We start from the raw sequence: 115,343 nt of genomic DNA, 5'->3' as shown, positions 1-115,343 counted from the left end.
AAAGGACATGAACAGAATTGAAATGAACCTTAAATGAAGTTTCATGATTTCACCCCATTTAAAACAAAGCTATGTAAACTTTGGTCTTTAGCGAGAGAGTCGATAAAGCGCTGATCAATGTATTCCTTAAATTCTATTTCTGACAACACGTTTGTTGATAGCGCTCCAACTAAATTAAAAGGAAGCACTTTTAACTCATCAAAATCCGTTTGATTTTTTATATTCTCAACCAATATCGAAATATCCATTTTTTGTAGAGTAGAAGAAAAATTGAGAACTCGTTCGGGGTCGCTTGTCCTTATAAGTTTTTTCATTGTTTCCGCTTGAAACGTAACTACTGAGATAGGCAACTCACTGATCCAGTTTGCACTTTCTATTCCAAATGTATCTTCCTTAATACTAATTAAAAATCCGAGGTCGACAAATTCTCGAAGCGTGCTGATTTCCTGTATGTTTTGCGAATTCATTAGCTTGCTACTTACCGTAATAACAAATAAATCGGCCTTCAAACCATATTTATTTAACGTTTTAATCAGCATGGAAATAAAGGTTTTTGTTATTCTATTTTGAGTTGATAAGTCGATTAAAAACTTAGTTTTAGTCGAGCCTAACAATGCAACTTGACTGCAAATTAACTCGAAAACTCGTTCTTCGAACAAACTAGCCATCATATTGTTAGTCGTTGTATCTAAACAGGCAGAAAGTTCAAAGAACTCATTATTTTTAGAGGAACTTATACTCAATTTAACTAGCGATAATTTACTGTTAACCGAGTTTGTTGTAGGTTGAAATCCTATTTGAAAATCTTGTAGTTCGTTAGATTTTACAAGTTCCGAAACTAGCTGATGCCTTTTATCCGAGCTCCGTTTCTCAAAAGTTTGAAATGTAGTCGTGGCACGATTGCTCTGTTGTAATACATTAAAGCTAAAAGTAATAATTTCTTCTGGTGACTCAAATTCTGCTGAATTTACGCAACTAATAAAGCAATTAAACGAAACATCAAATCCTTTCAGGCGATAGGTAAAAGGAAGCAATTCTCCAATTTCATCTTGTAAGTTGTCGATTAGTATTTGATCGGTACTTAAAATTACTAACGCAAAATAGCCATCTTTAACAGCAGCAATATGTTTTACGTCGATATGTTCGTCAAGTGTCGCTAAGGTGACATGGTCACTAAAAAACGTTTCAACTTTTGTTAAAAATTTATCGACGACTACTTTTAAACTTATTTGATCTAGATAAGGCGTTAACTGATGATAATTTTCTATTTTAATTACCACTAAACTAAATGAAGGATTAGGTACAACATCAAATTGTTTTTTAAGTTGCTGTTCTAAAATTATTGAATTGCCAATATTTAAAAAGTGGTCATGTGTGGCCTGGAACAGCAATTGATTTTCGCTCATTCGTAATCGTTCTGCTAAAGCCATTGAAATAAAGGTCATTTCAAATAATACGCCCAACAAAAGTGCATGACGACTCCAGAAACTATACTCCAGATTACCCGTTAACATTAATGGGCCTACTGCAGCTCCGATGAATAACGGTAACCAGGAAATTACATAATATTTTGCCCAGCTAAAATCTAACTTTAACCGGATTGCGACTAAAATGATGGCAAAAATATAGACAGAACCTTGTGCCATAAAAAACAGTTGCGCCGCCTTATATTCAACAACAAACAACGCGTAAAAACTAAGTGCCAAAAGCAAATTAATAACGACCTGGCCCGTCCGAAAACTAAGACTGCGTTTGTCTTGATCAAATTTTAGAAACTTCATGGCAAACGCCAACATTAGCGCCCCAACCATGCTAAACAGAGCGATGACATTATCCGCTATTAGGTCATACACCCAATAAGGCACAAGGTAAGTTAAAAATCCATGAACTACACCTAGGACAACCAAAAAGGCAAATATGTAACCTACATAAATTAGATAAAGTTTATCTTTTACACCTACAAATAAAATAATGTTGTAAATAGACATTAATATGACGATGCCGACAAAACTTCCCCAGATAAGAAACACCATGGATTTGTATTGTTCAAAGTTTTCATTGGTAAAAATAGATATAGGTAAATTCGGCGTACCTTTAGAATTGGTTCTAATAACCATTTCCATCTCACCAGAACCGTTAAGTTCAATTACTGAGTGAGGTAAAGCAAGTAACTCGAGTTCCGTATTCTTTCGTTTATCGCCTAGTTTTGACAAAACGTGGAGGTCATTATTCTTCAATTCATAAATATCAATGTAATCTAACATTGGATTATCTAATAAAAGGACCAAATTCATTTTGGTGGTTGTCAGGTTTCTAAATTTTAATTGGTACCAAACGTCACTTTCACCAAATTCTATCTTTGAATAGTTGAGTTTAGTTGGTCTAAATCGACTTTTAAATTCACTATAATTAGAGTTAACAAATTGATTTTTGTCATCAACAAAATACGCTTGATCAATTTTTAATTGCAGATTATTGGTGTTTATATTTAATTCGTTTATACGGTCAAAAGAACTTTTAATTCCCCACAATAGTGAAAATAAGATGAAAAGGACACATCCTGTTATTGCCCAGCTCCCAGCTTTTTTCATTATATTTCCTAAATATCTCAATAGTTAAGCCATATTATAGTTCTTATTTAGTAAAAATATTTACTCTTTTACAGAATATTTTTGTTGCATTTTTAATCCCCTACGACTACTGTATAAACTACTGTATAGAAATACTATTAATAAAAACAGGTATTGGCGATGAACTATTTAAACTTTAGTAATAACAAATTTCAGCATCCGGCAATTTCACCGATTAAACCATCAATTAATGCCGACCTTTTAGATACACACTTAGAATTGCTGAAGATAATTAAACGATATGAATTTAGCGATGGTTGGACGTTGCTCATTGCGCCAGAAAAACTGCCAGATAAGCAAATTCTTAATTCATGCAGTATCAATTTAAGTAAAGTACTTACCGTGCATAAGCGATACTGCAAAAGCGCCTTTGAACTTGCCAAAAAGGCCATATTTTTTGATAACTGTGCCGTTTTAGTCATTTGGGACGATTCGATTAGTGGTCTCGAATTAGAATTAATACGAAAACAAGCCCATGAGAATGGTACTGCTCTATATCTATTAAACTCAGATCAAACCACTTATAATGAGTATATTCAAACCCACTAAGTACCTAAGCTATGTTTTGTTGTCCGTGCAGTGATCGTGAATATGAAATTTGTTGCAAGCCTTTAATAGAAAGGAAAAGCAACCCAAGTTCACCTGAACAATTGATGAGGTCAAGATACTCTGCGTTTGTGCTAAATAAACCAGAATATTTGTACGATACAAGTTCAGTCAATCTAAAAAGTCAGCTGACGGTTGAACAGTTGCGTCAATCATGTATTGAAAATTGTTTTGTTAAGTTAGAAATTGTTAATACAGAAACTCAGTTTGTGGAGTTTAAAGCGTTTTTTATCGAGCATGAACATTGTGGCGTATTACACGAACGTTCTAAATTTGTAGTAGAAAATGGCATTTGGAAGTACGACACTGGAACCCTATTTGACGAACCTATTAATAAGTTAAATAGAAATGACCTTTGTCCGTGCGACAGCGGTAAAAAATTTAAAAAGTGTCATATGAGATGATCGTTTAAGGCATTTGCTTTAATCGGATTAATATCTTCTTGATGTTCCTCTGTAAAAGTAAAAACGATTTAGATTTAGGTGAAATCAAATAAAAATGGCAGGCCAAGCCTACCATTTCAATTTACTTATGTGTTTTAGACTAAATCATTAATTATTTTGTTGTTCAGCCAAATATAACCAAGTTTCTAGAACCGTGTCGGGGTTTAATGAAATTGAATCAATTCCTTGTTCAACCAACCAATTAGCAAAATCTTCATGATCTGAAGGTCCCTGTCCACATATACCAACATATTTATTTGCCTTTTTACAGGCTTTAATAGCCAAAGACAGTAATGCTTTTACGGCTTCGTCTCGTTCATCAAACAGGTCAGCAATAAGACCTGAGTCTCTATCAAGACCAAGCGTTAATTGAGTTAGATCATTTGATCCAATCGAAAAGCCATCAAAGTACTCTAAAAATTGATCAGCCAATAAGGCATTTGATGGTAACTCACACATCATTATGACTCGTAAACCGTCTACCCCACGTTTAAGACCATGTTCTTCTAATAATTCAGATACACGTTTAGCTTCGCTTACCGTTCGTACAAATGGGATCATAACTTCGACATTAGTCAATCCCATGTCATTTCTAACTCGTTTTAGAGCTTCACACTCCAGAGCAAAACATTCTCTAAAACTATCTGAAATGTAACGAGATGCGCCACGATAACCTATCATCGGGTTTTCTTCTTCAGGTTCGTATTGGTCACCACCAACTAAATTGGCATATTCATTTGATTTGAAGTCTGACATACGAACAATTACTTTTTCTGGATAAAAAGCAGATGCTAGCGTCGATACACCCTCTTTAATTTTATTGATATAAAACTCGACTGGAGAGTCATAGCCTGCTGCAAGTTCGTCAATTTCTTCTTTAATATCTTCTGGTTGAGCATCGTAATTTAATAATGCCTTTGGATGCACCCCAATCATTCTATTAATTATAAACTCTAATCGAGCGAGGCCAATTCCCGCATGTGGTAAACGAGCAAAGTCAAAAGCACGGTCTGGGTTACCTACATTCATCATTACTTTAACGGGTAAATCTGGCATGTCGTCAACCTTTGAAGTCACCACTTCGTATGGCAATACTTCACCATAAATAAAACCGGTATCACCTTCTGCGCACGATACCGTAACCTCGTCGCCTGTGACAATAGACTCAGTTGCATTACCACAACCAACCACAGCAGGGATCCCTAATTCACGTGCGATAATAGCTGCGTGGCAAGTTCTGCCCCCGCGATTTGTTACAATCGCTGAAGCACGTTTCATAATTGGTTCCCAATCCGGGTCAGTCATGTCCGTAACTAAAACGTCTCCAGGTAAAATTTGGTCCATTTCAGCGATTGAACCGAGCACTTTCGCAACACCAGCGCCAACCTTGTGTCCAATTGCACGGCCTTCTGTTAATATTTTGCCGCGGCGTTCTAGTTGAAATGATTCAATAACATTTGCTTCTTCGTTACTGCGTACCGTTTCTGGTCGTGCCTGAACTATATATAGTTGACCATCCATACCATCCTTAGCCCACTCAATGTCCATAGGTCGACCATAATGTTTTTCTATTGTCACCGCTTGTTTAGCAAGCTCCATAATTTCATCTTCAGTTAATGAAAACTGATTCGCGAGTTCAGGTTCAACATCTATAACTTTAACTTGTTTACCATGTTCCACGTCGTCGCTATAAATCATCTTAATCGCTTTACTGCCCATATTTTTGCGAATTACTGCAGGGCGACCGTTTGCAAGCGTTGGCTTGTGTACGTAAAACTCATCTGGGTTAACAGCACCCTGCACAACCATTTCGCCAAGACCAAAAGATGAAGTCACAAATACCACATCTTCAAATCCTGATTCTGTGTCAATAGAGAACATAACACCTGACGATGACAGATCCGAACGAACCATACGCTGTACACCAGCTGATAATGCAACACCTTTGTGATCGTAACCTTGGTGAACACGATATGAAATTGCTCTGTCGTTAAACAAAGAAGCAAAAACATGTTTTACCGCGGTTTTAATTGAATCTAGCCCTTTTACATTAAGAAAGGTTTCTTGTTGTCCTGCAAACGATGCATCTGGCATATCTTCCGCAGTTGCAGATGAACGAACTGCAAATGACGCTTCATCTCCTAACTCCCCTGCTAGTTCCGCATACGATCGTTCCATTTCATTTTCAAATTCTGGTTGGAAAGGCGTTTCTATGATCCAGTTTCTAATCTTTTCGCCGGCTGCCGAAAGCGCAGCTAAGTCGTCGATATCGAGCGCATCTAACAAATCATGAATGCGTTGCTCTAATCCACTTTGTTCTAAAAACTCATTAAAGGCGTAAGACGTTGTCGCAAAACCATTTGGCACTTGTACGCCAACACTAGACAAATTGCTGATCATTTCACCTAAAGAGGCGTTCTTTCCACCGACTTGGTTAACATCACCCATGCCTAACTCTTTGTACCAAAGGACATAATTTTGCACGACAAACACTCCGTAATTTTCATTAATATTTAGATGAACTATAGTATTGTTTTGTTATGTAAGTATTATTATGTAAGTAAAATTGTAATAATACAAAACGAATTACATATTGCGGCATTTTACACAGGTGATTCAATTGCGCAAATTGATTTTTTTAATTTTTTAGGAGTGAAAACATGTTCGATCATCATGCATTTTATATTTCAGATGGCACTGCAATAACTGCTGAGACGGTTGGACACGCCACACTATCGCAGTTTGAAATGCAAATTGAACACGTTACTCTACCTTTTATCGAAAATATAGAGATGGCTAAAAAGGTCGTTTCTAGAATAAATCAAATATATGCTGCCAACGGAAAAATGCCGCTTGTCTTCTATACCTTTGTTGACCAACAACTTAAAGAAATTATTGAGCATGCAAAAGCGGTATGTTTTGACGTACTTATTCCGTTTACTAGCAAAGTGGAATTGGCATTAGGCGTTACAGCAACGCCAAAATTGCACCGCACCCACTCCATGAAAACAAACCGTTATGACTATCGAATTGAAGCTATGAACTATGCTTTAGCAAACGACGACGGCCAGACTATGCAGAATTATGCCGACGCGGACGTTATTTTAGTTGGCGTATCGAGAAGTGGGAAAACCCCCACAAGCATTTATTTAGCGCTAAATTATGGAATTAAGGCAGCAAACTATCCATTTATTGAAGACGATATGGATGAATTGACCTTACCTGCTATTTTGAAGAACAACAAAAAGAAATTATTTGGCTTAACAATCGACGCTAAACGATTGGCAGCGATCCGCAACGAACGTTACGCTAACAGCAAATACGCGTCGTTAAGGCAATGCCGTATGGAGTTACGGGAAGTCGAACGGCTCTACCGTAAATCTAAGATCCCTTTCATCAACACCACTTCGTTTTCTGTTGAAGAGATTTCAGCAAAAATCATGTCTGAAATGGCATTAGAGCGATTTAATCATTAGTTGATCAACAACTCAACGGCCATAAATAACCCAAACAAGATAGGTTGATGTACCAAATAGATGATTAAGCTATGCTGGCCTGCTCGTTCAATCAGTGAGTTAAAAATGGTTAACATAGGTAAATGGAATTGTTCTGCAAGGTTTGTTTTAAAGACCTTCTGAACCACGTTATTGTTTTGAATTAAGTGTCCGAAAAAGATCCCAATCAAAACGATACCAAACCATGGAAACACGGGAACGTAATCCAACGCAGGACGTTTAGTTTCTACCATTCCTAACCAGTGAAAATATAAGGGGTCAAAAAATTGGGATTGAACATAATGTCCTAAAAAGAAGACAATTACCCCAAGCACTAATGCAATCTTTGGGCGTGATATAAACGGCAAACTTAAAAATGTCGCCAGTAAAATGAAATGAATTATTCCAAACACAGTTACTTTATCAGCGGCAATAAAATAACTTGATACACTGACGAAGAACGCTGCCAAACCGAGTTGTCCAGAGCGTCTGATAAGATTACGCCAACGAAGTTTAGGATTGTGTGACAAAACTAAACTCACCCCGACTAAACTTAAAAATAGAATGACAATGACGTATCTAAACGGGATCCAATAGCCTTTGCCAAACATGGTGTCGATATAGTTAAAATAATAGAGATCGTAGCAAAAGTGGTAAATAACCATAAGTAAAATGGCAAACCCTCGAAGCCAATCTAAAAAAGAATACCTATTATTAATCATACCTATTACACCACTTATTTAAGCAATTAACGTTAGTGTTAAAATCAAAAAACCGGACTATTACATCCGGTTTTGTTTTATCTAAAATTCAACTTTATTTAGCGAATTTTAATGCGTCTGTAATTAAAAATGCCAGTTCTTGAACTTGGTCAGCATTTAAACGTGGATCACATTGCGTTTTATAACGTTGTGATAAGTCAGCTTCACTTAACCCATACGCGCCACCTGTACATTCGGTAACATGTTGCCCCGTCATTTCAAAATGAACACCGCCAGCCCATGTACCTTCAGCTTTATGAACCGCAAAAAACTGCTGAATTTCTTTTAATACAGAATCAAAGTTACGTGTCTTATATCCATTGCTTGCTTTAATAGTATTGCCATGCATTGGATCCGAACTCCAAACCACGTGACGACCTTCTTCTTTCACTTTACGCACTAACGCAGGCAATTTACCTTCAAGCACATTTGCCCCCATACGCGTGATCAGAGTTAAACGGCCAGGCTCATTGTTTGGGTTTAATGTATCAATCAATTTGATTAATTCGTCAGGGTCCATTCCCGGGCCAACTTTCACCCCAATTGGGTTATTTATGCCTTTAAAAAATTCGATATGGGCATGATCGAGTTGTCGAGTACGTTCACCAATCCACACCATATGCGCTGAACAGTCATACCATTTACCGGTTAAATGATCACGACGTGTTAAAGCTTGCTCATAATTTAACAGTAGCGCCTCATGAGATGTAAATAACTGGGTTTCTTTAATAACTGGTGTCGTTTCAGACGTTAATCCAATTACTTTCATAAACTCGAGAGTTTCTTTAATACGATCAGCAAGATGTTGGTAACGTTCACGATTTGGATTGGAAGCAACAAAACTCATATTCCAGCGATTAACTTGGTGCAAGTCTGCTAAACCGCCCTGGGCAAAAGCACGCAACAAGTTTAAGGTTGACGCAGAATGATGATAAGCAGTCACTAATCTATTTGGATCTGGTTCACGGGCTTGTTCGTTAAATTCAAAACTATTGACGATATCTCCACGATAGCTAGGAAATGAAACGCCGTCGATTGTTTCTAAATCAGCTGAACGTGGTTTTGCGTACTGACCTGCAACGCGCGCAATTTTTGTAACTGGAACTTTTCCACCAAATGTAAGTACAACTGCCATTTGCAGCATAACTTTAAATGTATCGCGAATGTTCGCAGCATTAAAGTCTGAAAACGATTCAGCACAATCACCACCTTGCAAAAGAAAACCTCGACCTTCAGCAACATCGCCTAGCTGTTTTCTTAAATCACGTGTCTCTTCAGCAAAAACCAAAGGAGGAAAGCTATGAATTTGTTCCTCTACATTGTGCAGCAATGTTTGGTCTTTATAATTTGGCTGTTGTTGGATTGGAAATTGTCTCCAACTATCTGGTGTCCAGTTACTCACGTATATACCCTTTTATTTTGTCTTTATTTATTGTGTTACTATTAATTTTTAGAGATGGCTGATATCAAACCGTCACTAGCATCCTCAATTAGATCTAATACAAATTCAAAACCTGCAGCGCCACCATAATATGGATCGGGTACCTCAACAACGTCATTGTATTTTTCTGAAAACGCCAACATAAGTTTAATTTTCGATTGAAACTCTGCTGGGCACCGACGCTTCAGCGAAGCCAAATTGTCGTTATCCATTGCCAAAATTAAATCGTAATGCTCAAAGTCTTGTTCTTTTATTTTTCGTGAACTAATGTCCGAAAAATCGTAATTTCGTTTTTTTCCTGCAGCCACGGAACGCGGATCAGGCCTTTTACCCTCGTGATATGCAGACGTTCCTGCACTTTCGACGTCAATATATAATCCGATACTTTCTGCCTTCTGACGAAAGATGGCATGTGCTGTTGGTGAGCGACATATATTGCCTAAGCATACAAACAATACTGATGTAATTTTAGCGTCCGACATGTTGGTAGATCTTCCATTCATAAATAGCTAACTAAGCTGGCGTTACATTATTTTTAGTGCAACGGAAAAACCTTTATTGTCTTTGTAAAACGCATAATAACCGCGTAAAACCGTTAACCACTTTTGGTTTAGACTGCCATATAGACGGCCAAATTGAAACAGATAATTGGTACTTTTTAGAGCTAATATACTATTGATTATTGATCCCACTCACACCTGAATATAAAACCATCAAATTCTTACCTTCACCTGGAATACAAAACCAATTTAAGGGCAATTAACTCTGACTATTATTGCGCGAGTACCACAAATTCTTATCCGCAATAATTTATCCATGATAGAATTCAAAACCGTTTTAAAACGACCTTTTAGTTCTCTTTTAAGAAATGAGTCAATGTCTGAAGTTAAACAAATTTTAAAGCTCGCCTTACCTTTATTAGCAACCCAAATTGTCGTTAGTTTGATGTTTTTTACCGACACAGTAATGGCCAGTCGCGCGAGTCACGTCGACATGGCTGCGGTATCTGTAGCAACAGGTATTTGGAGTCCGATCGTTTTTTCTGTGCAAGGTTTATTAGTCGCAATTACCCCTGTTGTCGCTCAATTACTGGGCGCTAATAAAAACAGTTCTACTGCCGATTTAAAAGCATCCCTCAAACAAGGCGTCTATTTAGCTTTGTTTGTCTCCATCTTTGTACTGATTATTTTTCAATTTATTCACATTCCCATCGACAAACTCGAACTCGAAACGGTATTACATCAAAAGTCTTTGGGTTATTTAAACTATGTAATTTGGGGCATAGTGCCGACGTGTTTATTTTTTATCTATAGAGGGTTTTGTGAAGGCGTTGGTGCGACAAAACCAGCATTAATAGTTAGCGTTGTTGGGCTACTTGCAAACATCCCGCTTAACTATATTTTTGTATTTGGTGAATTTGGAATGCCTAAAATGGGGGCCGCGGGTTGTGGTCTTGCTACCGCAATTGTCAACTGGATTTCAATTATCAGCTTATTAATTTACTTTAAAGTTTCAAGAGTATTTAAACCTTATGCAAGCTTAGTCATTGGCAAACCCGACTTCTCTGCCATTAATAATTTAGTCAAAATTGGCACCCCCATTTCACTCGCTTTATTGTTCGAAAGCAGTTTATTTGCGTTTACCGCACTGTTTATAGCGCCTCTCGGTGCGATTGCTGTTGCAGGCCACCAAGTCGCGTTTAGTTATAGTAGCGTTGTTTTTATGGCACCGTTAAGCTTGGCGATGGCCGCCACAATCCGCATCGGTTATTTAAGGGGTCAAGGGGATTATTCAAAACTCATCCATTCGATTAAAACATGTTTTAACATTGCCTTTGTATTTGGTGCCATCGTAATGGTTATAACACTTTTATTGAATCAACAAATCATTGCTATTTATACAGACGAGCCGTCTGTGGTTTTATTGGCGAGTTCCATTTTAGTTATCGCTGCAATTTACCAATTACCTGACGCGATACAAGTGATGGCTGCGGGAGTTTTTAAAGGATTAAAGGACACTAAACCTTTATTCTACATTACCTTTATAGCTTATTGGCCAATGGGATTTGCACTAGGTTATACCTTAGGACGAACAGATATCCTTGTACCCGCGATGGGAGCAGAGGGGTTTTGGATAGGCATAGTGTTTGGGTTAACGGCAGCGTCTGTAATGTTTCTAATTAAGCTTAGATGGACCCTACGCAGTTTAAAGCAACAGCTTAGTAAGCCCCAAATGCCGGAAAACTTCGTTTAGTTATTAGAAATTAAATAACTTAGTAAAATCCATAGAAAAAAATGCCAGTCCGTTAATTACTGAAGGACATAGTAAACCCTTTGTAATTAGCTAAGTTAATCAGAAACAAAAAAGGCATAGAGCGATGTGTTTACTCTATGCCTTGATTTACTTTTGACATTAATTTTTAATGCATTTCAAATATTTAAATAACTTCGCCCTATTCATCTTGCAACGTCATTAACGATGTATTACCACCTGACGCTGTAGTATCAACACTTACGGTCTTCTCTGTTACTAATCGCGTAATTAGGTTGTCATTAAACTCCGCGGTGATAGTTGGTAAAATAGCACCTTCACGTTCAGACAACCATGTTGCTACTAACTTGCGTCGCTGACAGTTTGACTGCATTACCACACCCGCAAGTTGCTCTTCTTTTAACAGTGCCTGCAAGTGATTTAGTTTAGCTATTTGTAAAACACCTTCAGGTGCATCCGTAAGTAAAAACTTGTTTCTAAATGCCGCAGCCTTATCATAAAAGATATCTGACACTACAGTGATAACTGTATTACCTGTTGCGAGCGCGGTAATAATTGCAAGTACCCAGTAATGAAACGTCACTTGGCAATCAGCGAACACCACTACATTACCACGAGGTTCTAAATACAATGTATTAGATTCTCCTGTTGGCCCAGGCAATATAGTTGGACGTTTTAATTTAGATTCAATATCGATTAACTGCTCTCGGGCAATTAATAGCGTGTTGTTTAAATCATCGGCAAAATTGTCAATACTGTCTAGTTTTGAAATCTCAGCGAGTAAACGTCGCACAAAAGAGATACGGTCATTTAACGGCGTTAAGCGCCATTCTTTTTCTACACGACTTGCATTAGCCATAAAATCGGTCGCTTCGGCAGCTATTTTTTCGTCCGACAATAGCGCTTGGTCATTATTTAAGTTGGTACTTAACTCCACTTCAACGTTTTCTTTCATCAAACGTTGTAGATAATTTGGGCCACCTGCTTTTGGTCCCGTCCCCGATAAACCTCGACCGCCAAATGGTTGAACTCCAACAACGGCCCCAATCATATTGCGATTAACATATACATTGCCCGCTCGTGACAATTTAATTATTTTTTCCGCTCGACGTTCAATTCTTGTATGGATCCCCATGGTCAAGCCAAACCCTGTTGAGTTTACTTTATCAATGACGGATTCAATTTCACTTGCTTTGAAACGAACAACATGAACACAAGGCCCAAATACTTCTTGTTTAAGTACATCAATACTGTCAATTTCGTACAAACGAGGTGCAAAAAAGTGACCTTTATCAGCTGAACTAGACAACGGACATTGGTAAATTAACTTACCATTTTTCTCCATATAATCGGCATGATTTTGTAACGCCGTTAGTGCTCTAGTATCAATGACTGGCCCAACGTCGGTACCCAAAAACTGGGGGTCACCAACGTGTAATTCTGCCATTGCGCCTTTGATCATTCTTATCATATTGTCTGCAATATCTTCTTGTACAAACAAAACTCTAAGCGCAGAACAACGTTGTCCAGCACTTTGGAAACCACTTGCAATAACATCGTCTACAACTTGTTCTGGCAACGCGGTAGAATCGACAATCATGCAATTTTGACCACCGGTCTCGGCAATAAGCGGAACTTGCTCATCACCGCGTTTGGACAAAATTTGAGAAATCAATGTTCCTGTTTGTGTTGAGCCGGTGAACATTACCGCTGCGATACGTTCATCTGGTAACAAAGTATCACCAACATCTCGTCCAGCAGCAATTACCGCCTGAACAACCGATTTCGGCAGACCACAAAGTTCCATTAATTCAATTGCTCTTAATGCAATCAAACTTGTTTGCTCTGCTGGCTTAGCAATAACGGTATTACCCGTAACAATAGCAGCAGCAACTTGCCCTAAGAAAATAGCCAATGGAAAGTTCCACGGGCTAATACACAACACGACACCACGTGACGTTAATCGAGTGTCTTCACTAAGTTGCTCTGCTTGTGCTGCATAATAGCGACAAAAATCCACGGCCTCTCTAACTTCATCAACGCTATCTGCTAGAACCTTCCCTGCTTCTTTAATACACAAGGCATAAAGTTCGTCACTATGTTGTTCTAACATGTCGGCGGTTTTGCGCAAAATGTCTGCGCGCACCTTAACAGATGTTTTAGACCATGACTCAAAGGCAGTTTGTGAACGCTCGAGCATATGCTCCATATCCACTTTTGTATTGACTTGACTCCAACCAATCACTTCAGACAAGTTCGCTGGATTGGTAACTGCCACTAAGTCATCATTTTTGTTCTGTTGTACTAGCTGCTGATTAAGTTCAAACCAGCTTACAAGGCTGTTTTTAAGCGGCGTTAGTTGGTTAATATCTGTGACATCGAAACCAATGGAGTTATCTCGCTCTTCGCCAAACATCTCAATAGGTAATTTAATTTGTTTGTTGTATTTAGACGCCGTACGCTTAATTTTCTCAACAGGATCTTCCAATAACTCTTCCACTGGACGATCAACGTCAACGATGGCATTTACAAATGATGAATTAGCGCCATTTTCTAATAACCGGCGAACAAGATAAGCAAGTAAGTCTTCGTGGTAACCAACAGGTGCATAAACACGGCATTGAATATAATCCATTGTTACGATTTGGTCGTAAAGTGTATCGCCCATTCCGTGTAAACATTGGAACTCAAAACCTTTCTTATCCTCACCGGCTAGTTCAATAATCACTGACGCTGTGTATGCATTATGGGTTGCAAATTGCGGATAAATGGTATCTCTGTACGACAAAAGTTTATTAGCACAAGCGTGGTAAGAAACGTCTGTACTGGCTTTGCGAGTAAATACCGGAAAATGTGACATGCCGTCTTTCTGGGCATTTTTTATTTCACTATCCCAATAAGCGCCTTTAACAAGACGAACCATGAGTTTACGTCCAACATTTTCAGTTAGTTGACGTAACCAGTCTATGACATAGATAGATCGCTTCTGATAAGCTTGCACCGCAAGGCCAAATCCAGCCCATGTGCCAAGATCACTGTCAGAAAATACGGCTTCAATTACATCAAGTGATATATCCAAACGCTCCGATTCTTCAGCATCAACAGTTAGGCTTATGTCGTATTGCTTTGCTAATAAACACAACTCTTTTAATTTTGGGACAAGTTCCGCCATCACGCGTTCGCGATGCGTAAATTCATAGCGAGAAAAAATTGCAGATAATTTAATAGAAATGCCTGGGCTTTGGCGTGGACCTTTATTGCCAGCCGCCTTGCCAATCACGTGGATCGCATTTTTGTATGAATTAAAATAGCGTTGCGCATCGTCAGCATTTCGAGCGCCCTCGCCCAACATATCATACGAGTAGACATATCCTTTCTGTTCTTTAGATTGAGCTCTAACCGTTGCTTCTTCAATCGTTTCACCCATCACAAACTGTTTGCCCATGATCTTCATTGCAATATTCATGGCTTTTCTGATAACCGGCTCACCAAAACGTCCTAGTGAACGTTTGATAATGCCAAAATGTTTATGCAGATTTTTATCAGAGTACTTAACCATAGAACCGGTAACTAACAGTCCCCACGACGATGCATTAACAAAAAGAGAATCGCTAGCACCAAGATGCGCACTCCATTTACCTTGTGTTAATTTATCGCGTATAAGCTCATCTTGAGTTGCTTTGTCAGGCACGCGTAATAGTGCTTCAGCCAAGCACATTAATACAACACCTTCCTCCGACGATAATGAATATTCATTTAACAAGGCGTCTATACCGCCACTGCCTTCAGATTCTGCTCTGATCTGTAGAACCATTTTACGGGCACGTTCCCATGCTCGGGTTTTCGCCCGTAAATCAACCTCAGCTAATGGCAAAATATGCGCAACAGCTTCGTTTTCTTCAATTCGATAAAAATCGCGGATTTTTTGACGAATTGGACAAGTCGCTGCTAAATTTTCTGAAAACAACATAGGACGGCCTCTAATCTGAATACCATTAATAACCACTTTAGTTATGAATGTGTTTAGTGAATTTTCCGCATTCTAATTCAGCAATTTTAACAAGCGTTAACGAATTATATTAAGGCAAAATCATTAGAAATATTTATGCCAGAGGTGATTGATTTTTATCGTTATTACAATGTCTAAATTAACCGTGAAGCCTTTATTTGTAGGCGTCACGTTAATTTTAGGCAATCTGAGTTAAGAAAAACTAATTAGTAAACGAATGAAATTTTAGCGCCAATAAGACACAGTATCACCAATAGCCTTTGCTTTTTTAATTGGTGTTGGTATAGCAGGTGTGCCTAAATACAAAAAACCCACTATCTCATCTTGAGATTGCAAGTCAAATGCGGTTCGTACATTGTCATCAAAAGCAAAACTACCGGTGCGCCAAATGCCGTTATATCCTTGGGCAAATGCGGCCATTTGCATATTTTGAACAGCACAAGCTGTTGTCGCTATTTGCTCAACTCTCGGTACTTTTTCGTGTTCTTTATAACGCATAATAGCAACAATAATCATAGGTGCGCGGTAACACATTTTTTTTGATTTTTCGATGACGAGTTCTTCTCGATTCGCAGCCACGGCAGCATTTGTAAATATATCGGTGAGTCGGTCTAAACCTTTACCAGTGCATACGACAAACTCAAATGGTGTTAGGTTGGCGTGATCTGGAGCTCTCAAACCCGCATTTATGATGTTGTCTAAAGCCTTGCCCTCTGGTGCCGGAGCATCAAGACGGGCAAAGGAACTTCGTGTTAGCAATAACTCTAGTGCATCCATTAAATATCTAAACTTATTAAGTGAATTTAAACAGGATAGTACGTAATTCCCATTAAGTTTTAAAGTGATAGATACGAACTAAAATTAACTTTTTGTTTTGTCTACCAAACCCGTTAGATAATGGTCAATACTGGTATATTTACCACCACCAAAAACAAGTAAAACCAGTAACATAATAAAATACGTTGCCGCAAACTCGATGCCGTTGTTTAGAATAACAAATGATCCGCTACTCGATAACCAATCATAATGACCGTGCTCCTGTATTATCTCTATCGCTTTTTGTTTCTTTTCTACAGAGGCCATTATTTGCTCATTTAGAAATAGAGTTCCGTCGGCCAACCAGCTAGACGGATCGGCAATGGCCAGCCACCCATTTTGCCAATGAGCGGTTTTAGCAGCAACAAACATCGTTATTAAAAGTGGTATTGAAGTTAACCGTGTGAGTAAGCCGAACAGTATAAAAATCCCGCCTAGTAATTCAGCAGATATCGCTAAACTTGCCATTAAATCCGGAAACGGTAATCCTAATCCCCATTCATTATTACCAAACCATGCTGAGGTCTGATCAAACGCTTGAAATTTAGTCCAGCCAGCTTGGATAAGGACGGGAGCCAAGTATAATCTGATAAATAAAAGCGGCAAACCATCTGCCAGAGATAAGCGCTCAACAAAATTTTTATAAGTCGAATATATTTTCAAAATACACCTTTGCTTTCTAATATTTATTATTGGTTAGTAATAAGAACGATGTTTTTACGGTTTTATTTCTAGTGAGACAAAAAATAATTTTCTGGGACTAAAAAGTAAAAACGACTACTCACGTAACGGAACAATATCTAGTTTAGTGATAAAAAGGTAAACTGCGTCTAATTTATTTTCTATTGGTATACACATGTCAGCAATCATTATTAAAAATGACCGAGTTAAAGCGGTCAAACGCAAACACCCTTGGATTTTCTCTAAAGCAATTAAAGAAGTCATCGGTGATCCGCAATTAGGCGAAACCGTCGATCTTTTAGATGAAAATAACAAGTGGTTAGCTAAGGCGGCCTACTCTCCGCACTCACAGATCCGAGCGCGCATTTGGAGTTTTGAGCAGAACCAAGAAATCGACATCGATTTCTTTAAAGCTAAAATTGAACGAGCTTTATTTATTCGACAACCGATGATCAAACAAGCTCAAACAACCGGTTATCGTCTACTCTGTGCAGAGTCAGACGGAATTCCAGGTTTAACCGTTGATGTTTATAACACTACGCTTGTTTGCCAAATCTTAAGTGCGGGTGTTGAAGCAAATAAAGACATAATCGTCGAAGCCCTTAAGACGGTATTCCCTGATCATGTCATTTATGAAAGAAGCGACGTCGATGTGCGTCAAAAAGAAGGTCTGAAAAACCGTCGCGGCGAGATCTTTGGCAAATTGCAGTCACCTATCATTATTGAAGAAAACGGCATTAAGGCGTACGTAGACGTTGAAAATGGACATAAGACAGGTTTCTATTTAGATCAACGAGATAATCGAAAAACATTAGAAAAATACGTTGAAGGTAAAACGGTTCTAAATTGTTTTAGCTATACCGGCACGTTTGGGTTAACCGCTCTTAAAGGTGGTGCAAAACATGTTACACAAGTAGATATGTCACAGTCGGCGCTAGATATTGCGGCTAAAAACATTGACTTAAATAATTTTGACCAAGCTAAAGTTTCTCTTGTAAAACATGATGTCTTCAAACTATTAAGAAAGTACCGCGAAGAAGGTACAAAATTCGATGTAATCATCATGGATCCGCCCAAATTTGCGGAAAGTAAAGCGCAATTACGAGGCGCATGTCGTGGTTATAAAGACATTAATATGATTGCTATGCAGTTGCTAAACCCGGGTGGCATCATACTCAGTTTCTCTTGTTCAGGATTAATGGAACCATCTTTATTCCAAAAAATTCTGGCCGATGCTGCATTAGATGCAAAACGCGATATGGTCTTTATCGAAAAGCTTTCACAAGCTCAAGACCATATAATTAGCAGTGTGTATCCTGAAGGTTACTATTTAAAAGGCTTTGTCGCACAAGTATTCTAATTACTCATCGAGCGCAAATTCGTGAATATCACCACTACCGGTTACAAGCCGGTAGTGTTTTAACATTCCTTTTTGATCTAACTCAACAACACCTGCAGCAGAACTACTCACTAAATGCCTTCCATTTAAATGTTTAAACGCATTATCCTGTGTTTTTAAGGGATGATGATCAACCGCTAACTTTCTTCTTTTGGTAAAAATGTTAAGCAAACTGTATTGCGAATAGAGAAATCTATCTATGTAATCAAAGAACTTAAGTAATTTTTGAGGAAATTCATTTTTAAATCCCGAACATGTTAGTTGCCATATCTTGTCGGTACTTGAGCTAAAACGTCTTTCCGCTGAAAAACAAAACGAATAGTGAACATCGCCCGACAAAATGATTATCTCATCAGGCGCATTATCGTGGCGCATCATACTCATCAATTTACGTGCAGAGCCCTGATGAGCCATCCAATTTTCAACATCAACTAACAATTCTTGGCCTACAAGTTCACAAGCTTTTTGTACGACTTCAATTGCTTTAACACCAAAAACGGGCGCCGCCGACACAACAAGTATAGAACCAAACGATTCATAAAGTTGATCTTCAAGCTGCTCAAGTGACCTCCAGTCCATTAACCCACTTGGATTTTTAGCGGACGTCTCACTACGCCACCGTTGCGTACGCGTATCTAGTACTGCAATTCTAGGCGATGTTTCAACAACATAATCCCATTGATTAAAATCTAGGAGTTGCTCAGTGAGTTGTTTATTCGCAAAGTCTTTTTTCAGCGCGAGGGATCTAAGTTTTTCTATTATGGGGTCTAGCCGTTCAGGGTTATTGCCCCAACCTTGGAATAAACAATAAGACAACAAACCATCACTTATCATGTGCTTGGTCACAGTATTGCCATAAATATGTGATTCCCAATCCGCTGTTAAGTTCCAATCATCGGTGATGTCATGATCATCAAATATCATTAAAGTTGGTACGTTAGCGACAACCGCTTCAAATCGGTCAAGTTCCTCAATAAATTGTTTTACGGTATGTAACTCTTCAAGGTATTTTTTTTGCTCTAATCCAGAAAAATCACCAGCTGCAAGTTCCACTTCATCCATGACCAATTGCCAACATGTCGTCGACCAGGTGAGTAGATAGGTCGCAAAAAATTCATCTAATGTAATTAAATGGTTTTCATGAAATCGTGCAGAAATAATGGTTGAGCCATGCCAAAAATTTTGCCACCGACTTAAGCCTTCTTTTTGCGGTAATAGCTGATGTCGTTTATTTACTGACTTTTGCCATTCTAATGCAGTTCTTGGTAGCGCATCTGTGTAGTGAGTAGCGGAATACAACTTCAACTTTTTAGACAGTAACTGAGCGCCAATCAACATTGGTGCACTTACATCGTCAGCGTAGATTTGATCGCCCGCCATAATTAGATAATCAGGGCGAGACAGCGTGCCATCTTGAAGTTTGGCATAAATCCCAGCAAAAGCGTCTTTCGCAATATGGTCAGGTTTACGACATGAACCTTGGATAACCGAACTCATCGTTTGGTTATAACAAAAACTTGGTCTGGTTCGACTTAAACTTAAATGGGATAAATCATATACATGACCGCTATCATCATCTTTGAGCTCATATTCGATATCAACACCATTCGGCCAGGCGTCTTCATATGTTGGAATAAGTCTAAATAACGCGATTGTCGCACTCTCACCTATCTGGATCCATTCTACTGAACACTCAGTATCTAATAATTTGATTTGCTCTAAATATAAATTCAATGTCAGGTTACGGCGTTTGTCCATGACCAACCATATCAGTAACTCAGATGACAACAGACGTCGCAGTATAGGGCCGCATAAAATAGAAGGGTTTACTGACAAATTTATTTTCCTTTTAATAAAATAAGGGGGATCGCTATTGGGCCTAAAATTAAACCAACCAAAAAGCCCCACAACCAATTTAGACCTTTATATTTTGCTAACAACATACCTACAATCGCAAAGATAAATGAAGCTAAAACAATGATATACATAACGCTTTAGCCCCTTAATTAAAAGTAATGTAAGAAAATCAGTTTTAGTCGTTTGACTAAGTGTATCGTGTTAAAACGAGAATTAAATCGTAAAGGTGTATTTAAATTGCAAAAATTTGTAAAAAAATTGTTACCGAGTTAACGATCTTCAACTATTGTTTTTATAACAAGAACAACTTCTTAAGAGTGCACTTAATTTATGTCTGAGTATAGACCCTGTAGTTATGTTTCGGAGGACAAACAAAAGTGTAAAGAAAAGGATTTAGGCACTGGATTCTGTTTTTGGCATGACCCAATAATAGACAAAACCGGAATGGAATTGAGTGAACGTTTAGAAGCCTTTGCCTCGAGTGGTGGCTTATTACAGGGAATAAGACTAAAACGCGCCAACTTATTCCACGTTAATTTAGTGCGCCCAGACTCCCCTATCGGTTATGACATGCGCAGTGCCGACCTTTATCGCGCGAATATGCAAGAAGCCCATTTGTTTAATTTGGATTTAAGTGGTGCTTCGTTAATGAAAGCGAACCTCAACGAAGCCAATCTGCATTGTGCCAACCTACACAATTGCAACTTATTAGGCACCAAACTCCATGGCGCTCGGTTAGATAACATAAAAATTGGTGACTTTGTTCAACAAGAAGCAATCGCAGATTCTTTTGATAAAAAAGGGTTAAGGGAAGAAGCGGCTGACCACTATGAACAATCGGAAGAAATATATCGAAACTTAAGAAAATCAGCTGAGTCCGACGGTCTATTGGGCCTCGCGGGGCACTGTGCCCATAAAGAACTTACCATGCGACGTAAGCAGTTTCCTAAGTTTTCTAAAGGACGGATAATATCAAAAACGGTGGACCTATTTTGTGGATATGGCGAACGTCCCATGAATGTCATTTCATTTTCACTCGCCCTGATCTTTGTCTGCGCCCTGCTATTCTTTATCTTTGGTGTCCAGGCCAACGAAGGCATTATTAAGTTTTCAACAGAAAATTCACTCGCGTCGAATCTTTCGGACTTTTTCTCGACCATTTATTTTAGCGTCGTAACATTTACAACATTAGGTTATGGCGACATACAGCCGGTAGGATTTTCGCGACTCATCGCAGCAGTAGAAGCTTTTATTGGTAGCTTTGCGCTCGCACTTTTTGTGGTGGTTTTTGTCAAAAAAACCACCCGTTAATTAAACCAAAAGATATACTAGCTTAGTTGATTGACCAACATTTCCGCTAGTCCAGAGTAACGATGGGTTGTTCTATTTATCGCGGAACGCAAACTGGTTTCAGTGGCCAGTAATGAAAAATTGATTTTGGAACGCGTTAGTCCAGTGTAAACAATTTCCCTTGAAACTAACGATGAAGACTCATCTTCCGCTGGGAGTATCAGTATACTATGGTCAAATTCCGAACCCTGACTCTTATGCACTGTCATCGAATAAACACTCTCATGACCTGGTAACCTTTGGCAATGGAATTTAGAGAATGCAGACTTTCCGACTTGAAAATACGTCATTAATAACCCCGAAACCGGGTCAATGAGTTGAATCCCAATATCACCATTATATAATTTCAAATTATACGCATTTGTTGCAATCATAATTGGCCGACCAACATAATGTTGCTCTTTGTTGGGCACTAACGATTTTTGGATTAATCGTCTATGAACACGCCTATTGAGAGATTCAGTACCAAATTCTGATTTACGGACACAACATAACACCTGTAATTGATATAACGTTTTAAACACCTCGGGGATCAATTTGGCCTCATTTTCAATTGTTAATGTTGCCGCCAATCTATGGATATTAGAATAATGTTCTGTAACTAACTCAACTACTTTATCAATTTCAGCGTGTGGCTGACGATACCAATTTAACGACTGTTCATTTGCTGTATCCGCTAAAAAAGTAGCATTGACGCTATTAAAGTCACCAACGTTAATTGCCGCTGCGAGTTGCCCTATCGAACTTTCTGCACCAAACCGAAAACTCTTTTTTAGTTCAACAAGGTAACGTAAAGACAATTGGTTTTGAGCAATGTAAAAATCGGCTAACACATTACCAGCCTCTACAGAGGCTAATTGTTGTCTGTCTCCGATCAATATCACTCGGCAGTTTAACGGCAACGCATTAAATACTTTTGCCATTAATGTGACATCAATCATAGAAGCTTCGTCAATAAGCAATATGTCGAGTCGCAATAAATTATTATGATCATGTTTAAATTGCCCGTTGCCTCGGGAGCCCATTAATCGATGGACTGTAGAGGCCGAAACTGGAACCTGAGCCGCAAGTTCGTCTTCAATATCTAGAGAACCTAATGCTCCTTTAATAGACTCTTCAAGTCGTAACGCTGCCTTACCTGTCGGCGCGGTAATTGCGATTTTTAATTTTCCCTTTCCACCTAAGATCTGATGATCAAATAGAATTCCGGCAAGTAACTTAACCACGGTTGTCGTTTTGCCAGTGCCGGGACCGCCGCTAATAACTGAAAACTGAGACTGAAGAGCGTTTGTGACTGCGACTTTTTGCCAATCTACAACATTGTCGTTTTCTTTATTTTCATCGCTGCGCTTAAACATGCTTTCGATAAAGCCTAAAGTACGTGGCGTAATATTATTTTCTGCTTGATCTTCATCTGCGCTTTCAAGCTTATTGTTTGATAGCTTAGGTGCTCGACCTAACATCTTAGTAATTTTATTTGCAATACAATGTTCAGCGATAAAATAACGGTGCAAGTAGAATCGGTTTTGCCACAAAACAAATGGCTTAATAACCTGTTGTGCAGTACTTAGCGAACTAATGTCGTCAATATTTTGAACAAAGTCTGTTTCACCTCTAACGGTATCGAGCCAAATTTGGTGATCGGGTAGCACAATGTTAAGTTCAAGAATGTCGCTTATCGCTAACCAGCTACTAATGATTTTTCTATCAATATAGATACATGAATGTTGTTTTAACATTGCGTCCATTACAAACGCCGCTAAAATCGTTAATAGGTTCCTACTCGAATCTCCCTCGGTTTGTTTATTTTGACTTAAGTGTTCATCAAATATCATATTAGCGAAGTGTTTACAGACCGACTCAATTTTGCCGTTTGCGACCAACTCAGTTAACAAATGTGCGACGGGAGTCTGATCAAATTTAAGAATTGATTTATCGGTTGAGCCTATTTCCATAAAGGAGCCGTTATCATTTATCAACGTATTGCTATTTGTTCTTAATAAAAAATTCATTGTTAAAACCCAAATCCTTTTTGTGACCATAAACCTTCATCGACAATTTTAACATCCGTTCCAGCTGACTTTGACTCGCCAGTATCGGCATTTTGCGCTAAGTCGTGTTGCGCTACATCGTGTTGTTTTAGGGCATTATCAAGATATTGAATTACGTCATAATTCACTTCAAATTTGTATACGCCAGTGTCATCTTTTTCATCCATCCCACGGACATATAAATACACAGCACCACCTATATGTAAGTCGTAATTGTAATCCGTTAAACGTGTAGCTAAAAAGCGATGTAACGCTAAGAGATAGATCAGCGCTTGTAAGTGATAATGATGGTCAATCATACTTTCAAATAGCTTGGTTTGGTCATAATCTTGAAGTTCAAACCCTAAAAAATTGGATTTGTAGTCCACTACATAAAACTTTTCTTCGTGTTGGACAACAACGTCGACAAACCCTTTAACAACGCCTCTAGACACTGAAAACATTGAGCCTTTCATTTTGTTACTCAATTGTTCTAACCCTAACATTGATAACGCGTTACCAAAAATAGACATATCGAGGCCACTAAAATCAAAGTAAAACTCCAATTCATTAATAAATTTATTAGGTGCCAATTGAGATAAAGAAAAACCAGCTTTGGGATTTAAAATTACATTTTGCAACCATTGTTCTACCGTCTCAACCCACTCTAAAGATATTGAAAATTTAGTTAACCCGTCAATGATAACCTGGGTCTGTGCAGACATTGGTTGTTGAAAATCAACATGCTCTAAAATCCAATGGATACAGGTTCCCGCATTAGCGCCTTTTGGAAAATGAAACTGATTAAAAACCCCTTCTGGTGCGACAAGGATATCATTAGATTCACTTTCTTCTGTTTCGTTAACCCCCCTAGTTTCAAATAGAACATCAGGCTCAGATTTAATGACGTCGCTATGACTTGCATGACCAATTTGGTTACTCATCATAGAATAACTTATGATCCGCCAGTCATGTTTTTTAGGTGGGTTATAATGATTAAATACCATCGAAGCTTCATCGCTATTCTTAGGCATCAACAATACTGGTGAAGATTTAAACGCGTCATGAACCTCAGAAACAGTTACTTTTTTATATACAACCCCAGCGGTTTGATTATTAGTAACCTGCTTTGACATTGCAGTAAAATAATCACTGATCCGCTCATCAATGTTCGATTGTTCTTCACGGCCAAATAGCAATTTATAAATCGCGGTTTGATGCAGTTTAAACTGTCTGTTTACAACGTTAAACATGCCAATAACGACGCGATAAATCGGCCTTGTTAAACTGACATACAGTAATCGTATATCTTCTGCCATGCGCTCTTGTTCTGCGTATTGCAGTTCAATAAGTCTATTATCGGCCCTAAAATAGGTGGTATTGTCCTTTTCCGAGGTATAAATAGCTTGTTTACTTAACATTGCATTGCAGATAAAAGGCAAATACACATAAGGATACTCCAGACCTTTAGACGCATGATATGTCACTATTTTTATCAAATTTGAATCCGACTCTAGTCTCAGTACTTTTTCATCGTTTGATTCATTTGATACATCCATCGAGATTTGCTGTTCGAACCACAATAAAAGCTTTTCAATACCAGCATGCTGTTTCTGTTGCGTTTGTAATATTTCCAACAAATGGCGTAAGTCGGTTACGTGTCGGTTGAAGTCATTGACTCTCGATGACCATTTTGAATAGCTTTCAGCGCAAAACATTAAATGTTCGACACTGCTCGTAATATTGCCCCTTTGCAGTTCAACTTGAGCTTCGAAAAACCAATTGAGCTTTTCTTGCCATAGATTTGGGTCGTGTTGAAATGTGAGTAAGTCTTCTACTGAGTATTGAAAAAGCTGAGTCGCCAGTGCGGTTTTTACTTTTTGTTCGTTGTTCGGCGCTGCAATTGCCACGAGTAAAAGATTTAGGTCCTGAGCAACTTTACTACTAAAAATACTATCACGGCTCAGGTACACGGAATCTAAGCCAAGTTGACTCAAGCTATTTTTTATAATTTTGGCTTGCGGACGACTACGAACCAAAATACAAATATCACCTGTGGATACCGCTTTTGGATCATCAGGTCCCTTATGTTTATGTCCGTTTAATAAATTAACAATATCGACGGCACACCATTTGGCCATGAGATCATAACCTTGTGTGCTTGCTATAGTTGTTTTATCGCCCTCTTTGGTTGATGACGTTGATTTGTTTTTATTTTTATCTTTAGCTTCCTCAGCGTTAATAATTGCTGTGTCGTCGGTATTGTTTATATTTGTTTCCGAATTACCACTATCTTGCTGTTCATCAACAACTAAATGACATACTTCAAACGCCGCTTGGTCGTGGTCAATTGGGGCTTGTTGTGAGTCAAATGAGCGACCGGAATCAACAGAGACAAAGGGAATTGATTTATGCTCAAATTGTTCTGGGCTATGTTCAAATATATAATTTACTGATTGAATTAACTCAGGGTGTGAGCGCCAATTTTTATTCAAAGTAAAATGACGTTCCGGCACGATGTCGTGTTTTGCCCGAATATACGTGTAAATATCTGCGCCACGGAACTTATAGATCGCTTGTTTCGGATCGCCAATTAAAATCATATTAGCGGCCGACTCACCCGCTTCTCTTTCAGGCTCAAAATCGGTTTTATAAATCGTAGAGAATATTTGATATTGAACTGGATCCGTATCTTGAAATTCATCGATAAATGCCAACGGATACGAATTTCTTATTACCTTAACTAAAGCGTGCTGTTCGTCATTTTCTAATGCGTTGGCTAAGGACGTTAACAGGTCATCCGGTGTGATCGTTTGTTGCTGTGAGTTTGATTGACTCGCAAGTCGTTCAATACTATTTTTTGCGTGTGTTAACCAGTAACCTTTAAAAGCTGAGCCACAAAAAGACTCATCTAATGCGATTAGTTGTTCGATTAAAGCGATAATTTCGTGCTCTAAACAGGGATGACCTTTTTTGTAATTACTTTGCTTCCCAAAAACCTCCTGACCCCAAACTGACCACCTGTCTTTATCGGTAAACTCTGGGTAAGCGATATCGCCCGCTAAAAACGGTTCTAAACTAGCTAATCGCGTAACGGCTTTTCGCTTTGCAATCATTCCAGAGCTTAAAATAATGTCACTAAAATTACAGTCATTCCACAGTGTACGGATTTTTTCTGTTAGACCAACTAATGTAGCAAGTTGGCTCTGGTAACCTTCCTCATCCAACGTTGGGTTAATTAAAATCCGTTTACCAAGAACATTTGAAATATTGTTATATAAAGCCTCAGGTGTCGCCCAGTTTTCTGAAAATAATCCAAATTCAATAGAGGTCAGCGTTAATACTTCACGACGCCAAAAATCATAAAGCGCTTTATCTGTAGTCGGTTTGCTGTCTAAGTCCATTTCTTTGTCAAAATCAGATTGTGTTTCAAACGCAAACTGGTTTAAGCACCGTTGACAATATCCATGAATCGTAAAGATAGACGCTTCATCTATAAGTACTATGGCTTGTTGAAGCTGAGTATACGCCCGTAAACTAGCCGCTTCTGACGCCATATCATATTGCTGTTGGCACTTTAGTTGATACAAGGAAATGACCGCAATTAGATTAGGATCAGCTTTTGTTTTTTCGCTAGATTGACTAGAGATTAGATAATGTTGCGCCTCAATTAACTTATCTCTGATCCTATCTTTAAGCTCTTTTGTTGCAGCATCGGTAAAGGTCACCACTAAAATTTTCTGAATTTCAATTGGGCTCAATTCACGTTCGGGGTCTATGAGCCCCAAAATGGCCCTAAGATATAATGTTGTAATAGTATAAGTTTTACCGGTGCCTGCACTCGCTTCGATTAGGCAATTTTGATTCAGCACTAAAGAGAGTGGATTAAGTACGTTCATTTAAAGGCTCTCCACTGGCGCTTGATTAATGTGAGAAATATAGTGCTTTAACCCTCTAACTCCACAACCCATTCCTATTTCTAACATGGGCAATAACATTTTATCCGCTAAAGCAAAAAACTCAGGCGTGAAATCATCAAGCTTGGTAAATAAACGCCAACTGTAACTATCTATAGCAATTGTAGCTGCAGAGCTGCCCTCTGCAATTGCATCCATCAATACGCTTTCAAGTTCTTGTGGTGAAACATCTTTTTTACGTTTCTGCAGCCATAAAAGTGCGGTTTCCGGGTGCCATTTCAACAAACGTTGTTGGTCCATTGAATAACAATAAAGTCGCAACCAGTCATTTAACATCTGTGCACTGTACGCTTTACTAAGTGCAGGGAAACCATGCCATTTAGGTGACGTACCTTCTATCCCATAAACCACTGACTTAATTTCAAAGCCACTGGCATTTATCACTAAATGGTTAATCCAACAACTAATAATATCAACCGTTCTTATTCGTCCAGCTCTGAGTTGCACGTTTTGACCTGCGAGCAAATGGTAATCAGCTTCTAGGGTAATATTACCGTTACCAAACGCTGGTTTATATTCAATTGAAAGTGGTGTTGATTGAATGTTATCGCCTTCTTCAATCTCAACTACCTGATGCAATCCAGACGTATATTTTTCGTTATTTGCACTATAATTTTTATAAAGTCGTTGTCCCCATTCGTCCGACGGAAACTGACCATTTTGTAACATAAGCGTTTTACTTGGTAGTTGTTGATTAAGTGCAGCTTCAATAAATTTAAGATTCATTGTGTATTTAGTTAGGCCGTTGTGACTAAAGTTTTCAACCTCTGTTAAAGTATCTGTATAGAACTCATATCGAACATCTAATTGTTGACGATAAAACGCTTTGATTGGATTGCGACAAAATTCAATAAACTGATCAATATTAATTTCACTGTCGTTAGCATTCGCGCTGTATTGAAACCAGTTCTCCAAATTTGAATGGTCAGAGGTCAAAGGCGACGATGTAAGTTCCTCCCCATTGTTTTCAGCATGTGCTGCTTTTGCTACATCAAACCACTGTTTATGGTAAGAATTTTGCAAATTACTCTGTGTTGATTGCGTATAATATTCGCTATCAAATGGTTGTAATCTATGGATATATTCAAAGCTATCCGTTAGTTTTTGTTGCTTGTTTGTTGGTAAATATGATTGACACAAGTAATCTTTAAACTCATTTAACAACACTGAAGGAGGCACCATTTCATTATTTTTGAGAGAAATACCCACATAACTTAAATAAAACACGTCTCTGGCTGAGCACAATGCTTCTAGCAATAAATAGCGGTCATCCCATTTTCTCGAACGATCGCCTTTTTTAGGCGAACATAACGAGACTAAGTCAAAACTAATTGGGTCAACGTTCCGAGGGTACTCACCTTCATTTAAGCCTAATACACAAACAACTTTAAATGGCACAGATCGCATTGGCATTAAGCTACAAAAGTTTAGCTTACCCGCTAAAAATCGCTGCGTTACCCCATCTTCTTGTAAAAAAGTATCAAAATGTCGGTGAATAATTTTGTAACTCACTTTTTGATCAAGACGTAACGTATTAGAGAAGTCCTTGAGTTTGTCATTGACGTCCCGAATAGCCATTAATACGTTTTGTTCAATTTCATCGAGTGTGTCTAAGTCAAAACTATACGCCAATAGCTCAGTTATATAGTGATGCCACTGTTCAGGGGTTTTAGCCGCGTCTAATTCAACTTGTAACGTTACAACAAACTGGAAAAAATCAATTAGCTTACCCAGTGTTTTCGCTTGCATACCTTCTATTTCTGAAAAAGAAACAATGTCATGCCATAGTGCATCTTCACCTACGGATATGCCGAGCAACATTCGCTTTAAACCGCTTTGCCAAGTATTCATATCTCTATTTGGCATTTGCCATTTGGTTTTATGCTGTCCAGATATTCCCCATTTAATCTGACAACCATCAACCCACCTGCGAATAAGATTTAAATCATCTTGGTCAAAACTGAATAAACGACTCATAAAAGGAACTTCAATAAGGTCCAATATTTCAATGATGGTAAATCGTGATTCAGGCAGTAGGAACATATCAACAAATGCTGTGAGTGATGGACTTAGATCGTGACCGCTGCGGTCCGCAACTGTATACGGAATGTACTTTGCACCTTGGTGTAACCCACCAAAAACACTTTCTATAAACGGGCTATAAGCATTAACATCTGGCATCATCACGAGTATGTCACTCGCTAATAACCCCTCGTTCTCAGCTAATAAATGAAGCAAGTTATCTTTTAATACTTCCAGTTCACGTAAACGACTATGGCAAATATGAACTTGTATTGATGTATCGTCTTGAGGCCAAACTAATTTGCCCAGCTCTGAATTTAGCTCTTGAGGCGTCAACGGGACCTGACTGTCACGATATTCCAAATTTAGAATGTCATGCTGAATTTTATGTAAAACTGATCTAGTGGCTTGATCAGCTTGGTCAATAAAGATGTCATATACTTCAACATTTCTATTGGTTAGCAAATCCAGATAATCTTTACCAACTTTTCCCCAACTGGCCAATAATGGGTTGCCAACAATATAATATTGGTCATGTAATTCACTATTAATCTTAACTATGTTTTGTTGTTGACTTGTCAATCGGGCAGCAAGTTTAGGGCTAATAATATCGCCCCAGTATAGTTGACAAGGATTAAACCAATAAACATCAATTTCAATGTTTCTCGCGAGCGCTTCCAGTACTTCTAGCTGTTGCTCAGGTAACGTTGAAATACCAAATACACTTACCCTAGCACCAACCATCGCCTGAATTGTTGCCTTATCGGCTTGCGCTAACCAATTTAACAACACCTTTTGCATTTCCGCTCGGTGTAATGCAGGAATGTTGTCCACATCGTCATAATCTGCTTTTACGTATCGAACAACTTCTCGCCACAATATGGCCTGCCACGCGTGTTGTTCTATATCGATATTGGGTTCTGTAGGTGGTAAATCATTATTGCCTTCCTGCCAGTGCGTTAACCAATGAGGTCGGTACATTAAGTAATTGTCGAGCACATCAGCTATTTTTTCGGCCAGTTGAAACAATCTAAGTTGATAAAAATGTTCACTTCCATTACTTGTATCAATTTTAGCACTTTCCAAAAAGTGGCTCAGAGCGTTAAATTCTGTCTGGGTTAAAAACTGGGGTAATAATTTAAACAATATCCAGGTCATTCGGTCTTTATTAAATGGACTTTGTTCTGGAATATCTGGCATGGTTTTTTGATAAAGTCGCCAAATAAAGCTACTCGGTAACGGAAACGCCAAATTTGCTGCTATACCATTTGATTTTGCGATTTCTAGTTTAAGCCACTGCGCCATGCCGGGGCTTTGCACTAAAATCGTATCCGGGGTTAGTACAGAATCTAAGGCATTGTCACTCATTTGTTTTGATAAAATGGTGACGAGAGCTTCAAGTCGATTAGATTGAAAAACATTCAGCATGAAAACAAGATCTTCGTTGTATCCTAGTTATCGCTTAACTCTAATTCAAATTGACTTGGTTTTCAGTGATTAATTTAAACTATTAAAAAGACCGTATAACTTTTATACGGGTAATTCCAAGAACAAGAATTAATTACACTGCACTGTGCCACCAAATGCCCATATTTTGATAGCAATCGATACTATCGAGCAACATATGAACCATTAAGCCGACCCCAATCCAACGTACTCTTTTAAAAAATAACAAAACACCATAAAGCAAAATAAAATAAAGCTTATGGAATGGATGAAAACCTATTGAACAACGGTTTGGGTCGTAGATCGGATCCGCAACGACATGGTCAATATCAACAACCATCGTTAACATCATAATGAGTAGTGGTTTTTGCCATTGTTTTGGTGCAAAAATTAAAGCAATGCAGCACGGCACTAGAAAGTGTAAAAATAAATGAAAAATAGTTAGCTCCTAGCTACAATTTAATAGACTTATATTTGCGATTCTAATGACTTACAGGCATCATCTCCACCATAAAACATTAGCATCGTGATTAAATTCTATGAAAATTATTTCTTTTAATATAAATGGCGTTCGCGCTCGAATTCACCAACTAACTGCGCTTATCACTAAACACAATCCAGATATAATTGGCTTGCAAGAAACTAAAGCACATGATGAAGTTTTTCCATTCGACGATATAACTGCTCTTGGATACTATCCTATAGTACATGGCCAAAAAGCTCATTATGGTGTGGCTATGTTAGTTCGCCAAGACTTAGTTGAACAGATCATCAGCGAAGATAAAGGCTTTTCGACAGATACAGAATTGCATCAAAAAAGAATGGTATCAGTGACGTTAAATACGCCCAAAGGCAATAAGTTAACAGTAATGAATGGCTATTTCCCACAGGGTGATAACCTTTCACACGAGACTAAATTTCCGTATAAACAGCAGTTCTATAAAGATTTAATGAACCACTTAGAGACCTATCAATCGCCCACGGAAAACTTGATTGTTATGGGCGATATAAATATTTCTCCAACAGATTTAGATATCGGAATTGGCGAAGTAAACCGCAAACGTTGGTTAAAAACTGGAAAATGCTCATTCCAACCGATTGAGCGCGAATGGCTCAGTGACCTTTTAAATTGGGGTTTTACTGATACGTTTAGGCAACTGCACCCAGATACTACAGAAAAATACAGCTGGTTTGATTATCGTTCTAAGGGATTTGATGACAACCGAGGCCTTAGAATAGATGTGATCTTAGCAACAAAATCGTTGACGGATACTCTAGTTGGATCAGATATTGACTATGAACTGCGCGGTATAGAAAAACCTTCTGACCACGCACCAATTTGGTCAACGTTTGAAATTTAAACTAAATTTAGCAATAAAAAATTGAGAAAAGACATGAACTGTAAAATGATAACTAATTTGGCCATGTCGGCATTGCTGATGAGTGCCTCTGCTGGCGTATTTGCCGACTATAAATTGGATAATGATAATTCAGCCTTCCACTTTTTATCGACTAAAAAACAAACAACCACTGAAGTTCATCAGTTTACTCAACTAAGTGGCACGATAAACAAGCAAGGCTTAGCAAGTTTATCAATTGATCTTAATAGTGTTGAAAGCAATATCGAGATCCGTAATCAACGAATGACAAAAGAGTTGTTTGAAACGAACCTATACCCTCAAGCCGTTTTTACAACCCAAGTTAAACCTAGCGTTTATGAAAATCTAACCTTGGGCGAACACACAACAACGACCATAGAGGGAATGTTATCACTCCATGGTATTTCCCAAAAAATAACAACTGAAGTGATGCTTGTGAAAGGAAAAAACAAAACTCTGACAATAAGTACTATCAAACCGGTTGTGATAAATAGTGACCAATTTCAGTTAACTGGTGGTATCGATAAACTTAAACAACTAGCGGGCCTAAGTTCGATCAGCTATTCAGTGCCAATTACGTTTTCCCTTGCATTTAGTCACCAATAACGATTAACAAATCAACTCTGGAGTTAACGATGATTGAAGTATATGGCGATGTAAATTCAGGAAATTGTTACAAAGTAAAACTTGTTTGTGAGCTGTTACAAGTCAAATATAAATGGATTGAGGTCGACATATTAAAGGGCGATACCAAGACCGATCAGTTTGTCTCTATGAATCCAAATGGCAAGATCCCGTTTGTTCGTTTTAGTGACGGCTTTTGCCTATCGGAATCTAATTCTATTATTAACTATATTGCAAATAGCAGTAAGTTTTACCCTTCTGATCCTAAAGCCCAAGCACTAATCCAACAATGGCAATTTTTTGAACAATACAGCCACGAACCATTTATTGCCGTTGCGCGCTTTATTAATAAATATTTGGGAATGCCTGAATCTAGGTTACAAGAATATAAAGATAAACAAGCCGGCGGCAATAAAGCGCTAACAGTTATGGAAAAATGCTTGCAAAGCTCCGCATTTTTAACAGGTGATACAATTACAACTGCGGACATTTCGCTCTATGCTTACACCCATGTTGCAGATGAAGGTGGTTTTGACCTCAGTCAATTTCCGAATATTTCAAATTGGCTCAAACGTATCGAAAACAACGAACACTACGTTGCTATTGGCTAATCTATTTATATTTATTGAAATCGATTTTGAAGTTTAAGGTTATCGCAGCGTTAAAATAAAAAGTGGCGCCGACTTTGGTCCAAAACCACTTTAGTAAAAAACGTTTAAATGATGACTCGATTACTATCGTGTATTATATTGTTAATTAAATGACTTGTTTGTTCTTTTGCTTGGATCAAACAGGTCATGTAATACACAGGCTAAGTCTAAAAATGTTAGTTTATTATCTGATTTACCTAGACGTTTATCTGCTTTACCTTCTAAACCAGGCTCCACAAGTGGCGTCAATTTAATCTTAGACTCTAACTCTCTGTACCATACTCGTAAACTTACAGGTAGTTGACTATTCGCTTTTAGACCCAGTACATAAAACGCTTGTACAGGAATACTTAAAAACAAAATCGTCATCGCAAATGTAAGATTTATCTGGCTTGTTCCAAAAAACTGTAAATGCAGAAACGCAGTAACAATTGCAAGTGAAGGCATTAATGTCAAAGACAACAACGCTAGTTTCACCGCCCTTGTTTGGTCAAACATCGCCAAATAGGGTTCTCGTTTTGGCCAAAGTTGGCTAAAATCATATCCGGTTTTTAGAGTTTTAATTATTAGCAAATTTCACTACCTCTTAAATAGACTCACTACCATTAAAGATAACCTAATTCTCAACACCGTCAAAATACAAAATGGACATTATCACTGGATAATCAATTTTTGCGCTATTTATCAGCTATCTAAGTACCATATTTTTATCTAAATGTTATTTACAAGTTATCCACAAGTGAATTTAAAAACACCGACTTATCCACTATTTACATCAAGTTTATACTTGCTTTTGTTGTCTATTTGTTCATAGGTTAAAAGCTAGGACCAAAACCGATTACTTAAGCAACTATGTACGTATATAATTTGTCCGGTGACAATATTTAACCACTTGTTAATACACATTGTTATCAATAACTTACAGACTACAACAGAGTTACTCAACAGAGTTATCCACACAATCTGTGGAAAAGTATTAAGCACAGTTGATAACTGTGTAAATAAACAGGAGTTTAACAACGTTGTAGAAAATAACGTTAGACTATTTTAAAGGTTTTAGACTGCTTTTTTGTTTAAAGCATAGTAATATAAAAGGCATCGGTTACTAGATCGAATAAGGATATCGGCTTCATGCCTAAACAAACATTACACCTTCTAGACGGAGAGTTTTCAGTACACAGTTTCGTACCAGAAACGCCGGTACCTCAAGTCGTTTTGCAATCAGATATCTTTTTTATAGGTAAAACTGCAGACGAGTTATCTATTGTTTGCTCTTCTGATTTAAAATTAGAGAGCGACGAGCAAGAGGATGGCTGGAAGAGTTTAGAAGTTATAGGGCCATTGGGATTTTCATTGACAGGGATTTTGTCAGACATTAGCGGCGTGCTCTCTGCTGCTGATATCAGCATATTCGTAATTTCAACATTCGATACTGACTACATTTTAGTTAAAAGTAAAAATGTTGAAGCCGCGATTATTCATCTCGAAAAAGCCGGCTACAAAATAAGGGCTGAGATTTAGTAAAACCATGATTGGTCAATCCAGTAAAATAGAATTTAAACAAGGGTCCACTGTAACTGGGGTACAAATTCCTGCTCCTATATCGGGGAAAGTCTCCAGAATTTCATGCCCATTAGTCAACCAATTAGGGTGTGGCGTAAGTATTACTCCGACGACAAGTCAAGTAACCGCACCGTTTAATGCCCATGTGATTGCTATTGATATCTCAATCGGCCAGATCGTTTTACAAGCAAAAAACAAGCTTAAACTAGCTATTCAGTTGCCTTTTGAATACAAACAAAACTTGGGCCTAGGCATTAAGATTTTAGTTAAATTGGGTCAAGCGGTAACCCTTGATCAACCATTAATGGAACTTAACCTTTATAAGATGAGTCACAACTCAACACCGACCCATCTTTATATCTTTTGGTTAAATGCTCAAACGATAAAACGAATAGTCGTACCAAGAACTCACGTCGAGCATGGTGCAGACCCTTTATTTACCTTAGTGACAGAATAAATAAACTATGAATACAACAACAATGTTTGGTATTAAGAACTGCGATACCATAAAAAAAGCGCAAAAATGGCTAACCACACAAGACATCTCTTTTACATTTCACGACTACCGCAAAGACGGCATCGAACACCAATGGCTTGTTAATGTATGTAAAGAACTTGGTTGGCAAAATGTATTAAACAAACGTGGTACAACTTTTCGACAACTTGACGAATCGACAAAAGAAGCCATGGACGAATCATTAGCGATTAAATGTATGCTAGACGCTCCAGCGATGATTAAACGCCCTATTTTATATACCAACGGTAATTATTATCTGGGTTTTAAACAAACTGATTACGAAACACTTTTTGGCAAATCTTAATATGCAAATATCTCCAACAATTGAATTAACTCAACAACTTATAAGTCGCGAGTCTGTAACTCCAGAAGATGCAGGCTGCCAACAGTTAATGGCTTCTCGTCTTGAAAAATTAGGTTTTAATATCGAATCGATGTTTTATGTCGACACATTAAATATGTGGGCACGAAAAGGCACAGAAGCGCCGGTGTTCTGTTTTGCAGGGCACACCGATGTTGTACCGACAGGAGATGTTAAAAACTGGTCTACGCCACCTTTTGAACCTGTTATCAAGGACGGTCATATTTTTGGTCGTGGTGCAGCAGACATGAAAGGCAGTTTAGCGGCTATGGTTGTCGCAACAGAAAATTTTGTCAAAGCTCACCCAGATCATAAAGGCTCTATCGCTTTTTTAATAACCAGTGATGAAGAAGGTCCATTCATCAACGGCACGATGAAAGTCATTGAAACGTTAGAAGCCCGAAATGAAAAGATTGATATGTGCATTGTTGGTGAACCTTCTAGTACCAACTATTGTGGAGATATCGTGAAAAATGGCCGTCGGGGGTCTTTAACAGGCGATTTAACGGTTAAAGGTGTGCAAGGCCATGTCGCTTATCCGCACCTTGCTGAAAACCCTATTCATAAAGTGTCGCAATCTATTTTCCAATTGACGCAAACACAATGGGATCTTGGCAATGATTTTTTCCCACCTACCAGTTTTCAAATATCAAATATCAATTCTGGCACTGGCGCTGGGAATGTTATCCCTGGCGATGTTGAAATCATGTTCAATTTTAGATATTCAACTGAAGTGACCGCTGAACAACTTGTTCATCAAGTTGAAACATTGTTTAACGATAATGAACTTAACTACGAGTTAAAATGGACATATAACGGTCTACCGTTTTTAACAGACGAAGGTACGTTAGTCGACGCTGTTAACATAGCAGTTGAAGAAGTTACCGGGAAAAAGCCACAACTACTAACGACAGGAGGCACGTCCGATGGTCGTTTCATTGCCCCTACTGGCGCGCAAGTCGTTGAATTAGGCCCATGTAATGCGACGATACATAAAGTAGACGAATCTGTTGCTATCGCAGATTTAGATCAACTAACTGAAATGTATTTTAAAGTTTTAGAAAATGCCCTATTACCATAATTTAGGAAAATAATTAGTTAATGAAAAAATTGGATCTAACCGGCAAGGACACCGCTAATATAATCTTTCAGTCAAATGGCGTCGCAATACATAGCGACGTTATAGAGCCTTATAATGCCTTACAAACTGCAGCATTTGATGCCGGTTTCGACATGCAGATTGCATCCGGATTTAGAGACTTTGAAAGACAGTTAAAGATATGGAACGGCAAATATTTAGGTATGATCCCAATTTTTGATGACAATCAAATACAACTTGACGTTGATACCCTTGAACCCTTCGAGCGAATAAAAGCTATTTTGAGGTTTTCAGCGCTTCCTGGCGCGAGTCGTCATCATTGGGGCACTGATTTTGACTATTACGATAAATCTACTTTTGATCAAACGTTGGGGCTTAAATTGGTAAGTTCTGAATATCAGGGCGACGGACCGTTTGCTAATTTACACCAATGGCTACTAAAAAATGCTGAAAACTTTGGCTTCCATTTCCCTTATCTAAACCACAATGGCGGTATTGCCGAAGAACCTTGGCACATGTCTTATTACCCGCTATCTTCAGGCTATTTGGAATTACTTGAGTCGGAACCAAAGATATTGTTCGATTTGATCATAAATGAAGATATAGCTGGCAAAACCACGATACTTAGGAATTTTGAGCATATACTTGATTACTATATTTTGAACGTAAATCGAGTAGAGTAATGTCAGGATTTGCAATTGTAATTATTGTTATTGCGCTTGGTATGATAGTCGGCAACATTATGCTGTTAAAACATTCCGCAAAATTTTCAATGAAGAACCTAAAACAGGAGCCCATTGAAAATTCGAAAAAATCAGATGAGAAATCATCTGAGCATACAAAGGTTAACGATAAACCTACAGATGAGTTGTAGGGGAAAAAGACAAGCTTTCACCCGCAACCGTTAAATACACAGTACCATCTTGAATCGTGACTTGAATAGCCATGGTACGCTGCAATGCTGCAACAAGTTGTTGTCCGATGGTAGAAGGTACAGTCACAACCGAAATGTTATCTTTAACGCTAATTTTATTCTTTTGCTTAGCCCAATACTCATTAAAAAACCCGTCCTCGTAAGCATAGATAGCCATTTTATTCGATTGGTTACTGCCCTTTTTCACTCGAGATTCTGACGGTTGGCCTAACGCAATCCAAAGTTCAATAACATCAGACATGTCTTTTTGCCATAAGTCAGGCTCGTCTGTGTCACTTAACCCTTTGGTAAACTCGAGTGTTTCTGACGCATTTAAAATAAAGGCTAATAAGCGTAACATCATGCGCTCACTTGTTTCTGATGGATGTTTTGCAACCGTCAGTTGGTGGTCATTATAATAATTTCGATCTAGGTCAGTAATAGACACATCAAATTTATAAATCGTTGCTTTTAAAGCCATAGTCAGTTTTTACTCTTCAAATAAGACAGGTTGGTTTTAGCCAACAAATACATAAATACAAATACCGTTAACCCGGTTGCTGAAAAAACCATGGTCATTACCAAAATTTGATACCGGGCAGCAATGTATGGTTCTACGCCGGAAAGTATTTGACCGGTCATCATACCTGGCAAGGATACAACGCCGACTGCCAACATGGAATTGATTACTGGGATCATAGCGGCTTTTATCGCAATATTTTTAGCCGAAGCTACTGTGTGATATTCAAGTTCAGCAACAAATCGCTCCAGCGCAAGGCTAATCGCGGTCATACTGCTACTAAATAGCATACCACCAAGTGGGATCAAATATTGTGGGTTATACCAAGGTTCAATTCTCAAAACCCCCTGAGTTATAAAAATCAGAACAAGGCCGCTGCCTATTAATATAGATATTAAAGCGTGGCGAAATAACACAACCGTTTTAGTTTTAACAACATTAAGAGCAAGCCAACTTGCTATCAACATCATTAAAAATATCAACAAAGTGATAAATAGAGGGGACGCTTGTTGAAACACCCACAACAGCGCATAACCGACGACCATAAGTTGCAATAACATACGAGCAATAGAGATAGTGGGCCCGGTCACCGGCATTTTAGAGCGGTACATGAGAAACAAAACAACGCTAACAGGAACAAATGATAGCGCCACGTCAATCAGTTCAATTTGTTGAGTCACAAAAGCGTCCGTTGGTTTTTTTGGATTTCAAACAACTTTGAAATATTAAAGCGTTTAGTCAGTTGAGTTTGCAAATACTCTACGTTTTTTCGCCCGATATCTGTTTCACCATCTATAAAGTTAGCAACCCACCCAATAACTGCGCCACCTGAATTTATTATAGACTCCGCAGTTAACAGCGCATGATTTAAACACCCGAGTTTAATACCTACCACCAATAAAACAGGTAATTTTTCATTAACGACCCATTCAGACATCAGCTCTTCATTATTAAGGGGAAGATGCCAGCCCCCTGCTCCTTCTATTAAAGTGTACTCCGCTCCAGGAACTTTTGAACTAAGCAACGAAAGCAGCGATGCATCTAAAACCTTATTCTCAAGCTCTGCTGCAATATGAGGTGCTATGGGCTGTTGATATAATATGGGATTTATTTGATCTAACGAGTACACTTTGTTACACGCTAACCAAAGATGATAAGCATCTTCATTTACCGCTTTGCCGTTAACCACCAATGATGGCTCAACACCTGCTGCGACAGGCTTAAATGGAAATACCGAGTGCCCACCTTGGATTAAGGCTTTTACTATTAAAGCACTGCTATAGGTTTTACCTACTTCTGTATCTGTACCAGTGACAAAAAACCGTGTCGGTAATTTAGCAAAATCCATAAACGCTATTTCTCCAACGTTATATAAACAACCTGATAGGTTGCGGGGATTGAATTGTCGCTACCACAATTATGTAGATATGCTTGTTCCATTTTTACCCATTTGTTTTTGGTCACTAAACCTTTGTTCTTACGATCTTTTACAAAATTAGCACCAAGTAACTTTAATTCTTTTGCAAGTGATAAAACAGAATCAAATTTTAACGATATAGTCGCCAATTCTGCATTAGTTTTTTTCCAAACGCTTGAGTTAACGATCCGCTCGATGTCTTCAAAAGTCGAATATTGATGAATATGGGTATCGTTATCAACAGCAGACCAAGCTTGTTGCAATTCAATTAACGTACCGCTTACTAAAGTAGAAATAACGGCTTGTCCGCCAGGTCTTAATATTTGGTGTATCTCACTTAAAACGGTTTCGATATTGCACCACTGGATCATCAAACTTGAAAAAACCAAATCAAAGCAATTTGGTTGTAAAGGCAACTTATGACTATCACTTTGTATCTTAACGCCAGACGATGGATTTGTATCTAACATGGATTTTGATAAATCAAGACTGATAAGTTGTGTTGTTAACAATTCTAACTCAGGCGCAAATAAACCCGGGCCGCACCCCAAATCCAAAATGCGTTTATATTTTTTGTTAGCTATCTTAGATAAACAAGTTTGCCCAACTCTTTGTTGTAACTGGGCTCCGCAACGATACGTTTGCGCTGAATTTGAAAAGCAAGTCTGGATCTTTTCTCGCTGAGACAATTGTTGAAACGTATCTTGCGCTATAAGTTGCGATTCAAATTGCTTAGTCATATGTACATTCTACTAAGCTTTTTACAAGAAAATCGATATCGTCATGGGTATGATCAGTTGTCAGTGTTAAACGCAATCGAGCAGCGCCTTTAGCAACAGTAGGATAACGAATCGCGGTGAGCCAAATTCCCTTTTGTTTTAATTGCTCAGAAACCGACAAAGCCACTTTCTCATCACCAATCCAAATAGGTTGGATTGCAGAGCCACTTGGCATCACGGTTCTGTTTGCGTTTTTCATTTTGGTTTTAAAATAGGCAATGTTGCTGTGTAACTTCTCTCTACGCCAATCTTCACTTACCATTTTCTTTAAATTCTCACTAACCAAATAGGTTTGCATTGGCGATAGATGCGTCGAATAAATAAACTCTTTTGAGTAGTTAGTAAAATAATCAATATATAATTGCGGAGCAATGACGGCAGCCCCTTGTGCACCGACGCCTTTACCAAAGGTAACCACTAAAATGTCAATGTCACTAAAGGATAAATTCTGTTCTGCTAAACTACCAATCCCATGGGGTCCTAATACACCTATCCCATGTGCATCATCGACCATTACAAGACTACCTGCTCGACGAGCAACTTGAGATAAACCAGACAAATCTGGCGCATCACCATCCATACTAAAAATGCCTTCGGTTACCGTCAAACATCGAGTTTCATGTGCGTTTTTAGCCGTAAGAAGTTGCTCTAAACTAGAATTATCATTGTGTTTGAATCGCCATTGTTTGCAATAGCCTTGACCCTGCGAATTACTGCCGGATTCTAATAAGGACGCATGATTCAGCTTATCCTGAATCAGTAACGCGTTACCACTCGAGCTATTAAATAACGCTTTAATGACGCCCATATTAGCGGCAAATCCAGAGCTAAATAACAAACAACCAAAATCAATAGGCGCTTTGACCAGTTGCAACAACTGTTGCTCTAAATCGCGATGAATTTGATGGTAACCGGTAACTAAAGGACTCGCCATCGCACCGCTAAATAGACTAGTATTAGCTGACGATAATATCTGATTTGAATCAGCTGCTAGGCCTAAGTAATCGTTCGTCGCAAAGTTTAAATAATGCGAACCTTCGACTTCTATCAGCCTAGCGCTTTTAGGATTAACAAGTTGCGTTTTACGCAGCAAGCCAGACCGTTCTCGTTCAGCCAGCTGCTCCGCCACATACTGATGAAACATCGTATTACGCTTCGTAAAACATTTCTTTTTCAGCTGGTTTAGTCTGATCACTGATCTGTTCTAACAACGCAGCTTCTTTAGTTTCGTCTGAATAGTCTTTAGTTTGTTCAGAGTTAATCCCTAATTTTTGGAACAGTTTGCGGTCAAAATGTTCATCAGGGTTTGCTGTTGTTAGTAATTTACAACCATAAAATATCGAGTTTGCCCCTGCCATAAAGCACATCGCTTGCATTTGTTCATTCATGCCTTCACGTCCAGCAGACAAACGAACAAACGATTTAGGCATCATAATGCGCGCAACTGCAATTGTGCGAACAAATTCAAAAGAGTCTAAATCATCCACTGAATCAAGTGGCGTACCTTCCACTTTAACCAACATATTAATTGGTACGCTTTCAGGATGGTGAGGCAAGTTTGCTAGCGCCATTAATAAGCCATGACGGTCTTTTTCAGACTCACCCAAGCCAACTATACCGCCAGAACAGACATTCATACCGGCAGTTCTAACATTATCAAGAGTTTCTAAACGGTCTTCATAAGTACGAGTCGTAATGATATCGCCATAATATTCAGGAGAGGTATCTAGGTTATGGTTATAGTAATCGAGGCCCGCTTCTTTTAAAGCTAACGCTTGTTCTTTTGTAAGCATTCCGAGAGTCATGCAGGTTTCTAAACCTAGCTTTTTCACACCTTTAACCATTTCAATTACATAAGGCATGTCACGGTCTTTAGGGTTACGCCACGCAGCGCCCATACAAAAACGAGTAGAACCAATCTCTTTTGCTTCTTCAGCTCGTTTTAGGACTTTTTCAACTTCCATCAAGCGTTCTTTTTCAAGTCCCGTAGAATAACGCGCACTTTGTGGGCAGTATTTACAATCTTCTGGGCAAGCACCCGTCTTAATTGACAATAAAGTGCTTACTTGGACATAATTTGGATCAAAATGTTCACGATGAACAAGCTGTGCTTTAAACATCAAGTCGTTAAATGGCATTTCAAACAAGCGTTTTACTTCTTCGTGAGACCAATCGTGGCGTATTTCTGCAGACATAATTTAATCCAAATAATCAAAAATTGATGAATTTTAAAAGTCGGTAGTCTATCCTGCGCAAATAATAAGTCAATTTAAGACTTACACAAAAGTTTACAAGTGAACAATTTATGACCACAAAATCTGTAAAAAGTGATATACCTACCCAAAGTGTCGATTCAACATTTGATTTAAATCATGTATGGCATCCATATACCTCGTTAAAAGATCCGTTACCGTGTTATCCCGTAAAGCGAGCGGAAGGTGTGTATATAGAATTAGAAGACGGCACCAAGCTAATTGATGGCATGTCCTCATGGTGGTCAGTAATTCATGGCTATAACCACCCTATTTTAAACAAAGCCGTAACCGAACAATTAGCAGATATGAGCCATGTTATGTTTGGTGGCTTAACCCATAAACCCGCCATTGATTTGTGCAAGAAGCTTGTTCATTTAACACCCGCTGGACTTGATAAAGTATTTTTAGCAGACAGTGGTTCTGTTGCAGTTGAAGTTGCCTTAAAAATGGCGATTCAAGCACAGTTAGGCAGAGGATTTAAAAACAGAAATAGATTTATTACCATTAAAAACGGATATCACGGTGATACGTTTGGCGCAATGTCCGTTTGTGATCCAGATAATTCGATGCATAGCTTATATACCGGTATTTTACCGCAACATTATTTTGTTTCAGCACCGACAATAAAACCCCATCAAGTATTTGATAATGCAGATATGGCTGAACTTGTTGACACACTAGAAAAACATCATTTAGAAATTGCGGCATTTATATTAGAACCAATAGTACAAGGTGCTGGGGGAATGAAATTTTATCATCCTGAGTACCTCTCTTTAATCCGTCAAATTTGTAATAAATACGGCATATTGCTTATTGCTGATGAAATAGCCACTGGCTTTGGCCGCACGGGTAAAATGTTTGCCTGTGAACATGCCAATATTTCCCCTGACATCATGTGTGTTGGTAAAGCGATAACCGGCGGTTATATGAGCTTAGCGGCAACAATTTGTACAACGGAAGTCGCTAATGATATTGGAAAGTGTGAGGCTGGCGTTATCATGCATGGCCCTACTTTTATGGCCAATCCCCTTGCCTGCGCTGTTGCAAATGCCAGTTTGGCTTTGTTAAGTCAATATGATTGGCAATCTAATGTTAAGAACATAGAAACCCTACTCCGTTCAAACTTAAGTTCTTTAGCAGATTTAGATCACGTTGAAGATGTCAGGGTGTTTGGCGCAATTGGGGTAATAGAGATGTGTCAAAATGTCGACGTCGCGACGATACAAAAACAATTTATTGAACATAATTTGTGGATTAGACCATTTGGACGTCTTATTTACGTTATGCCTCAGTATGTGATCACAGATGAACAACTCACTGCACTAACCGATGGCTTAAATAGCGTAATCCGCGGACTCGAAGTTAAAGGTTAGATTAACACGTTGGCCGTTTAGGCCAGCGCACGGGACAAACAGAGCGTCACTTAATTGTTGTATTTTTGTTTACGTATTCGTAGCGAATAAAAATGCAGCGACGATGAGCACTAAAAAAACCAAATTGTAACGTCTGTGGTCACTAGCTCGTTTAGATCGTCGTTGATTGATAAACAGCGTTAACATACTTATCGCAACGTTAAAATATAAGGTAATAAGCAGCCAATGTTTAAGTGATGCAACCCATACTGTTCTAACTGGCACATCATGGAACATCGCTGTTAAATAAAACACTTCGGGACGGGCATAGTGAAATAGCCCCAATGCAGCGACAAATACCATCCAAGATATAAGGTTAAGCACATTCAACATTATACTTAAATTATCAGGGCCCTTGCGGCGATTTTTACCATCCCACATTTTTACTCAACTTTAACTTGTGTACTCTAATCATAGTAACAACTTTATTCATAATTAGTAGACGGCCTCTATTATGCGCTTTATTTAGTAATTAGGTAAATTAATGGCAATCTGACAAAACAAAAACTTAACTACCAGAACCTAATTTAGGAAAGAGTACGTTATTTAATTAACACACTAATTCGTAAGATAGCTATTTCTGTGCCAATACCGTATTAGTTTGGCAAATAAATAAAAATTGCTAACTTATATCGGTTTTAAGTCTTGTATCTCAACTTGAACAAAGTAAAATTGGCCCCCACTTGAACATTATTGAAACTTCTGAAAACGAAAAATATGTCACATCAAACTGTAAAATCATTATTAGCTGGCGATACAAAAGCTGGCGAGACCGTAACCGTAAAAGGTTGGATAAGAACGAAACGTGACTCAAAAGCAGGGATCTCGTTTTTGGCTGTACACGATGGTTCGTGTTTTGATCCAATTCAGGCAGTAGTTCCAAACGAATTACCAAATTATAACGATGTGACAAAGTTAACAACAAGTTGTTCAGTTGCAGTTACCGGTACGTTGGTGCAATCTGAAGGTGCGGGTCAAAACCTAGAGATTCAAGCTGAGACAGTAGAGATCATTGGCTGGGTAGAAAACCCAGACACATATCCAATGTCAGCGAAACGTCATTCTATTGAATACTTACGTGAACATGCTCATTTACGTCCACGTACTAATATTATTGGTGCAGTTGCGCGTGTTCGTAACTGCTTGTCACAAGCAATACACAGATTTTTCCACGAACAGGGTTATTATTGGATATCCACACCAATAATTACTGCGTCTGATTGTGAAGGTGCTGGGGAAATGTTTCGCGTTTCAACGTTAGACATGGTTAACACACCATTGACTGACGAAGGCACAGTGGATTACAGCCAAGACTTTTTTGGTAAAGAAGCGTATTTAACCGTTTCTGGCCAATTAAATGGCGAAACGTATGCCTGTGCTTTAAGTAAAATATATACGTTCGGACCAACATTCAGAGCGGAAAATTCTAATACAAGTCGTCATTTGGCTGAATTTTGGATGATTGAACCTGAAGTGGCATTTGCTGATTTAGGTGATATTGCGCAACTAGCTGAAGATTTACTTAAATATGTTGCAAACGCGGTATTGACCGAGTTGCCAGACGATATGCAATTTTTTGCACAGCGTGTTGAAAAAACAGCGATTAGCCGCCTAGAAGCGTTGGTAACAAGTGATTTTGTTCGAATGAACTACACAGACGCTATTGAAATTTTGCAAAACTGTGGCAAGAAATTTGAGTTCCCTGTTGAATGGGGTATTGATTTATCTTCAGAGCATGAGCGCTACTTAGCTGAAGAGCATATTGGTGCTCCTATTATTATGCAAAACTACCCTCGTGACATTAAAGCGTTTTATATGCGACAAAATGACGACGGTAAAACGGTTGCTGCTATGGATGTCTTAGCACCAGGTATCGGTGAAATCATTGGCGGTTCTCAACGTGAAGAACGTTTGGACGTTTTTGATGCTCGATTAGAAGAAATGGGCTTAGATAAAGAAGACTACAGCTGGTATCGCGATTTACGCCGTTACGGTTCAGTACCGCATTCAGGGTTTGGTCTTGGCTTTGAGCGCCTAGTTGCTTATGTTACTGGCATGCAAAACGTAAGAGATGTTATCGCATTTCCACGTGCGCCTGGTACAGCAAACTTTTAACAAAAACACAAAAATGGTCCTGCTTTCTAAGTTGGGCCATTTTTAATAGTTACTTAAATTTATTATTAAACTGGAAATATTATGAACATACTTGGCGTTGAGTTAAACAACAAAGAAGCCGTTATTTGTATTATTAGCTTCGAACATGGGTTGTTTAACGTCAAAGAATGTCGAACTCGCGGTATCGGTACTAATACGCCTGAGACTAGCGAAGGCATGCAGCACTTTCAGTTTCAATTTAAAAAGTTAATTGAAGACTACAAGATAGATAAAATAGTAATTAAACAAAGACATACTCGAGGCAAGTTTGCCGGAAGTTCAAATAGCTTTAAAATGGAAGCCGCCATTCAATTAATTGAAGGCGCTAATGTCGAGTTAATTACAAATAACGAAATAAAAGATAACTTAAAACATAATCCTATGGAATATTCCATGAAGGATCTTGAGTTAAGACAATTTCAAGAACAAGCTTTTTACACTGCGTACACCTACGCTTTAAGTTTAAATAAGAGCGAATAATAATAACGAGCATAATATGCAAATAAAGGTTTTGGTTGTTGATGATGTAGCAGACATTTTGCACCTCTTCAAACACCTTCTGAATCAATTAGGCTATCAGGACATAACCTTAGTCAGCACCGGGAAAGAAGCTTTAGAAATAATCCAAAATGAACAATTTGATTTGGCGTTTTTGGATATTGAATTACCTGATTTGTGCGGGACTGTCATTCTAGACCAGATCCAAGCAAGCGACAGCAATACAGATGTTGTCATGTGCTCCGCCCATAATTCGGTAGAAAACGTTAAATTAACTTGGGATAAAGGCGCAAAAGGGTTTTTAACGAAACCGATTTCGCCCCATAAACTTAAAAATTTACTCAAACGACTTAATCTCGAGACTGTGCAAGTTGCTTAATTGCAAATTATTACAGCGATTATGACTTCTATATGTGTCGCACTTATTCGACTTTTAGCGACACATATGACATGTTTTAGTCCTTAGGCGTTGAAGATGGAATATATATGAATGCCCTATTATTAAGTGCCTCAAAAGAAGGCAATACTGAATACTTGGAACATGCTTTACCCATAATTTCAGAATTTTTAGCTGACCGTACAATAGTTAATGCTGTATTTATTCCGTTTGCTGGCGTCACAATTAGTTATGGTGAATATACGACTAAGGTTAAACAAGCGTTAGCTTCATTGCCTTTTTCGATTAAGGGTATTCACGAGTTTAATGATTACCAACAGGCGTTAAAAGATGCTGACGTGATCATCGTTGGCGGTGGAAATACGTTCGAGTTGTTAAATCAGTTATACAATCATGATTTACTAGATGTCATCCAACAATCTGTTGAAAGACATACTTACTATATTGGCTGGAGCGCAGGTTCAAATATTGCCGGACAATCAATCAAAACTACCAATGACATGCCAATAGTGCAACCTCAGTCATTTACGGCACTTAATTTAGTGCCTTTTCAACTAAACCCTCATTACACCGATTTTCAGCCTCCAGGCCACAACGGTGAAACGCGACAAATGAGAATTGAAGAATTTATGGTATTGAACCCTCTCGCAACGATTGTCGGCATCCAAGAAGGAAGTGCACTACAACTAAATGGACATTCTCTATCACTTAAAGGCAATAAAGACGCTTTTATATTTAAGTCTGGCGATAAGACCATTGTTCAACCGCAACAAGATCTTTCAGAGTTGTTAAAGTGAAAGTTTGTTTTCTAATTTTATTACTTGAAGAGTAAAGCTGTTGTTATTTGAGACAAAACCAATTGCACTAGATGTTGGCGACATTAACATCTTAGATTCAGCCAAATCATACCTTAGTGCGTTACTAGAGCACATTTCAAGAGCTGAAAAACGGATCTACATTACCGCGTTGTATCTGCAAGATGATGACGCAGGTAAAATCATTTTAGATGCGCTATATCAGGCCAAACAACTTCGTCCTAAGCTTAATATTAATATATTTGTAGACGCTCACCGAGCTCAGCGAGGACTAATTGGCGAAAAACAACAACTTGGTAACCGCGCACTTTACCTTAAGCTCGCACAACAATATGGCGATACCATTAATATTTATGGCGTAGCGGTCAAAAATAAAGAACTATTTGGTGTGTTACATCTCAAAGGCATGGTATTTGATGATCATGTACTTTATACCGGCGCCAGCATTAATGATGTTTATTGTCATCAACATGACAAATACCGCCTTGATAGATATTACATTTTAAACTCCAAGTCATTAGCCGATAGCTTCTGCCAATACTTAGATACTGTATTTATCGATTCTGCATTAGCCCCAAAGCTTAATATCGAATATTACCCAGACCTTCAAACTCGCAAAACAATTGTTCAAAAGTTAAGAAAGTTATTGGCAGTTACGCAATATAAAACAAAACAATATCGACCTTTAAATTGTGAACTTACCGTTAAACCGCTTGTTGGGTTTGGAGCTAGAAATAATCAACTAAATAAGCATATAAGAAAGACAATACAACGCTCTGTCGATAAGGTTGTTATATTTACCCCTTATTTTAATATGCCAAAAGTATTGGTCCGTGATCTTGCAAAAGCGTTACGACGTGGCGTTAATGTTGAAATTACCGTCGGCGATAAAACTGCAAATGACTTTTATATCGAAGATCCTGACAAGTTTTCAACCATTGGCGCGATACCCTATTTATATGAAATTTTGTTGGTTCGATTTGTTAAAAAGTGGCAGAAATACATTTTGTCTGGGCAATTAACCATCCGCCTATGGAAACATGACAAAAATAGCTATCATCTAAAAGGCATTATTTCTGATAGTAGATACCACTTAATTACGGGCAGTAATGTAAACCCAAGAGCATGGGCATTAGACCTTGAAAATGGTTTACTCATTGACGATAAAAACGGAGTTTTGACCGAACAGGTCGAAAACGAACTTGCCCAAATTTATCAACATACAACGGTTGTTAAATCGGTTACAGAATTACAATCTTTGCGTGACTATCCACAAAAACCACAAAAGTTAATTAAAAAGCTGCGGTTAACTCAAATTGATAGGTTGTTAAAACGACTTCTTTAATGACTAACAAAAATGTGCTTTAACACAATCATGCGATTAAAGAGTCGGTCAAAATAGGTACATTTGAGAGCTGAACTTAAAAAGCGATAACTCATTTTTAGCAAAACTAGTTATCGCTTTTTGGTACTAAGGTAAGGTCGATTGAGTTCGGCGCTAATCTAGTACTTTAGAGAACTATTTGACCGCTAAGCGATTATTGACATCCCTACTTTGCTTAATCAAAGAGGTATGGTCAATATCCTGAGTTGATTTAGAAAATCGATCGTACAACAACACATTGACCGTTGCGGCTAAATTCAAACTGCCTTTAGTTGGAATATAAACAACAGCGTCTGCTTGGTCGACCCACTCTTGCTTTACCGAACTATCTTCTGGACCTAATAAGTAAAATGCTTTTGGCGGGTGATTAAATTCGTTTAAAGGAATCGCCCCTTCAACCAATTCAATGCAGATTAGTGGTACTTCTTTCGGTTTTTCCGCAAAAAAATCGTCAACATGAACAAGTCCAATATCAGCCGATATATTTTGTGTATCGGTATGAAATTTTTTCGCAATATCATACCGATTCCCAGTATAAAGTACCTTATCCGCGCCAAAACAACCTACGGCCCGCATTACACCACCCACATTGGTTGGGCTCTTTGGGTTGGTCAAACATATGGTTACATCTGTCATAAAAACTCTAATTACAAAAAAATTGCGCGCAGTTTACCATGAGCTTATTGTAATTCTAACCCACCTAACACCAACAATTTAAATCGTCGACGCTAATTCGGCGCCCTGGCGTATCGCTCGTTTTGCATCTAGTTCTGACGCATAACTCGCACCACCAATTATTTCGACATCTGCTCCAAGTGCTTTTAGTTCATCTGCAAGTGTCGTATTACTTAATTGACCCGCACATACAATGACATTATCCACATCGAGAATACGTGTTTCTCCATCGATAATAATTTCTAAACCTTCTTCGGTAAGTGCTTTGTATTCTACACCGGCCATCATATCGACCCCAGAACGTTTCAGTTCCATTCGGTGTACCCAACCAGACGTTTTCCCTAAACCAGCTCCAACTTTAGTATTTTTACGTTGCATTAAGTATATTTTACGAGTTGGCTGGTCTTCTTTTTGCTTTTTAATCGCTCCACGTTCCGAATAGTCGGTATCTACGCCCCAATAGGCTAACCAATGTTCCAAATCTAATGTATGTGATTTTGGTTGCGTAAGTGCACATGCTACATCAAAACCGATACCGCCAGCGCCTATAATCGCAACGTTTTTGCCAACAGGTTTATGATGCTTAAGGACATCTAAATAACCAAGAACCTTGTCTGAGTCAAAACCTGGAATTGGCAGTTTTCGTGGGGTTATACCGGTCGCAATTACGATTTTGTCAAAGTCACCAGCAACTAACGATTCCGCGTCTTTTGTTTGACCTAAATGCAAATGCACACCGAGTTGCTTTAATCGATTTTCAAAGTAACGAATCGTTTCATAAAATTCTTCTTTACCTGGAATAGTCTTGGCGATATTAAACTGCCCACCGATAGATTGTTCAGCGTCAAATAAATGGATCTCGTGTCCTCGTTCAGCCGCATAACACGCAAACGCCATACCCGCCGGACCCGCTCCGACTACAGCCAATTTTTTCGGTTCGACAACCGTCTTAAATAGTAATTCGGTTTCATAGCCAGCAACTGGATTTACTAAACACGTTGCCCTTTGACGTTGAAAAACATGATCTAAACAACCTTGGTTACAGGCGATACAGGTATTTATCTGATCACTGTTATTTTCTTTGGCTTTATTAACAAAATCGGCATCTGCTAAAAAAGGTCGAGCCATCGAAACCATATCCGCTTGACCAGAGGATAATATTTGTTCCGCAACTTCAGGCGTATTAATTCTGTTGGTGGTGATTACAGGAATACTGACTTGTTGCTTAATGCGTTCTGTTATCCACGTAAAGGCTTTACGGGGCACGGAGGTTACAATTGTTGGTATTCGAGCTTCATGCCATCCAATACCGGTATTAAGTATAGTTACTCCGGCGGTTTCTAATAGCTTCGCTAATTTGACCACTTCGTCAAAAGTAGAGCCTTCATCAACTAGGTCCAACATGGACAATCGGAAGATAATAATAAAGTCAGGGCCTACTTTTTCTCGTGTTTGACGAACAATGTCTAATGCCAAACGCGTTCGATTTTCAAAGCTCCCTCCCCAGTCATCTGTTCGTTTATTGGTCTTCGGAGCAATAAATTGATTTATCAAGTACCCTTCCGAACCCATAATTTCCACCCCATCATAGCCGGCCTTTTGTGCTAGATAGGCGCAATTAACAAAGTCATTAATGGTCTTTTTAATACCACGTTCTGATAATGCCTTAGGTTTAAATGGAGAAATTGGTGATTTTATAGCAGACGCACTTACATTAAACGGATGGTAGGCGTATCGGCCAGTATGTAAGATTTGAAGACAGATCTTACCGCCTTCTTGATGAACCGCATTTGTAATTTTTTTATGTTTGTTTACATGCCAGAAGAAACTGAGTTGCGACCCTTTGGGTTCAACACGACCAGCAAAATTAGGCGCAATGCCGCCAGTAACTATGAGACCTACACCACCTTTAGCTCGCGCTTGATAAAAAGCAGCAAGCTTATCAAATCCATTTTTTTCTTCCTCAAGCCCCATATGCATGGAGCCCATCAATACTCTATTTTTTAAAGTGGTAAATCCAAGGTCTAATGGTTCAAAAATGTGTGGAAATGACATGTTGTAAAACCCTTTTTATAATTATGGTATTACTCTACCCAACAACTGGTCGGACTTCAACTGTATATTTTGTTACAAGGTTTCCCTAAATACCTACTGAAATTATTTGCTTTTGGTCTTAGAATCAGAGTAATAAGCAATAACCAACAAAATCCATTTAAAGTCAAAGCAAGGAATATTATGCGTAGCGATCTATCTCAGAATAAACATTGGTTAAGAGATCTCATTAAAGCAAGTTGGAATGTCATAAATTTTAGTCGTCGAGTCTTTTTAAATATCGGTTTTATATTAGTATTAATTGCCTTATTCATCATTTTTAGTGCAAGTCAAACGGCTCCTATTGTAGTAAAAAACAATTCCATTCTAACGCTAAACCTCGTTGGTGACATCGTCGAACAAAAAACGTTTGTCGACCCTTACGATGAGGTCATGGCTGATTTTGCGGGTAATCGAAATCAAAGTCCTGAAATATTATTAATCGACGTATTAGACGTAATCGCAGAAGCTAAAGACGATAATAAAATTAAAGCACTGGTGTTAAATTTACACAGTTTAAAAAATACCGGATTAAATAAACTGCAGGAAATTGCATTTGCTATTGACGAATTTAAACAAGCCGGTAAACCTGTCATTGCCTATGGCGACTATTTTAGCCAAAGCCAATATTACCTTGCGGCCCACGCCGATGAATTGTATCTGCATCCCATGGGGTCGATTAGTTTAGACGGATTTGGTCGTTTTAATATGTATTACAAAGCGGCTTTGGAAAAACTCAAAATCAATGCCCATATTTTTAGAGTGGGTACATTTAAATCTGCAGTAGAACCCTTTATTCGTGACGATATGTCAGCTGCCGCCAAAGAAGCAAATATCAATTGGTTAAGCGATTTATGGACAATCTACAAAGAAGACGTAGCGCAAGCTCGAAATATTGAAACCTCTAATTTTGATGAATCTTTAGATGATTTTTTAGAAAAGCTAACTCAAACCAATGGTAGTTTTTCGCTATTTGCATTGCAAAACAAATGGATTGATGGTCTTAAATCACATCAAGAATTAGATAGCTACTTAGCGGAAAAGTACGGTAAAGATGTAAATTACGTAAACTTTAATCATTACTTAGCGTCAATGAGTCAACAACTAGAGATGGAGCCTATGGATAAGGTCGCTATAGTCGTTGCTAAAGGCACTATTTACGATGGCAAGCGTAAACCAGGTGAAATTGGTGGTCAATCAACTGCTGCGCTATTAAAGCAAGCACGTCTTGATAAGTCCGTCAAAGCGGTTGTACTGCGTGTAGATAGCCCTGGAGGCTCTGCATTTGCGTCTGAATTAATTCGAAATGAAGTAGAAGCCATGAAACAGGCTGGAAAACCGATCGTAGTATCGATGAGTTCTATGGCCGCCTCTGGTGGTTATTGGATTTCAGCGTCAGCTGATGAAATTTGGGCCGCCCCTTCTACCATTACTGGTTCAATTGGGATCTTTGGAATGTTCCTGACCTATGAAGATAGCTTAAGTGCACTAGGTGTAACAACCGATGGTGTTGCTACAACAGAACTTAATGGACTATCAGCCGTTCGTGCTTTAGATCCGCAAATGGGAAAAGTCATTCAACTTGCGATTGAACATGGTTATGACCAGTTTATTTCTCTTGTCGCAGAAGAACGTTCGATAAGTAAATCTGATGTAGACAAAATTGCACAGGGCCGAGTTTGGTCTGGTAAAACGGCTTTTGAAATTGGGCTTGTAGATAAGTTAGGTTACTTTAATGATGCCATTGATTCTGCAGCTAATTTAGCTGAGTTAAGTGATTACGATATTAAAGTCGTAGAAACAAAACTCAATCCAATGGAGCAATTCATGCAAGAGTTATTTAAAACGTATGGACCTAATTTAACTGACAACTTCGATATTCGTCGTCAATCAATTCAATCGCTCTTTGGCACCATAGCTACGCAAGCAGAAAAATGGACAGAAATGAATGATCCAGCAGGCGTTTACATTTACTGTTTGGAGTGCGACACCTTGCAGTAAAAACCAAATGAGCTGTAAACAAACTTTGATGCTACTAAAATCATCTTAGATTGGCCTCAACAAACAACAGATGAATTTAACGTACTTCTATTAACAAGATTGAAGTACGTTTTTTTTAGCACATTAGTCCCGGTCAAGTTTTTAGTACAAAATAGAATGTTTCAAATGAACGATAATGCGAGACAATTTGCCTCGCCGATTTATTTAATTACAATGCCTTAAATTTACTTGGGTAGTGACACTTCATGAACATAAACAAAAAACGTATTTATATCGCTTATACTGGCGGCACCATAGGAATGAAAAAATCTAAAAACGGTTATATTCCAGTACAAGGATATGTTTCTGATGTGGTAAAAGGGTTGACTGAACTGCACCGAGAAGAGATGCCTAATTTTGATATACACGAATACTGCCCTGTTATTGATTCTAGCAATATGACCCCTAATGACTGGCAGTTTATTGCTGATGATATACAAGCAAAATACGACCAATATGATGGCTTTGTGGTATTGCACGGTACCGACACAATGGCGTATACAGCATCTGCGTTGTCTTTTATGTTAGATAACTTGCAAAAACCAGTTATCGTTACAGGGAGCCAAATTCCACTTTCTGAAATACGCAGTGATGGACAACTTAACTTACTAAATTCGTTATATTTAGCAGCTCATTACCCGCTCGCTGAAGTTGGGTTATTTTTTAATAACAAATTATACCGGGGAAATCGCTCAACTAAGGCGGACTCTTCAGGGTTTAATGCTTTTGAAAGTCCCAATTGTGACCCGTTAATTACCGCTGGAATTCAAATCAACGTCGACCTAGGTCAGTTAGTTGTTACCCCGCCGCGCAATGAAAGTAAGTTAACTGTCATTCCAATTAAAGACCAACCAATTGGCGTCGTTAGTTTATACCCTGGAATATCCCATCAAGTTATTGCAAACATTCTTGCTCAACCTGTAAATGCGTTAATCATACAGAGTTATGGTGTTGGTAACGCACCGGAAAACGAAGCGTTATTGAACGAAATTGAGCAAGCCCATAAACGCGGCATTTTGGTTGTAAATCGAACGCAATGCCACAGAGGCATGGTTAACATGGAAGGATACGCCACAGGTCATGCACTTAAAGATGCAGGTGTATTGTCCGCGAGAGACATGACGCTAGAAGCTTGCCTTACCAAAATTCATCACTTGCTGAGTCAAGATCTTAGTTATGACGAAGTTCGAAGACGCTTTGAAATAAACTTAAAAGGTGAACTTAGTTTGTAGTTTATGTGCGGTCATTCGACTTATAGTCCAATTAAACAAAGAGACACGCATAAAAAAGCCAAATACACAGTATTTGGCTTTTTGCTTAATGGCTGAAATAGCCTAAGGGTTAGTTCATAAAGATTGGCTTGATCCGATCTAACAGAACTAAATCTGTTTCTTCAAATACTCCGGCTGTAAGCCACTCTTCTAATAAGTCTTGAGTAGAATATTCGATACCCTGTTCTAGTTTTTCCGACATTAAGATCATTTGTATTTCGTTACGTTTGGCTTTGTCTGCCGCTGGCGAACTAATACCGGCAATAAGTTCGAGTTTTATTGTCACAAGATGGCGGTCTGATTTACCATTTGTATTCAAGGCAGTTTGCCATGCTGCTTTAAGATGATTAACTTCGGCCTTTTCGCCAAGGGCTAAGCTTTTAACCGCAGCAAACAAATCAACGTAAACTTGCTTTTCTTGTAACTCTCGTTGTTTGCCAATCTGAACGTCACATACAGCGTTAATTTCTTGCCCCGTACGTTTAAGCTTTTCATATTGACCTTTTGACAATCCTTCGAGCGAACTTAGAACAGCCTCAACGTCGTCTATAACTGATCGTAATTCACTAATGTCACTACCATTGTTCGCTCGCTCTGCTAGGTCTTTAAGCCTGTCGGCAAAGTCATCATAGATAGCTAACGATTGCTCTCTTTGCTGCTTATAAGCTTCTTCACGCTGCGCAAAAATAGGATTGTTTAGCGCCCTAAATTCTCGCCATAATTTTTGGTCAACATTTTTTCCAGCAAAACCGACTTTCTGCCACTTATTTTGTAGCCCCTTTAAGTTGTCAATTTTCGAGTCTAACTTGTCATCGGACTGAATGATCGCCTCTGCTTTTTTAAGGATGTCACGTTTTTCTTGTTCATTATCGCTGTGATGGTCGTTAATGGCTTTACGAATTGGTGAGCAAAGCGTACGGTATTTTCCGTTAACTTCATCCACTTTTTCACGGTCAACCAAACCAGTTTCACGCCAAAGCTTTGTTAACTTAACAAATACAGACTCCAACTCACGCCAATCAGCGACTTGTGAACTTGTTAAATTATCGTTGAGTTTTTGCAGTTGTTCTAAAATAAGCTGCTTGGCTGCCAAACTATCACTGCGCTCTTTTTCTAACATTTGGTAATGTTCTCGACATGGTACAAATGCTTGCTCACATAAATCGTCAAACTGCTTATTTAACTCAGTTTCCGTATCGTCACCAGCATGGCCAAGACTTTGCCAATTTGAACGTAACAAACGTACACGATGAGCTTGTTCTGTAGGATCTGCTATAGGCGTCGTCGCGAGTGTGCCAATTTCTTCAAGCAACTCTTGTTTTTTAGGATTTGAAAAAGATCGCTCTAATTCACGCAGGCCATCTACTTGCTCTTGTAGAATTTGCCATTTATTTGTCAACTGAGCTTGTTGATAATCATTTAACTCTGCAAACCAAAACGTCAATTTCTTAAACAAACCAAATGCGTTATGGTAACGGCCTTCTTTTACAAGCCCTTCTAACTCCGCCATTTTACGACGCGTTTGATTAAACATTTGCTTTTGTTCGCGCTCTAATTGCCAAACGGGTTCTTGCAGCGCTGTTAATTTAATTTTGTATTCATTAGCAATGTTTTCAGGAAGCGCGATATTTGCCTGCGACACATTTTCCTGCCAACGCAATTTAATGGCTTTAAACTGAGGATTAAACACATTTAAAGACGCTAGATCTTTTGGCGCCTCTAACTGTGACAGCTCAGTAATCACTTGCGCAGCATTAATTATCGCTTGTTTTATTTGTGGGACTTGATTTGCACGATTAAAAATTGATTCGCAACGTTTGATTAATTGCGCTTTGTTTTGTTCAGTTAACGCTAATTCGTGACATTGCTTTGAAATAGAATTGATCGTTTCTGTGATTTGAACCTGATCAATTTCTTTTTCTTCCACGATAGACGAAGTGATTTGACCTTCCACACTGTCTAGTTGCGTATTGAGGGCAGTATAATTTTTATCTTGTTCGATGGCAGTTTGGCGTATAGCTTGTTCTTTTTCAAATTGCGCTTTAAGCGGCGCTAAAATACGTTCTAAGCTGACATTTATGGCGTTATATTTGGTAGCCAGTTCTGTTTGAACAGACTCGCTTAATAAGCTGATATCACGTTCATTGGCAAGCCATTCGGCGTTTAAACTTGTCATTTGCGATTGAATCACATCAAAATCGCTTTTTTCTTTTAATGCATTAAGTCGAGCCAACAACAACCGAACATGCTTTTCGATTTTAACCGGACGTTCCGCTTCTTCGGTAAGCACTTGAATTTTAGCGTTCACTAATTCAAGTTGAGCCGCTGTTAATTTTTTAGAGAGTTTTCGTAACTGCCCTAGCTCATTGGTATTTTCTATGAGTTGCTTTTTTAACTCCGCTGATAAGGCTGAGTCTGTAATGGCTTTAAAATAAAGAGATTCTTTATCTAGTTTGTTAAGGACAGATAAAACTAACGATTCATCATCTAAGCTAAAAACCACTTTCTCAAGTATGTGGCTAATATTACATTCAGTAATAAATTTTGATTTTAAGCTCGCATCAATTTTTACGGTGCCCTTTCCTGTAAGACTATCGACGATAACTTTTTCAGCGTGCTTTTTAATCGGTTCTGAAACATCGTGTTTAAATGCTTGCCACCACAATGCAAAATCACTTAATTTATCCAAAGCGGCGCGTCTAACTTTGTCATTATTGTCGTTAAAAGCCAGTTCATGAATAATGGGTTTATTAGAAAGGTCACTCAATTCTAATTCGGCAATTGCCGCTAATCGGTCACTGACTTTTTCACTTAGCCATTTTTTTCTTTTAAAAAGATTCTTAAATATCATTTTCGTCAAACCTTGCAATGTCGTTTGCTGCCAGAAACTCTTTTTTGAGTTCACTTTTGGACTTAACTACCATTTCACCATCTTCACCAATAGTGAAGTGCTGAGTAGACTTTTCGATTTTCGACTGATAGGCGATAACCAGTTGCAGAGCATTATCTTTTTGCTCCTGTGTTGCAACACGGCCATTTTGCCACTTTCCAGTTTCGACAACGTATTTTAGGTTTTCGAAAACTTCGGGGGTTACACCCGCTAAAAGTTGTTCAATACTCATTATTTGTCCTTAATACTTTTGTCGTTTGGCGAGAATGATCCGAATTCGATTGACGATATACCACACAAAACCAATTACAATGGATGCCTGCGCCGCAACAAATTGTGGTGACTCCGGATCATCAAGTTTGTAGTACGAGAAACAACCTGCCAAAAATAACAACATAGCAATTATCTGATGTGTCATAAGGGTTTGGTTGGATTTTAACGAACGTATTTTGTTTAAACTATGAAGTTTTTCTTCTGTTAACTCGGTCATATCGAGTTCGCAGTGTGGGCAAGCTTTGTGTTTATCCGAAATGTTATTGGCACATTGTGGACATTTGATAATCGCCATATTGGTCTACCTAAAGGAGTTTTAAAATTTTACGGCAACACCGTAAACGCAGAAAGCACCCTATTAAAGGGTGCTGTTTTATCGAATCAATAATTACTTGGTATCGTTCTCTTTATTGAACTTAACCCAATAATCACCAACAGTTTCTTTCATTTCTTTGCGTAGTAATAAAATACCGAACAAGTTCGGTAATGTCATGACGACGATTGCGACCGCAGCTAATGTCCATATTAGAGATGTATCGGCATAAGAAGCCCAAAAGAACCCGGCAACATATATAACACGATATGGCATTACTGATTTTGCCCCTAACAAGTAGGTCATCGCACGGTCACCATAATAAGACCACGCTATTGCTGTTGAAAACGCAAAGAGTAATAGCCCGATTGTGACAATATATTTACCATATTCACCAAAATAACCTTGGGTGAATGCTTTGGTCGTTAAGGCCGCAGAGTGGATCAAGGAGTCACCTCGAACAATAATCTCGTCGTTTTTCAGTTGGCCACCAATAACTTTTAACTTACCGTTATACACATGGTCACCAGGTAACAAAAATACAACGTTCTCAGCAAATGAACGTGAATTTAAAATTGTGAAGTCACCAGTAACCGCAATACCTTCACGGACAATGATTTCGCCATCAAAATCTTCAACTTTACTTGGTTGTCCATTTAAGTAACTGGATATTTCCGCAAAATCTTGTTCATTTTGTTGGCTGTAAGTGCCTTTCAATATTTCCATATCTGAGCGCTGGAATACATTTTCGTATTTTTGATGCCACGCACCAGAAGATAAGATCACCATACCTGTCAGTGTACAAATAATAATGGTATCAATAAACGGTTCTAAAATAGACACCATACCTTCTGATACTGGGTTATCGGCTTTTGCTGCAGCGTGAGCAATTGGCGCTGAACCTTGACCAGCTTCGTTTGAAAACAAACCACGGTTAACACCTTTAGTAAATGCATAGGCAAATGCGGCCCCGACAAAACCACCCGTTGCTGCGGAACCTGTGAAGGCTTCTGCAAAAACAGAGACAAATGAAGGAACAAGATTTTCGATGTTATAAAATATAACGCCTAATGCACCAATGATATAAAGAATTGACATCGCAGGGACAACGCGTGATGTAATGTACGCAATACGTTTAATCCCGCCTAAGATAACTAGCGCTAATAGAATCGCAAGAACACCACCTGTAACCATATGGTCAATACCAAATGAGTCGTGCATTGAAACGGCAATGTTATTAATTTGTGGCAGGCTGCCTGTACCAAATGAGCTGATAACCGTTGCAACGGCGAATAACACAGCTAACCATTTCATGTTTAAACGGCGGTCCATATAATACATTGGGCCACCAGACATAGTACCGTCTTCAGTTTTCACACGATATTTATGAGACATGGTTACTTCAACAAACTTAGTTGTCATACCAAAAAAGGCAGTCATCCACATCCAAAATAGAGCCGCAGGCCCACCGATGGAAAGTGCTAAAGCAACACCACCGATATTACCAGTACCGACGGTACCCGATAGAGCCGTTGCTAATGCTTGGAAATGATTTGTATCACCTTCCGCACCTTTTTTGTCGTACTTACCGGTAACTACTTTCCATGCATGTTTAAAATAACGAATTTGCGGGAATTTTAAATATAGCGTGAAAAAAACACCCGTACCGAGTAACACATACGGAAACCAAGGCGAGCTGCCTAAAATACTATCTAGAAAAACAAGTAGGTCATTAAAAGCCGTCACTGTTTGTTCCTTTTTGTTGTTATTGTTTTAATTAATGCGCGGCGTTATTTTTATTGATTACCGCGCAGTGTAGGGTAATTATTATCGTAACGTATCAACTACAGCTAAAATTGCTGTTAATACATCTGCGCCAAATTTAGCTGAACGAACATCGTTCCAACCATAGTCGACATCTGGTGCATTGTTGTGATCTTTAAATGGCATCTCAACCGTGTAGGCTAAACACTTAAATTGTTCACCTACCCAAGCTGAACCCACCGTTTTAAGCGCTTGGCCAGGTTCATCTTTTGGATACCCAAATTCATCTTGGAATTCAGGTGTCACTGCGGCATAAGATTGTTTAAACAGAGTTTCAAGGTCTCTGTGTTTCTGGTCGTAACTTTCAATACCTTCACAACCGGCCACAAAATTGTATGGAATTGCTTCATCGCCATGAATATCTAAAAACATATCAACACCTGTAGATAACATGTGTTCGCGAACGTAATAAACTTCTGGGCTATTTTCTTTACTTGGTGTTAGCCATTCTCGGTTTAAGTTAACGCCATTGGCATTTGTTCTTAAGTGCCCTCTTACCGAGCCATCTGGGTTCATATTTGGGACGATATAAAACACAGCTTTTTGCTGTAAAAGTCGAGACGTTGCATCGTCTAAATCAAATAAACGTTCTAACAGGCCTTCAACATACCATTCGGCCATCGATTCGCCAGGATGTTGACGTGCGGTGATCCAAATTGATTTTTTGTGTTCTGCGGGTTCACCGACTTGGATAACCGAAATATCGCGACCATCGATGGTTTGACCTAGAGTCGTTAATTGCGTGTTGGGATTTAATTGTGCGCTGTGGATTAGATCTAAATGTCGTTCGTAGGAATATGGTACAAAATAGGCGTAAAATACGTGGTCAAATTCAGGGATATGGTTAATAACGAGTGGTCCATCATCATAATCAGTGTCGACTCTGAACCAAGTGTTACGGTCATATGAGGCCATAACATTATAATCTTTCCAACCTTCTGGGTAGGCTGACTGTTGAGCATTCAATATTTTAATTGTATGTTCTTCACCAGCTGAAGTTTCAAGTTTAAAATGAAACCATTGATAAAAATCAGAATTATTGTCTTTCTTTATATTTAACTGGATATCAGTTGCAGACTCTAAACGGACAACTTCAATATTTCCGCTGTCAAAATTACTGCTTATTTTCATTATATTTCACCAATTTGTTAAACCTAGATGAGGTTATCATATTCTATCTAGTTTTAACCATAGGATCTTGGTGATCTAGGTGATCAATGTTTATAAAATCAACGCTCTTAGCCGCATTCCCAATTCAGATGAATAGCCAAGCGATTTAGATACGACTTTTTGATCCGCATCCAGTAAATAATACGTCGGAAATCCAGTGATATTAAACTCATCTGCAACTTCGTTTGTTCCGAGTAAAACTGGAAAGTCCAACTTATGCTTAATGATCTTCATGTGAACATCTTCAATTTGTTGGTAGCTTAATACCACAGAAACAATATTAATTTCGCTTCCATAATCACGATAAAAGTCTTGAAGATTTGGTAGGCTAATATTGCAAACACTGCACCAAGGGGCCCAAAAATAAATAAGCGTAGGCTTACCTTTTAACTGCTCAGAATTAACCGTCGTGCCCTTGACTGTTGGCATGATGAACCCAGGAACAGTTTCATCATAGCTAAGCAACGATGTCTCTCGTATCGTACTCACTAGATTAAATACAAGGAACACAACTACAATTTGAGTAAGTATATTTTTAAACATTTTTAACCTCATAACAACGTCACTCTACAAGACCGTTCGAGTCTGACTATTATTACAGTTAAAATGCGTAACGTGCATTTATACTCATTTGTCTTCTAGGCTGTGGAACCCCAAAGTCATTAAGTGATTGACGAGGTTCATAACCGTTATATTGATTGTCGTTTAGGTTTTCTACTGCAAATTGGAAAGATAAGTTGCGACCCATCTGATAATGCAAAGAAAGGTTTACAATAAATTGACTAGTTTCAGAGAAATATTGCTCGTTACCATCGGTAAAACCCTGACTTATAGAACTTGCAGGGCGATAAATGACATGTACATTTGAACGCCACTTCTCATTGCTCCAAAAAAGACTTGCCGTTGCAAAATGATCGTACTGAGCATTTACTGTATCGCTAAATATATGCGTATAGGAAGCTCTGGCGGAGAGATTTGGGGCTATATCCACATTACTTAACAATTCAATACCATTTAATTCAGTACTGCCGCTGTTAAAGAAGGTAAATCGTTGATTACTTGGAAGCTCTTGATAAACAATTAAATCAGTCATTTTTGTATGGAACAAGGTGGTTTCTAACATGAACTTGTCATTTGTCATTAGCCATTGTAACTCAGACGTTTCAACTAATTCTGGTTTTAGTGTTGAATTGCCAACTGTTACACCGTCGTTTGAATACAATTCATTAGTCACGGGGGCTCTAAATGCCTGCGAATAAATAGCTTTTATTTGATGCTGTTGGTCTAATTTTCTAATGTAAGCAATACGAGGTGAAAAAGCATCACCGGCACTATTATAATTTTCATAGCGACCACCTATAAATACTTTTTGCTGGTCATCGATTTGCCATTGTAATTCACCAAACCATGCGCGGCTTGTTATTGAGTCTTTTAAGCCTTCAAAATCACCTAGTTCAGATAATTTGATCAAACCATTTTGGTAATGCGCGTCAATTGCAGGACTTGTTGATTGGCCATCATCTGTAACGTGCGTGGTTACCACACCGGCTTTTACTTGGGATTCTCGCTGAACTTCAACGCCTACACTAAATTCTAAACTTTCACTATATTGGTGACTGATATTAGCCTGTAGCGCATAGCGGTCAGTTCCCCAGTAAGGCCCTTGGAGGACATCATGGCTAAATGGTGCAATTCCCGATGATTCAATAAAGCCAGCGGACTCGATTAAATGATCGGCATATTCTAATTGTGCACTTAATTGGGTCTTAGGATTAAATGAATACTGCGTTTTACCATACCAATATTGGTTTTCAGAAAGATAATAGTTAAGTGGATGATAACCATTGAGGTTAATAAACCCATCTTGTTTATGACTATCTTTTCGGTAACCGAGTTCAAAATTGGCATTTGACCAATTGATTGCCATCTGCTGATGTTCATATGGATTACGGGTTTCAACATCGTTTAACGTTTGTTGGTCGCTAATGATGAATTTCTGACCATCAGCTTCTAAAAACGAAAAATTTGCGGCAAGCGTGCCATTAAATAAAGATTCAGTTAATCCAAAGCTAAAACGTGATTGGCCATTGCTACCGATCCCTGCAGCCAAGTGATCATCCTTTTTTGTTACAATATTAATCACGCCTAAGAATGCATTGCTGCCATATTTAGCCGATCCTGGACCGCGTATTATTTCTACCTTCTCGGCCGTTTCCAAATTAATGAAAGGGGTATATACACTTGCTTTACCAAATGAAACTTCGTTAATTCGCACACCATCTATCATGACCAACACATAGCCGTTGTCGAGATAGACGCCTCTAGATTGTAACTTTGATTGAGCCCCAACTTTCTCCCCTACTGTAGTTTGAAAACCCGGTACAAAGTTCATTAAGTCATAAAGATTGTCGACACCATATGCCTGAATATCACCACTAGAAAATACGGTAACCACAGAAGGAGATCCCGCAATTAACTCGGAGCTAAATCCTGCGACACTCGTTTCAACTTGCAATAATTCTTCTATTGATAACGTGAATAAATCGCTATTGTCTTGTTTGGCGTGAGCAAAGGGGGCAACCAATAATGTCGATAACAACAAGGATGATCTGACATCAATCATATATTTTCTCAAAATAACTCAAAGTCTTAAAAGATTTGTTTGGAAGATTAACCAAAAAACAAAAAAAGGTCACTGATTTTAGTGACCTTTTTAAAATTGTTTTTGTTTTTAAACAGGGAGTGATGGGTATTGAATACCTGCCATTTGTTGCATGACACGTACAACTTGGCAACTGTACCCAAATTCATTGTCATACCAAACATACAATACAGCGCGATTTCCATCGACAATCGTCGCTCTTGAATCAATAACACCTGCGTATCGATTGCCCACTAAATCGGTAGAAACGATTTCGGTTGAGCTCGTGAAATCAATTTGGTCACGTAAATCAGAATGTAAAGCGACATCGAGTAAATGCTCATTTAATTCTTTTACCGACGTTTCGCGGTCTAAATTAAGGTTCATTATAGCCATTGATACGTTCGGGGTTGGGACGCGAATCGCATTGCCAGTCAATTTACCTTCTAATTCAGGTAACGCCTTAGACACAGCTTTAGCCGCTCCAGTAGACGTTAATACCATATTTAGCGCTGCGGCTCTGCCACGTCGTTCAGCTTTATGGAAGTTATCAATTAGGTTTTGGTCATTTGTATAAGAATGGACCGTTTCAACATGACCGTTGTTTATGCCATATTCATCATTTAACGCTTTTAACACCGGTGTTATTGCATTTGTTGTACAACTTGCGGCACAAACAATTTTATCGTCTTTTAAAACATCTAAATGGTTTACACCATAAACAATGTTTTTAATTTTCCCGCCCGCAGGGGCTGTTAACAATACTTTTGCTGCGCCTTTGGATTTAAGATGAAGGCCAAGTCCATCTTCGTCTTTCCAAATACCCGTATTATCTACGATTAAGGCATTACTAATTCCATATTTAGTATAATCAACTTCATCTGGTGAGTTGGCATATATAACCTGAATATAAGCACCATTTGCTTTTATTACATTTGCTTTTGCGTCAACGGTAATGCTGCCGTTAAATGGTCCGTGAACTGAGTCGCGGCGTAATAAACTGGCACGTTTTTCTAAATCCCCGTCTTTACCACCACGAACAACAATTGCACGTAAACGTAAATTAGCGTTAGGACCATTTTTTTCAATAAGCAATCGAGCCAGTAAACGACCGATACGACCAAAACCATAGAGCACAACATCCTGCGGTTTTTCAGCCGGTGGCTGATCTAATACAAGTGCTAATTCTCGTTTTAAATACGCTTCTTTTGTAAGCCCTTCCCCGGCGTTTTTAAATAAATAACCGTAGGCTAATTTACCAAGGTCTACTTTTGCAGGATTCAAATTAAGATTGTTAATGATTTCTAAAAACTCAAAGCTTTCTTTAAGTCTTAACTTGTGGTCTTCATATTTAGAAACTGTTTTATGTGCTTTGATAACATCAATTGTAGAAGCAGAGACAAGTGGACGACCATAGACGCAAATTTCAATACCACGATTACGATACAACATACCAATAAGCGGTTGCATACGTTCTGCAAATTCTTGTCGCACTAACCAACTTTGTTGATATTGCTGTTCTGGAGTTAAAGTCATTCTTTCTACCTTCAATTAATTAACGTTGCGGGATAACTAGATGTAAAGCACCTAAAAAACGAACACATTGTAAAGGAACAAACCAAAACATGAAAGTTATTTTGTACTATTACACACCTAACAACAAAAATGACAATTAACTGAACAACGTGACTATTGTTTATCTTTTATAAATTGGCAAAAACGGAGTCGCTTCATGCTTTATAGGCAGATCCGCCTGAATATGTAAGCCCCCTAAGACGGAATAAAAGAAAGTGACAAAGAATTAACACAATACCGCTTACCAGTTTCTGTCGGGCCGTCATCAAAAATGTGTCCTAAATGGGAATCGCAATTAGTGCACAATATTTCAATTCGGGTCATGCCATTTGAGTGGTCCTTAATATATTCGACGGCCCCGTCAATGCTTTGGTCAAATGCAGGCCAACCACAGTGGGCATTAAATTTTGAATCAAAAGTAAACAAAGGTGCTTGGCAACATGTACAAACATAAAGGCCTTTTTCACTGTGGTTTAAAAATTTGCCTGTACCTGGATACTCCGTTCCTTTTTTCCGCGTCACTTTAAATGCTTCTGGACCAAGTTGTTCCAGCCACTGTTCATCGGTTTTTACTATTTTTGACATTTGTCACTCCTGCTTAATCGAAACGTTAGTTTAGTATAGACATAAAAAAACCACATACTGAGATGTGGTTTTTTCGTATTATATTTTTACGATGGGTCGATCTTTATGACTCCATTCGACATGGTATTTTTTGCCAGCGGCTTTATCTGTGCGTGCAAAAGTATGCGCCCCAAAAAAGTCTCGTTGCCCTTGCAACAAATTAGCAGGTAATACCGCGCTACGATAAGAATCATAATAAGCTAAAGCGGATGAAAATCCTCCAACCGGAATGCCCATCATAGTTGAGTTTGCTACAGTTCTACGCCAATTAGATTGAAACTTAGATATTTGTTCAGAAAAAAACGGGTCCATTAACAAGTTGGTTAAGTCTTCATCACGTTGATAAGCTTCAGTGATCGACTGAAGAAAAACAGCTCTAATAATACAACCAGCACGCCAAATTTTAGCTATGCCTGCAAAATCTAAACTCCATTCATATTCTTTAGCGGCCATACTCATAAGTTGGAAACCTTGAGCATAAGCACATATTTTAGAACAGTACAAAGCGTCGTGTAGTTCTCTAATAACCGTGTCTTTATCTAAATTCATTGTTGAAATATCAGGACCAGCCAAAATCGTTGATGCCTTTACTCTATCTTCTTTTAATGTCGACAGAGCGCGTGCATAGACAGCTGATGTAATGGTTGGTGAAGGGGCACCGATTTGCAGTGAACTAACCGCAGTCCATAGTCCAGTCCCCTTTTGACCTGCTTGATCCAAAATAATATCGACCAAAGGCAATTGTGTTTCAGGGTCAATGTGCTCTAAAACTTCTGCACTGATCTCAATTAGGTAACTATTTAATTCGCCTTTATTCCAATCTCTAAAAATCTTGGCGATTTCACTAGGTTGCATATCCAAACCAGTTCGCATGATATTATAGGCTTCGCAAATTAACTGCATATCAGCATATTCAATACCATTGTGGACCATTTTCACATAGTGACCACTGCCGGTTCCACCGATATAAGTGGCACAAGGCTCGCCTTCTAACACTGGATTTCCTGGTTCGAAACGTTCAATTGGCTTACCGGTAGTAGAGTCTACTTTAGCGGCAATGGCTTTTAACATAGGTGCTATGCGAGTCCATGCATATCGGTCACCACTTGGCATCAATGAAGCACCAAAGCGCGCGCCAACTTCTCCACCCGAAACCGCAGTAGAAAAGAATAAAAGCTTACCTTCAAAATCTTTTTCGCGTTGAACTGTGTCAGTCCATAAGCTATTGCCAGTATCAACAACAATATCGTCGGCTTGTATACCGGCGTCGATAAGTTTATGACAGACGTCATCAACTGGCTTGCCTGCTGGTACAGATAACATTATTAAATGAGGGGATTTTAGTTTTGCTAATAGTTCGGTATAAGAGGTACAAGGAAAAATACGCTGAGGGTTTTCACCTCGTTCGACTTCATCTTGTTTTATTGCGTCATTAACTTTGTCTGTGTCTAAGTCGAATGCAGCAATTTTGTAACCATTATCTGCTAGGTTTAAAGCTAAATTTTTGCCCATCACACCTAGGCCAATAAAACCTACATCACACAATATTTCTTGGTCTGACATTTTACGTCGCCTCTTAATCCGAACCAAATTCGGCATAGCCTGAAATTTGGCGCGGATTATACAAAAACTATCCTTCCATTCATACCGTCAAGAACAATTAATTATACAAAGGAACAAATTCCAATATTAAAGTTAACTATCCGGCACAGGTTTAAAGGTCACTTTAAACCTTAAAAACGAATTAGGCTGTTTGAGACTTTTGACCAATAACACAATTATCGTAGTCGATTTTCCACAAACTCAAGCTATTTGCATTTTGTTTGTATAACGTTGTTCCGACCGAAACATGTTCGTCAGCATAAGGTTTAGACGTATCTATTACTAATGTTTTAGTGAGCCCGTCTGGCACGTTATAACCAACGTCTTTATTTGACGAATTAAAGATCAATAACAGTTGGTAACATTTATCTTCGTCAGCAACGAGTAAACCCAGGCATTGATTATAATGATTGTGCCAATCTTCAATCCGTTTCTCTTCGCCATCTGGCCTTATCCAACTGACTTTATGATGATAAGTGCTGTGTTCAAAATTATCATCCGGCAGAAAACAATGTTTTAACACAGAGAAGCGCTTTCTAATTTCGATACAACGTTTCATAAATTGTAAAAATGCCGATTGACGACTGTCAATTGACCAATTCACCCAACTAATTTCGTTGTCTTGACAATAAGCGTTGTTGTTGCCGTTTTGTGTACGACTTAACTCATCACCAGCTAAAAGGTGGGGGATCCCTTGTGAGAAGAGTAAGGTCGCAACTAAATTGCGTTTATGTAATTCGCGTTTATCAACAATTGCAAATTCAGATGTTGGCCCTTCTACGCCATAATTTTTAGAAAAATTAGCGCCATGTCCATCACGGTTATTTTCTAAATTAGCTAAATTGTGGCGATGGTCGTAACTCACTAAATCTTGTAACGTAAATCCATCGTGGTAACAAATGTAGTTTACTGACGAAAGTTGACTTCGTTTTCCTTTACGAAATACATCTCGCGATCCTAATATTCGACTCGCAACTTCAGGTACTAGGCCTTTCTCACCGTTCCAAAACTTGCGAATACCGTCGCGATATTTATCGTTACATTCATTCCAATAAGCGGGGAAGTTACCTAATTGATAGCCTTCTGGCCCAATATCCCAAGGTTCAGCAATTAATTTACATTGACCAACAATAGGATCTTGAGCGATGGCTTTGAACAATGCCGATTTACGATTAAATCGCTCACCATTTCGGCCCATAGTTGCCGCAAGATCAAATCGAAATCCGTCTACCTGCATTTCAGTTAACCAATAACGAAGTGAGTCCATGATCATACGTAAACTGAAGTCGCTGTCACAATTAACTGTGTTGCCACAACCGGTATAATTGGCGTAGTCTAAGCAATAATCATCGTAAGTCATAAGGTAAAAGTCGAATTCAGCTAACCCTCTAAAACTCAGAACAGCGCCATCTTTACCCGCTTCGGCAGTATGGTTATAGACCACATCTAAAATGACTTCCAAACCATTTTCGTGGAAAGTTCTAACTAAGGTTTTAAACTCGACAACCGCGTTATGTTTGGCGTATCTTGGATCTGGAGCAAAGAAATTTATTGGGTTGTATCCCCAATAGTTAGTTAGTTCCAGGTCCTCAAGTCGGGGCTCCGACATATAGGAAAACACTGGCATTAACTGCACACTGGTAACCCCTAATGATTTAATATGGTTGATTACATTAGGATCGCATAGCCCTAGATATGTACCTCTATTTTCTTCAGGGACTAACTCATTGAGTTGTGTAAATCCTTTTACGTGTGTCTCATATAATATGGTTTCTTCGCGAGGGGTTTTTGGCTTTGTCACCCCTTGCCAATCAAAATCAGGCGATTTGAGAGTAGATTTAGGAATGAAAAATGGACTATTTTCTTCATACAGACTTTTATTCCAAATAACAGGACGATTTATCCCCTTTGAATATGGGTCGATAAGCAATTTGTCATTAACTTGCTTGCCCTTATTCTCGTCTTTTTGTATCGCTTGTACTGCATATAACCAGTCACTATTTACCCCCAAAAATTCGGCATGAAATACTTTGCCGGTGCGGTGGGCCAATTCAACTACAGCCACTTCCTCTTCAGTATCAGGTAAGAAAAAATGAATAAATAATTGCGTCGCATCAGATGCGAAGACTGCGATGTTTAGTTTCTCTGCTTGCCAGCTCACTCCAAGCGGGCAAGGGCTGCCCGTTTGAGGTGAAAATTGTTTAGTTTGAGCCATAGTAACCATTTAGTTGTTGTGGTAGTCATTCAGACTTGCCGTTAAAACGGCAAATCATTTACTTTAATTTTAAAAAGATGGTGCTCAAAGGTGGCAAATTAACAAGTAGACTATTTGCCTTATCGTGCCATAACTGTGGTTCAGAATTTAGCGGTTCACCCGCTGAATAGTTACTTCCCCAGTAATACTCACTGTCAGAGTTAAATATCACTTTATATTCGCCCGCTTGAGCGACACCAACGCGATAGTTGTTTCTAGGAATAGGCGTAAAGTTGGAGATTACAATTATGTTCTCGCCTTTGCTATCTGTACGCATAAATGACACGACACTGTGTTCAGCGTCAGAATGATCAAGCCATTGGAAACCGCCATGTTCATGATCTAATTCATGAAGCGCGGTCTCGCTACGATACAATTTGTTCAAATCACGATATAAGTTTTGCATACCCGAATGTTTATCAAACTCTAAAACATGCCAACTTAAACTTTGATTGTGGTTCCATTCTTCGCATTGACCAATTTCATTCCCCATAAAGTTTAGTTTTTTACCTGGGTGAGCATACATAAACGAAGCGTAACAACGAAGATTCGCCGACTGTTGCCATTCATCCCCAGGCATTTTACCCACTAGTGAACCTTTGCCATGAACCACTTCATCATGGGAAATCGGCAAGACAAAATGTTCGTCGTAGTTATACACCATTGCAAACGTAATATCATTGTGGTGATAACGACGGTACGACGGATCTTTAGATATGTAATTTAGCGAGTCGTGCATCCACCCCATATTCCACTTAAAGTCAAAGCCTAACCCACCATGTTCTGACGGTTTAGACACGCCAGCAAACGATGTTGACTCTTCTGCAATGGTCATTGCATGTGGGAATTTGGCATGAACATCGTCATTCATCCAACGCAACAAACTTATTGCTTCGTAATTATGATTCCCGCCGTCAACATTTGGTATCCATTCACCTTCATTACGTGAATAATCCCAATACAACATAGACGCAACCGCATCAACACGCAGTCCATCAATATGAAACTTGTCAACCCAATACAAAGCGCTTGCAACTAAAAACTGTCTGACTGTGTCTTTACCATAGTCATAAATACATGAGTTCCAATCAGGGTGCCAACCGCGACGTGGGTCTTCGTATTCGTAGACATTAGAGCCGTCAAATCGAGCTAATCCATGGGCGTCTTCTGGAAAATGAGCCGGAACCCAATCAACGATGACCCCGATATCATTTTTGTGACACTCGTCTACAAACGCTTTGAAATCGTCTGGGTCACCAAATCGTGAAGTTGGTGCAAATAGACCGGTTGGTTGATAGCCCCAAGAACCATTAAATGGAAACTCAGTTACTGGCAACACTTCTAAATGGGTGTATCCCATATCTTTTAAGTAGGGAATAAGTTCCTGTGCCATTTCTTGATAAGAAAGCGAAACCTGTTCACCGTCAATAATTTTAGTCCGCCACGAGCCTAAATGAACCTCATAAATTGACATCGGTTGACGGTAAACATTTTGTTTCGGTTTAGACATCCAAGAGCTGTCTTGCCATTGGTATTGATTATGGTCATAAACTACAGAGGCAAATGATGGGTATTGATCATGGCTAAAGCCAACAGGATCGGCTTTATGTGGAAGACTATGCCCATGCGCATCTTTTAATTCAAACTTATACTTATCGCCTGCAACAACACCCGGTACGACTAATACAAAATGCCCACAATCGGTTTTTTGCATTGGTAAAATACGACCATCCCATTCATTGAAATCGCCTATTAAGCTACAACTCATGGCATTTGGAGCGAATACGGCAAAACGTGTCGCAGATACGCCGTTTTCTAATGTGATTAATTGTGCACCGAGTTGTTGATATATGTTTTCGGCGGCTGTCGCCAAATAATGAACAGCATGATACGCCTCATCCTTATAAAAATAAGGGTCGTTAATTTCTTTTTCTACGTTATCAACAGTCGCAACTAGCTTGTAATTAAAGTAATTTTTTCTTCGAGGAAACTGTTTTTCAAACAAGCCGTTTTTAACTTCGACCAATTCGCCTAAATTTTTGCCAGTTTTTACATCTAATACCACTACCTTACTTGCCTTAGGTTGCCATACTCGAAGCATAATGCCTTTATTGTTGTCGCCTGGTTGCATACCAAGATGTTCAAATGGAAAGGTTACGTTAGCTTGATTAAGTCGATTTACCAAGGCATTCGGTTGTTGCATATTTATTCCTTAACAAAATTCTAAATGCGAAACATCGTCTAAGGCATTTACCACCTTAGACGATGCTTTAAATTACAGTATTCGTTAGTCCCTATTCGAGTCAATTAATAACTTTTTATCCATTGACTAAAATAAATACCTAAAATATTAATTTCACTTCTTATTTTTTACCATCCTAAGACGCTGATTGTCGAGCTTTTGTCAGTTCATTTGTTAGATGATTTATTTCATTGATAGAAAATATGTCTTCTAAGTTAGTACTGAGCTTACGTCGCCAATTTGGATATTCTGAACTTGTACCTGGAATATTCACCGGCATGTCCATCTGTAACCAGTCTTCTAACTGTAAACTTAACAGAGCAGAGGCCCCTTTAGCCATATGAATTTGCATGCCGTAGTTCAATGCTTGTGTCATCGGCACTTCATTCGCATCTTTCCCAATTTCTTCTGGCAAAGAATTATGTCCATGTAAACTATCTAAAATACATTGTTTGGCATGTATACGGTCAGCATATAAATTTTTGATGAGTTCTTCACCTTCGTATAGTCCAAGTTGTTGACCAAGTTCTAAATCTTTACAGTGCCAATAGCCAATGAGGGTTGGCATATCATGTGTCGTCAACGTTGCCATTGCTTGTTCAACATAATGTTTTGGCGAGTAGAAACCGCCATCCTCGGCCTGCTCAAAGAAAAACACTTTATAAGAGTGAATACCATTTTCTTTTAACTTGCCTACGATATTGTCTGGCACAGTACCTAGGTCTTCACCAATGATTGAACATTTATTTAAATGGCTTTCTAACGCCAATATTGCTAATAAATCATCAACCGGGTAATAAACATAAGTGCCCTCTTTCGCTGACTCACCCGCCGGAACCCACCACAATCTCAATAATGCCATTACGTGGTCGATTCTAAGCGCACCACAAGCATGCATATTGGCTCTAAATAAATCAATAATTGGCTGGTAGGCTTGTTGATAAAGTCGTACGGGATCCATTGGTGGTAAACCCCAATTTTGGCCGAGCGGGCCTAATACATCTGGCGGAGCACCAACCGATGCGTCTGTACGATACAAATCTTTATTTGCCCAAATTTCTGTCGAACCTTCGCTAACCCCTACGGCTAAATCTCGATAAGTGCCAATCGCCATACCTTTGGCTTTGGCCAGTTGATCGACATCTTCTAATTGTTGCGCTGCTACAAATTGCAGATACATATAAAAATCGACTAAATCACTATGTGCTTTTGCAAATGATTTCACATCTTCAGAATCATAATCACGGAAACCTTCCGGCCACACAGGCCATCCCCAATTGTCGCCGATAAATTTACCTTCGGCTTTAAAAGAGTCTTGAATGGCGTCAAAGGTTGCCATTTGCTTTAAGCTATCGCCACCAAGCTGTTTAAAGTCCGCAAATGCTTTGGCCGTTTTGGTATTTTTAGAAACTTCATTTGCTACAAAAAACGAATATAACGGCTTTAACGCTTTTAATTTAAGATCCATTACAGAGCCATAATCAACGTCGTTTGTTTGCTTGGCTAAGTTTAATTGCGCGATAAAATCGTCAGATGCAACTAGCTTTTGAACGTCTTTGCTCTCGTTAAAGCCAACAACACTCTGGACATCGATATAAATAACATTAAGCCAACGTCGAGAAGACGGGCTATAAGGGCTACAGGCGTCAGCATTGTTTGGGTACAAAGCATGAATTGGGTTTAGACCAACAAAGTCAGCTCCACGGTCTGCCACTTTATCAATTAATACTTTGAGGTCATTGAAGTCGCCTACCCCCCAGTTACGAGCACTACGTACACAGTAAAGCTGAATACTAGGGCCCCACATTTTTTTACCCTGAATTAAGGCTTGCTGTTTATAACATTCTTGTGGCGCTACAATTAACTTTCCTTCGCCTAATGCCTCTTCTACGCCTTTTTCAAATAACTCGATTTTGTAATAACCCATATCAAGTTCTTCGTTAAATTCAAATGCATATTGTTGTATTTCGACATCACGGATCTCAACAGCGGCGATAAGTTCTTGCTCTACAGCCACAAATTCAAATTCTTGAATAACGCGATTACCCTGAGATATCTTTAACACCAAAGGATCATTGGCAAAATCGATTGGTAATTTAAATAGTAATCTGGTCACTGAACCTGTTCGAACCACAGTTACAGGTTCGACAACACAAAGCCAACTTTGTTCTGCCTCATCATTCACTTTTTCAATTAATGCCGCTTCGTCATGGACTGGATATCCCATGGCTGCAAGAATTTTTTCTTTAGATTCTTGTTTAATTACTGCGCGTGTCCCCCATGCGTCAGTGTATTCCGATTCTATACCGCGTGCCTGAACAAGTTGTTCGACTAATGATGCATTCATGCTCATTCCTATGCTATGGAAATTAAAGAGAGTTTGTGGAGTTTGACCCAAAAAAAATGTTCACTCCCACCCAGTCAGGTTGTAACTATAAAAGCGTTTTGGCTTCTATTACCACTACATACGTTTGCATAAGATAAGTGCGGCATTTTTATATAGAAAACTTGCTAAATTTCGTTAGTAGGCTATCGACTAAGTACGTAAATAATATGACACCTGTATTAATAAACAACTAAAACACGATGATTTGGTTATTTTTTTACGATATAGGGTAATGTCGTAAAAAATATTCGTTGATAACAGCAAATAGCTTTACATGACGGAGAAATAAATGTAATTTTATTACAACTTTGTAAATTGAATACACTATCTATAGGTGCTTTATGACTATTCGCGTAGCTATTAACGGATTTGGCCGTATCGGACGTAACGTTCTTCGTGCGTTATATGAATCAGAAAAAAATTATGACCTTAAAATCGTTGCAATAAACGATCTTGGCGATGCCAGCATCAATGCTCACCTTTTGAAATATGACACGGCACACGGCCGTTTTAATGCTCAAGTTGAAGTGGCAGATGACTCTATTGTTGTTAACGGTGACGTGATAAGCGTGACGTCTGAACGCAACCCTGCTGACTTGCCTTGGGCAGAGCAAGAAATTGATGTTGTTTTTGAATGTACGGGTATTTTCCAGTCTAAAGAAGCAGCAAGTGCGCATTTAGATGCCGGCGCTAAAAAAGTTATCATCTCAGCTCCGGCTAAAAATGTTGACGCGACTATCGTATACGGCGTAAACGAAGACACGATTACGAGTGACATGACTGTTATTTCAAATGCGTCTTGTACAACGAACTGTCTCGCACCATTTGCTAAGATCTTAAATGACGAATTTGGTATCGAGTCTGGGCTTATGAATACAATTCATGCTTATACCAATGACCAACGTTTGAGCGATGTATATCACACTGATTTGCGTCGTGCTCGTGCAGCGGCAATGTCTATGATCCCAACTAAAACAGGCGCGGCAGCGGCTGTTGGTCTAGTGGTTCCAGAACTAGCTGGTAAAGTTGACGGTTTAGCGGTTCGTGTTCCAACAATTAATGTTTCGTTAGTTGATTTAACATTCATCTCTAAAACAGACGTAACAGCAGAACAAGTTAACGACGCTATCCGAAACGCTGTTGCAAAAGGCGGTTCATTAGCGGAAGTATTGGCAGTGAACGACGAACCTCTCGTTTCTGTTGACTTCAATCACATTGCATACTCTTCAAACTTTGACGCAACTGAAACCCGAGTAATTGGTCGATTGGTTAAAGTTATGAGCTGGTACGACAACGAATGGGGTTTCTCAAACCGCATGTTAGATAATGCAGTTCAGTTAATGACTGCAAAATAATTTTTCTGAATTAAGAAACATTATTGTATAAGATTGTAAAAGGTGGCCTTAGCCACCTTTTTTTGTTTTCAATTTTGGTGAATAAATGAATAACCCGTATATTAAGTTGGTAAAAAATAAAGACGCTTCGGATATATTTGATTTGGTACACCCGCGATTTACTGCCCAGATCAGTAAATTTGGAGGGCACTTATTAGCGTTTAAACCAACCAATCAAGAACAATGGCTGTGGTTATCTACCAGTGCTAAACTAGATGGTTCAAAGCCTATAAGAGGTGGTGTACCGCTTTGTTGGCCTTGGTTTGGTCCGGCAACGGGCGAATTTGAAGGCGAACCGCAACATGGTTATATCAGAAGTCTTGATTGGGAATTGATTCTCGTTGAAGGTGACGATAAAGCGTTAACCGTTAGATTATCCCCTATTATGCCGAGTGAACTTAAAGAAAGACTAGGTTTAGACGTATTTGTTGAATATAAATTTTCCAATAAATTAAAAATAAGCTTAGTTACGACAAACGTCAGTGAAACGCCACGTCCCCTTTCTCAAGCAATTCATACTTATTTTAGAGTGGACGATATCCATAACACTGAGATCATAGGGTTAGATAACTGCCAATTTGTAGACAAACTGACTAAAGAGTCAAAGCAACAAGTCTCAGATATTAAAATAGATCAGTCAGTAGACAGAGTATACGTCACGGATCAGCCTGATTTGTCCTGTAAGACGAATACGACGACTAGATTAATCAGTGGCGCGGGTCACGACTCTATCGTTGTCTGGAACCCTTGGAAAGAATTGGCCAAAGATATACCTGACTTTGACGACAACGGATATTTAAATATGGTGTGTATTGAAATGGCCAACACTCAAGGGTTTATATTAGCACCAGGAAAAACCCATAAGTTAAAACAAAACATTCGGTAGATTAAGCTTAGTACGGGTAATTTAAAAACTTGCAAACACTAAAAATTAAAACGAAAAAAGCCTACATAAAGTAGGCTTTTTAAATTCTAAGACGAAGTTGTCTTTACCGATTACTATTTACCAGCAACTGCCGTCGCCGCTAATTTAGTGATCTCACCCCAACGTTTTTCTTTAACGATATTGTCTGGACACAACCATGAACCACCACAACACATTACATTGCTAAGTGCTAAGTAGTCCTGGTAATTACCAGGGTTGATGCCACCAGTTGGGCAAAAACGTACCGCAGGGAAAGGCCCGCCAATTGATTTTAATGATTGCACACCACCAGACGCTTCCGCTGGGAAGAATTTAAAGTGTGAATAGCCTTTATCTAGACCAACCATTAATTCAGAAATTGAGGCGATACCTGGGATTAATGCAATAGAACCCGCATTACCAGCATCTAACAACTCAGGCGTTAATCCTGGGCTAATAGCAAATTTTGCACCAGCGTCTGTCACTTGCTTAAGTTGTGCTGCATTAGTTACTGTACCCGCGCCAATAATGGCTTCTGGCACATTGTCTGCAATTGCTTTAATCACGTCTAGGGCAGCCGGTGTACGAAGCGTAACTTCGAGAACACGGATCCCGCCGGCGATTAACGCTTCAGCGATCGGTACTGCATCTTCTACATTTTCTATTACTAAAACTGGAACAACTGGCCCAGCAGCAAATACTTCAGAAGAATCCATTAACCAATTACGTTCTGCCATATTTTATCCTTTTCACTTTCAATTCGAGCCACTCTAATAAGGTGGCAAATACGTTAAGAACTCAATTAAAGTTCTTGTTTCAAATACGCTGCACAGCCAATCAAACCAGGTTGATCTTCTGTAACAATATAAACAGGAATAGTTTCAACTAGCTTACTAAAGCGCCCTTTTGTATCAAAACGGCTTCTAAAATCACTATTTTTCACATATTCAATAAATCGTGGAACAATACCGCCCGCGATATAAACACCACCAAACGTTACGAATGTTAATGCTAAATTACCGCCGAAACTGCCCAATATACGACAAAATATCTGCAATGATTTTATTGCCAATTCATCGGTTTCTTCTAATGCGCTTGTACTAACATAAGCTGGATCAACGTTTGAAACAGCAAGACCCTGTGCAGATTGCAACGACTGATAAATCTGAACTAATCCCAAACCAGATAACAACTGCTCGGCCGATACGCGTGCGTACTTTTTCTGCAATTCTTTCAAGATAGTGATTTCGTCCGCATCTATTGGTGCAAAATCGACATGTCCACCTTCACCAGGCAAAGGTATCCATTTTTCGCCGCTATGGACTAAGTTTGCTACACCCAGTCCCGTACCTGCACCATAAATTGCAATCGGCTTATTGGGCTGTGCTTCACCGCCGCCTATCTGTACTTTTTTATCAGCACTGATATGTGGAACCGACATCGCTATCGCAGTAAAGTCATTAATAATAATGAGTTTTTTGAATCCAAATAGCGCTTTAATCGCTTTTTGTGAAAACGACCAGTGGTTATTTGTAAGACTAACCTGATCGCCCACCACAGCAGTGGCGACGTCAATACAGGCAAACTCAATTTTGCAGTCAGTTTCAGCAAAATATTGGCTAATCGCGGCATCAATATTGTCAAAATCGGCACATTGATACGTTTTAATTAATGACAGTGAATAATCTTCTAAATTCGCCACAGCTAATCGAATATTAGTACCACCGACATCAGCAACTAAAGCTTGAATTGTCATCACTATTCCTTTTTAAGCTTCGTGAAATACGCAGCTAGCGCCTTCTTCTGGCGTCGTCATTACTTGACGTAAACCATTAAATAACTCACGACCCATAGCTTCACGTTCTTCTTTAAGATCTTTTATGAATGGTTGACGTTGAGCCAATTCTTCATCAGATACATGTACGCGGATAATGTTCTCATCGGCGTTTAATTCAATAATGTCACCATCTTGGATTTTGGCAATTAATCCACCATCTAACGCTTCTGGGTACAAATGAATCGCCGCAGGTACTTTACCTGATGCACCAGACATACGACCGTCGGTTACTAGCGCAACATTAAAGCCTTTGTCCTGTAACACACCTAAAGGTGGCGTTAGTTTATGTAATTCAGGCATACCAACCGCTCTTGGGCCTTGATAACGAACAACAACAACACAATCTTTGTCGAGTTCGCCTGCTTTAAATGCGCCGTCTAAATCGTGCTGGCTTTCAAATACAACTGCAGGTGCTTTCACTTTCGTTTTACCGGCACGTAATGACGATGTTTTAATAACCGCACGACCTAAGTTACCTTCTAGTACACATAAACCGCCGTCAGCTTTAAATGGTTTTTCAACTGTTGCAATTACGTCGTCATCAAGTGACTTCGTAGGGCCGTCAATCCATTCAAGTTCGCCGTTACGAACAACTGGCTCTTTAGTGTAAATTTCTAAGCCTTCACCACAAATAGTCTTAACATCGTTATGAATTAATCCACCGTTTAGAAGTTCTCTAAATAACAAAGCCATACCGCCAGCAGCTTGGAAGTGATTGATATCAGCTTGGCCGTTTGGATAGATTTTTGTAAGAAGTGGCGTGGCTGAAGATAACGCGTCAAAATCGTCCCAATTAACGATAATGCCAGCCGCTTTCGCCATCGCTACTAAATGCATAGTGTGGTTCGTTGAACCACCCGTTGCCAATAACGCCACAATGCCGTTAACCACTGACTTTTCATCAACGATGTGACCAATTGGACGATATTCAGTGCCAAGGTCAGTTATACGTGTTGCTTGAATTGCCGCAGCTTCTGTTAATTTTTCACGAAGTTCAGTACCTGGATTTACAAATGATGAACCTGGTAAATGCAGTCCCATCACTTCGACAACCAATTGGTTTGAGTTAGCAGTTCCGTAGAACGTACAAGTACCCGCAGAGTGATAAGATTTTGATTCTGATTCTAATAACTCGTCACGACCTACTTTACCTTCAGCGTAAAGTTGGCGTACACGTGCTTTTTCTTTATTTGGAATTCCAGATTCCATTGGCCCTGCTGGGATAAAGATAAATGGCAGGTGGCCAAATGTTAATGCTGACATAACGAGGCCTGGGACAATCTTGTCACAAATCCCCATCATCACAGCACCATCAAACATATTGTGAGACAAACCGATTGCGGCACTCATCGCGATAACATCACGACTCATTAAGCTTAAATCCATACCAGGTTGACCCTGAGTAACACCGTCACACATGGCTGGTACACCACCTGCAAATTGTGCTACAGAACCAACTTTTTGTACCGCAGCTCTAATTTTGTCTGGGTAAACTTCATAAGGTTGGTGGGCCGATAACATGTCGTTGTACGACGAAATAATACCGATATTGGCTTTTGTAAGTGCCGTTAGGTCCTTTTTCTCTTCAGTGCTGCACGCGGCAAAGCCGTGAGCTAAGTTGCCGCATGACAAGATGCCACGATGTGGACCTTTCAAGCGGGCTTTTTCTATTTTAGCAAGATAAGCTTTACGGCTATCTCGACTGCGTTCGATAATTCTGTCTGTTACTTCTTGAATAACTGGATTCATGTTTTTTCTCCCTTGTTAAATCAATCTATTTAGTTGTCGCTAACATCACCGACATTGGTACATCAGATTGATTTAAGAATGCTTTTATTGGTGCTTTTTTAATGTCGTTAATTCCTATAACTTCATTAAGCACCGTTTCTTTACTCTCACCGACTAAATGCAGATAAATCTGCTTTGAGTTTAGCAACGCAGACAAAGTAAATGTCATACGTTGGTGAGGTGCTGTTGTTGGCTGAGTCGCCATGATCATTTGTTGTGTTGTTAGCGCTTCATCTAATTGTTCACAACATGGAAAGATAGACGCTGTATGTCCGTCTTCACCCATGCCTAAAATAACAATATCAAACGGTTTTTTTAACGATGCTAGATTAGTAGTTACGGTCGAGACTGCTGCAAACGCATCTTCATGTTCGGTTTTCATACCGTAAAACTTAGCCGAAGCGGCTTTATTAATTAACAGTGCTTCATACGCCATTTTTTCATTTGACGCACTGTCATCAGTATTAACCCAACGGTCATCAACTAAAGCGATATCCACTTTGGACCAATCAATGTCAATTTCGCTAAGTTTGGCAAACATAGGTCGCGGTGTACTGCCACCCGATACCAATAAACTTGCGCGACCATCTTGGTCGATTCCCGCCTGTAGCTTGGCCGCTATTTCTGGTGCAAAAACGTCATTTAATTCAGCAGACGTTTGAAATTTTCTAAGTTCTGCTTTCATTATTCGTCCCATTCTCTTTCGTCACGAGCCAACATTGCAATAGATGCAACAGGACCCCAAGAACCGGCCGCATAAGGGCGAGGTGGCTCATTTGAGCCTTTCCATGCATCTAAAATTCCGTCAACCCAACTCCATGCAGCTTCAACTTCGTCGCGACGCACAAAGAGTGATTGATTACCTAACATGGCTTCTAAAATTAAACGTTCATAGGCATCTGCAATACGTTCATTTTTAAACGTATCAGAGAAACTTAAATCAAGTTTGGTATTTTGAAGTTCCATTGTTTCGCCCAGACCAGGGACTTTATTAAGCAAGTGTATTTCAACACCTTCATCTGGTTGCAGACGAATAAGCAACTTGTTTGCAGGCAACGACTTATACGTATCTTTAAAGATGTTGTGAGGCAAGTCTTTAAAGTGAACAACAATTTCGGTACCTTTGCTGGCCATACGTTTACCCGTTCTGAGGTAAAATGGCACGCCCGCCCAACGCCAGTTGTCGATGTCGACACGAATTGACGCAAACGTTTCTGTAGTACTTTGGGTATTCGCCCCTTCTTCTTCCAAGTAACCCGGTGCTGATTTACCTTCAACAAAACCAGAAGTGTATTGTCCGCGAACGGTTTTTTCTTGGTAATTGTTTGAGTCAATTGGACGAAGTGCGCGTAATACTTTTAATTTCTCATCACGAATACTGTCAGCACTAATATCTACTGGCGGTTCCATCGCTAACAATGACAAAATTTGCAATAAATGGTTTTGAACCATGTCTCGCATTTGGCCGGCGTCATCGTAATAGCCCCAACGACCTTCTACACCAACAACTTCTGCAACGGTGATTTGAACATGATCAATACATTCATGATCCCAATTGTTGGTAAAAATCGCATTCGCGAATCGCAATACTAAAAGGTTAAGAACCGTTTCTTTACCTAAATAGTGGTCAATACGATAGATTTGTGACTCTTTAAAATATTCAGCAATTTTATCATTAATTACTTTAGACGATTCTAAACAGTGACCAATCGGTTTTTCTACAACCACACGAGTATCGTCTACGACCAATCCAGCAGCATTAAGACCACTACAAATGTCACCAAAAATTGACGGTGGTGTAGAGAAGTAATTTACCATAGTGCGGTTTTCTAAATCGACAACTTCACACAGTGCTTTATATTGCTCTGGTGATTTCATATCAATTTGACAATAATTTAGACGGGCGACAAATCGAGTTTTCGCTTCCTCATCTACACCTTCTTTAACAAATCGCTCTAAACTAGTTGTCACCAGCTCGATATATTCTTCTGTTGTCATTTCGTTGCGCGCAACACCCGTAATACGAGTATCAGCAGCTAACAGTCCGGCAACCTCTAATTGGTATAATGATGGTATTAATTTTCGGCGTGCAAGGTCACCCTTGGTACCAAAAAGTACTAAATCACATGGCTTGTGGCTCAATTTTTGTGCCATTAGATTCTCCGTTTATTGTAATTTTAGGTCAATTTGTAATTAAACTACATGTTCGCAATGCTAACTAACTAATATAGCCCATGTAAACCGTAATTTTGTAATTTTTTTACATTTCCAGTAAACTTTTGACGAATAATGTTGTTTTTAATTAGTAATTACTTTCTAATGCGATACATAAGATTAGGTAATCAACAACAGTTACTACTGACAATTGATAAAGCTTATATTAGTCAAAGCTATTTGTTTTGAGACAATATATTACCTTTGCAACGTTGTGAGTACGAGGGCTTTTAATGAATATTCTTGAGAAAATAAACTTACAGATAACTACGTTCAGTAAATCGGAAAGAAAAGTGGCTGAAGTCATTATCGATAATCCTGAGCAGGCAATTCATTCGTCAATTGCAACATTAGCGAAAATTGCCGATGTGAGTGAACCTACTGTTAACCGCTTTTGTCGTCGATTAGACACCAAAGGTTTCCCAGATTTTAAATTGCATTTGGCGCAAGGCCTAGCAAACGGTACACCGTATGTTAATCGTCATGTTGATGAAGGTGATGGCCCTGAAGAATATACGTCGAAAATATTCGAGTCGACTATGGCTTCATTAAATACAGCCAGAAAGAGCATTGATATTTCTCAAATTAATCGCTCTGTAGATATTTTAACTCAGGCGAAAAAAATAAGCTTTTTTGGCTTAGGTGCATCCGCTTCTGTGGCACAGGATGCATTAAATAAATTTTTCCGTTTTAATGTACCAATAAATTGTTTTGAAGACATTGTTATGCAGCGCATGAGTTGCATGAACTGCACAGAGGGAGATGTTGTCGTTTTATTCTCTCATACCGGTCGAACAAAACCGCTCGTCGAAATTGCAGAAATAGCGCGCCAAAATGATGCAACCGTTATTGGAGTTACTGCTAAAGACAGCCCTTTGGCTCAAGAGTGTAATATTTGTTTAAGTCCAGATGTTCCTGAAGATACAGACCTATATATGCCGATGGCGTCTCGAATAGCCCATTTGGTTATTGTCGATATATTAGCAACGGGATTTACCCTTCGCAGAGGACCAAAGTTTAGAGACAACTTAAAGAAAGTTAAAGATTCACTTCGGTCATCACGCTTCGAAAAGAAAGAAACTTTCAATTAATTTTTTGAAAATATGAATAAAAGGCGATGAATATCGCCTTTTTTGCATTTATTTAGTTACTTTTATTCATATCCGACCATTATCCCCTTGTAATTTTTTTTAAATCTTTCAAAATGTAATTTAATTACAGTTTTCCTACTCAATCATATTGGAGTTTCCCCGAATGGCTAACGCACTGCGAAGAACCAAAATTGTCTCAACACTTGGTCCAGCAACCGATAAAGAAGGCGTACTAGAAAAAATAATTGCGGCCGGCGTAAATACCGTACGTATGAACTTCTCGCATGGGTCTGCAGAAGACCATATTGAACGCGCAAATAAAGTTCGTGCAATCGCTGCTAAATTAAATACGTATGTTGCAATTTTGGGTGACCTTCAAGGTCCAAAAATCCGAGTAGCTCGATTTAAAGATACTAAAATCCACTTAGCAGTAGGCGACAAATTTATCCTTGACGCTGCTCTTGGCCGTGATGAAGGCGACCAACATCAAGTTGGTATTGACTACAAAGAGCTTCCAAACGACGTTAAACCAGGTGATTTATTATTATTAGATGACGGTCGAGTTCAACTCGTCGTTGAAAGCATCGAAGGTACTAAGGTTCTTACTGAAGTTACGGTTGCCGGGCCATTATCTAATAATAAAGGCATAAACAGAAAAGGTGGTGGTCTAACGGCCCCTGCTCTAACTGAAAAAGATAAAGAAGATATTTTGACAGCGGCTAAGATTGACGTTGAATATCTTGCTGTTTCATTTCCACGTAATGGCGAAGATTTACACTACGCTCGTAAACTAGCTCACGAAGCTGGTTTTAAACCACGTATCGTCGCTAAAGTTGAGCGTGCAGAAACGGTAGCAACTGATGAAGCAATTGATGACATCATTTTAGCGTCTGACGTAATCATGGTTGCCCGTGGTGACTTAGGTGTAGAAATTGGCGACGCAGAATTAGTCGGTGTTCAGAAAAAACTTATCGCTCGTTCACGTCAATTAAATAAAGCCGTAATCACAGCAACTCAAATGATGGAAAGCATGATTTCGAGCCCAATGCCGACACGTGCTGAAGTTATGGACGTATCAAACGCCGTTTTAGATGGTACCGATGCCGTAATGTTATCTGCTGAAACAGCCGCTGGTGATTTCCCGTTAGAAACGGTTCAAGCAATGGCAAACGTTTGTGTTGGAGCTGAAAAACACCCAAGCGTACTAAGTTCAAAACACCGCCTTGATATTCAGTTTGACAATATCTCTGAAACAATTGCGATGGCAACGATGTATGCAGCTAACCACATGACTGGCATAAAAGCGATTATAGCATTGACTGAATCTGGCGGTATGGCTCGTTTGTTATCACGTATTTCATCTGGCCTTCCAATCTATGCATTATCTCGTCATCAAAAAACGTTAAACCTTTGTGCACTATACCGTGGTGTATATCCGTTTTCGTTTGATACCACACAGTATGCCGTTGAAGACGGACGTGAAGCATTAAACTCGCTAAAAGCTGCAGGCAAGTTAAATGACGGTGACTTGGTCATGGTTACTCATGGCGACAAAATGGAAACAATTGGCGCAACAAATACAATGAAGTTAATGATTGTTTAATTTTGAAAAAAGCGAATAAATACAAATAATATTTATTGCCCTCAAGATTGTTCAACGCAAATAAAAAAACCCGGTTAGCTAACCGGGTTTTTTAATGTCTAAAGCTAAGAACAAACATAGACGTTCGTTCTTAGCTATCGGAACTAATAGAAGTTTTTCTTAAACTCGATGCCCCAAACAGCAGGTTCGTTAACAACACCTGTATTGTTGTTAAAGTCGATACCCGCTTTTAAGTTATCTTCATCAGTAATGTTACGACCAAATACAGCAATTTCGAAATCCATGTCATAATTGATATAACCAGCACGTAAGCCTAATTCAAACTGACCGTCAGTAACATGCTCTTTGGTTTCATAAATGAAGAGATTGGTTTTACCTTGGTACGCATAGTCACCATAGAAAAACACTTCGCCCTCATTCCCCATAGGAACTGTATAACGACCAGTTGCTGTAAATATAGACTCTGGTGCATTAGGGAATGGATTACCATGAACAATGGCACCACCGTTTTCAGGATCAATTTCGTCTGTAGGTGTACACGCACCTGAACCACATGTTGCAATTCTTAACGACTTATCTTTGAGTTCTGTCTTATTTAATGAATAACCCGCAGTAACAACTAAATTTTCCGTTACGCGATATTCCGCATCGACTTCAAACCCTTGTCCCGTACCTTGACCAGCATTTGTTAAACCAATGTTATTTCCATTGCCCCCCACTGCCGTTAACTGAATGTCGTCAATAGTATATTGAAAAACAGCGCCGTTTAAACGCAAGGTATTGTCGATTAAATCTGATTTAAAACCCGCTTCATAAGACATAATTGTCTCAGCTTTAGCGGTAGACGGCATACCTTCAAATGCGATGTCGCGGCCTTGGATAGATTGTGCTCTGAAACCGTTAGAAATTCTGGCATATAGGCTCACGTCTTCGCTTACTCTATAGTTTGCCATGCCTTCCCAACTCCATTGACCATCGGATACTGAAACGTCGTCATAGTCCTGTATAGACGCTGCACCAATAATTACGGCAAAACCATCTTCGTTTTGTTTACCAACAGAAAGGGATTTTTTATCTTTGGTATAACGCAAGCCACCAATTACTGATAATTCATCAGATAATTGATACGTGGTTTGGCCAAATACCGCCCAAGTTGTATTTTCGTGGAAGACTTCAGTTGCGCCAAAAAAGCCATCAATACTCGTTACGCTAAATGAAGAATCAAAAAAGTACACACCAGTTTGCCAAGACAACGGGTTCGTTGTATTACTGCTAAAACGAATTTCTTGAGTAAATTGCTCTAAGTCTTTCAATTGATCTTCAGTAATCGCATCAAAAGGAATAAATCCAGGATACGAAATTAGGTCATTGTTAAAATCATCTTGGTATTCAACGTAATCAACATCACTAGGCGTCGAACCATCGGCATTACGTAAGACACCACCATCGATATCTCCTAAGCTTCGACCATCCGCCATTTCCATAGCGGTTATCGAAGTAAGCGTAATCGCACCTAAATCATAGGTTACGTTAACGCTCCAGCCAGAATTATCATATTCCTGTGGATTGTTATCACCTTTATCGTAATACACTTTGTCACGGTCGTAATTGCTGTTTAAGCCCGACTTACCTTGGGTCAGTACGTTGGCTCTAAATATAGAAGAAGTCCCTTCTAGAGTTCGTGTGTGGTAGTTAAACAAAATATCTAATGCATCGGTTGGGTTGTATCCAACTTGGAGGCGGACCGCTTGGTCAGAGTGACCACCCATAGCGTCTTTTTCGCCAGTGAAACCGTTTTCGATCCAATCATCTTTAGATTGATTTAACACAGATAAGCGCGCTGTTAGGTCTTCAGTTAAGCCACCGCCAACTGCGCCCTCAAAATTTTGTAGTCCATAGCTACCTACGCCGGCTCTTACATAAGCTTCAAAATCGTCTGTTGGCTTACGGCTTGTAAATTTAATGATACCGGCCGTCGTATTACGTCCAAATAACGTCCCCTGCGGGCCACGGATCACTTCAACTTGGTCGACGTCAAATAATGGAAAACTTTTTAATACTACATTTTCCATTACTACGTCATCCATAATAATAGAAACTGGCTGAGAGGCAGCTAAATCAAAATCGGTGTTACCAAGTCCACGCATATAAAAACGTGGCGCTACACGGCCGTTTGATGACTCAGCGTATAACCCTGGTACTTTTGTAGCAAGTGCTAAAACGTCATCGCCTGAAGAAAACATATTTTCAAATTTTTCGCCTGACAAGGTCGCTATTGACACCGGCACATCTTGAATAGATTGAGTGCGTTTTAGCGCTGTAACTGTAATGCGCTCTAGTTTGCCGTCGTCTTCAGCCTTTTTATCCGCAGCTAAAGCAATATTTGAAGCTGTACTTAAAAGTGCTATTTGCACAATATTAGCTATTGTTGCTTTCTTAAATAGTTTCATGTCTATTCCGTAGTTATTGTTGAAGTGTGTCTTGATTTTAGATTTTAATAAATTAGTAATACATAAAAGTTATGTTAACAAGTGCATTGTCCTAGAATTTGAATAATATTTCGATACTTTTTATAAAATGACTAATTTTAGTCTTTATTTGGTCGAATCTAGGTTCAACTATTGCAACTCTGATTTTTCCACTTATTATCCTCCACTAGAAAAATAAAACATAATATTTGGAGTATTTTGGTGGAATTCGATTGGTTACGAAGTGTTTTCGGGATCGCCACATTATTAGCGATTGCAGTTCTGTTTTCAGCAAACCGCAAGGTTATTAGTAAGCGAACCACCATTTGTGCGTTTTTACTGCAGTTTGGTTTGGGTGCAATGGTTCTTTATTGGGAGCCTGGAAAAGACATTCTTATGGCAGTTTCGAGCACATTAAACAATGTGTTTAGTTATGCAGAAGACGGCATTCTCTTTTTGTTCGGTGAACAAATTGGTGGCAAGAGTCTTGGCTTTATCTTTGCTGTTCATATTCTTCCGGTCATTGTCTTTTTTAGCTCGTTAATAGCGGTGCTTTATTATTTAGGTGTAATGGGTAAAGCAGTTAGTATTATTGGTGGGGGGTTACGTTATGTCACTCGAACCAGTAAACCTGAGTCCATGTGTGCCGCCGCAAATATTGTCGTTGGACAAGCCGAAGCTCCACTGGTTGTAAAACCATTTTTAAAAACAATGACTCGATCAGAATTGTTTGCCGTAATGGTAGGCGGTATGGCGACAGTCGCTGGTGCAATAATCGCTGGTTTATCCGGTATTGGTATCGAACTTAAATATCTCATTGCCGCAAGCTTTATGGCCGCTCCCGGTGGTTTACTTATGGCTAAGATCATGATGCCAGAAACGGAAGTGCCTAAAAACGATATAGAAGAGCTTAATTTAACGTCGAGTAACCATGTTAATGTTATTGACGCAGCAGCCGATGGCGCCGCTGAAGGTATGAAGTTTGCGCTAAGTATTGGCGCAATGTTAATGGCTTTTATCGCGTTGATAAGCTTATTAAATGGAATTTTAGGCGCGGTTGGCGGACTATTTGATTTTGATGAACTTACGTTGCAACTCATACTTGGTTACTTGTTTGCACCTATTGCTTTTATTTTAGGTATTCCTTGGTCTGAAGCACACATTGCTGGAAGCTTCTTGGGTCAAAAACTTGTATTAAACGAGTTTGTTGCTTACTTAGATTTTATCAAACATAAAGAACAATTAAGTGAAATTACTCAAGTTATAATCACGTTTGGCCTCTGCGGATTTGCTAACTTATCTTCAATCGCAATATTAATTGGTGGTATTGGCAGTATGGCGCCAGAAAGACGACACGACCTCGCAGAACTTGGCTTAAAAGCGGTAATGGCAGCAACATTAGCAAATCTATTAAGTGCGGCTATTGCAGGACTATTTGTGACGTTATAGCGAGTAAAATTGAGTTTGCACTAAATTTTAGGCAAAAAAAATACGGGATGTTTTTGGCATCCCGTATTTTATTGTTTACAAATTGGCTTACCTAAGTGGTAAATCCATATCTGCGAACATCTTATCAACTTCTTCTTGGTTTCTTAATAAACAGGCTCTTTCTACAACATCACGTGTTAAGTGTGGCGCAAATCGTTCAATAAATTCATACATATAAGTACGTAAGAAACTGCCCTTGCGGAACCCAATCTTAGTTGTTGACGCTTCAAATATGTGTCCAGCATCAATTGCGACTAAATCACTATCATCGTCATCGATTGCCATGGTCGCGACAACACCTACTCCTAGCCCCATTCTCACATAAGTCTTAATGACATCTGCATCGGTTGCGGTGAATACGATTTTAGGTTCGAGCCCTTTATTAGCAAACGCTTTATCCAATTCAGAACGGCCAGTAAAACCAAATACATAAGTTACTAGTGAAAATTGAGCGATATCTTCAATTGTCACACGCTCAGTTTTTAACGCCAGAGGGTGATCTTTTTTCACGACAATCGAGCGATTCCAGTGATAACAAGGCAACATAACCAAATCGTTATATAAATGCAGTGCTTCTGTTGCAATTGCAAAATCGGCCTCTCCTTTTGCAGCAGCATCACTAATTTGTGACGGCGTACCTTGATGCATATGCAAAGACACTTTTGGGAACCTCGCCATAAACCCTTTGATAACTTCAGGCAAAGCGTAACGCGCTTGAGTATGGGTTGTTGCAACATTCAACTTACCTTGATCAGGTAAGGTGTGCTCACGCGCAACTGACTTTATACTGTCCACTTTACTCAAGATATCATGCGCAATATCAATTATTTCTTTACCGGCTGGTGTCACATGAGTTAAATGCTTACCACTGCGACCAAATATTTGAATACCAAGCTCATCTTCTAACATACGAACTTGTTTGCTGATCCCTGGCTGAGAGGTATAGAGGCTTTCTGCCGTTGCTGAAACATTTAAATTATGGTTTTCTACTTCGACGATGTAACGTAATTGCTGTAATTTCATTTGAATTGTTGCTTATTTGGCCTTCGTTATTCGAAAAATATATACATATTCGTTAATTTATTCCATAAAGAATTGCATTTTTTTATAAAAAACTTCATTTTTATGCACTTTTTAGGAATAAGAACGCAATATTTGCAACAAAAATCACATAACGATAGTAAAATTGATGGAATAAAATTACCAAAGACCTATCATCAAAGTGCAATAATTAAGGTAACGTTTGTTTAAACAACTAAAAGAGAATTACGATAAATGACTATCGCGGATCCAAATGCACCTCTTCAACAAACTCGTACAATTGAATTTTCAACGGTATTAGCATCATCGGTTCACGATATGAAAAACAGTCTTTGTTTGCTCATTCAATCAATAGAAAACTTAAGTAATAAGTTAGAGCAGAAAGGCGCAGAAGAAGCACAAGAACTCGCTGGGATCCACTACGAAGCCTCTAGATTAAATTCAAATTTATTACAAATCCTAGCTTTATACCGTGAAGATTGTGACACATTACCGCTGAATATAGACGAATATTACCTTGATGAGATACTCGAAGAACTTGTCGCAAAAAATGAATTGTATATCGATAACCGAAAACTAAACATCGAGTTTGAAATAGAAGATGAGCTGGCCTGGTATTTTGACAATGAACTAGTTGCCAATTTACTTAATGACGTTTTTGTAAATGCGATGCGTTACTGTAAAACCTCAATTAAAGTAAAAGCTTTTCAGCAAGGTGAAACATTAATTGTAAAAATATTAGATGATGGTGCTGGTTATCCTGAAAATATGCTAGATAAACTTGTGCCGACACCGAGTACATTCAATATGACTATGAGCCGGACTGGATTGGGCCTTTATTTTGCCCAACTTATTGCTGCTAAACATATTCAAGATGGAAATGTAGGCAAAATACAACTGGAAAACGGTGGGGAATTAGACGGCAGTGTATTCACATTAACACTACCTTAATGCCCAATTATTGTTTACTATGAACAATGAAATTAGATAGTAATCTATATATCTTCGATTAATAATTATAGAAACAGAGGAAGCGGTATGCTATTTGCGATCATCGTCGCGCTAATTATAGGGCTTGTCATTATTGCGGTTGTAGCGAATACAATGCAACAACAAAAAGACAAACTTGAAGCTGAGAAGCGACAAGAGATGGCTAAATATAGAGCAATCATAGAAGAAACCGACGAAACGATAATGAATGAGGTTGGTGTACCAATTTCCAATGAAGGTTATTCTATACTTTATCGCCGAGTGCATCATGCTTTAACAGGGATGAATGAAACTAATCCCGGTCAAAAGGATGTTGTAGCACGCATTCAAAGTATCAAAGAAAAAATCACAGCTGGGGATTTTCCGAGTGCGGAGGTTTCAAATACGGAATTACCTGACAATGAAAAACTTCTGATTGCGCTGATCCAAGGTATTAAAAAATACCGCACGATTCTTCGGTCTGAACATGGTAAGGGGCGTATACCTAGCAATTTGTTCATGCAAGAAGACAAAAAAATTGAAAAATTACAGCTCAAAATAAATGTCGAATCTCAGATTAAGCGAGGAAAACTTGCAATTACTAATGGCTTGACAGGCTCCGCTAGACAATATTTTGAAAAAGCACTTGCCACATTGGAAGCTCAACCCTATTCAGACGACTATATTGTTGCTCGTAAGAAAAATGTAACTGAACGCTTAGAGCTGATTGCTTCTGATTTGAAGTCGGCAAACGCAAAAGCGGTTAAGAAAAAAATTGAAGACGAAAAAGATGATTTAGACGAGTTATTCGCCCCTAAGAAAAAGTGGTAATACCGTAATCTATAGATTGTGGGTTTATAAATAACACACCTCAGAGGAGCAGGTCTAGCCTGCTTTTTTTATGCCTAATACAAATATCAAAAGCAACTTATTGATGGGAACAACATTCAAACCCGTAAATCGCTTTTACCGTTCCTTCAAATTAAATGTTAGTTGCCATCAATCTGACCTTGTTGCAGTCAGTTATAATGGAGACAAAATCATAGGAGCTGGATTAATACGCTGTTATTTACCAACCAACAAAAGTATTAACATTAAACCTAGGTCTGAAGCGCAGTCTTGCCAAAGTTATGACCACCCCGAACTAGGTCAATTTGTATTAAGAAGCCTTTTTGTGGACCCAGAGCATCGACATTACGGAATCGCCAAACAGATATTAACTTTATTGTGTAATAAAAGTGACGCTAGGTTACTGCTTAGTTGCCCAAATGAACTAACATCACTTTACCAACCGTTTGGCTTTAGGGTGCAAAGTGCTCCCGATAATAAAACCCCTAACGCACTAATAAAAGAGCATAAAAAAGGCCTGACACTTATGTGCAGGCCTTAATAAACCAACTTAGCAGAGTAAATGACACTGCGACTAGGCAAGTTAATTTATAATGCAGCTTCTAGTTGCGGCAAAACTTCAAACAAATCTGCTTCTAAACCATAATCAGCCACTTGAAAGATTGGTGCTTCAGGATCTTTATTGATAGCAACAATAACTTTTGAATCTTTCATTCCGGCAAGGTGTTGAATCGCCCCTGAAATCCCCACTGCAATATATAGATCCGGCGCGACTATCTTACCAGTTTGACCAACCTGCATATCATTCGGTACAAAACCCGCATCAACAGCAGCTCGAGAAGCACCAATAGCAGCGCCAAGTTTATCAGCAATACCATCTAACAGTTTAAAGTTATCACCATTTTGCATACCGCGACCACCCGAAATAACGACATTGGCCGCTGTTAGTTCTGGACGTTCTGACTTGGTTAATTCATGACTTACAAATGTCGAAAGATCTGTCGATGCAGCTGCTTCTATGTTTACTAATTCAGCGTTACCAGATAAGTCAGCTTTATCAAATGCAGCGGTACGCACTGTTATAACCTTTTTAGCGTACTCAGACTGTACTGTTGCTATCGCATTACCTGCATAAATGGGTCGCTTGAATGTATCAGAGCTTTCAACAGCGATAATATCCGACACCTGTTCAACATCGAGTAATGCCGCAACACGAGGCATATAATTTTTACCTGTGGTCGTTGCTGGCGCCATAATGTGAGAATAATCTGCCGCCAAAGAAACAACTAACGCTGACATATTTTCCGCCAAAGCATGTTCATAACAAGCGTTATCAACCACCAGTACTTTAGTCACACCGGCAACTTTTTGTGCGCTCTGTGCAACCGACATACAGTCACTACCTGCGACCAAAATATGAATGTCACCACCAATTTGACTGGCAGCATCTGCCGCTTTTAATGTATCGGCTTTCAATTCAGAATTATCATGTTCCGCAATTAATAAAATACTCATGCGATCACCTTCGCTTCATTTTTTAATTTTTCGACTAGGTCTATTACCGATTCGACCATAACTCCAGCCACGCGCTTAGCAGGCTCTTCTACTTTTAGTACATTTAGTTTGGTGGTCGTATCAACGCCCATATCCGCTGCTACTTTGACTTCCAATGGCTTACGTTTTGCTTTCATAATGTTCGGTAAAGAGGCATAACGAGGCTCATTTAGTCTTAAGTCTGTAGTGACAATGGCCGGTAAAGACAATGATACAGTTTGTAATCCGCCGTCAATTTCACGAGTTACCGCAACCTTTCCATCTGCTACATTTACTTCACTAGCAAAGGTGCCCTGCGGCATATTTGTTAACGCAGCTAGCATTTGCCCTGTTTGATTATTATCCGAGTCTATTGACTGTTTACCCAATATGACCAACTCAGGTTGAATTTCTTCAACCACTTTTTGCAATAATTTGGCAACTTGCAAAGAGCCAAGATTGAGGTCAGTCTCAATTTGTATCGCACTATCAGCACCAAGAGCTAATGCGGTACGCAGTTGTTCTTGACATGCTTTTGTGCCAATAGAAACAACAACTACTTCAGTCGCAATGCCCTTCTCTTTTAATCGAACGGCTTCTTCAACCGCGATTTCACAAAATGGGTTCATTGCCATTTTCACATTAGCTAAATCGACATCACTGTTGTCAGCTTTAACGCGCGCTTTAACGTTATAGTCAATAACTCGTTTTATCGGTACTAGAACTTTCATATCATCTCCTAAACCTAAATCAATCTGATATGGGTTTTGTTTACGGTCTCGTTATAATGTAGAACAATGTAATCGCAGTTAACGTAAACGTCAACCTGTGATCACTCTAAAAAAATCATAGAATTGTAAAGTTAACTTATACAAATGTAGGTTGTTTTAGATAAGTTGCAGGGTGTTTAAGAAATAAAAACAATATTTAGATCTATTCCATAAACACCATTAGAGAATTAAACGACATTAAATTAAGACGCTTGCTGTTCCCAGGCGACCATGCCTCCAGCAACAGAATATACAGCGTCTAGTCCCATACGGTTAAGTGACTCAGCAGCTAATGCTGAACGAGCGCCAGAGCGACAAATTAAATAAATATCTTGATCGGCTAACCCTAACATCGGATCGGCTAAATCTTTAACCGATGGATGTTGAGTAATTTGCATTTCCAACACACCACGAGGATAGTTTACGGCACTTTCTATATGTCCCAATGAGTACTCTGATGGCTCACGAACATCTATAACTACGGTATTTTTATTAAGTATTTCTTTAAAATCAGCAACACTTATTTCACGAATTTCTTGCTTAACATTGGCAACAATGTCTCCAATTGACGTTAACATCGCTTTCTCCTAATTTTTAATTAAAATAATTTGGTATATAACAAAGTGGTTGATACAAGGATCAGTAACACCCCAAGTATTCTCGATAATAGGGTTTGACTCAAGTAACGTGAAAGAACGACACCTGACAAAGATCCAACAGACGCAATTACACCTATAAACATTAAGGTTTTCCAAGGTAACTGATCAAAATAGTCTGGTGAATATAATGCATATGCTGCGGTACCTACTATAGATTGCAGCAATATGATTACAACACTAGTTGCCGCCGCAGCTCTTATACTTAAATTGGCGAGCAGAATAAGACTTGGAACAATTAAGAACCCTCCCCCAACTCCGATAAAACCAGTAAAAAAACCGACTATACCGCCGGTGATAACAAGAGAAAGTTTTTTTACTTCTGACGAGTTTGTCGAAGGTAAATTTGGCTGCATTAATAGTTTGATTGCGGCTAAAAAGGCCAATAATGCAAATACGCTTATCTGTATTTCACTTGAGGTAAATGAGCCAATTTTTGCACCAAGGAAACTCATGGCAATACCACTAGGCGCAAAATACACTAGAGCACTAAAATTTGTCGTTTTTGAAAATAAATGCGGTATTGCCGTAACCGCTGAAATAAAACCAACAACGACTAACGAACCAATAATAGCGACTTTATCTTCAATGCCTAGAAAATAAATTAAACTCGGCAAAGTTAGGATTGCACCACCTGATCCAAACAATCCCATCGCCAATCCAATTATTAGAGCAACAACGACCAACAAAATGCATATTCCTAAAAGTTATATCTTATACCCCAAATTGTGACACAAATACTCAAAATGTACACACTTAATTTTTGTCATGGTCTAACATGGACGCCGTCCGCACAGCTGGTTGAAAAACCGTTCTATATCGAACTCTTGGTCGAATGGGTGTTAAAGGCCACTCTCGTTTTTTAGCGGTCAATACGCAAACAGAACCCATTTTGGGCGCAATATTGGCGAACATATTGGTAATGCGACCTTTCTTTTGCTCCTTAATTTCACCTAATAAGGTCGAATGACATAAATAATGTTCATCAATAACCTCAAAACCTAACAGGTTCAGCCAGTCTTTTATCCGTGGAATTGAAAAAAGTCGGCAATGCCAAAAAGACTTGTTGGACTTAAATGGCCAAAGCTTGCCAACTAGAAGAAGTGATAAAGGGTTAAACACGGTTAATATTAAGTTTCCGTTAGGCATTAACACTCTATGAACTTCGCGTAACGTTTGATGGGGATCTGCGCTAAACTCAAGAACATGAGAAACCACCGCAGTGTCAATTGCATGTTGAACAAACGGCAATTCATCAATTTCGCCAACGACCCCAGTACTTTCAGTTCTGCTGGCCAAATTAGCTAAACTAATTTGATGGTTAATACGGCATGTTGTGGTATCTATTGCACTGGCAAGTGAACCAATTTTAAGCAAATGATTACCAAAACAAAGATTTAGTCTATGACTTATAGAGGTGTTTTCTTGTTGTTTTAACAGCTCTCCATTTGGAAATTCTTGCCAATGTTCCACTGGCTGGATCCAACGATAACCGAGTGCGGGTTTCATATATATTTGTGACCTTCTCGACAACTAAATTATTAGTTACACTTAAACTATCAACAATGAAAGAAGTAAGCATATGTATCAAGTAGTAAAGATTCCAGCCTTTTCAGACAATTATATTTGGGCTATACACAATAATGAAGGCAAATGTGCGATTGTCGACCCTGGCGACGGCGATGTCGTCATGTCATTTTTACAGATCCAACAGTTTGAGTTAACTGAAATTTTGATTACGCACCACCACTCTGATCATATTGGCGGTGTTAAGCTATTACAAAGTCACTTTCCCAATTGTAAAATATATGGTCCTGACACTAGTCGTTTTAACTCCTTTGCCCAGGGAGTTAAACAAGGTGACGTTATAAATTTAGAGGCATCGGATACTTGCATTGAAGTTATCGAAGTTCCTGGACATACCATAGACCACATTGCCTATTTCGACTCGGCCAATGTATTTGTTGGTGATACGCTTTTTTCTGCCGGTTGTGGTCGCCTCTTCGAGGGATCTGCAGAACAAATGCTTGTCAGTTTAAAAAAAATCAGTCGTTTAGCTCCATCAACCAATATTTATTGTGCACACGAGTACACTGCGTCAAATATTCAATTTGCGAAAACCGTAGACCCATCAAATCAAGATCTTATTGCTTATGAATCAATTGTTAAGGACTTGCGAAAAAATGATTTCGCAACTATCCCTACAACCGTAGAAGTTCAAAATAAAATAAATCCATTTTTGCGGTGTGATAGTCTTCCAGTAAAACACGCTGTCGAAAAACAATTTTCTACAAAAGACCTTGATGAGAAAAACTGTTTTGCAAATTTAAGACGCTGGAAAGATAGTTTTTAATTGATAAACAGAGTTATTCGGTATTAGCGTAGGCAGAATAAATGGGTTAATATTATTTTTTTCCTGTAACTGAATTTTATGTCGCTTAGCCCAACGCCTATTTAGCTGAGTTCACTACTAACCAAATTAAAGACTATTTATGAACAAAACTTATTTATACTGTTTCTCTGGACTATTATCACTGAGTGTTTTGTCTGGCTGTAATTTGACACCTACTTTTAACACTGACAAAGAGAAAAACCAGTACCAAGCTAAAAATCAAACACCTGAAGTAATAGCATCGCCAGAAGAAGTTGTCGACGCATTAACAATAGCTGCACTACAACTGGAAGTTGGTGAGCTTGCCAAAGAACTCAAAACTCCAGAATTTGAGGATGTTTGGGATCGCATTTCTTACCAACTCAGCATAAACGTACCTCAAAACAGACAAGTTGTTACTGAACGTAATTGGTACGCAAAACACCCGAGCTATATAAAACGTGTTTCAGCTAGAGCATCACCATTTCTTCACTTTATTGTAGAGGAAATTGAAAAACGTGAAATGCCAATAGAACTTGCGCTGTTACCAATTGTAGAAAGTGCATTTGACCCATTTGCTTATTCACATGGCCGAGCATCAGGGTTATGGCAATTTATTCCCGGGACTGGTAACCGTTTTAAATTAAAACAATCTTGGTGGTATGACGGACGCCGTGATGTAATCGCTGCAACTCGTGCAGCTTTAGATTACTTGTCGTTTTTACACAAGACGCTAGACGGCGACTGGTTGAATGCAATTGCCGCTTATAACTCTGGCGAAGGTCGTGTTCTTAGAGCAATTAAACGCAACCGTCAAAAGCATCTCCCTACCGATTTTTGGTCGTTAGATTTGCCGAAAGAGACTTCTGCATATGTTCCTAAACTGTTGGCTCTTGCAGATCTACTAAAAAGAAACGATGAATTTAATTTGGCCTGGACAAAGATCAGTAATCAACCAGCAATCGCCGTGGTTGATGCTAAAAGTCAAATAGATTTGGCAAAAGCAGCAGAATTAGCGGAAATGGATCTAGAAGATTTACACCATCTAAACCCTGGTTATAACCAATGGGCCACAGATCCAAATGGCCCACATAAATTCATACTGCCAATTGAGAAGGCGAATGCGTTTGAAGTTGCCCTGGCAAATTTACCTAACAATAAACGCATGTCTTGGTCGCGATATATTGTCAAATCAGGAGATACACTTGGCGGGATAGCACAAAAATTTAATACCTCGTTAGATGTACTTCGAGATGTCAACAAAATCAAAGGCCGATTAATAAGGGTGAACCAAGCGTTATTGATCCCGACATCATCAATCGCCTTAACAGACTATACGTTAACCGCTGAAAATCGCCTTGTTAAAAAACAAAATACCAAACAAGCGTCAAACAAACTGACTTACATTGTGCAATCTGGTGACACATTTTGGGATATTAGTCGCGAATACGATGTCAGTATTAGGTCGCTTGCAAAGTGGAATGGTATGGCGCCAAAAGATCCAATAAAACCGGGTCAAAAACTCGTTATTTGGAAAGATACCGTAACGAAACATCAATCTGAAAATGCGGTCATGCGCGCAATTACATACAGAGTTAGAAACGGTGATTCTTTAGCCCGTATCGCTAAAAAGTTTAAAGTTAAAATTGTCGATATTGCAAAATGGAACCAATTAGATACAGACAAATATCTGCGCGTAGGACAAGCTTTAAAGCTCTATGTCGATGTGACTAGAACTTAAAGCGACTAACGCAGTTAATTTTGTAAAACCATAGGGTTGTTTCCACATGAATAAAACAAAGAGTGTTGTTTATAAAGTCCTATTTGTTTTGGCATTCTCTCTAATATCATTGTCTGCCCTTGCCGACTTTGACATTAAAGGCGAAGTTAAAATGGTTTACCCAACAGGTGCTAAAGAATCGTCAAAAATGTCGATTGGTTATGTCGCCAAAGAATACGATCATACGTTTAAAATAGGTAAAGCTGAATATGCTGTTTCTGGACGCCCAGACAAATATTCCTTCGTATTAGTTTTGCAAAAAAACAACTACGTATGGGTTCAGGAATTTTCAAAAAGTTTAATTGAATCTTTTGATTGGAAGATTGGCGAAAAACACATTCGGTTATACAAAGAAATACTAGCAAAACCGGTCATGGGTGATTACATTCTATCGATAGACGACAAGGACTACTTTTTTTCAAAAAACATCGCTCAAATTACATTTTCGTTTAATGAAGAAGGGTTAGAAGAAATAGAAGTAGACGGCATGGTTGCCAGTTTAGGCCTTAATAAAGTAAAAGCTGAGTGTAAGGCTGACGAAAATGAAGAAGCTGCAGGTGAGCCTTGTGAGTCGCCTGAAGGCTAGTCATTAACTGTATTAAATTTACAAGGTTAAATTATGAAAATAGTAATCTGTTTGATGTTATTGGTTTGCGTTAATGTATTTGCCTGCGAAGAAAATGATCTATCAGACAATGATAAATTTATTAACGCCGTAAAAACGGCTGACTTTGTTTATATTGGCTCAGTTTCTCGACTTTATAAGTCACCTATAACAAAAACAAACCTAGACGGTTATAACGCTATTGTATTTGAAGTAACTGAAAAGATAGCAGGTAAAACATCAAATTATATGGATGTAGAAATTGCTCCACTATGCGGTATCAGTCCAGCACAAGATATTGATTATTGGCCACAAGAGCTTGGTGGTGAATATGTAGTATCGGGTATTTTTATCGACGACGTTTATTATGTAAATGCCATTATGGAAATTGATAATGCGATGGACATTCTTTACGAAGTCACTCGGATTGCTAGAGCAAATATTAAAAACTAATACCCATTTTTTTAAAATCCAAAAATTAGATACAAAAAAGGCACCCTAAGGTGCCTTTTTTATTAAACTAAGTGGTAGATTACCAACCAGTTTTTTCTGCAAGTGCTTTGCCGATTTCAGCAAGAGAACGTACAGTTTTAACACCAGCTGCTTCTAACGCAGCAAACTTGTCGTCAGCTGTACCTTTACCACCAGAGATGATAGCGCCGGCATGACCCATACGCTTACCTTCAGGTGCAGTAACACCGGCAATGTAAGAAACAACAGGCTTAGTTACATTTTCTTTAATGTAAGCAGCAGCTTCTTCTTCAGCTGTACCGCCGATTTCGCCGATCATAACGATTGCTTCAGTCTGCGGATCATTTTGGAACATTTCCAATACGTCGATGAAGTTAGTACCTGGGATTGGATCACCACCGATACCAACACAAGTAGACTGACCAAAACCAGCGTCTGTAGTTTGTTTAACCGCTTCGTACGTTAATGTACCTGAGCGAGAAACAATACCTACTTTACCTGGTAAATGAATGTGACCAGGCATAATACCAATCTTACATTCACCAGGAGTGATTACGCCTGGGCAGTTTGGACCGATTAAACGCACACCTAGCTCGTCACACTTAACTTTACAGTCAAGCATATCAAGAGTTGGAACACCTTCAGTGATACAAACGATTAGCTTGATACCAGAGTTTGCGGCTTCTAGAACTGAATCTTTACAAAATGCAGCAGGTACATAAATTACTGACGCGTCCGCACCAGTTTCTGCAACCGCTTCAGCAACAGTATTAAATACTGGAAGACCAAGATGCGTTTGACCACCTTTACCAGGCGTTACACCACCAACCATGTTAGTGCCGTATGCAATTGCTTGTTCAGAGTGAAAAGTACCTTGTGAGCCAGTAAAACCTTGGCAGATTACTTTAGTGTCTTTATTAATTAAAACGCTCATTATTTGCCCTCTGCAGCTTTAACTACTAACTCAGCAGCACTTTGTAAGCTTTCTGCTGCAATGATATCTACGTCTGAGTTCGCTAATACTTCACGACCTTTCTCAGCATTTGTACCTTCTAAACGCACAACAACTGGAACTGAAACACCAACTTCTTTAACTGCACCGATGATGCCTTCTGCAATCATGTCACAACGAACAATACCGCCGAAGATGTTAACTAAAACAGCTTTAACATTGTCATCAGATAAAATGATTTTAAATGCTTCAGCAACACGTTCTTTAGTTGCGCCACCACCAACATCTAGGAAGTTTGCAGGACGACCGCCATTAAGGTTTACGATATCCATCGTACCCATAGCTAGACCAGCACCATTAACCATACAACCAACGTTTCCGTCGAGTGCGACATAGTTAAGTTCCCATTTTGCCGCATCAGCTTCACGCGCGTCTTCTTGTGAAGGATCGTGCATTTCTCTGATGTCTGCGTGACGACCAACAGCATTGCTGTCGATTGCAACTTTTGCGTCAAGACAATGTAAGTCACCAGCTGGTGTAATAACTAAAGGATTAACTTCAATTAACTCAACGTCTTTTTCTTTAAACATTTTCGCAAGACCTAAGAAGATCTTAACAAATTGACCTACTTGCTTACCTTCAAGACCAAGTTTGAACGCTAAGTCGCGACCTTGGTAAGGTTGTGCACCCGCTAAAGGACAGATAGTCGCTTTAAGAATTTTCTCAGGCGTTTCTTCTGCTACTTTCTCGATTTCAACACCACCTTCTGTAGATGCCATGAAAACGATACGACGGCTAGAACGGTCAACAACCGCACCTAGGTATAATTCTTGAGCAATGTCAGTACATGGTTCAACCAAAATACGACTTACAGGCTGGCCATTCTCATCAGTTTGATAAGTAACTAAACGCTCGCCTAACCATTTTTCTGCAAATGCTTTAATTTCGTCTTTAGTATTAACAAGTTTAACACCACCTGCTTTACCACGGCCACCGGCGTGTACTTGTGCTTTAACAACATAAGCATCACCAGGAATTAGATCAGCAGCTGCTGCCGCTTCGGCTGGAGTTTCAGCTGCGAAACCTTTAGATACAGGAAGCCCGTATTGAGCAAACAACTGTTTACCCTGATATTCATGCAAATTCATGAGGTTCAATCCATCTCTTTTATAAGTTAAAGGCTGCAGAACATCTACAGCCCAAATTACATGCGGGGATATTATAGTTCACCCCTAAATTAGTGCAATACAACTAAAGTATAAATTGGAATAATTGCACTAATTTTGTTAGCTTTATTTTACTTTTGTTTATAAATTAAACATCAAGTAACAAGCGTGTCGGATCTTCTAGCAACTCTTTAATTGTTACTAAGAATCCAACTGATTCCTTACCGTCAACCAATCTGTGATCGTAAGACAATGCCAAATACATCATAGGTAAGATTTCTACCTTACCTTCAACCGCCATTGGTCTATCTTGAATTTTGTGCATACCCAAAATCGCAGATTGTGGAAGGTTAATAATTGGCGTTGATAACAACGAGCCAAATACACCGCCATTGGTTACTGTGAAGTTGCCACCTTGCATCTCGTCAACAGTTAATTTGCCGTCACGACCTTTAATTGCTAGTGCTCGAATACCATTTTCGATTTCAGCAAAGTTCATTTTGTCGCAATCGCGTAGTACTGGTGTAACTAAACCACGAGGAGTAGAAACAGCAATACTTACGTCAAAGTAATTATGATAAACGATATCGTCACCATCAATTGACGCATTTACAGCTGGGAAACGTTTTAATGCTTCAACAACTGCTTTTACATAAAACGACATAAAGCCTAAGCGAGCGCCGTGGCGTTCTTCAAATACGTCTTTATATTGCTTACGTAAGTCCATAATTGGCTTCATGTTAACTTCGTTAAACGTGGTTAACATTGCAGTAGAGTTTTTAGCTTCTAATAAACGATTCGCAATTGTTTTACGTAAACGAGTCATCGGAACGCGTTTTTGTGTGCGTTCACCCAGAACTTGTGCCGAAGGAGTCGCAGAAGCTTTAGGTGCCGCTTTAGGTGCCGCAGATTGCGCTTTCACAAAGTTTTCAACATCTTCTTTAGTAACTCGCCCACTTTTGCCAGTACCTGTAATTTTAGATGCATCTAACCCTTTTTCAGAAATTAAACGACGAACTGAAGGTGATAACGCATCATCAGAAGACGTTGTTTCCTCAGCTTCAGTCGCTGGTGCAGACGCTGCAGAAGCACCACCTACGGTAATTTCTGCAATAAGTTGTTCGCCAAGAACCGTTTCGCCTTCAGGGCTAATGATTTTAGTGACGACTCCGTCTTCAGGAGACACAACTTCAAGTACTACTTTATCTGTTTCAACATCAACTAAGTTTTCGTCACGGCTAACCGCTTGACCTTCTTGAACGTGCCAAGTAGCTATTGAAGCATCTGCAACCGATTCAGGTAATACAGGAACTTTGATTTGAATTGTTTTTGACGGTGCTGCATCTGCTGCTGGAGCCGACGCTGCTTCTGCTTTAGGTGCTGCTGGTGCCGCCGCGGCTCCTGCTGCACCAATAGTTGCAATTAATTGTTCGCCTAAAACTACGGCACCTTCTTCTTGAAGAATTTCAGTAACAACACCATCTTCTGGTGATACAACTTCCAACACAACTTTATCAGTTTCAATGTCTACCAAATTCTGGTCACGAGAGACTGTGTCGCCAACTTTTACGTGCCAAGTCGCAACTGAGGCGTCAGCAACTGATTCTGGTAATACTGGAACTTTAATTTCAGTAGTCATGATTAATCCTTGAGATTATTTAATCGTTAATGCGTCATTAACTAACGCTTGTTGTTCTTTAGCATGGACAGAGGCATAACCAACTGCTGGTGAAGCTGATGCTTTACGACCGGCATATGTTAGGTTTGCTTTTGCTGGAATTGAATTCCAGAAATGGTGTTGGCTACAGTACCAAGCGCCTTGGTTCTGTGGCTCTTCTTGACACCAAACAAAATCTGTCACGTGTTTATATTTTTCTACTACCGCATCCATTTCTGCATGTGGGAACGGATATAACTGCTCCACACGAACAATGGCAACATCGTCTTGTTCAGCTTTACGACGTTGATCTAATAAGTCGTAATATACTTTTCCTGAACAAAATACCACGCGTTTGACGTTTGCTGGATTAATCTCATCAATCTCATCAATTACATTGTGGTAAGTACCTTCGGCCAATTCTTCCATAGTTGAAACGGCTAAAGGATGACGAAGCAATGACTTAGGTGTCATTACGATAAGTGGTCTACGCATTGGGCGTATCTGTTGACGACGGATCATGTTAAATACTTGAGCCGGAGTCGAAGGTACACACACCTGCATGTTGTGGTCAGCACACAATTGTAAGAATCGTTCCATTCTTGCCGAACTATGCTCAGGACCTTGACCTTCATAACCGTGTGGCAATAACATTGTAAGTCCACATAGGCGGCCCCACTTTTGTTCACCAGAGCTTATAAATTGGTCAATTACTACCTGTGCTACGTTGGCAAAGTCACCAAATTGTGCTTCCCATATAACCAAAGATTCTGGTTCAGCAGTTGCGTAACCGTATTCAAATGCGAGTACACCGACTTCAGATAACACGGCATCGAATATTTCAAATTTACCTTGTTCTTTATGTAAATGTTGAAGTGGGATATACGTAGATGCATCAACTTGATTATGCAATACAGCATGACGGTGGAAAAACGTACCACGACCAGAGTCTTGACCCGTAATACGGATATCGTGACCATCATCACATAATGCAGCATAGGCTAATGTTTCTGCAAAACCCCAATCGAGAGGTTTTTCACCCGCTAACATTTTACGACGCTCGTCATATTGTTTTTTAACCCGAGAGTGCAATGTGTGCTCTGCTGGGTACTGAGTGATTTTCTCACCTAGCTCATTCAATTTTTCAACTGAAATCGCTTTATTGTATTCAATGTCCCAATCGTGATTTAGGAAAGGTCGCCAATCTACAGAATGTTCTGTCATCGGACGCCATTCTTCAACTGTACATTCGCCTTTATCTAAAATTCCACGATAATCGTCAGCCAATTGCGTAACGTCTGATTCTTGGATCGAACCTTCAGCAACTAAACGTTTGATATAAAGGTTTCTTGGAACCGGGTGTTTTTTGATTTTTTGGTACATCAAAGGCTGAGTGGCATTTGGCTCATCAGCTTCGTTGTGCCCATGGCGGCGATAACACACTAGATCGATAACAACATCACGACGGAATGTATTTCGGTAATCAACGGCAAGTTGAGCAACCAGCGCCACAGCTTCAGGGTCATCACTATTTACATGAAATATTGGTGCCTGAACCATTTTCGCTATGTCCGTACAATATTCAGTAGAACGTGCGTCTTCTTGCAGTGACGTTGTAAATCCAACTTGGTTATTTACAACAATACGTACCGTACCACCTACTTTATAAGCACGTGTTTGGGACATATTAAATGTTTCTTGAACAACACCTTGTCCTGCGATTGCAGAATCACCATGAACGGTAATTGCTAACGCTTTAGAACCATTTTCACAATCACGACGGTCTAATCGAGCACGAACAGAGCCCATTACAACCGGGTTTACAATTTCAAGGTGAGACGGGTTAAACGCTAACGCTAAGTGGACATTACCACCGGCTGTTGCAAAATCTGATGAAAAACCTTGGTGATATTTAACATCACCTGCGGCAAGCGATTCATCAACTTTGCCGCCAAATTCTTCAAATAATTCGCCTGCTTTTTTACCAAGTACGTTAACTAAGACGTTTAGTCGACCACGGTGGGCCATACCAACTACAACTTCTTTTTGACCTTGCTCGCCGGCACGATGAATAATTTCTTTGATCATTGGAACAAGTGAATCGCCACCTTCCAATGAGAAACGTTTCGCGCCTGGGAACTTAGCACCTAAGTACTTTTCTAATCCGTCGACAGCAATTAAACCTTTTAAGATGCGTTTTTTAACATCTAAAGAAAATGAAGGTTTGCTTTGAATTGATTCTAAACGTTGTTGGATCCAACGCTTTTCGTCTGTATCAGTAATGTGCATGTATTCTGCGCCAATCGGACCACAATATGTGTCTTTTAGCGCTTCATACAATTCACCAAGCGGCATTTTATCTTTGCCGATTGCAAATGAACCCAGATTAAATTCACGCGTTTTATCAACGTCATCAAGTTCGTGGTGAGCTAAGCTCAATTCACGTACTTTTTCACGTTGCCACAATCCCAAAGGATCAAGGTTGGCGTTCTGGTGACCACGGAATCTAAACGCGTTAATGAGCTGAAGCACTTTAACTTGTTTTTCATCTGCTTGGTCAGCAACTGATACGACAGTACGGTCTTTTGTTTTGGCAAGTTGAGCGAATAAGTCGCGAATTTCTGAATGCTTGGTTTCAACGGAAACCCCCTCTACTTTTGGCAGAGTATCAAAAATTTCACGCCACTCATCAGAAACAGAAGTCGGGTCGTCTAAATACAACTCATACATCTGTTCAACATATACCATGCTGTTAGCTGATAAATGTGAACTATTCAGCCAAGATTGCATAACACCTTCGTGCATTAGATATATATCCTTGTTAGTCGATTTGTGACTAGCTTTTTCTTGTTTAAAAATAAAAAAGAGCCCTTCCAAATAAATGAAACGACTCTTTCTCTTGTTAGGTCATTACAGCCTCAGTTTTCACTTTCTAAACTGACCTCTGCAACAACATAGACTTGATGTGTCCAATCGCCTTTGTCGGGTTTAACCCTTTAGGACAAACGTTGACACAGTTCATGATACCGTGGCAACGGAACACACTAAATGCATCGTCTAAGTCAGCCAGTCGCTCATCAGTTGCGGTGTCACGGCTATCAATTAAGAATCGATAAGCATGTAACAAACCAGCAGGTCCGATAAACTTGTCTGGGTTCCACCAGAACGATGGGCATGACGTAGAACAACATGCACAAAGAATACATTCGTACAAACCATCAAGCTTTTCGCGATCTTCAACAGATTGAATATATTCGCGAGCCGGTGGCATTTTGTCGTCGTTAATTAAGAATGGCTTAACTTTTTCATATTGCGTGTAGAACTGAGTCATATCGATAACTAAGTCACGTACAACCGGCAAACCAGGTAATGGACGTAATATAGTCGTCCCTGTACCAAGTGCAGATAGCGGCGTGATACACGCTAAGCCATTTGTGCCATTCATGTTAAGACCATCAGAACCACATACGCCTTCACGACAAGAACGACGGAACGACAATGTTGGATCTTGTTCTTTTAATAACATTAATGCGTCTAGTACCATCATGTCTTGACCGTCTTCAACTTCAAGTTGATAGTCTTTCATGTATGGAACATCATCTACATCAGGGTTATAACGGTAAATCGAGAAATTCAAAGTTTTCATATTTCGTTACTCCCCTATTAGTATGTACGAGCTTTAGGCGGAAATGCTTCACGATGCACAGGGCTCATGTTCACTTCACGCTTGCTCATTTCTTGAGTTTTTGGGTCATAAATACTGTGGCATAACCAATTTACATCATCACGGTCTAAGAAATCTTCGCGACTATGGGCACCACGGCTTTCTGTACGGAAATTAGCAGCGGCAGCGGTAGCAAGTGCAGTTTCCATAAGATTGTCTAATTCCAAACACTCAATACGCTGGGTATTAAATTCTTTCGAATTATCAGATAATTTCGCATGTTTTAAACGTTCACGAATTTCTTTTAATTCTGCCAGACCTTCCGCCATTGCTTGACCTTCACGGAAAACCGAGAAGTTAAGTTGCATACAGCGTTGTAAATCTTTTTTGATTTGAACTGGATCTTCACCTTGAGAAGTCGATTCCCAACGATTGAAACGTTCCATCGCTTTCTCAACATCAGCATCAGTTACTTCAGTGGCACCGCGCCCTTCACCTAAATATTTTTCTAGATATAGACCTGCAGCGCGACCAAACACAACTAAATCAAGCAATGAGTTACCACCTAAGCGATTTGCGCCGTGTACAGATACACAAGCAATCTCACCTACGGCAAACAAACCTTCAACTTCAGCAAACGAGCCATCGTCGAGTTTTGTTAACGCTTGACCGTTTACGTTAGTTGGAACACCACCCATCATATAGTGACAAGTAGGAAGAACTGGAATTGGTTCGTCAGCTGGATGAACGTGAGCAAATGTCTTAGACAATTCACATACACCAGGTAAACGTGCTTCTAACGTTTCACGACCTAAGTGGTCTAGTTTTAACTTCAGGTGAGGACCTAAAGGACCGTCACAACCGCGACCTTCACGAATTTCAGTCATCATTGAACGTGCAACAACATCTCGAGACGCTAGGTCTTTCGCATTTGGTGCATAACGTTCCATGAAACGTTCGCCGTCTTTATTAAGAAGGTAACCACCTTCTCCACGACAACCTTCTGTCACAAGTACACCTGCACCGGCTATGCCTGTTGGGTGGAATTGCCACATTTCCATGTCTTGCAATGAAACGCCAGCGCGAACCGCCATGCCAACACCGTCACCAGTATTAATATGCGCGTTAGTAGTAGAAGCATAAATACGGCCTGCACCACCTGTTGCTAAAACAGTCGCTCGAGCTTTAAAGAAAACAACATCACCAGATTCGATGTCAATTGCTGTACAACCGACAATTGCACCATCGGCATTTTTAACTAAATCAAGTGCATACCATTCGCTATAAACTGTAGTTTTGTTTTTAACATTTTGTTGATACAACAAATGTAACAAGGCGTGGCCAGTACGGTCAGCTGCCGCTGCAGTACGAGCAGCTTGTTCGCCACCAAAGTTTTTAGATTGGCCACCAAACGGACGTTGGTAAATTCGACCATCTTCGAAACGAGAAAAAGGTAAACCTTTATTTTCCATTTCTAAGATTGCCTCTGGCCCTTCTTTACACATGTATTCAATCGCGTCTTGGTCGCCGATAAAATCAGAACCTTTAACGGTATCGTACATATGCTGTTCCCAGTGATCTTCATGGGCATTACCTAGTGCTACGGTAATACCACCTTGAGCAGATACTGTGTGCGAACGAGTTGGGAAAACTTTTGAAATCAAGGCGCATGATTGGCCTGACTCTGCAATTTGCAATGCGGCGCGCATACCTGCGCCACCTGCGCCGATTACGACGGCATCAAATTCAAGAACTTTAATACTCACTTAAACACCCCACAAAACAAATAAACCAGTTATGACGTAAGCCAAACCGATCGTGTTTAGAATAAAGCTTAGTATTGAGCGCATTTTTGGGCTTTTAACGTAATCCGTTAATACTTGCCAAAGACCTATACGAGTGTGAACCCAAATACAAAGTAAGGTGATAAAGGTAAATACTTTAACCGCAATGTTAGAGAATAAACCTGACCAACCTTCATAGGTCACAGTAGGTGTTGTTAGGAAATAACCTAAAATAAATATGACATACGCTGTCATGAATAACGCCGTAGCGCGAAGTGAAACGTAATCTTGGATTCCGTCACGCTTTAAGGATGCTTGATTAATCAACATATCCATACTCCCGCTAACACTACAGTTACAATCCAAAGTGCAATTGACACCTTGGCGCTTATGTTCCCTGATTCCAATTCTTCCCAATAGCCCATATCCATTATCAAATGACGAATGCCACCGATAACATGATAGGAAAGAACAGCAAGAGTACCAATAGTGATGATTTTGCCTATCACACCATTAATTAATTCTTGTGCTGTTTCAAATCCTTGAGCTGATTGTAAGGATATCGCCCATACTACAATCACAAAAATGAGCGCAAAAAATAATGCGACACCTGTGACACGATGCAATATGGATGCTTTAGCCGACGCTGGCATTGAAATGGTTGTCAGATCTAGATTTACAGGTCTTTGTTTTTTCACGGTTACATGCCTATCCGAGCTGTTTTTATTTTTGTGTGTGCGTACTAAACCAGTACACTTGTGTTTTTGCAATACGACTAAAGTTTAATATTTACAACTATTAAAATTTGGTAGAAATTACAGACTGCATACGTGTGCAGCCAAGTGGAGTATATATATCGATTCTCGATTTATCAATTTCTGTTTAAAATTAAGCGCTTTAATCCAAACGATTGAACAATTATTAGCTAATATTGAATAATTATTAGTCATAAGTGCAATTAAATTGACTTTTTACTCTATTTTGTAGTTACAATGTTGCACTTTTAAAAATGACCGACTTTACTTGTCTTACAAAAATACTAATTTTTGAATGTGCAAGTTAAGAAACGTCGCACAATTAAAAAACGACAATTATGAGGAGAACATGAATGGCGGATAAAAAGGCCACAGTTCAAGTCACTGGACAAGAAGCTTTCGAACTTCCTATTATGTCTGGTACTGCAGGTAACGATGTCATTGACGTAAGAACTTTGGGTTCTAAGGGTGTTTTCACCTACGACCCAGGCTTTTTGGCTACCGCATCATGCCAGTCTAAAATCACTTTCATTGATGGTGGTAAAGGAATTCTGTTGCATAGAGGTTATCCAATCGAACAACTAGCTGAAAACTCTAACTATTTAGAATTATGTTTTCTGTTATTGCACGGTGAATTACCTTCTGCAGAAGAACTGGCTGCGTTTGAAAACACCATTACAAACCACACATTGGTACATGAAAAAATTGCAACATTCTTCCAAGGATTTGTAATTGAAGCACACCCAATGGCGATGCTATGTGGTGTTGTTGGTGCTATGTCTAGTTTCTACCATGACGACCTTGATATTACTGATCCAGAGCAACGCAAACGTAGCGCTTATCGTTTAGTCGCTAAGTTACCTACTATCGCTGCAATGGCTTATAAATATAGTATCGGTCAACCTTTTGTTTACCCTCGCAACGACCTTTCTTACTCTGAAAACTTCCTAAATATGATGTTCTCAGTACCAGCTGAAGATTATGTAGTTAATCCTGTTTTGGCGGACGCAATGGATAAGATATTCATGCTTCATGCTGACCACGAACAAAACGCATCTACTTCAACTGTAAGACTTGCTGGTTCTTCAGGTGCGAATCCCTACGCATGTATCGCAGCTGGTATTGCGTCACTTTGGGGACCTGCACATGGTGGAGCAAATGAAGCATGTTTAACTATGCTAGAAAAAATTGGCTCTGTAGATCGTATTCCTGAATTCGTAGCAAAAGCAAAAGATAAAGCGGATCCGTTCCGTCTTATGGGCTTTGGTCACCGTGTTTACAAAAACTTTGACCCTCGCGCCAAAGTTATGCGTCAAACATGTCACGATGTTCTTAAGGCATTACACATCGAAGATCCACTATTGGATGTTGCAATGGAACTTGAACGCATTGCATTAGAAGACCCATATTTTGTTGAGAAGAAATTATACCCAAATGTTGATTTCTACTCAGGCATTATCTTAAAAGCAATGGGAATTCCTACTAGCATGTTCACTGTAATCTTCGCTATGTCTCGTACTATTGGCTGGATCAGCCACTGGGACGAAATGTTAGGTGAAGAAGGACAAAAAATTGGTCGTCCTCGTCAGTTATATACTGGTGCGCCTCAACGTGATTACGTTACAGCAGATAAACGCTAATTATTACGTACCTATTAGAAAATAGCAGCTTAGGCTGCTATTTTTTTGCCTATAATTTAACAAAAATCCATCTATATTGGTTAATTCGACTAACATTTAACGATATTCGTTAAATTATTTATCTATACGCCAAACCTAAAACACAATACCGTTCTAAGTTGTTGATAAATATAACAAATATAATTGGTGCGCTATGTGCAATACCAGTCAAACCTTAGATTATGGATTTGCAAAAAAATGAAAAACTTAAAAACAACAAATCATTCCCCTCTCATTGCTATTTTATTTGCTTTTTCGAGCGTATTCGCGATTAGCGGATGTGGTGAAGCGACAGCGTCAATGGATAAAGAAGAAGAAGAAAAAAAAGAAATTGTTAAAGTCCCTGTTGAAGCAACTAAGATTACTCGGGGCCAAATCGCAAATTATTATGCAGCCAACGCCATCCTAGAATCCATCAATGAAGCTGATGTAATCGCTAAGGTACAGGGTCTTATTGAGCAGGTCCTAGTAGAAGAAGGTGACTATGTCGAACAAGGACAAGTACTCGCCACTATAGACGCAACACGTTACCAATTAGTATTAGACCAACGTAGAGCAGAACTTAAACAAGTTAAAAGCGAATATGACCGACTCAATTCAACTAAAAACAAAGGTTTGGTTTCTGCAGATCAACTCGAAAAACTGCAATGGCAATACAAATCGCTTGAAGCCGCAACAAGTATCGCTGAGTTAGATGTGGCAGAAGCTAACGTAGTTGCGCCAATTTCTGGTTTTATATCGGCTCGCTACGTTAAAAAAGGAAATCTAGTCCAACAATATCAACATGAAAACTTATTCCATATCGTTTCTCAACGCGAACTTCAGGGCGTTTTACATTTACCAGAAGGTCAATTTTCTAATGTTAAGAAGGGCCAAAATGTTAATTTGTCTGTTCCAGCAGTAAACAACCAACAATTTGTTGCTAAGGTAGAAAGAATTAGTCCTGTAATTGATGCAAAAAGCGGCACATTTAAGGTAGTAATCACTATGGACAATCAAAAATTACTCTTAAATTCAGGAATGTTCGCTGAAGTTAAACTCGAATATGGCGTTCATCGCAATGCATTACTCGCACCTTCAAACAGTATTTTGACGATGGACAATCAATCGATTGCTTATATTGTGAGTGACAATAAAGCTATTAAGACAGAAGTGGTTATTGGTTATCGGGAAAATGGCTTTGTTGAAATTTTATCTGGCCTGGACGACAACGCGTTTTTGATCACAGCAGGTCACAATAATCTAAAAGACCAAGCTGACGTTAACGTAATTAATAATATTTAAGGGCAATAAAATGAAAATAGTCGATGTTGCCATAAAACGTCCGGTCACAATTTGGATGTTTGTCTTTGCAGTAATGTTGTTCGGTATTGTGTCTTTAAATCGGTTAGCAATAAATTTACTGCCAGAATTATCTTATCCTACATTAACAATTCGAACCGATTATGAAGGTGCAGCCCCTGCAGAAGTAGAACAATTGGTAAGTAAGCCGATTGAAGAAGCCATAGGTACGGTCAAAAATGTTCGCCTGGTAAACTCTGTTTCTAAAGCAGGTCAGTCAGACATTGTTTTAGAGTTCGAATGGGGGGCCGATATGGATTTGGCCAGTCTTAATGTTCGAGAAAAACTCGATATTCTGCAACTGCCTCTAGATGTTAAAAAGCCAGTATTGCTGCGATTTAACCCTAGCTTAGATCCAATTTTGCGATTCGCTCTTAAATCAGACAACTTAGATGCCGATTTAAAATCAATACGTACATTTGCTGAAGAAGAAGTAAAACGTAAATTAGAAGCTGTTAATGGTGTCGCATCCGTAAAACTAGGTGGCGGCTTAGAGCAGGAAATTCATGTCTCAATCGATCAACGTAAACTCGCTCATCACAATTTAGATATCAGTCAAATTATTCAACGTTTGCGTGACGAAAACGTCAATTTATCTGGTGGTCGAGTCAAAGACCAAAGTCAGGATTATTTAGTTCGAACAATAAACCAATTTAAAGATTTAACCGACATC

96 protein-coding genes (2 of these 96 cut by a window edge) are annotated in these 115,343 nt (G+C 39.1%); 38 read left to right on the top strand and 58 right to left on the bottom strand.

Annotated elements, in window-relative coordinates; translation table 11 throughout:
- Together KO525_RS05985 and KO525_RS05980 are read right to left on the bottom strand one after the other, a co-directional pair.
- Positions 1 to 45: the 5' end (the start) of an EAL domain-containing protein gene (locus KO525_RS05985; RefSeq protein ID WP_215962883.1), read on the bottom strand. The gene continues 2,466 nt to the left of window position 1, outside the view; the window shows 45 of its 2,511 coding nt (coding positions 1-45); it begins with the start codon at positions 43 to 45; its stop codon lies off the left edge, out of view.
- Entirely contained in the window at positions 42 to 2,591 is a 2,550-nt protein-coding gene (locus KO525_RS05980; RefSeq protein WP_215962882.1) for a 7TM diverse intracellular signaling domain-containing protein, read from the bottom strand. Before KO525_RS05980 ends, KO525_RS05985 begins: the two co-directional genes overlap by 4 nt.
- 159 nt (positions 2,592 to 2,750) lie before the next feature.
- Here KO525_RS05980 and KO525_RS05975 point away from each other — a divergent pair, with 159 nt between their 5' ends.
- Both KO525_RS05975 and KO525_RS05970 read left to right on the top strand, forming a co-directional pair.
- Positions 2,751 to 3,179, top strand: coding sequence for a hypothetical protein (locus KO525_RS05975; protein WP_215962881.1), 429 nt, complete (start codon positions 2,751 to 2,753; stop codon positions 3,177 to 3,179).
- Between the two features lie 11 nt (positions 3,180 to 3,190).
- Positions 3,191 to 3,640, top strand: coding sequence for a YchJ family protein (locus tag KO525_RS05970; protein WP_256448302.1), 450 nt, complete (start codon positions 3,191 to 3,193; stop codon positions 3,638 to 3,640).
- A gap of 147 nt (positions 3,641 to 3,787) precedes the next feature.
- On the opposite strand, the gene ppsA is transcribed toward KO525_RS05970, so the two are convergent.
- Positions 3,788 to 6,163, bottom strand: coding sequence for a phosphoenolpyruvate synthase (ppsA, locus tag KO525_RS05965; protein ID WP_215962879.1), 2,376 nt, complete (start codon positions 6,161 to 6,163; stop codon positions 3,788 to 3,790).
- A 176-nt stretch (positions 6,164 to 6,339) separates the two neighbouring features.
- Between ppsA and KO525_RS05960 the strand changes: the two genes are divergently transcribed.
- Entirely contained in the window at positions 6,340 to 7,155 is an 816-nt protein-coding gene (locus KO525_RS05960; RefSeq protein WP_215962878.1) for a pyruvate, water dikinase regulatory protein, read from the top strand.
- Here KO525_RS05960 and KO525_RS05955 read toward each other — a convergent pair.
- From KO525_RS05955 to KO525_RS05945, 3 genes are all read right to left on the bottom strand, one after another.
- Positions 7,152 to 7,895: a heparan-alpha-glucosaminide N-acetyltransferase gene (locus tag KO525_RS05955; protein ID WP_215962877.1), complete on the bottom strand. Its 744-nt coding sequence runs from the start codon at positions 7,893 to 7,895 to the stop codon at positions 7,152 to 7,154. The two genes, KO525_RS05960 and KO525_RS05955, sit on opposite strands and share 4 nt — an antisense overlap.
- A gap of 94 nt (positions 7,896 to 7,989) precedes the next feature.
- Complete coding sequence (locus KO525_RS05950; protein WP_215962876.1) at positions 7,990 to 9,336, bottom strand: class II 3-deoxy-7-phosphoheptulonate synthase; 1,347 nt, start codon at positions 9,334 to 9,336, stop codon at positions 7,990 to 7,992.
- A 41-nt stretch (positions 9,337 to 9,377) separates the two neighbouring features.
- A complete protein-coding gene (locus KO525_RS05945; RefSeq protein WP_215962875.1) occupies positions 9,378 to 9,857 on the bottom strand; it encodes a low molecular weight protein-tyrosine-phosphatase in 480 nt (159 codons plus the stop codon).
- Positions 9,858 to 10,251: 394 nt separating this feature from the next.
- Here KO525_RS05945 and KO525_RS05940 point away from each other — a divergent pair, with 394 nt between their 5' ends.
- Positions 10,252 to 11,628, top strand: coding sequence for an MATE family efflux transporter (locus KO525_RS05940; RefSeq protein ID WP_215962874.1), 1,377 nt, complete (start codon positions 10,252 to 10,254; stop codon positions 11,626 to 11,628).
- Between the two features lie 199 nt (positions 11,629 to 11,827).
- On the opposite strand, the gene putA is transcribed toward KO525_RS05940, so the two are convergent.
- From putA to KO525_RS05925, 3 genes are all read right to left on the bottom strand, one after another.
- Positions 11,828 to 15,616, bottom strand: coding sequence for a bifunctional proline dehydrogenase/L-glutamate gamma-semialdehyde dehydrogenase PutA (gene putA, locus KO525_RS05935; RefSeq protein WP_215962873.1), 3,789 nt, complete (start codon positions 15,614 to 15,616; stop codon positions 11,828 to 11,830).
- Positions 15,617 to 15,880: 264 nt separating this feature from the next.
- A complete protein-coding gene (locus tag KO525_RS05930; RefSeq protein WP_215962872.1) occupies positions 15,881 to 16,432 on the bottom strand; it encodes an NAD(P)H nitroreductase in 552 nt (183 codons plus the stop codon).
- Positions 16,433 to 16,516: 84 nt separating this feature from the next.
- Positions 16,517 to 17,128, bottom strand: a complete 612-nt coding sequence (locus tag KO525_RS05925; protein WP_215963047.1) for a DoxX family protein — start codon at positions 17,126 to 17,128, stop codon at positions 16,517 to 16,519.
- Between the two features lie 199 nt (positions 17,129 to 17,327).
- Here KO525_RS05925 and KO525_RS05920 point away from each other — a divergent pair, with 199 nt between their 5' ends.
- A complete protein-coding gene (locus KO525_RS05920; RefSeq protein WP_215962871.1) occupies positions 17,328 to 18,512 on the top strand; it encodes a class I SAM-dependent rRNA methyltransferase in 1,185 nt (394 codons plus the stop codon).
- On the opposite strand, the gene KO525_RS05915 is transcribed toward KO525_RS05920, so the two are convergent.
- Together KO525_RS05915 and KO525_RS05910 are read right to left on the bottom strand one after the other, a co-directional pair.
- Positions 18,513 to 20,387 carry a metallophosphatase gene (locus tag KO525_RS05915; protein WP_215962870.1) on the bottom strand — a complete coding sequence of 625 codons (1,875 nt, stop codon included), beginning with the start codon at positions 20,385 to 20,387 and terminating at the stop codon, positions 18,513 to 18,515.
- 2 nt (positions 20,388 to 20,389) lie between these two features.
- Positions 20,390 to 20,539, bottom strand: coding sequence for a hypothetical protein (locus tag KO525_RS05910; protein WP_215962869.1), 150 nt, complete (start codon positions 20,537 to 20,539; stop codon positions 20,390 to 20,392).
- A 199-nt stretch (positions 20,540 to 20,738) separates the two neighbouring features.
- Between KO525_RS05910 and KO525_RS05905 the strand changes: the two genes are divergently transcribed.
- On the top strand, positions 20,739 to 21,719 hold the full coding sequence (locus KO525_RS05905) for an ion channel (RefSeq protein WP_215962868.1): 981 nt from the start codon (positions 20,739 to 20,741) through the stop codon (positions 21,717 to 21,719).
- Between the two features lie 17 nt (positions 21,720 to 21,736).
- On the opposite strand, the gene recD is transcribed toward KO525_RS05905, so the two are convergent.
- The 4 genes from recD to KO525_RS05885 form a co-directional block, all read right to left on the bottom strand.
- On the bottom strand, positions 21,737 to 23,770 hold the full coding sequence (recD, locus tag KO525_RS05900) for an exodeoxyribonuclease V subunit alpha (protein ID WP_215962867.1): 2,034 nt from the start codon (positions 23,768 to 23,770) through the stop codon (positions 21,737 to 21,739).
- Between the two features lie 2 nt (positions 23,771 to 23,772).
- Positions 23,773 to 27,687 carry an exodeoxyribonuclease V subunit beta gene (gene recB, locus KO525_RS05895; RefSeq protein ID WP_215962866.1) on the bottom strand — a complete coding sequence of 1,305 codons (3,915 nt, stop codon included), beginning with the start codon at positions 27,685 to 27,687 and terminating at the stop codon, positions 23,773 to 23,775.
- On the bottom strand, positions 27,688 to 31,215 hold the full coding sequence (gene recC, locus KO525_RS05890; RefSeq protein WP_215962865.1) for an exodeoxyribonuclease V subunit gamma: 3,528 nt from the start codon (positions 31,213 to 31,215) through the stop codon (positions 27,688 to 27,690).
- A 133-nt stretch (positions 31,216 to 31,348) separates the two neighbouring features.
- A complete protein-coding gene (locus KO525_RS05885; RefSeq protein ID WP_215963046.1) occupies positions 31,349 to 31,672 on the bottom strand; it encodes a DUF6122 family protein in 324 nt (107 codons plus the stop codon).
- A gap of 100 nt (positions 31,673 to 31,772) precedes the next feature.
- Here KO525_RS05885 and xthA point away from each other — a divergent pair, with 100 nt between their 5' ends.
- From xthA to KO525_RS05870, 3 genes are read left to right on the top strand one after another with little or no spacing between them, the layout of a single operon-like run.
- On the top strand, positions 31,773 to 32,594 hold the full coding sequence (gene xthA, locus KO525_RS05880) for an exodeoxyribonuclease III (RefSeq protein ID WP_215962864.1): 822 nt from the start codon (positions 31,773 to 31,775) through the stop codon (positions 32,592 to 32,594).
- 45 nt (positions 32,595 to 32,639) lie between these two features.
- A complete protein-coding gene (locus KO525_RS05875) occupies positions 32,640 to 33,218 on the top strand; it encodes a YceI family protein (RefSeq protein WP_215962863.1) in 579 nt (192 codons plus the stop codon).
- 32 nt (positions 33,219 to 33,250) lie between these two features.
- On the top strand, positions 33,251 to 33,847 hold the full coding sequence (locus tag KO525_RS05870) for a glutathione S-transferase family protein (protein WP_215963045.1): 597 nt from the start codon (positions 33,251 to 33,253) through the stop codon (positions 33,845 to 33,847).
- A 141-nt stretch (positions 33,848 to 33,988) separates the two neighbouring features.
- Here KO525_RS05870 and KO525_RS05865 read toward each other — a convergent pair whose 3' ends face one another.
- The gene (locus KO525_RS05865; protein ID WP_215962862.1) at positions 33,989 to 34,459 is read right to left on the bottom strand and encodes a DUF412 family protein; all 471 of its coding nucleotides are present in this window, start codon (positions 34,457 to 34,459) and stop codon (positions 33,989 to 33,991) included.
- A gap of 558 nt (positions 34,460 to 35,017) precedes the next feature.
- Between KO525_RS05865 and KO525_RS05860 the strand changes: the two genes are divergently transcribed.
- The 6 genes from KO525_RS05860 to KO525_RS05835 are packed head-to-tail and all read left to right on the top strand — an operon-like array spanning position 35,018 to position 38,300.
- On the top strand, positions 35,018 to 35,407 hold the full coding sequence (locus KO525_RS05860) for an ACT domain-containing protein (RefSeq protein ID WP_215962861.1): 390 nt from the start codon (positions 35,018 to 35,020) through the stop codon (positions 35,405 to 35,407).
- A gap of 7 nt (positions 35,408 to 35,414) precedes the next feature.
- Complete coding sequence (locus KO525_RS05855) at positions 35,415 to 35,906, top strand: PTS glucose transporter subunit IIA (protein ID WP_215962860.1); 492 nt, start codon at positions 35,415 to 35,417, stop codon at positions 35,904 to 35,906.
- 7 nt (positions 35,907 to 35,913) lie between these two features.
- Complete coding sequence (locus tag KO525_RS05850; RefSeq protein WP_252736697.1) at positions 35,914 to 36,270, top strand: ArsC family reductase; 357 nt, start codon at positions 35,914 to 35,916, stop codon at positions 36,268 to 36,270.
- Position 36,271: 1 nt separating this feature from the next.
- On the top strand, positions 36,272 to 37,408 hold the full coding sequence (dapE, locus tag KO525_RS05845; RefSeq protein WP_215962859.1) for a succinyl-diaminopimelate desuccinylase: 1,137 nt from the start codon (positions 36,272 to 36,274) through the stop codon (positions 37,406 to 37,408).
- Between the two features lie 20 nt (positions 37,409 to 37,428).
- Positions 37,429 to 38,109, top strand: a complete 681-nt coding sequence (locus KO525_RS05840) for a M15 family metallopeptidase (RefSeq protein WP_215962858.1) — start codon at positions 37,429 to 37,431, stop codon at positions 38,107 to 38,109.
- Positions 38,109 to 38,300: a DUF2897 family protein gene (locus tag KO525_RS05835; RefSeq protein ID WP_215962857.1), complete on the top strand. Its 192-nt coding sequence runs from the start codon at positions 38,109 to 38,111 to the stop codon at positions 38,298 to 38,300. The genes KO525_RS05840 and KO525_RS05835 overlap by 1 nt, the downstream gene beginning before the upstream one ends.
- Here KO525_RS05835 and KO525_RS05830 read toward each other — a convergent pair.
- Genes KO525_RS05830 through bioB form a run of 6 tightly spaced genes read right to left on the bottom strand, consistent with a single transcriptional unit; the run spans position 38,284 to position 43,250 of the window.
- Positions 38,284 to 38,820, bottom strand: coding sequence for a YaeQ family protein (locus KO525_RS05830; protein ID WP_215962856.1), 537 nt, complete (start codon positions 38,818 to 38,820; stop codon positions 38,284 to 38,286). The genes KO525_RS05835 and KO525_RS05830 overlap by 17 nt on opposite strands.
- Positions 38,821 to 38,822: 2 nt before the next feature.
- Positions 38,823 to 39,539, bottom strand: coding sequence for an ABC transporter permease (locus KO525_RS05825; protein ID WP_303521019.1), 717 nt, complete (start codon positions 39,537 to 39,539; stop codon positions 38,823 to 38,825).
- Positions 39,536 to 40,207 (bottom strand): dethiobiotin synthase, encoded by a 672-nt coding sequence (bioD, locus tag KO525_RS05820; RefSeq protein WP_215962855.1) that lies wholly within the window; start codon positions 40,205 to 40,207, stop codon positions 39,536 to 39,538. Before bioD ends, KO525_RS05825 begins: the two co-directional genes overlap by 4 nt.
- A 5-nt stretch (positions 40,208 to 40,212) precedes the next feature.
- Entirely contained in the window at positions 40,213 to 41,016 is an 804-nt protein-coding gene (locus KO525_RS05815) for a methyltransferase domain-containing protein (protein ID WP_215962854.1), read from the bottom strand.
- Positions 41,009 to 42,199 (bottom strand): 8-amino-7-oxononanoate synthase, encoded by a 1,191-nt coding sequence (locus KO525_RS05810; protein WP_215962853.1) that lies wholly within the window; start codon positions 42,197 to 42,199, stop codon positions 41,009 to 41,011. The genes KO525_RS05815 and KO525_RS05810 overlap by 8 nt, the downstream gene beginning before the upstream one ends.
- A gap of 4 nt (positions 42,200 to 42,203) precedes the next feature.
- Positions 42,204 to 43,250, bottom strand: coding sequence for a biotin synthase BioB (gene bioB, locus KO525_RS05805; RefSeq protein WP_215962852.1), 1,047 nt, complete (start codon positions 43,248 to 43,250; stop codon positions 42,204 to 42,206).
- Positions 43,251 to 43,360: 110 nt separating this feature from the next.
- Between bioB and bioA the strand changes: the two genes are divergently transcribed.
- Positions 43,361 to 44,683, top strand: a complete 1,323-nt coding sequence (gene bioA / locus KO525_RS05800) for an adenosylmethionine--8-amino-7-oxononanoate transaminase (RefSeq protein WP_215962851.1) — start codon at positions 43,361 to 43,363, stop codon at positions 44,681 to 44,683.
- Positions 44,684 to 44,752: 69 nt separating this feature from the next.
- Here bioA and KO525_RS05795 read toward each other — a convergent pair whose 3' ends face one another.
- On the bottom strand, positions 44,753 to 45,103 hold the full coding sequence (locus KO525_RS05795) for a hypothetical protein (RefSeq protein ID WP_215962850.1): 351 nt from the start codon (positions 45,101 to 45,103) through the stop codon (positions 44,753 to 44,755).
- Between the two features lie 336 nt (positions 45,104 to 45,439).
- Between KO525_RS05795 and asnS the strand changes: the two genes are divergently transcribed.
- The 5 genes from asnS (at position 45,440) to pssA (ending at position 49,931) form a co-directional block, all read left to right on the top strand.
- Complete coding sequence (gene asnS / locus KO525_RS05790) at positions 45,440 to 46,837, top strand: asparagine--tRNA ligase (RefSeq protein ID WP_215962849.1); 1,398 nt, start codon at positions 45,440 to 45,442, stop codon at positions 46,835 to 46,837.
- A gap of 81 nt (positions 46,838 to 46,918) precedes the next feature.
- Positions 46,919 to 47,356, top strand: a complete 438-nt coding sequence (locus KO525_RS05785) for a DUF3010 family protein (protein ID WP_215962848.1) — start codon at positions 46,919 to 46,921, stop codon at positions 47,354 to 47,356.
- A gap of 16 nt (positions 47,357 to 47,372) precedes the next feature.
- The gene (locus KO525_RS05780) at positions 47,373 to 47,753 is read left to right on the top strand and encodes a response regulator (protein WP_215962847.1); all 381 of its coding nucleotides are present in this window, start codon (positions 47,373 to 47,375) and stop codon (positions 47,751 to 47,753) included.
- A 101-nt stretch (positions 47,754 to 47,854) separates the two neighbouring features.
- Positions 47,855 to 48,568, top strand: coding sequence for a dipeptidase PepE (gene pepE / locus KO525_RS05775; protein WP_371744381.1), 714 nt, complete (start codon positions 47,855 to 47,857; stop codon positions 48,566 to 48,568).
- A 40-nt stretch (positions 48,569 to 48,608) separates the two neighbouring features.
- A complete protein-coding gene (gene pssA / locus KO525_RS05770; RefSeq protein WP_215962845.1) occupies positions 48,609 to 49,931 on the top strand; it encodes a CDP-diacylglycerol--serine O-phosphatidyltransferase in 1,323 nt (440 codons plus the stop codon).
- Positions 49,932 to 50,105: 174 nt separating this feature from the next.
- Here pssA and KO525_RS05765 read toward each other — a convergent pair whose 3' ends face one another.
- Both KO525_RS05765 and KO525_RS05760 read right to left on the bottom strand, forming a co-directional pair.
- Positions 50,106 to 50,606, bottom strand: a complete 501-nt coding sequence (locus KO525_RS05765) for an RNA methyltransferase (protein WP_215962844.1) — start codon at positions 50,604 to 50,606, stop codon at positions 50,106 to 50,108.
- A gap of 78 nt (positions 50,607 to 50,684) precedes the next feature.
- Positions 50,685 to 52,700, bottom strand: a complete 2,016-nt coding sequence (locus tag KO525_RS05760) for an FAD-dependent oxidoreductase (protein WP_215962843.1) — start codon at positions 52,698 to 52,700, stop codon at positions 50,685 to 50,687.
- Between the two features lie 180 nt (positions 52,701 to 52,880).
- Between KO525_RS05760 and sppA the strand changes: the two genes are divergently transcribed.
- Together sppA and ansA are read left to right on the top strand one after the other, a co-directional pair.
- Entirely contained in the window at positions 52,881 to 54,737 is a 1,857-nt protein-coding gene (gene sppA / locus KO525_RS05755; RefSeq protein ID WP_215962842.1) for a signal peptide peptidase SppA, read from the top strand.
- 251 nt (positions 54,738 to 54,988) lie between these two features.
- Positions 54,989 to 56,008, top strand: coding sequence for an asparaginase (ansA, locus tag KO525_RS05750; RefSeq protein WP_215963043.1), 1,020 nt, complete (start codon positions 54,989 to 54,991; stop codon positions 56,006 to 56,008).
- A 109-nt stretch (positions 56,009 to 56,117) separates the two neighbouring features.
- Here ansA and KO525_RS05745 read toward each other — a convergent pair whose 3' ends face one another.
- The 13 genes from KO525_RS05745 to malQ form a co-directional block, all read right to left on the bottom strand.
- Positions 56,118 to 58,898, bottom strand: a complete 2,781-nt coding sequence (locus tag KO525_RS05745; protein ID WP_215962841.1) for a DUF349 domain-containing protein — start codon at positions 58,896 to 58,898, stop codon at positions 56,118 to 56,120.
- On the bottom strand, positions 58,888 to 59,169 hold the full coding sequence (locus tag KO525_RS05740) for a YeaC family protein (RefSeq protein WP_215962840.1): 282 nt from the start codon (positions 59,167 to 59,169) through the stop codon (positions 58,888 to 58,890). The genes KO525_RS05745 and KO525_RS05740 overlap by 11 nt, the downstream gene beginning before the upstream one ends.
- A gap of 9 nt (positions 59,170 to 59,178) precedes the next feature.
- Positions 59,179 to 59,505, bottom strand: a complete 327-nt coding sequence (locus KO525_RS05735) for a hypothetical protein (protein ID WP_215962839.1) — start codon at positions 59,503 to 59,505, stop codon at positions 59,179 to 59,181.
- A gap of 93 nt (positions 59,506 to 59,598) precedes the next feature.
- Entirely contained in the window at positions 59,599 to 61,269 is a 1,671-nt protein-coding gene (locus KO525_RS05730; protein ID WP_215962838.1) for a sodium:alanine symporter family protein, read from the bottom strand.
- A gap of 81 nt (positions 61,270 to 61,350) precedes the next feature.
- The gene (locus KO525_RS05725; RefSeq protein WP_215962837.1) at positions 61,351 to 62,478 is read right to left on the bottom strand and encodes a M14-type cytosolic carboxypeptidase; all 1,128 of its coding nucleotides are present in this window, start codon (positions 62,476 to 62,478) and stop codon (positions 61,351 to 61,353) included.
- Between the two features lie 90 nt (positions 62,479 to 62,568).
- Positions 62,569 to 63,060, bottom strand: a complete 492-nt coding sequence (locus KO525_RS05720; RefSeq protein WP_215962836.1) for a redoxin domain-containing protein — start codon at positions 63,058 to 63,060, stop codon at positions 62,569 to 62,571.
- Positions 63,061 to 63,118: 58 nt separating this feature from the next.
- Positions 63,119 to 65,140, bottom strand: a complete 2,022-nt coding sequence (locus KO525_RS05715; RefSeq protein WP_215962835.1) for a TonB-dependent siderophore receptor — start codon at positions 65,138 to 65,140, stop codon at positions 63,119 to 63,121.
- Between the two features lie 108 nt (positions 65,141 to 65,248).
- Complete coding sequence (locus KO525_RS05710) at positions 65,249 to 66,694, bottom strand: glyceraldehyde-3-phosphate dehydrogenase (protein ID WP_215962834.1); 1,446 nt, start codon at positions 66,692 to 66,694, stop codon at positions 65,249 to 65,251.
- 234 nt (positions 66,695 to 66,928) lie between these two features.
- A complete protein-coding gene (gene msrB / locus KO525_RS05705) occupies positions 66,929 to 67,318 on the bottom strand; it encodes a peptide-methionine (R)-S-oxide reductase MsrB (protein ID WP_215962833.1) in 390 nt (129 codons plus the stop codon).
- Between the two features lie 78 nt (positions 67,319 to 67,396).
- Positions 67,397 to 68,920, bottom strand: a complete 1,524-nt coding sequence (gndA, locus tag KO525_RS05700) for an NADP-dependent phosphogluconate dehydrogenase (RefSeq protein WP_215962832.1) — start codon at positions 68,918 to 68,920, stop codon at positions 67,397 to 67,399.
- Positions 68,921 to 69,101: 181 nt separating this feature from the next.
- Positions 69,102 to 71,174: a glycogen debranching protein GlgX gene (glgX, locus tag KO525_RS05695; protein ID WP_215962831.1), complete on the bottom strand. Its 2,073-nt coding sequence runs from the start codon at positions 71,172 to 71,174 to the stop codon at positions 69,102 to 69,104.
- A 58-nt stretch (positions 71,175 to 71,232) separates the two neighbouring features.
- Positions 71,233 to 73,416 carry a 1,4-alpha-glucan branching protein GlgB gene (gene glgB, locus KO525_RS05690; RefSeq protein WP_215962830.1) on the bottom strand — a complete coding sequence of 728 codons (2,184 nt, stop codon included), beginning with the start codon at positions 73,414 to 73,416 and terminating at the stop codon, positions 71,233 to 71,235.
- Between the two features lie 175 nt (positions 73,417 to 73,591).
- On the bottom strand, positions 73,592 to 75,802 hold the full coding sequence (gene malQ / locus KO525_RS05685) for a 4-alpha-glucanotransferase (protein WP_215962829.1): 2,211 nt from the start codon (positions 75,800 to 75,802) through the stop codon (positions 73,592 to 73,594).
- A gap of 380 nt (positions 75,803 to 76,182) precedes the next feature.
- Here malQ and gap point away from each other — a divergent pair, with 380 nt between their 5' ends.
- Together gap and KO525_RS05675 are read left to right on the top strand one after the other, a co-directional pair.
- The gene (gene gap, locus KO525_RS05680; RefSeq protein ID WP_215962828.1) at positions 76,183 to 77,196 is read left to right on the top strand and encodes a type I glyceraldehyde-3-phosphate dehydrogenase; all 1,014 of its coding nucleotides are present in this window, start codon (positions 76,183 to 76,185) and stop codon (positions 77,194 to 77,196) included.
- Between the two features lie 85 nt (positions 77,197 to 77,281).
- Entirely contained in the window at positions 77,282 to 78,121 is an 840-nt protein-coding gene (locus tag KO525_RS05675) for a D-hexose-6-phosphate mutarotase (RefSeq protein ID WP_215962827.1), read from the top strand.
- 113 nt (positions 78,122 to 78,234) lie between these two features.
- On the opposite strand, the gene KO525_RS05670 is transcribed toward KO525_RS05675, so the two are convergent.
- The 5 genes from KO525_RS05670 to zwf form a co-directional block, all read right to left on the bottom strand.
- Complete coding sequence (locus KO525_RS05670; protein WP_252736695.1) at positions 78,235 to 78,876, bottom strand: bifunctional 4-hydroxy-2-oxoglutarate aldolase/2-dehydro-3-deoxy-phosphogluconate aldolase; 642 nt, start codon at positions 78,874 to 78,876, stop codon at positions 78,235 to 78,237.
- 65 nt (positions 78,877 to 78,941) lie between these two features.
- Entirely contained in the window at positions 78,942 to 79,895 is a 954-nt protein-coding gene (locus tag KO525_RS05665) for a glucokinase (protein ID WP_215962826.1), read from the bottom strand.
- A 12-nt stretch (positions 79,896 to 79,907) separates the two neighbouring features.
- Positions 79,908 to 81,725: a phosphogluconate dehydratase gene (edd, locus tag KO525_RS05660; protein WP_215962825.1), complete on the bottom strand. Its 1,818-nt coding sequence runs from the start codon at positions 81,723 to 81,725 to the stop codon at positions 79,908 to 79,910.
- Between the two features lie 25 nt (positions 81,726 to 81,750).
- Entirely contained in the window at positions 81,751 to 82,449 is a 699-nt protein-coding gene (pgl, locus tag KO525_RS05655; protein ID WP_215962824.1) for a 6-phosphogluconolactonase, read from the bottom strand.
- Positions 82,449 to 83,918 (bottom strand): glucose-6-phosphate dehydrogenase, encoded by a 1,470-nt coding sequence (gene zwf / locus KO525_RS05650; RefSeq protein WP_215962823.1) that lies wholly within the window; start codon positions 83,916 to 83,918, stop codon positions 82,449 to 82,451. The genes pgl and zwf overlap by 1 nt, the downstream gene beginning before the upstream one ends.
- A gap of 293 nt (positions 83,919 to 84,211) precedes the next feature.
- On the opposite strand from zwf, the gene KO525_RS05645 reads away from it, so the two are divergent.
- Positions 84,212 to 85,069, top strand: a complete 858-nt coding sequence (locus tag KO525_RS05645) for a MurR/RpiR family transcriptional regulator (RefSeq protein ID WP_215962822.1) — start codon at positions 84,212 to 84,214, stop codon at positions 85,067 to 85,069.
- 163 nt (positions 85,070 to 85,232) lie between these two features.
- Positions 85,233 to 86,672 (top strand): pyruvate kinase, encoded by a 1,440-nt coding sequence (pyk, locus tag KO525_RS05640; protein WP_215962821.1) that lies wholly within the window; start codon positions 85,233 to 85,235, stop codon positions 86,670 to 86,672.
- A 143-nt stretch (positions 86,673 to 86,815) separates the two neighbouring features.
- Here pyk and KO525_RS05635 read toward each other — a convergent pair whose 3' ends face one another.
- The gene (locus KO525_RS05635; protein WP_215962820.1) at positions 86,816 to 89,122 is read right to left on the bottom strand and encodes a TonB-dependent receptor; all 2,307 of its coding nucleotides are present in this window, start codon (positions 89,120 to 89,122) and stop codon (positions 86,816 to 86,818) included.
- Between the two features lie 240 nt (positions 89,123 to 89,362).
- Between KO525_RS05635 and KO525_RS05630 the strand changes: the two genes are divergently transcribed.
- Positions 89,363 to 90,589: a NupC/NupG family nucleoside CNT transporter gene (locus tag KO525_RS05630; protein WP_215962819.1), complete on the top strand. Its 1,227-nt coding sequence runs from the start codon at positions 89,363 to 89,365 to the stop codon at positions 90,587 to 90,589.
- An 87-nt stretch (positions 90,590 to 90,676) separates the two neighbouring features.
- On the opposite strand, the gene cysB is transcribed toward KO525_RS05630, so the two are convergent.
- Complete coding sequence (gene cysB / locus KO525_RS05625; protein WP_215962818.1) at positions 90,677 to 91,651, bottom strand: HTH-type transcriptional regulator CysB; 975 nt, start codon at positions 91,649 to 91,651, stop codon at positions 90,677 to 90,679.
- A gap of 252 nt (positions 91,652 to 91,903) precedes the next feature.
- Between cysB and KO525_RS05620 the strand changes: the two genes are divergently transcribed.
- From KO525_RS05620 to KO525_RS19955, 3 genes are all read left to right on the top strand, one after another.
- Positions 91,904 to 92,620, top strand: a complete 717-nt coding sequence (locus tag KO525_RS05620) for a sensor histidine kinase KdpD (protein ID WP_215962817.1) — start codon at positions 91,904 to 91,906, stop codon at positions 92,618 to 92,620.
- A gap of 87 nt (positions 92,621 to 92,707) precedes the next feature.
- Positions 92,708 to 93,469 carry a hypothetical protein gene (locus KO525_RS05615; protein ID WP_215962816.1) on the top strand — a complete coding sequence of 254 codons (762 nt, stop codon included), beginning with the start codon at positions 92,708 to 92,710 and terminating at the stop codon, positions 93,467 to 93,469.
- Positions 93,470 to 93,539: 70 nt separating this feature from the next.
- Positions 93,540 to 94,028, top strand: a complete 489-nt coding sequence (locus KO525_RS19955) for a GNAT family N-acetyltransferase (RefSeq protein WP_368668254.1) — start codon at positions 93,540 to 93,542, stop codon at positions 94,026 to 94,028.
- Positions 94,029 to 94,075: 47 nt separating this feature from the next.
- On the opposite strand, the gene KO525_RS05605 is transcribed toward KO525_RS19955, so the two are convergent.
- The 5 genes from KO525_RS05605 to KO525_RS05585 form a co-directional block, all read right to left on the bottom strand.
- A complete protein-coding gene (locus KO525_RS05605) occupies positions 94,076 to 95,002 on the bottom strand; it encodes an electron transfer flavoprotein subunit alpha/FixB family protein (RefSeq protein ID WP_215962814.1) in 927 nt (308 codons plus the stop codon).
- On the bottom strand, positions 94,999 to 95,751 hold the full coding sequence (locus KO525_RS05600) for an electron transfer flavoprotein subunit beta/FixA family protein (protein ID WP_215962813.1): 753 nt from the start codon (positions 95,749 to 95,751) through the stop codon (positions 94,999 to 95,001). The genes KO525_RS05605 and KO525_RS05600 overlap by 4 nt, the downstream gene beginning before the upstream one ends.
- 242 nt (positions 95,752 to 95,993) lie before the next feature.
- Positions 95,994 to 96,368 carry a rhodanese-like domain-containing protein gene (locus KO525_RS05595; RefSeq protein WP_215962812.1) on the bottom strand — a complete coding sequence of 125 codons (375 nt, stop codon included), beginning with the start codon at positions 96,366 to 96,368 and terminating at the stop codon, positions 95,994 to 95,996.
- Positions 96,369 to 96,388: 20 nt separating this feature from the next.
- Positions 96,389 to 97,132 carry a sulfite exporter TauE/SafE family protein gene (locus tag KO525_RS05590; RefSeq protein WP_256448304.1) on the bottom strand — a complete coding sequence of 248 codons (744 nt, stop codon included), beginning with the start codon at positions 97,130 to 97,132 and terminating at the stop codon, positions 96,389 to 96,391.
- A gap of 70 nt (positions 97,133 to 97,202) precedes the next feature.
- Positions 97,203 to 97,955 (bottom strand): methyltransferase domain-containing protein, encoded by a 753-nt coding sequence (locus KO525_RS05585; RefSeq protein ID WP_215962810.1) that lies wholly within the window; start codon positions 97,953 to 97,955, stop codon positions 97,203 to 97,205.
- A gap of 73 nt (positions 97,956 to 98,028) precedes the next feature.
- On the opposite strand from KO525_RS05585, the gene gloB reads away from it, so the two are divergent.
- The 4 genes from gloB to KO525_RS05565 all read left to right on the top strand — a co-directional run bounded on the left by gloB (position 98,029) and on the right by KO525_RS05565 (position 101,654).
- Positions 98,029 to 98,799 carry a hydroxyacylglutathione hydrolase gene (gene gloB / locus KO525_RS05580; RefSeq protein WP_215962809.1) on the top strand — a complete coding sequence of 257 codons (771 nt, stop codon included), beginning with the start codon at positions 98,029 to 98,031 and terminating at the stop codon, positions 98,797 to 98,799.
- A 139-nt stretch (positions 98,800 to 98,938) separates the two neighbouring features.
- Positions 98,939 to 100,558: a LysM peptidoglycan-binding domain-containing protein gene (locus tag KO525_RS05575; protein WP_215962808.1), complete on the top strand. Its 1,620-nt coding sequence runs from the start codon at positions 98,939 to 98,941 to the stop codon at positions 100,556 to 100,558.
- Between the two features lie 46 nt (positions 100,559 to 100,604).
- Positions 100,605 to 101,183, top strand: a complete 579-nt coding sequence (locus tag KO525_RS05570; protein ID WP_215962807.1) for a hypothetical protein — start codon at positions 100,605 to 100,607, stop codon at positions 101,181 to 101,183.
- A 33-nt stretch (positions 101,184 to 101,216) separates the two neighbouring features.
- Positions 101,217 to 101,654 carry a hypothetical protein gene (locus tag KO525_RS05565; protein ID WP_215962806.1) on the top strand — a complete coding sequence of 146 codons (438 nt, stop codon included), beginning with the start codon at positions 101,217 to 101,219 and terminating at the stop codon, positions 101,652 to 101,654.
- A 79-nt stretch (positions 101,655 to 101,733) separates the two neighbouring features.
- Here the strand turns inward: KO525_RS05565 and sucD are convergent, their stop codons facing one another.
- The 8 genes from sucD to sdhC form a co-directional block, all read right to left on the bottom strand.
- Positions 101,734 to 102,606: a succinate--CoA ligase subunit alpha gene (gene sucD, locus KO525_RS05560; RefSeq protein ID WP_215962805.1), complete on the bottom strand. Its 873-nt coding sequence runs from the start codon at positions 102,604 to 102,606 to the stop codon at positions 101,734 to 101,736.
- A complete protein-coding gene (gene sucC, locus KO525_RS05555) occupies positions 102,606 to 103,772 on the bottom strand; it encodes an ADP-forming succinate--CoA ligase subunit beta (RefSeq protein ID WP_215962804.1) in 1,167 nt (388 codons plus the stop codon). The genes sucD and sucC overlap by 1 nt, the downstream gene beginning before the upstream one ends.
- Positions 103,773 to 103,938: 166 nt before the next feature.
- Entirely contained in the window at positions 103,939 to 105,429 is a 1,491-nt protein-coding gene (odhB, locus tag KO525_RS05550; protein ID WP_215962803.1) for a 2-oxoglutarate dehydrogenase complex dihydrolipoyllysine-residue succinyltransferase, read from the bottom strand.
- A gap of 15 nt (positions 105,430 to 105,444) precedes the next feature.
- The gene (locus KO525_RS05545) at positions 105,445 to 108,252 is read right to left on the bottom strand and encodes a 2-oxoglutarate dehydrogenase E1 component (protein WP_215962802.1); all 2,808 of its coding nucleotides are present in this window, start codon (positions 108,250 to 108,252) and stop codon (positions 105,445 to 105,447) included.
- Positions 108,253 to 108,379: 127 nt separating this feature from the next.
- A complete protein-coding gene (locus tag KO525_RS05540) occupies positions 108,380 to 109,093 on the bottom strand; it encodes a succinate dehydrogenase iron-sulfur subunit (protein WP_215962801.1) in 714 nt (237 codons plus the stop codon).
- Positions 109,094 to 109,110: 17 nt separating this feature from the next.
- Positions 109,111 to 110,877: a succinate dehydrogenase flavoprotein subunit gene (gene sdhA / locus KO525_RS05535; protein ID WP_215962800.1), complete on the bottom strand. Its 1,767-nt coding sequence runs from the start codon at positions 110,875 to 110,877 to the stop codon at positions 109,111 to 109,113.
- Complete coding sequence (gene sdhD / locus KO525_RS05530; RefSeq protein ID WP_215962799.1) at positions 110,878 to 111,225, bottom strand: succinate dehydrogenase, hydrophobic membrane anchor protein; 348 nt, start codon at positions 111,223 to 111,225, stop codon at positions 110,878 to 110,880.
- Positions 111,219 to 111,593, bottom strand: coding sequence for a succinate dehydrogenase, cytochrome b556 subunit (sdhC, locus tag KO525_RS05525; protein WP_215962798.1), 375 nt, complete (start codon positions 111,591 to 111,593; stop codon positions 111,219 to 111,221). Before sdhC ends, sdhD begins: the two co-directional genes overlap by 7 nt.
- 410 nt (positions 111,594 to 112,003) lie before the next feature.
- Here sdhC and KO525_RS05520 point away from each other — a divergent pair, with 410 nt between their 5' ends.
- From KO525_RS05520 to KO525_RS05510, 3 genes are all read left to right on the top strand, one after another.
- A complete protein-coding gene (locus tag KO525_RS05520) occupies positions 112,004 to 113,290 on the top strand; it encodes a citrate synthase (RefSeq protein ID WP_215962797.1) in 1,287 nt (428 codons plus the stop codon).
- 237 nt (positions 113,291 to 113,527) lie between these two features.
- Positions 113,528 to 114,613 carry an efflux RND transporter periplasmic adaptor subunit gene (locus tag KO525_RS05515; RefSeq protein WP_215962796.1) on the top strand — a complete coding sequence of 362 codons (1,086 nt, stop codon included), beginning with the start codon at positions 113,528 to 113,530 and terminating at the stop codon, positions 114,611 to 114,613.
- A 10-nt stretch (positions 114,614 to 114,623) separates the two neighbouring features.
- Positions 114,624 to 115,343: the start of an efflux RND transporter permease subunit gene (locus KO525_RS05510; RefSeq protein ID WP_215962795.1), read on the top strand. It continues 2,556 nt past the right edge of the window; only the first 720 of its 3,276 coding nucleotides appear in the window; the start codon lies at positions 114,624 to 114,626; the stop codon falls past the right edge of the window.

The sequence above is a fragment of the Psychrosphaera sp. B3R10 genome, from assembly GCF_018861025.1.
GTDB classification, from domain to species: domain Bacteria; phylum Pseudomonadota; class Gammaproteobacteria; order Enterobacterales; family Alteromonadaceae; genus Psychrosphaera; species Psychrosphaera algicola.
This window is presented reverse-complemented; position numbering and strand designations above follow the sequence as displayed.

Bases quoted from the DNA above. Each gene is read 5' to 3' on its own strand.
- xthA (WP_215962864.1), top strand. From the start codon at position 31,773: ATGAAAATTATTTCTTTTAATATAAATGGCGTTCGCGCTCGAATTCAC.
- KO525_RS05815 (WP_215962854.1), bottom strand. From the start codon at position 41,016: ATGACTAAGCAATTTGAATCGCAACTTATAGCGCAAGATACGTTTCAA.
- KO525_RS05905 (WP_215962868.1), top strand. From the start codon at position 20,739: ATGTCTGAGTATAGACCCTGTAGTTATGTTTCGGAGGACAAACAAAAG.
- KO525_RS05725 (WP_215962837.1), bottom strand. From the start codon at position 62,478: ATGAAAATAAGCAGTAATTTTGACAGCGGAAATATTGAAGTTGTCCGT.
- KO525_RS05565 (WP_215962806.1), top strand. From the start codon at position 101,217: ATGAAAATAGTAATCTGTTTGATGTTATTGGTTTGCGTTAATGTATTT.
- KO525_RS05585 (WP_215962810.1), bottom strand. From the start codon at position 97,955: ATGAAACCCGCACTCGGTTATCGTTGGATCCAGCCAGTGGAACATTGG.
- KO525_RS05735 (WP_215962839.1), bottom strand. From the start codon at position 59,505: ATGGCGATTATCAAATGTCCACAATGTGCCAATAACATTTCGGATAAA.
- bioD (WP_215962855.1), bottom strand. From the start codon at position 40,207: ATGGATTTTGCTAAATTACCGACACGGTTTTTTGTCACTGGTACAGAT.
- cysB (WP_215962818.1), bottom strand. From the start codon at position 91,651: ATGAAATTACAGCAATTACGTTACATCGTCGAAGTAGAAAACCATAAT.
- KO525_RS05710 (WP_215962834.1), bottom strand. From the start codon at position 66,694: ATGACTTTAACTCCAGAACAGCAATATCAACAAAGTTGGTTAGTGCGA.
- KO525_RS05670 (WP_252736695.1), bottom strand. From the start codon at position 78,876: ATGGCAGAACGTAATTGGTTAATGGATTCTTCTGAAGTATTTGCTGCT.
- KO525_RS05740 (WP_215962840.1), bottom strand. From the start codon at position 59,169: ATGAGTATTGAACAACTTTTAGCGGGTGTAACCCCCGAAGTTTTCGAA.
- gndA (WP_215962832.1), bottom strand. From the start codon at position 68,920: ATGTCAGACCAAGAAATATTGTGTGATGTAGGTTTTATTGGCCTAGGT.
- recB (WP_215962866.1), bottom strand. From the start codon at position 27,687: ATGAACGTACTTAATCCACTCTCTTTAGTGCTGAATCAAAATTGCCTA.
- KO525_RS05575 (WP_215962808.1), top strand. From the start codon at position 98,939: ATGAACAAAACTTATTTATACTGTTTCTCTGGACTATTATCACTGAGT.
- KO525_RS05795 (WP_215962850.1), bottom strand. From the start codon at position 45,103: ATGTGGGATGGTAAAAATCGCCGCAAGGGCCCTGATAATTTAAGTATA.
- KO525_RS05810 (WP_215962853.1), bottom strand. From the start codon at position 42,199: ATGTTTCATCAGTATGTGGCGGAGCAGCTGGCTGAACGAGAACGGTCT.
- KO525_RS05840 (WP_215962858.1), top strand. From the start codon at position 37,429: ATGAAAAAATTGGATCTAACCGGCAAGGACACCGCTAATATAATCTTT.
- KO525_RS05955 (WP_215962877.1), bottom strand. From the start codon at position 7,895: ATGATTAATAATAGGTATTCTTTTTTAGATTGGCTTCGAGGGTTTGCC.
- bioB (WP_215962852.1), bottom strand. From the start codon at position 43,250: ATGTCTGCAGAAATACGCCACGATTGGTCTCACGAAGAAGTAAAACGC.
- glgX (WP_215962831.1), bottom strand. From the start codon at position 71,174: ATGGCTCAAACTAAACAATTTTCACCTCAAACGGGCAGCCCTTGCCCG.
- KO525_RS05940 (WP_215962874.1), top strand. From the start codon at position 10,252: ATGTCTGAAGTTAAACAAATTTTAAAGCTCGCCTTACCTTTATTAGCA.
- KO525_RS05760 (WP_215962843.1), bottom strand. From the start codon at position 52,700: ATGTCATTTCCACACATTTTTGAACCATTAGACCTTGGATTTACCACT.
- KO525_RS05540 (WP_215962801.1), bottom strand. From the start codon at position 109,093: ATGAAAACTTTGAATTTCTCGATTTACCGTTATAACCCTGATGTAGAT.
- KO525_RS05635 (WP_215962820.1), bottom strand. From the start codon at position 89,122: ATGAAACTATTTAAGAAAGCAACAATAGCTAATATTGTGCAAATAGCA.
- KO525_RS05835 (WP_215962857.1), top strand. From the start codon at position 38,109: ATGTCAGGATTTGCAATTGTAATTATTGTTATTGCGCTTGGTATGATA.
- KO525_RS05960 (WP_215962878.1), top strand. From the start codon at position 6,340: ATGTTCGATCATCATGCATTTTATATTTCAGATGGCACTGCAATAACT.
- KO525_RS05910 (WP_215962869.1), bottom strand. From the start codon at position 20,539: ATGTATATCATTGTTTTAGCTTCATTTATCTTTGCGATTGTAGGTATG.
- KO525_RS05595 (WP_215962812.1), bottom strand. From the start codon at position 96,368: ATGTTAACGTCAATTGGAGACATTGTTGCCAATGTTAAGCAAGAAATT.
- KO525_RS05785 (WP_215962848.1), top strand. From the start codon at position 46,919: ATGAACATACTTGGCGTTGAGTTAAACAACAAAGAAGCCGTTATTTGT.
- KO525_RS05620 (WP_215962817.1), top strand. From the start codon at position 91,904: ATGACTATCGCGGATCCAAATGCACCTCTTCAACAAACTCGTACAATT.
- glgB (WP_215962830.1), bottom strand. From the start codon at position 73,416: ATGCAACAACCGAATGCCTTGGTAAATCGACTTAATCAAGCTAACGTA.
- malQ (WP_215962829.1), bottom strand. From the start codon at position 75,802: ATGAATGCATCATTAGTCGAACAACTTGTTCAGGCACGCGGTATAGAA.
- sdhD (WP_215962799.1), bottom strand. From the start codon at position 111,225: ATGTTGATTAATCAAGCATCCTTAAAGCGTGACGGAATCCAAGATTAC.
- KO525_RS05645 (WP_215962822.1), top strand. From the start codon at position 84,212: ATGAATATTCTTGAGAAAATAAACTTACAGATAACTACGTTCAGTAAA.
- KO525_RS05855 (WP_215962860.1), top strand. From the start codon at position 35,415: ATGATTGGTCAATCCAGTAAAATAGAATTTAAACAAGGGTCCACTGTA.
- KO525_RS05860 (WP_215962861.1), top strand. From the start codon at position 35,018: ATGCCTAAACAAACATTACACCTTCTAGACGGAGAGTTTTCAGTACAC.
- KO525_RS05520 (WP_215962797.1), top strand. From the start codon at position 112,004: ATGGCGGATAAAAAGGCCACAGTTCAAGTCACTGGACAAGAAGCTTTC.
- pyk (WP_215962821.1), top strand. From the start codon at position 85,233: ATGGCTAACGCACTGCGAAGAACCAAAATTGTCTCAACACTTGGTCCA.
- KO525_RS05615 (WP_215962816.1), top strand. From the start codon at position 92,708: ATGCTATTTGCGATCATCGTCGCGCTAATTATAGGGCTTGTCATTATT.
- KO525_RS05920 (WP_215962871.1), top strand. From the start codon at position 17,328: ATGTCAGCAATCATTATTAAAAATGACCGAGTTAAAGCGGTCAAACGC.
- bioA (WP_215962851.1), top strand. From the start codon at position 43,361: ATGACCACAAAATCTGTAAAAAGTGATATACCTACCCAAAGTGTCGAT.
- recC (WP_215962865.1), bottom strand. From the start codon at position 31,215: ATGCTGAATGTTTTTCAATCTAATCGACTTGAAGCTCTCGTCACCATT.
- pgl (WP_215962824.1), bottom strand. From the start codon at position 82,449: ATGAAAGCAGAACTTAGAAAATTTCAAACGTCTGCTGAATTAAATGAC.
- KO525_RS05980 (WP_215962882.1), bottom strand. From the start codon at position 2,591: ATGAAAAAAGCTGGGAGCTGGGCAATAACAGGATGTGTCCTTTTCATC.
- KO525_RS05665 (WP_215962826.1), bottom strand. From the start codon at position 79,895: ATGACAATTCAAGCTTTAGTTGCTGATGTCGGTGGTACTAATATTCGA.
- KO525_RS05715 (WP_215962835.1), bottom strand. From the start codon at position 65,140: ATGATTGATGTCAGATCATCCTTGTTGTTATCGACATTATTGGTTGCC.
- sucC (WP_215962804.1), bottom strand. From the start codon at position 103,772: ATGAATTTGCATGAATATCAGGGTAAACAGTTGTTTGCTCAATACGGG.
- KO525_RS05850 (WP_252736697.1), top strand. From the start codon at position 35,914: ATGAATACAACAACAATGTTTGGTATTAAGAACTGCGATACCATAAAA.
- KO525_RS05765 (WP_215962844.1), bottom strand. From the start codon at position 50,606: ATGACAGATGTAACCATATGTTTGACCAACCCAAAGAGCCCAACCAAT.
- KO525_RS05780 (WP_215962847.1), top strand. From the start codon at position 47,373: ATGCAAATAAAGGTTTTGGTTGTTGATGATGTAGCAGACATTTTGCAC.
- sppA (WP_215962842.1), top strand. From the start codon at position 52,881: ATGCGTAGCGATCTATCTCAGAATAAACATTGGTTAAGAGATCTCATT.
- msrB (WP_215962833.1), bottom strand. From the start codon at position 67,318: ATGTCAAAAATAGTAAAAACCGATGAACAGTGGCTGGAACAACTTGGT.
- KO525_RS05675 (WP_215962827.1), top strand. From the start codon at position 77,282: ATGAATAACCCGTATATTAAGTTGGTAAAAAATAAAGACGCTTCGGAT.
- recD (WP_215962867.1), bottom strand. From the start codon at position 23,770: ATGAATTTTTTATTAAGAACAAATAGCAATACGTTGATAAATGATAAC.
- zwf (WP_215962823.1), bottom strand. From the start codon at position 83,918: ATGGCACAAAAATTGAGCCACAAGCCATGTGATTTAGTACTTTTTGGT.
- KO525_RS05970 (WP_256448302.1), top strand. From the start codon at position 3,191: ATGTTTTGTTGTCCGTGCAGTGATCGTGAATATGAAATTTGTTGCAAG.
- KO525_RS05570 (WP_215962807.1), top strand. From the start codon at position 100,605: ATGAATAAAACAAAGAGTGTTGTTTATAAAGTCCTATTTGTTTTGGCA.
- KO525_RS05975 (WP_215962881.1), top strand. From the start codon at position 2,751: ATGAACTATTTAAACTTTAGTAATAACAAATTTCAGCATCCGGCAATT.
- gloB (WP_215962809.1), top strand. From the start codon at position 98,029: ATGTATCAAGTAGTAAAGATTCCAGCCTTTTCAGACAATTATATTTGG.
- KO525_RS05545 (WP_215962802.1), bottom strand. From the start codon at position 108,252: ATGCACGAAGGTGTTATGCAATCTTGGCTGAATAGTTCACATTTATCA.
- KO525_RS19955 (WP_368668254.1), top strand. From the start codon at position 93,540: ATGCCTAATACAAATATCAAAAGCAACTTATTGATGGGAACAACATTC.
- KO525_RS05600 (WP_215962813.1), bottom strand. From the start codon at position 95,751: ATGAAAGTTCTAGTACCGATAAAACGAGTTATTGACTATAACGTTAAA.
- KO525_RS05745 (WP_215962841.1), bottom strand. From the start codon at position 58,898: ATGATATTTAAGAATCTTTTTAAAAGAAAAAAATGGCTAAGTGAAAAA.
- dapE (WP_215962859.1), top strand. From the start codon at position 36,272: ATGCAAATATCTCCAACAATTGAATTAACTCAACAACTTATAAGTCGC.
- putA (WP_215962873.1), bottom strand. From the start codon at position 15,616: ATGTTGTTTTCAGAAAATTTAGCAGCGACTTGTCCAATTCGTCAAAAA.
- KO525_RS05720 (WP_215962836.1), bottom strand. From the start codon at position 63,060: ATGTTTAAAAATATACTTACTCAAATTGTAGTTGTGTTCCTTGTATTT.
- KO525_RS05875 (WP_215962863.1), top strand. From the start codon at position 32,640: ATGATAACTAATTTGGCCATGTCGGCATTGCTGATGAGTGCCTCTGCT.
- sucD (WP_215962805.1), bottom strand. From the start codon at position 102,606: ATGAGCGTTTTAATTAATAAAGACACTAAAGTAATCTGCCAAGGTTTT.
- KO525_RS05945 (WP_215962875.1), bottom strand. From the start codon at position 9,857: ATGTCGGACGCTAAAATTACATCAGTATTGTTTGTATGCTTAGGCAAT.
- KO525_RS05515 (WP_215962796.1), top strand. From the start codon at position 113,528: ATGAAAAACTTAAAAACAACAAATCATTCCCCTCTCATTGCTATTTTA.
- edd (WP_215962825.1), bottom strand. From the start codon at position 81,725: ATGAATCCAGTTATTCAAGAAGTAACAGACAGAATTATCGAACGCAGT.
- KO525_RS05930 (WP_215962872.1), bottom strand. From the start codon at position 16,432: ATGGATGCACTAGAGTTATTGCTAACACGAAGTTCCTTTGCCCGTCTT.
- gap (WP_215962828.1), top strand. From the start codon at position 76,183: ATGACTATTCGCGTAGCTATTAACGGATTTGGCCGTATCGGACGTAAC.
- odhB (WP_215962803.1), bottom strand. From the start codon at position 105,429: ATGACTACTGAAATTAAAGTTCCAGTATTACCAGAATCAGTTGCTGAC.
- KO525_RS05605 (WP_215962814.1), bottom strand. From the start codon at position 95,002: ATGAGTATTTTATTAATTGCGGAACATGATAATTCTGAATTGAAAGCC.
- KO525_RS05830 (WP_215962856.1), bottom strand. From the start codon at position 38,820: ATGGCTTTAAAAGCAACGATTTATAAATTTGATGTGTCTATTACTGAC.
- asnS (WP_215962849.1), top strand. From the start codon at position 45,440: ATGTCACATCAAACTGTAAAATCATTATTAGCTGGCGATACAAAAGCT.